Source organism: Marichromatium gracile (genome assembly GCF_004343155.1).
Classification (GTDB): Bacteria; Pseudomonadota; Gammaproteobacteria; order Chromatiales; family Chromatiaceae; genus Marichromatium; species Marichromatium gracile.
Genome location: NZ_SMDC01000002.1, coordinates 341,878 through 457,220, shown reverse-complemented (window position 1 = coordinate 457,220; position 115,343 = coordinate 341,878). Strand labels below are relative to the sequence as shown.

The 115,343-nt window shown below is 66.1% G+C and carries 94 protein-coding genes, 1 tRNA gene and 1 CRISPR repeat array (2 of these 96 only partly in view); of the genes, 44 read left to right on the top strand and 51 right to left on the bottom strand.

The genetic code is table 11. The features are described 5' to 3' along the window. The 3 genes from lnt to EDC29_RS05030 all read right to left on the bottom strand — a co-directional run. Window positions 1-1,437, bottom strand: the 5' portion of a protein-coding gene (gene lnt, locus EDC29_RS05040) for an apolipoprotein N-acyltransferase (RefSeq protein ID WP_132228835.1). The gene continues 66 nt to the left of window position 1, outside the view; 1,437 of the gene's 1,503 nt are visible here — the first part of the coding sequence; the start codon lies at window positions 1,435-1,437; the stop codon falls past the left edge of the window. Window positions 1,438-1,808: 371 nt separating this feature from the next. Continuing rightward, the gene (locus EDC29_RS05035) at window positions 1,809-2,690 is read right to left on the bottom strand and encodes a PEP-CTERM sorting domain-containing protein (protein WP_123140893.1); all 882 of its coding nucleotides are present in this window, start codon (window positions 2,688-2,690) and stop codon (window positions 1,809-1,811) included. Window positions 2,691-2,982: 292 nt separating this feature from the next. Further along, a complete protein-coding gene (locus tag EDC29_RS05030; protein ID WP_123142761.1) occupies window positions 2,983-3,861 on the bottom strand; it encodes a LysR family transcriptional regulator in 879 nt (292 codons plus the stop codon). 95 nt (window positions 3,862-3,956) lie between these two features. On the opposite strand from EDC29_RS05030, the gene EDC29_RS05025 reads away from it, so the two are divergent. Together EDC29_RS05025 and EDC29_RS05020 are read left to right on the top strand one after the other, a co-directional pair. Then, window positions 3,957-5,225 carry an MFS transporter gene (locus EDC29_RS05025; RefSeq protein WP_123140891.1) on the top strand — a complete coding sequence of 423 codons (1,269 nt, stop codon included), beginning with the start codon at window positions 3,957-3,959 and terminating at the stop codon, window positions 5,223-5,225. A gap of 126 nt (window positions 5,226-5,351) precedes the next feature. After that, window positions 5,352-5,657 (top strand): sll1863 family stress response protein, encoded by a 306-nt coding sequence (locus EDC29_RS05020; RefSeq protein ID WP_062276368.1) that lies wholly within the window; start codon window positions 5,352-5,354, stop codon window positions 5,655-5,657. Between the two features lie 197 nt (window positions 5,658-5,854). On the opposite strand, the gene EDC29_RS05015 is transcribed toward EDC29_RS05020, so the two are convergent. Continuing rightward, complete coding sequence (locus EDC29_RS05015; RefSeq protein ID WP_062276366.1) at window positions 5,855-6,055, bottom strand: YgaP family membrane protein; 201 nt, start codon at window positions 6,053-6,055, stop codon at window positions 5,855-5,857. Window positions 6,056-6,755: 700 nt separating this feature from the next. On the opposite strand from EDC29_RS05015, the gene polA reads away from it, so the two are divergent. Together polA and EDC29_RS05005 are read left to right on the top strand one after the other, a co-directional pair. Beyond that, on the top strand, window positions 6,756-9,470 hold the full coding sequence (gene polA / locus EDC29_RS05010; protein ID WP_132228833.1) for a DNA polymerase I: 2,715 nt from the start codon (window positions 6,756-6,758) through the stop codon (window positions 9,468-9,470). 394 nt (window positions 9,471-9,864) lie between these two features. Beyond that, the gene (locus tag EDC29_RS05005; RefSeq protein ID WP_123140889.1) at window positions 9,865-10,221 is read left to right on the top strand and encodes a PilZ domain-containing protein; all 357 of its coding nucleotides are present in this window, start codon (window positions 9,865-9,867) and stop codon (window positions 10,219-10,221) included. Between the two features lie 83 nt (window positions 10,222-10,304). Here EDC29_RS05005 and EDC29_RS05000 read toward each other — a convergent pair whose 3' ends face one another. The 4 genes from EDC29_RS05000 to EDC29_RS04980 all read right to left on the bottom strand — a co-directional run bounded on the left by EDC29_RS05000 (window position 10,305) and on the right by EDC29_RS04980 (window position 14,433). Next, entirely contained in the window at window positions 10,305-11,687 is a 1,383-nt protein-coding gene (locus EDC29_RS05000) for a TRAP transporter large permease (RefSeq protein WP_200189257.1), read from the bottom strand. Next, a complete protein-coding gene (locus EDC29_RS04995; protein ID WP_123140887.1) occupies window positions 11,680-12,252 on the bottom strand; it encodes a TRAP transporter small permease subunit in 573 nt (190 codons plus the stop codon). The genes EDC29_RS05000 and EDC29_RS04995 overlap by 8 nt, the downstream gene beginning before the upstream one ends. A gap of 178 nt (window positions 12,253-12,430) precedes the next feature. Further along, the gene (locus EDC29_RS04990; protein WP_123140886.1) at window positions 12,431-12,772 is read right to left on the bottom strand and encodes a DUF2782 domain-containing protein; all 342 of its coding nucleotides are present in this window, start codon (window positions 12,770-12,772) and stop codon (window positions 12,431-12,433) included. 302 nt (window positions 12,773-13,074) lie between these two features. Next, the gene (locus tag EDC29_RS04980; RefSeq protein ID WP_123140885.1) at window positions 13,075-14,433 is read right to left on the bottom strand and encodes a hemolysin family protein; all 1,359 of its coding nucleotides are present in this window, start codon (window positions 14,431-14,433) and stop codon (window positions 13,075-13,077) included. Window positions 14,434-14,782: 349 nt separating this feature from the next. On the opposite strand from EDC29_RS04980, the gene EDC29_RS04975 reads away from it, so the two are divergent. Beyond that, entirely contained in the window at window positions 14,783-16,786 is a 2,004-nt protein-coding gene (locus EDC29_RS04975; protein WP_123140884.1) for a UvrD-helicase domain-containing protein, read from the top strand. Between the two features lie 318 nt (window positions 16,787-17,104). After that, window positions 17,105-17,181: transfer RNA gene (locus EDC29_RS04970), tRNA-Arg, on the top strand. A gap of 12 nt (window positions 17,182-17,193) precedes the next feature. Here the strand turns inward: EDC29_RS04970 and EDC29_RS04965 are convergent. From EDC29_RS04965 to EDC29_RS04950, 4 genes are read right to left on the bottom strand one after another with little or no spacing between them, the layout of a single operon-like run. Continuing rightward, window positions 17,194-19,350: a putative bifunctional diguanylate cyclase/phosphodiesterase gene (locus EDC29_RS04965; RefSeq protein ID WP_132228829.1), complete on the bottom strand. Its 2,157-nt coding sequence runs from the start codon at window positions 19,348-19,350 to the stop codon at window positions 17,194-17,196. Window positions 19,351-19,362: 12 nt separating this feature from the next. Then, complete coding sequence (locus tag EDC29_RS04960) at window positions 19,363-21,738, bottom strand: ATP-binding protein (protein ID WP_123140882.1); 2,376 nt, start codon at window positions 21,736-21,738, stop codon at window positions 19,363-19,365. 1 nt (window position 21,739) lies between these two features. Beyond that, window positions 21,740-22,252, bottom strand: a complete 513-nt coding sequence (locus EDC29_RS04955) for a YfiR family protein (protein ID WP_123140881.1) — start codon at window positions 22,250-22,252, stop codon at window positions 21,740-21,742. A 28-nt stretch (window positions 22,253-22,280) separates the two neighbouring features. Continuing rightward, window positions 22,281-24,278: a TOL_0244 family TonB-dependent receptor gene (locus EDC29_RS04950; protein WP_243695630.1), complete on the bottom strand. Its 1,998-nt coding sequence runs from the start codon at window positions 24,276-24,278 to the stop codon at window positions 22,281-22,283. A 180-nt stretch (window positions 24,279-24,458) separates the two neighbouring features. On the opposite strand from EDC29_RS04950, the gene EDC29_RS04945 reads away from it, so the two are divergent. Next, window positions 24,459-25,379, top strand: coding sequence for an alpha/beta fold hydrolase (locus EDC29_RS04945; protein WP_132228825.1), 921 nt, complete (start codon window positions 24,459-24,461; stop codon window positions 25,377-25,379). Between the two features lie 658 nt (window positions 25,380-26,037). Here the strand turns inward: EDC29_RS04945 and pufA are convergent. From pufA to queC, 5 genes are all read right to left on the bottom strand, one after another. Beyond that, window positions 26,038-26,199 carry a light-harvesting antenna LH1, alpha subunit gene (pufA, locus tag EDC29_RS04940; protein WP_123140879.1) on the bottom strand — a complete coding sequence of 54 codons (162 nt, stop codon included), beginning with the start codon at window positions 26,197-26,199 and terminating at the stop codon, window positions 26,038-26,040. A gap of 25 nt (window positions 26,200-26,224) precedes the next feature. Next, window positions 26,225-26,362 carry a light-harvesting protein gene (locus EDC29_RS17450; RefSeq protein WP_062278067.1) on the bottom strand — a complete coding sequence of 46 codons (138 nt, stop codon included), beginning with the start codon at window positions 26,360-26,362 and terminating at the stop codon, window positions 26,225-26,227. A 930-nt stretch (window positions 26,363-27,292) separates the two neighbouring features. After that, window positions 27,293-27,934, bottom strand: a complete 642-nt coding sequence (gene queE / locus EDC29_RS04925; protein WP_123140877.1) for a 7-carboxy-7-deazaguanine synthase — start codon at window positions 27,932-27,934, stop codon at window positions 27,293-27,295. Further along, window positions 27,931-29,028 carry a 6-carboxytetrahydropterin synthase gene (locus EDC29_RS04920; RefSeq protein WP_123140876.1) on the bottom strand — a complete coding sequence of 366 codons (1,098 nt, stop codon included), beginning with the start codon at window positions 29,026-29,028 and terminating at the stop codon, window positions 27,931-27,933. The genes queE and EDC29_RS04920 overlap by 4 nt, the downstream gene beginning before the upstream one ends. Further along, complete coding sequence (gene queC, locus EDC29_RS04915; protein WP_123140875.1) at window positions 29,025-29,720, bottom strand: 7-cyano-7-deazaguanine synthase QueC; 696 nt, start codon at window positions 29,718-29,720, stop codon at window positions 29,025-29,027. Before queC ends, EDC29_RS04920 begins: the two co-directional genes overlap by 4 nt. A 272-nt stretch (window positions 29,721-29,992) precedes the next feature. Between queC and EDC29_RS04910 the strand changes: the two genes are divergently transcribed. Further along, complete coding sequence (locus EDC29_RS04910; protein ID WP_123140874.1) at window positions 29,993-30,691, top strand: cytochrome b/b6 domain-containing protein; 699 nt, start codon at window positions 29,993-29,995, stop codon at window positions 30,689-30,691. Window positions 30,692-30,765: 74 nt separating this feature from the next. On the opposite strand, the gene EDC29_RS04905 is transcribed toward EDC29_RS04910, so the two are convergent. The 4 genes from EDC29_RS04905 to EDC29_RS04890 are packed head-to-tail and all read right to left on the bottom strand — an operon-like array spanning window position 30,766 to window position 35,430. Beyond that, a complete protein-coding gene (locus EDC29_RS04905; protein WP_123140873.1) occupies window positions 30,766-31,233 on the bottom strand; it encodes a c-type cytochrome in 468 nt (155 codons plus the stop codon). A gap of 34 nt (window positions 31,234-31,267) precedes the next feature. Then, on the bottom strand, window positions 31,268-32,767 hold the full coding sequence (locus EDC29_RS04900) for a sensor domain-containing diguanylate cyclase (protein WP_242465920.1): 1,500 nt from the start codon (window positions 32,765-32,767) through the stop codon (window positions 31,268-31,270). Next, the gene (locus EDC29_RS04895; protein ID WP_123140871.1) at window positions 32,760-33,353 is read right to left on the bottom strand and encodes a YfiR family protein; all 594 of its coding nucleotides are present in this window, start codon (window positions 33,351-33,353) and stop codon (window positions 32,760-32,762) included. The genes EDC29_RS04900 and EDC29_RS04895 overlap by 8 nt, the downstream gene beginning before the upstream one ends. Window positions 33,354-33,363: 10 nt before the next feature. Continuing rightward, window positions 33,364-35,430 (bottom strand): TonB-dependent receptor plug domain-containing protein, encoded by a 2,067-nt coding sequence (locus EDC29_RS04890; protein WP_132228820.1) that lies wholly within the window; start codon window positions 35,428-35,430, stop codon window positions 33,364-33,366. 633 nt (window positions 35,431-36,063) lie between these two features. Between EDC29_RS04890 and EDC29_RS04885 the strand changes: the two genes are divergently transcribed. The 3 genes from EDC29_RS04885 to EDC29_RS04875 are packed head-to-tail and all read left to right on the top strand — an operon-like array spanning window position 36,064 to window position 38,726. After that, entirely contained in the window at window positions 36,064-36,396 is a 333-nt protein-coding gene (locus tag EDC29_RS04885; RefSeq protein WP_123143224.1) for an STAS domain-containing protein, read from the top strand. 6 nt (window positions 36,397-36,402) lie between these two features. Then, a complete protein-coding gene (locus EDC29_RS04880; protein ID WP_123143225.1) occupies window positions 36,403-36,831 on the top strand; it encodes an ATP-binding protein in 429 nt (142 codons plus the stop codon). Further along, complete coding sequence (locus EDC29_RS04875; protein WP_132228818.1) at window positions 36,828-38,726, top strand: PP2C family protein-serine/threonine phosphatase; 1,899 nt, start codon at window positions 36,828-36,830, stop codon at window positions 38,724-38,726. The genes EDC29_RS04880 and EDC29_RS04875 overlap by 4 nt, the downstream gene beginning before the upstream one ends. A 6-nt stretch (window positions 38,727-38,732) precedes the next feature. On the opposite strand, the gene EDC29_RS04870 is transcribed toward EDC29_RS04875, so the two are convergent. Genes EDC29_RS04870 through EDC29_RS04845 form a run of 6 tightly spaced genes read right to left on the bottom strand, consistent with a single transcriptional unit; the run spans window position 38,733 to window position 47,931 of the window. Next, window positions 38,733-41,432, bottom strand: a complete 2,700-nt coding sequence (locus EDC29_RS04870) for an acyl-CoA reductase (RefSeq protein ID WP_132228816.1) — start codon at window positions 41,430-41,432, stop codon at window positions 38,733-38,735. Window positions 41,433-41,444: 12 nt separating this feature from the next. Continuing rightward, window positions 41,445-42,563, bottom strand: coding sequence for a LuxE/PaaK family acyltransferase (locus EDC29_RS04865; protein ID WP_132228814.1), 1,119 nt, complete (start codon window positions 42,561-42,563; stop codon window positions 41,445-41,447). Then, window positions 42,560-43,870, bottom strand: coding sequence for a phenylacetate--CoA ligase family protein (locus EDC29_RS04860; RefSeq protein ID WP_132228812.1), 1,311 nt, complete (start codon window positions 43,868-43,870; stop codon window positions 42,560-42,562). The genes EDC29_RS04865 and EDC29_RS04860 overlap by 4 nt, the downstream gene beginning before the upstream one ends. 4 nt (window positions 43,871-43,874) lie before the next feature. After that, window positions 43,875-45,239 carry a phenylacetate--CoA ligase family protein gene (locus EDC29_RS04855; protein WP_132228810.1) on the bottom strand — a complete coding sequence of 455 codons (1,365 nt, stop codon included), beginning with the start codon at window positions 45,237-45,239 and terminating at the stop codon, window positions 43,875-43,877. After that, window positions 45,229-46,431, bottom strand: coding sequence for an MFS transporter (locus EDC29_RS04850; protein WP_132228808.1), 1,203 nt, complete (start codon window positions 46,429-46,431; stop codon window positions 45,229-45,231). Before EDC29_RS04850 ends, EDC29_RS04855 begins: the two co-directional genes overlap by 11 nt. Before the next feature lie 6 nt (window positions 46,432-46,437). Beyond that, complete coding sequence (locus EDC29_RS04845; protein WP_165913435.1) at window positions 46,438-47,931, bottom strand: ATP-binding protein; 1,494 nt, start codon at window positions 47,929-47,931, stop codon at window positions 46,438-46,440. 371 nt (window positions 47,932-48,302) lie between these two features. On the opposite strand from EDC29_RS04845, the gene EDC29_RS04840 reads away from it, so the two are divergent. Further along, on the top strand, window positions 48,303-49,958 hold the full coding sequence (locus EDC29_RS04840; protein ID WP_132228804.1) for a methyl-accepting chemotaxis protein: 1,656 nt from the start codon (window positions 48,303-48,305) through the stop codon (window positions 49,956-49,958). 22 nt (window positions 49,959-49,980) lie between these two features. On the opposite strand, the gene EDC29_RS04835 is transcribed toward EDC29_RS04840, so the two are convergent. From EDC29_RS04835 to EDC29_RS04790, 10 genes are all read right to left on the bottom strand, one after another. Further along, on the bottom strand, window positions 49,981-50,916 hold the full coding sequence (locus EDC29_RS04835) for an AEC family transporter (RefSeq protein ID WP_132228802.1): 936 nt from the start codon (window positions 50,914-50,916) through the stop codon (window positions 49,981-49,983). A gap of 147 nt (window positions 50,917-51,063) precedes the next feature. Then, window positions 51,064-52,248: a formate-dependent phosphoribosylglycinamide formyltransferase gene (purT, locus tag EDC29_RS04830; RefSeq protein ID WP_123140857.1), complete on the bottom strand. Its 1,185-nt coding sequence runs from the start codon at window positions 52,246-52,248 to the stop codon at window positions 51,064-51,066. Window positions 52,249-52,692: 444 nt separating this feature from the next. Then, window positions 52,693-54,665: direct repeats of the CRISPR family, unit length 32 nt; unit sequence GTTTCAATCCACGCGCCCGTATTGGGCGCGAC. Window positions 54,666-54,848: 183 nt separating this feature from the next. Beyond that, window positions 54,849-55,139, bottom strand: a complete 291-nt coding sequence (cas2, locus tag EDC29_RS04825; RefSeq protein WP_132228800.1) for a CRISPR-associated endonuclease Cas2 — start codon at window positions 55,137-55,139, stop codon at window positions 54,849-54,851. Window positions 55,140-55,146: 7 nt separating this feature from the next. Beyond that, window positions 55,147-56,187 (bottom strand): type I-C CRISPR-associated endonuclease Cas1c, encoded by a 1,041-nt coding sequence (gene cas1c / locus EDC29_RS04820; protein ID WP_132228798.1) that lies wholly within the window; start codon window positions 56,185-56,187, stop codon window positions 55,147-55,149. Window positions 56,188-56,190: 3 nt separating this feature from the next. Further along, entirely contained in the window at window positions 56,191-56,823 is a 633-nt protein-coding gene (gene cas4 / locus EDC29_RS04815; protein ID WP_132228796.1) for a CRISPR-associated protein Cas4, read from the bottom strand. Window positions 56,824-56,845: 22 nt separating this feature from the next. Beyond that, window positions 56,846-57,715 (bottom strand): type I-C CRISPR-associated protein Cas7/Csd2, encoded by an 870-nt coding sequence (cas7c, locus tag EDC29_RS04810; RefSeq protein WP_132228794.1) that lies wholly within the window; start codon window positions 57,713-57,715, stop codon window positions 56,846-56,848. Further along, window positions 57,712-59,565 (bottom strand): type I-C CRISPR-associated protein Cas8c/Csd1, encoded by a 1,854-nt coding sequence (cas8c, locus tag EDC29_RS04805; protein ID WP_132228792.1) that lies wholly within the window; start codon window positions 59,563-59,565, stop codon window positions 57,712-57,714. Before cas8c ends, cas7c begins: the two co-directional genes overlap by 4 nt. Beyond that, window positions 59,562-60,236 carry a type I-C CRISPR-associated protein Cas5c gene (gene cas5c, locus EDC29_RS04800; RefSeq protein ID WP_132228790.1) on the bottom strand — a complete coding sequence of 225 codons (675 nt, stop codon included), beginning with the start codon at window positions 60,234-60,236 and terminating at the stop codon, window positions 59,562-59,564. Before cas5c ends, cas8c begins: the two co-directional genes overlap by 4 nt. A 15-nt stretch (window positions 60,237-60,251) precedes the next feature. Further along, window positions 60,252-62,504: a CRISPR-associated endonuclease Cas3'' gene (locus tag EDC29_RS04795; RefSeq protein WP_132228788.1), complete on the bottom strand. Its 2,253-nt coding sequence runs from the start codon at window positions 62,502-62,504 to the stop codon at window positions 60,252-60,254. Window positions 62,505-62,675: 171 nt separating this feature from the next. Beyond that, entirely contained in the window at window positions 62,676-63,635 is a 960-nt protein-coding gene (locus tag EDC29_RS04790; protein ID WP_132228786.1) for an acetyltransferase, read from the bottom strand. Between the two features lie 279 nt (window positions 63,636-63,914). Here EDC29_RS04790 and ndk point away from each other — a divergent pair, with 279 nt between their 5' ends. The 10 genes from ndk (at window position 63,915) to EDC29_RS04740 (ending at window position 73,244) form a co-directional block, all read left to right on the top strand. Beyond that, window positions 63,915-64,343: a nucleoside-diphosphate kinase gene (gene ndk / locus EDC29_RS04785; protein ID WP_005221611.1), complete on the top strand. Its 429-nt coding sequence runs from the start codon at window positions 63,915-63,917 to the stop codon at window positions 64,341-64,343. A 19-nt stretch (window positions 64,344-64,362) separates the two neighbouring features. Then, the gene (rlmN, locus tag EDC29_RS04780) at window positions 64,363-65,457 is read left to right on the top strand and encodes a dual-specificity RNA methyltransferase RlmN (protein WP_123140855.1); all 1,095 of its coding nucleotides are present in this window, start codon (window positions 64,363-64,365) and stop codon (window positions 65,455-65,457) included. Further along, entirely contained in the window at window positions 65,454-66,281 is an 828-nt protein-coding gene (gene pilW, locus EDC29_RS04775) for a type IV pilus biogenesis/stability protein PilW (RefSeq protein WP_123140854.1), read from the top strand. The genes rlmN and pilW overlap by 4 nt, the downstream gene beginning before the upstream one ends. Continuing rightward, window positions 66,253-67,254 (top strand): RodZ domain-containing protein, encoded by a 1,002-nt coding sequence (locus EDC29_RS17605; protein ID WP_132228784.1) that lies wholly within the window; start codon window positions 66,253-66,255, stop codon window positions 67,252-67,254. Before pilW ends, EDC29_RS17605 begins: the two co-directional genes overlap by 29 nt. 44 nt (window positions 67,255-67,298) lie before the next feature. Continuing rightward, window positions 67,299-68,564 carry a histidine--tRNA ligase gene (gene hisS / locus EDC29_RS04765; protein ID WP_123140852.1) on the top strand — a complete coding sequence of 422 codons (1,266 nt, stop codon included), beginning with the start codon at window positions 67,299-67,301 and terminating at the stop codon, window positions 68,562-68,564. Between the two features lie 60 nt (window positions 68,565-68,624). After that, window positions 68,625-69,254 carry a YfgM family protein gene (locus tag EDC29_RS04760; RefSeq protein WP_132228782.1) on the top strand — a complete coding sequence of 210 codons (630 nt, stop codon included), beginning with the start codon at window positions 68,625-68,627 and terminating at the stop codon, window positions 69,252-69,254. Window positions 69,255-69,274: 20 nt separating this feature from the next. Further along, window positions 69,275-70,510, top strand: coding sequence for an outer membrane protein assembly factor BamB (gene bamB, locus EDC29_RS04755; RefSeq protein ID WP_132228780.1), 1,236 nt, complete (start codon window positions 69,275-69,277; stop codon window positions 70,508-70,510). A 5-nt stretch (window positions 70,511-70,515) separates the two neighbouring features. After that, window positions 70,516-71,916 (top strand): ribosome biogenesis GTPase Der, encoded by a 1,401-nt coding sequence (der, locus tag EDC29_RS04750; RefSeq protein WP_132228778.1) that lies wholly within the window; start codon window positions 70,516-70,518, stop codon window positions 71,914-71,916. A gap of 91 nt (window positions 71,917-72,007) precedes the next feature. Next, the gene (locus EDC29_RS04745; RefSeq protein WP_132228776.1) at window positions 72,008-72,655 is read left to right on the top strand and encodes a hypothetical protein; all 648 of its coding nucleotides are present in this window, start codon (window positions 72,008-72,010) and stop codon (window positions 72,653-72,655) included. Between the two features lie 193 nt (window positions 72,656-72,848). Next, the gene (locus EDC29_RS04740; RefSeq protein WP_123140847.1) at window positions 72,849-73,244 is read left to right on the top strand and encodes a DUF2750 domain-containing protein; all 396 of its coding nucleotides are present in this window, start codon (window positions 72,849-72,851) and stop codon (window positions 73,242-73,244) included. Window positions 73,245-73,249: 5 nt separating this feature from the next. Here the strand turns inward: EDC29_RS04740 and EDC29_RS04735 are convergent, their stop codons facing one another. From EDC29_RS04735 to EDC29_RS04720, 4 genes are all read right to left on the bottom strand, one after another. Next, the gene (locus tag EDC29_RS04735) at window positions 73,250-74,113 is read right to left on the bottom strand and encodes a DMT family transporter (RefSeq protein ID WP_132228774.1); all 864 of its coding nucleotides are present in this window, start codon (window positions 74,111-74,113) and stop codon (window positions 73,250-73,252) included. A gap of 88 nt (window positions 74,114-74,201) precedes the next feature. Beyond that, complete coding sequence (locus EDC29_RS04730; RefSeq protein ID WP_132228772.1) at window positions 74,202-75,038, bottom strand: helix-turn-helix domain-containing protein; 837 nt, start codon at window positions 75,036-75,038, stop codon at window positions 74,202-74,204. 263 nt (window positions 75,039-75,301) lie between these two features. Beyond that, window positions 75,302-75,703, bottom strand: coding sequence for a hypothetical protein (locus EDC29_RS04725; RefSeq protein ID WP_132228770.1), 402 nt, complete (start codon window positions 75,701-75,703; stop codon window positions 75,302-75,304). Between the two features lie 16 nt (window positions 75,704-75,719). Beyond that, window positions 75,720-76,172 carry a hypothetical protein gene (locus tag EDC29_RS04720; RefSeq protein ID WP_123140843.1) on the bottom strand — a complete coding sequence of 151 codons (453 nt, stop codon included), beginning with the start codon at window positions 76,170-76,172 and terminating at the stop codon, window positions 75,720-75,722. 79 nt (window positions 76,173-76,251) lie between these two features. Here EDC29_RS04720 and EDC29_RS04715 point away from each other — a divergent pair, with 79 nt between their 5' ends. Further along, window positions 76,252-76,695, top strand: a complete 444-nt coding sequence (locus EDC29_RS04715) for a MarR family winged helix-turn-helix transcriptional regulator (protein WP_123140842.1) — start codon at window positions 76,252-76,254, stop codon at window positions 76,693-76,695. Window positions 76,696-76,766: 71 nt separating this feature from the next. Here EDC29_RS04715 and EDC29_RS04710 read toward each other — a convergent pair whose 3' ends face one another. From EDC29_RS04710 to EDC29_RS04695, 4 genes are all read right to left on the bottom strand, one after another. Beyond that, complete coding sequence (locus tag EDC29_RS04710; RefSeq protein ID WP_132228768.1) at window positions 76,767-79,871, bottom strand: efflux RND transporter permease subunit; 3,105 nt, start codon at window positions 79,869-79,871, stop codon at window positions 76,767-76,769. Then, complete coding sequence (locus tag EDC29_RS04705; RefSeq protein WP_132228766.1) at window positions 79,868-81,187, bottom strand: efflux RND transporter periplasmic adaptor subunit; 1,320 nt, start codon at window positions 81,185-81,187, stop codon at window positions 79,868-79,870. The genes EDC29_RS04710 and EDC29_RS04705 overlap by 4 nt, the downstream gene beginning before the upstream one ends. Then, complete coding sequence (locus EDC29_RS04700) at window positions 81,184-81,849, bottom strand: CerR family C-terminal domain-containing protein (RefSeq protein ID WP_123140839.1); 666 nt, start codon at window positions 81,847-81,849, stop codon at window positions 81,184-81,186. The genes EDC29_RS04705 and EDC29_RS04700 overlap by 4 nt, the downstream gene beginning before the upstream one ends. A gap of 532 nt (window positions 81,850-82,381) precedes the next feature. Next, entirely contained in the window at window positions 82,382-84,934 is a 2,553-nt protein-coding gene (locus tag EDC29_RS04695; RefSeq protein ID WP_123143016.1) for a methyl-accepting chemotaxis protein, read from the bottom strand. 580 nt (window positions 84,935-85,514) lie between these two features. Here EDC29_RS04695 and EDC29_RS04690 point away from each other — a divergent pair. The 5 genes from EDC29_RS04690 to EDC29_RS04670 all read left to right on the top strand — a co-directional run bounded on the left by EDC29_RS04690 (window position 85,515) and on the right by EDC29_RS04670 (window position 89,730). After that, window positions 85,515-86,339 (top strand): substrate-binding periplasmic protein, encoded by an 825-nt coding sequence (locus tag EDC29_RS04690; RefSeq protein WP_165913434.1) that lies wholly within the window; start codon window positions 85,515-85,517, stop codon window positions 86,337-86,339. A 181-nt stretch (window positions 86,340-86,520) separates the two neighbouring features. Beyond that, on the top strand, window positions 86,521-86,640 hold the full coding sequence (gene hemP, locus EDC29_RS17435) for a hemin uptake protein HemP (RefSeq protein ID WP_223806130.1): 120 nt from the start codon (window positions 86,521-86,523) through the stop codon (window positions 86,638-86,640). A 268-nt stretch (window positions 86,641-86,908) separates the two neighbouring features. Continuing rightward, window positions 86,909-87,202 carry an ATP dependent RNA helicase gene (locus EDC29_RS04680; protein ID WP_242465918.1) on the top strand — a complete coding sequence of 98 codons (294 nt, stop codon included), beginning with the start codon at window positions 86,909-86,911 and terminating at the stop codon, window positions 87,200-87,202. A gap of 178 nt (window positions 87,203-87,380) precedes the next feature. Continuing rightward, on the top strand, window positions 87,381-88,265 hold the full coding sequence (locus tag EDC29_RS04675; RefSeq protein WP_132228764.1) for a hypothetical protein: 885 nt from the start codon (window positions 87,381-87,383) through the stop codon (window positions 88,263-88,265). 64 nt (window positions 88,266-88,329) lie between these two features. Further along, window positions 88,330-89,730, top strand: coding sequence for a peptidoglycan-binding protein (locus EDC29_RS04670; protein ID WP_132228762.1), 1,401 nt, complete (start codon window positions 88,330-88,332; stop codon window positions 89,728-89,730). Between the two features lie 6 nt (window positions 89,731-89,736). Here EDC29_RS04670 and xseA read toward each other — a convergent pair whose 3' ends face one another. Further along, window positions 89,737-91,089 (bottom strand): exodeoxyribonuclease VII large subunit, encoded by a 1,353-nt coding sequence (gene xseA, locus EDC29_RS04665; protein WP_132228760.1) that lies wholly within the window; start codon window positions 91,087-91,089, stop codon window positions 89,737-89,739. A gap of 106 nt (window positions 91,090-91,195) precedes the next feature. Between xseA and guaB the strand changes: the two genes are divergently transcribed. The 4 genes from guaB to EDC29_RS04640 all read left to right on the top strand — a co-directional run bounded on the left by guaB (window position 91,196) and on the right by EDC29_RS04640 (window position 98,247). Next, window positions 91,196-92,662 carry an IMP dehydrogenase gene (guaB, locus tag EDC29_RS04660; protein WP_062272618.1) on the top strand — a complete coding sequence of 489 codons (1,467 nt, stop codon included), beginning with the start codon at window positions 91,196-91,198 and terminating at the stop codon, window positions 92,660-92,662. 124 nt (window positions 92,663-92,786) lie between these two features. After that, on the top strand, window positions 92,787-94,373 hold the full coding sequence (guaA, locus tag EDC29_RS04655; protein ID WP_132228758.1) for a glutamine-hydrolyzing GMP synthase: 1,587 nt from the start codon (window positions 92,787-92,789) through the stop codon (window positions 94,371-94,373). 308 nt (window positions 94,374-94,681) lie between these two features. Then, on the top strand, window positions 94,682-95,869 hold the full coding sequence (locus tag EDC29_RS04645) for a tyrosine-type recombinase/integrase (RefSeq protein WP_132228756.1): 1,188 nt from the start codon (window positions 94,682-94,684) through the stop codon (window positions 95,867-95,869). A gap of 41 nt (window positions 95,870-95,910) precedes the next feature. Beyond that, on the top strand, window positions 95,911-98,247 hold the full coding sequence (locus EDC29_RS04640) for a YecA family protein (protein ID WP_132228754.1): 2,337 nt from the start codon (window positions 95,911-95,913) through the stop codon (window positions 98,245-98,247). Between the two features lie 77 nt (window positions 98,248-98,324). On the opposite strand, the gene EDC29_RS04635 is transcribed toward EDC29_RS04640, so the two are convergent. Beyond that, window positions 98,325-99,311 carry a hypothetical protein gene (locus EDC29_RS04635; protein WP_200189214.1) on the bottom strand — a complete coding sequence of 329 codons (987 nt, stop codon included), beginning with the start codon at window positions 99,309-99,311 and terminating at the stop codon, window positions 98,325-98,327. Window positions 99,312-99,397: 86 nt separating this feature from the next. Here EDC29_RS04635 and EDC29_RS04630 point away from each other — a divergent pair, with 86 nt between their 5' ends. The 9 genes from EDC29_RS04630 (at window position 99,398) to traJ (ending at window position 105,906) form a co-directional block, all read left to right on the top strand. Beyond that, window positions 99,398-99,628 (top strand): helix-turn-helix transcriptional regulator, encoded by a 231-nt coding sequence (locus EDC29_RS04630; protein WP_412917501.1) that lies wholly within the window; start codon window positions 99,398-99,400, stop codon window positions 99,626-99,628. A 4-nt stretch (window positions 99,629-99,632) separates the two neighbouring features. Next, window positions 99,633-100,496 carry a helicase RepA family protein gene (locus tag EDC29_RS04625; protein WP_132228750.1) on the top strand — a complete coding sequence of 288 codons (864 nt, stop codon included), beginning with the start codon at window positions 99,633-99,635 and terminating at the stop codon, window positions 100,494-100,496. Further along, complete coding sequence (locus EDC29_RS04620; protein WP_132228748.1) at window positions 100,483-101,238, top strand: ABC transporter ATPase; 756 nt, start codon at window positions 100,483-100,485, stop codon at window positions 101,236-101,238. Before EDC29_RS04625 ends, EDC29_RS04620 begins: the two co-directional genes overlap by 14 nt. A 1,121-nt stretch (window positions 101,239-102,359) precedes the next feature. Further along, window positions 102,360-103,139, top strand: a complete 780-nt coding sequence (gene trbJ, locus EDC29_RS04615; RefSeq protein WP_200189213.1) for a P-type conjugative transfer protein TrbJ — start codon at window positions 102,360-102,362, stop codon at window positions 103,137-103,139. A 2-nt stretch (window positions 103,140-103,141) separates the two neighbouring features. Next, a complete protein-coding gene (locus EDC29_RS04610; RefSeq protein WP_132228746.1) occupies window positions 103,142-103,321 on the top strand; it encodes a hypothetical protein in 180 nt (59 codons plus the stop codon). A gap of 1 nt (window position 103,322) precedes the next feature. Further along, entirely contained in the window at window positions 103,323-104,945 is a 1,623-nt protein-coding gene (trbL, locus tag EDC29_RS17745; protein ID WP_132228744.1) for a P-type conjugative transfer protein TrbL, read from the top strand. Window positions 104,946-104,957: 12 nt separating this feature from the next. After that, window positions 104,958-105,224, top strand: coding sequence for a hypothetical protein (locus EDC29_RS04600; protein ID WP_132228742.1), 267 nt, complete (start codon window positions 104,958-104,960; stop codon window positions 105,222-105,224). Between the two features lie 68 nt (window positions 105,225-105,292). Further along, a complete protein-coding gene (locus tag EDC29_RS04595; RefSeq protein WP_132228740.1) occupies window positions 105,293-105,520 on the top strand; it encodes a type I toxin-antitoxin system ptaRNA1 family toxin in 228 nt (75 codons plus the stop codon). Window positions 105,521-105,528: 8 nt separating this feature from the next. Continuing rightward, window positions 105,529-105,906: a conjugal transfer transcriptional regulator TraJ gene (traJ, locus tag EDC29_RS04590; RefSeq protein ID WP_200189212.1), complete on the top strand. Its 378-nt coding sequence runs from the start codon at window positions 105,529-105,531 to the stop codon at window positions 105,904-105,906. 56 nt (window positions 105,907-105,962) lie between these two features. Here traJ and EDC29_RS04585 read toward each other — a convergent pair whose 3' ends face one another. After that, window positions 105,963-107,651 carry an LA2681 family HEPN domain-containing protein gene (locus EDC29_RS04585; protein ID WP_200189211.1) on the bottom strand — a complete coding sequence of 563 codons (1,689 nt, stop codon included), beginning with the start codon at window positions 107,649-107,651 and terminating at the stop codon, window positions 105,963-105,965. Window positions 107,652-108,277: 626 nt separating this feature from the next. On the opposite strand from EDC29_RS04585, the gene EDC29_RS04575 reads away from it, so the two are divergent. Together EDC29_RS04575 and EDC29_RS04570 are read left to right on the top strand one after the other, a co-directional pair. Beyond that, window positions 108,278-109,627 carry a hypothetical protein gene (locus EDC29_RS04575; RefSeq protein WP_132228736.1) on the top strand — a complete coding sequence of 450 codons (1,350 nt, stop codon included), beginning with the start codon at window positions 108,278-108,280 and terminating at the stop codon, window positions 109,625-109,627. A 242-nt stretch (window positions 109,628-109,869) separates the two neighbouring features. After that, complete coding sequence (locus EDC29_RS04570) at window positions 109,870-111,066, top strand: transposase (RefSeq protein WP_132228734.1); 1,197 nt, start codon at window positions 109,870-109,872, stop codon at window positions 111,064-111,066. 79 nt (window positions 111,067-111,145) lie between these two features. Here EDC29_RS04570 and EDC29_RS04565 read toward each other — a convergent pair whose 3' ends face one another. Continuing rightward, window positions 111,146-112,243 (bottom strand): transporter substrate-binding domain-containing protein, encoded by a 1,098-nt coding sequence (locus EDC29_RS04565; RefSeq protein WP_123143050.1) that lies wholly within the window; start codon window positions 112,241-112,243, stop codon window positions 111,146-111,148. 566 nt (window positions 112,244-112,809) lie between these two features. Further along, entirely contained in the window at window positions 112,810-113,964 is a 1,155-nt protein-coding gene (locus EDC29_RS04560; protein ID WP_123141440.1) for an iron-containing alcohol dehydrogenase, read from the bottom strand. A 198-nt stretch (window positions 113,965-114,162) separates the two neighbouring features. On the opposite strand from EDC29_RS04560, the gene EDC29_RS04555 reads away from it, so the two are divergent. Further along, complete coding sequence (locus tag EDC29_RS04555) at window positions 114,163-115,095, top strand: AraC family transcriptional regulator (RefSeq protein WP_123143048.1); 933 nt, start codon at window positions 114,163-114,165, stop codon at window positions 115,093-115,095. Window positions 115,096-115,105: 10 nt separating this feature from the next. Here the strand turns inward: EDC29_RS04555 and EDC29_RS04550 are convergent, their stop codons facing one another. Beyond that, window positions 115,106-115,343, bottom strand: partial view of a potassium channel family protein gene (locus EDC29_RS04550; protein WP_165913433.1) — the 3' portion only. The gene runs 425 nt beyond the window's last position; 238 of the gene's 663 nt are visible here — the last part of the coding sequence; its start codon lies off the right edge, out of view; its stop codon occupies window positions 115,106-115,108.

Here is a 115,343-nt window from a genome sequence, read left to right as displayed (position 1 = left end):
GCCGAGACGCGCGAAGGGGGTGGCGCCGACGCGGGGCTGGATCTCGGCGCTGGCGCCGCCGCGCACGAAGGCCGGGACGCGCTCGATCACCCGGCCGCGGTAATCGATGATCGCCGAGATCCCGGTGTTGGTCGCGCGCAGCAGATCGCGCCCGCTCTCGAGGGCGCGGGCGCGGGCGATCTGCAGGTGCTGGTGAGGCGCGAGCGAGTCGCCGAACCAGGCGTCGTTGCTGACGTTGATCAGATAGCGCGCCTCGGGCAGCGCCTCGATCAGCTCGGCGCCGAAGGCGTCCTCGTAGCAGATCGAGGCACCGACCGGATGCGTCCCGACCTGGAGCAGCGGGCGCGCCGCCTCGCCGCGACTGAAGTCCGACATCGGCACCTCGAACCAGGCGATCAGCGGCCCCAGCCAGGCCTTGAACGGCAGGAACTCGCCGAAGGGCACCAGATGTCGCTTGAAGTAGCGGTCCTCGACGCTGCCGATGGCGAGCAGCGCATTGTAATAACGACCACCGTCGGGCTCGCGCACCGGGATGCCGAGCACGATCTCGGTTCCGGTCTCGCGCGCGCGCTCGGCGAGCGGATCGATCAGAGGCGCGCGCAGCACATCGAGAAAGTCGGGCAGCGCGGTCTCCGGCCACACCACCACATCGGCGTCGAGATGATCGCGGGTGAGTTCGAGATAGGCGCGCACCGTCGCCGGCCCCGTCTCCGGGTTCCACTTGATCGCCTGCGGGATATTGGCCTGGACCACGCTCGCACGCAGCGGCGCGCCCTCGGGGTGGGTCCAGTCGAGCTGCGCCAGCGCCCAGCCGCCGCCCCAGAGCACGACCAGCGCCGTCAGCGCCAGCGGACGTCCCCGGCCCCGCGCCCGCCGCACCGACCACCACAGCAGCCCGGCCGAGAGCGCCGCCACCAACGAGGCGCCATAGACGCCGAGGAGCGGCAGCCAACCGACCAGTGGTCCGTCGATCTGCCCGTAGCCGAGCGCGAGCCAGGGGAAGCCGGTGAACAGCCAGCCGCGCAGCCATTCGAGCAGCACATAGAGCGCCGGGAAGCAGAGCAGCGCGCCCACCCGGTCCGGCCCGGCGGCCAGCCGCCGCAACGCCCAGCCGAGCAACCCGTAGTAGAGCGCCATCGCGGCGACGAAGACCAGGGTGAGCAACTGGGCCACCGGCGCCGGCATGTTGCCGAACTCGTTGAGGCTGATGCGGATCCAGAACACCCCGAACCCCATCAACCCGACCCCGAACAGCCAACCGCGCCAGAAACCGGCGCGCGGCGTCGCCCCCTCCAGCGCCAGCAACAGCAGCGCCAGGGCGAGCACCGCGAGCGGGAAGCCCCCGAAGGGCGCGAAGCTCGGCACCGCCAGGGCGCCGGCGAGGAAGGCGATCAGGGCTGATCTGCGCGAGGGCGGGAGAACTGACGACAGAGACATGGCGGTCGATCCGATGACAGCAGACCGGGCGGGTTCTATCAGCCGCCCCCGACCCGGTCAACCGTCAGTCACGCCCGCCACCGTCGCGACAGCGCGCGATATCGACCTGCATGGGACCGAGCGCGGCGGGTTCTCGACCCGATCGAACGCAGCGGCGAACAGCGCCAGACTCCGTATCACGGCCAGCGGCAGAATCACGCCGTTGACGAAGCGACCCGGGTGAGAACCGGAGACGGCGAAGGACAGCCAGATCGCATACAACAACGCTGACCGATGGCTTCCAACAAACCCATCTCCTGCCCGCACAACGCAAGACGCCGGGGTGTCGGCGGACACCCCGGCGCCGTCAGCCGTTCAGCCCGAGCACGACCTCAGGCCGCGTCGTGACGCCGCCGCACCCGCGCCAGACCGATCAGGCCGGCGCCGAGCAACGCCAGCGCGCCAGGCTCGGGGATGCTGATGGTGTCACCCAACAGCTCGGCGGTCGAGACGCGGGCGAAGAAGACATCTGCTCCTCCCGCCAGATCGACCATGAACTGCGAGCTTGCGGTGTAGGAGAAGTCGAACGGCGTGCCACCCAGGGTCACGAGAGGGTCGGTATCGAAATAGTCACGGGCCATACCGCCGGTGACGTGCATCGCGGAGCCGGCGTTACTGAACAGCATGCCCGCGGCGAAGAGCTGACCGGTGAAGGAGATCGACTCGAAGGTACCTTCGAGGAACAGGGCACCATCGGTGGCCTCGTACATCTCGTTCGGGTCGGCCTCGAAGTCGTTGTTGGCGTTGAAGTTCCGACTGTGATCGACCCAGATCTTGAAATACGACTGGCTCCAGTCGACCGTATAGGTGGCGGGATCGAGGAAGTCGCCGCCACCGGGCGTGTTCTCGACGAACTCGATGCCGCCGAACTCATAGGTCAGCTCACAGCCCGGGCAGAAGTCCGCCGGATTCGTCTCGGGGTTCGGTTGACCGGTCTGGTCGTTGGCGTCGTTGAAGTTGTTGATCTTGCCGCCGCCATAGAGATAGTTGCCGAACATCATCGTGGTGGCGTTGGTGGCGTTGATGCCCACCAGGCTGCCCATGTCGTAGCCCGAGTTGGTGCTCTGGAACCACTGGGTGAAGTTACTATCCATCTTCATGTCGAGCGGCGAATCCGGGTTCCACAACACCCCGCCGACATTGATGACATCAGCGCCGGCAAGCGGCGACACCATGATCGCCGCACCGAGCAGCGCGCTTTTCCGAGTCAACATGATCCATCTCCCTGTATCGCTTCAAGAAGGGGCTGCTCCACCCCGCTGACAGAAAAGCGAAAAGCAGGCCAGACCCGACAAGCCATTGAAGACAAAAGGAAAGGGAAGAGATTGCTGGACCCAATAACGAGCAAGACACTTTTTGTGTAAAAAAGGTCGACGTTTTTACCGGCAACGCCCAGCCACCGGACCAAAAACCTCACCGCGACAGGACCCGCCGGCGCGACAGACCCGAAACCCGCGACCAACATCGTCAAGAATTCCGTCACCTCGTCTCGACCTTATCGCCACGTCACGCGGTCTGCTCTCGCACGAAGTCGAGAAAAGCGCGATCGGCACGCGAGAGATAGCCCCCACTCTGCCATGCCAGCGAGAAGTCGAGATGAACCGGGGTCGCGAATGGAATCGCCACCAGCCCGGGGTCGCGAGTCTGCTCGCTGACCATGCGCAGCACGCAGGTGATGCCGAAGCCCTGGCGGACGATGGTCTCGGCGAGCGGGATGAGATTGGTCTCGAAGGCGATGCGCGGCTCGACCTCGAGCGCGGCGGCATGACGGTCGATGAACTCGCGCAGGAAGTAGCCGCTACGCGCAACCACCAGATCGTGTTCGAACAGGATCGCGAAGTCGATGCATTCGGCCTCCGCCAGGGGATGCGAGCGACCGACGTGTACCACCACCTCCTCGCGCAGGAAGGGATGGGTCTCGAGACCGTCGAGCTCGGCGTCGCTGGTCACCACGCCGAGATCCAGCACCCCGGCGCGGATCATGCTCAGCAGACTCCGGGTGCCCGCCTCCTGCACCGACAGCCGCAACCCGGGATGACGGTGTTTGAAGGCCATCAACAGCGGCGGGAAGAAGTAGGAGCCGAGGATGCTCGGCAACCCGATCCGCACCTCGCCCTTGAGCAGTCCGCGCAACTCGCGCATCTGCAGCTCGGCGGCCTCGGCGCGCTCGAGCAGGGCCCGGGCGTGCCCGGCCAGCACCTCGCCCTCGCTGGTCGGCGTGACCCGACGCGTCCCGCGATGCAACAGCTCCAGGTCGAGCGCGCGCTCGAGCTTGCGGATGGCGATGCTCAGCGCCGGCTGGGCGATGCCGAGACGGGCGGCGGCGGCGGTGAAACCACCGGCATCGACCACGGCAAGGAAGTAACGCAGCTGCTTCAAATCCATATCGATTTCGAATCGAAAAAATATCTTAAATTTATTTTATTTATAGAGCATGGCGTTCATACAATGAACCCATGCCCCACCCATCCAGGATTCCAATGAGCCCACCGATCACCGCACGCACCCCGGCCTTCTGGCGCGCGACCCTGGCACTCTGTCTCGGCTCGATCGCCATCTTCGCCAACCTCTATGCCCCGCAACCGCTGCTACCGCTGCTGCGTGGTGATCTCGGCATCTCGGAGTTGCAGGCGAGCCTGACCCTTTCGGTCACGACCTTCACCCTGGGCTTGTCGCTGCTGCTCTTCGGGCCGCTCTCCGACGCCATCGGTCGGCGCGCGATCATGTTCACCACCCTGGCGCTGGCCACCGCCTGCGCGCTCGCGCTCGCCTTCGCCCCGGACTTCGGCACCCTGCTCGCCCTGCGCGCACTGCAGGGCTTCTTCCTCGGCGGCGTGCCGGCGCTGGCGCTGGCCTATCTCGGTGACGAGTTCGACCACGAGGCGCTGTTGTTGGCCGTCGGCATCTATATCGGTGGCAACTCGATCGGCGGTATCGCCGGACGCCTGCTCAGCGGCGCGAGCGCCGCCGAATGGGGCTGGCAGGCGAGCTTCCTCAGCGCCGGGCTGCTCAGCCTCGCGGTGCTGATCGCCTTCATCATCCTGCTGCCGCCCTCGCGCCGCTTCCAGCCCAAGCCGCCGCGGCCGCGCGCCATGGTCGCCGACCTCGCGCTGCACCTGCGTAACCCGAGCATCCTCGGCGCCTATCTCATCGGCGGGCTCAACTTCATGGTGTTCATCAACCTCTACAGCTATGTCACCTTCCTGTTGAGCGCCCCGCCCTATCACCTCTCGCCGATGTGGCTGGGGATGCTGTTCCTCACCTATCTCTCCGGCACCGTCGCCGCCAGCTTCTCCGGCCGATTGGCGCGCGGGCGCTCGCAACCGCTGGCGATGGCCGCCGGCACCCTGCTGCTGCTCGGCGGCACCCTGCTGACCCTGGTGCCGCACCTGGCGGCGATCATCGGCGGCCTGCTGGTCAACGCCGTCGGCTTCTTCTTCGCTCACTCCCAGGCCGCAAGCTGGGTCAGCCACAAGGCCACCCGGGCACGCGCCAGCGCCTCTTCGCTGTATCTGGTGTTCTACTACACCGGGGCGAGCCTCGGCGGCTTCTATCTCGGTCCCTACTGGCACTGGGCGGACTGGCCCGGGGTGGTGCTGGGCGCGGTGCTGATCCTGATCATCACCCTGGGGCTCGCGCTCTGGCTGCATGCCCGCGAGCACGGCCATGAGCATGCCTGTCCCTGGTGGCAGCGGCTCGCCGGCGCCTGTCGCGAGCCGGCCCTGCCTGCCGAGACCAGCGGACGCTGACCCCGCGCGCCCCGAAGGATGTGCTCGATGCCTTGCACTGCCGCCCCAGCCGACCCAATGTCGGACTGGGACGGCGCGGGAATGAACCCGCGACCGGGTTTGCAGACAGCGACAGGAGGGAAGCAGATGCCGACCAAAGACGACTATCTCAGCCGCCTCAAACAGCAACTCGACGAGTGGAAGGACGACCTCGAACAGCTGCAGGAAAAGGCCGCGCAGAGCTCGGGGGAGGCGCGCGAGCGCGTGCAGCAGCAGATCGACGAACTGCGCGAGAAGTGGGAGGCCGGACACGAGAAGCGCGAACAGATTCGCGAGGAGGCCGACGAGCGCTGGGAGGAGATCCGCGAGGACGCGGAGGAGAAGTGGGACGAACTCAAGCGCGGCGCCCGCGACACGCTCTCGCGCATCCGTGCGCACTTCGACGACAAATGAAGGTGGGGCTTGAGCCCCAAGGGTCAGCCGAGTACATCGCCGTCGCACATCGATGACGCCGTAATCGGCGACTCCGGGCGTCGCTCCTTGGAGCGACGCCCGGGTCCGGCCAGCAGGCCGGGTCTTCCGGACGGGCATCCGCCCGTCCGCCGAGTCCGGACGCGACAGGGCGAATCCGGGCCCGGGGCGAGAGCGCCTTACTCCTCGCCTTCCTTGCAGGTGTTGATGTGGAAGGGCACGTAGGCCAGGCAGGTGCCGAGGAAGCCGGTCGCGAGCACCACCAGACCGATGGCACTGGGAATCCAGCTGCCGCTGGCGATACCGCCGAGCACCAGCACGCCGCCGGCGGCGAGGCGGAAATTACGATCGGTCTTGCCAACGTTCTTGGGCAAATTCATGAGTCAACTCCTGTATTGCAAGCTTGGACGAGCCGAATGCGGGGCAGCGCATGACCAGGATTCCGGCTCGCTTTCCCCCGCGACATGGGCCACAGACCCGAGGTCTGCGACCCTGGTGGTCATCCCTGCACCACCATAGCATTGACTGCGCGGCCATTATAGACCCACACCTACTAGGTATACCCATCGATCCGAGCGATCGGACCGATAGCGACCAGCGACCAGCGATCAGCCGCCAGCGGCCAGTGATGCGCCCTGGCGGCTAACCAATCGCTCGCCCCCCCCTTCGCGTCCTTGGTGCCTTGGCTGGTTCGAAGCAGCTTCCAGCGATCAGCTGATAGCCACCAGCCCCGATGTTGGGTTAACCGTCGACGAACGCCGCAGATTCGTCGATGGCATGGTGGACGGACGGTTAACCCAACCTACGAGACTGAGGGCGGCCGCCAGGGGATTGAACCGCAAAGACCCAAAGGACACGAAGAAAGCGACCAGCCTTCAGCAAACAGCCTCCAGTGTCGGTATGCGGTTAACCGCGACGCGACGAGACAACCCTGCCCCCTCACTGGAGGCTGGCGGCTGGAAGCCTTTCCTCATCTTCGCGCTCTTCGTGTCTTGGCGGTTCAATCTCCCGGCGGTCCGAAGCGCGAGCTATGCTACCGTCTTCGCCCCGATCCACCCTGACTCGCGAGAGATCCCATCCATGGCAGCACCCTACCCCCTGATCCTGGTCGACGGTTCGAGCTATCTGTTCCGCGCCTATCACGCCATGCCGAAGCTGACCAACTCGCGGGGGGAACCGACCGGGGCGCTGATCGGCGTGCTCAACATGCTGCGCAAGCTCATCGAGACCTACCGACCGGACTATCTCGCGGTGGTGTTCGACGCCAGCGGCAAGACCTTCCGCAACGACCTCTATGCCGACTACAAGGCCCATCGCCCGCCGATGCCCGAGGATCTGCGCGAACAGATCGCACCGCTGCACACCATCATCGAGACCATGGGGTTGCCGCTGCTGTGCGTGCCCGGGGTGGAGGCCGACGACGTCATCGGCACCCTTGCCACCCAGGCCGCCGAGTCCGGCATCCGCACCCTGATCTCGACCGGCGACAAGGACATGGCGCAGCTCGTCGACGACCAGGTGCACCTGATCAACACCATGACCGACGCCCTGCTCGACGCCGCCGGGGTAGAGGAGAAGTACGGCGTGCCGCCGGCGCGCATCGTCGACTACCTGAGCCTGATGGGCGACAGCGTCGACAACGTGCCCGGGGTGCCCAAGTGTGGACCCAAGACCGCGGTCAAGTGGCTCGCCGCCCACGGCGACCTCGACGGGGTGATCGCCAATGCCGCCGCCATCAAGGGCAAGGTCGGCGACAACCTGCGCGCCGCGCTCGACCAGCTGCCGCTGTCACGCCAGCTCACCACCATCAAGTGCGACGTCGCGCTGCCGCTCGGTCCCACCGAACTGGTGCCGGGGACGCCCGATCGCGAGCGGCTGCGCGAGTGGTTCGAGCGCATCGAGTCGCGCAAGCTGCTCGCCGATCTCGACCGCCTCGACCCGACAGCCCCGGCGCCGACCGCGCCGGAGGCCCCACAGGGCGCGGCGGCGGACTACCAGGTGGTGCTCGATCGCGACGGGTTCCTCGACTGGGTCGAGCGGCTGCGCGCCGCGCCGCTGTTCGCCTTCGACACCGAGACCACCGCGCTCGATTACATGCGCGCCGAGATCGTCGGCGTCTCCTTCGCCACCGAGCCCGGCGCCGCGGCCTATGTCCCGCTCGCCCACACCTGCCCCGGCACCCCGGAGCAGCTCGACCGCGACTGGGTGCTCGGCGAACTCAAGCCCCTGCTCGAGGACCCCGAACGCGCCAAGGTCGGACAGAACCTCAAGTACGACATGAGCGTGCTGGCGCGTCACGGCATCACCCTGCGCGGCATCGCCCACGACACCATGCTCGAGAGCTATGTGCTCGACAGCACCGCCGGGCGACACGACATGGACTCGCTGGCCAAGCGCTATCTCGACTGTGACACCATCGCCTTCGAGGACATCGCCGGCAAGGGCGTCAAGCAGCTCACCTTCGACCAGATCCCACTCGAACAGGCCGGCCCCTATGCCGCCGAGGACGCCGAGGTGACGCTGCGCCTGCACCGACACCTGTGGCCCCGGCTGGAGAGCGAGGCTGGACTGGCGGCCCTCTATCGCGACCTGGAGATCCCGCTGGTGCCGATCCTCTCGCGCATGGAGCGCCACGGCGTGCGCATCGACTGCGAGCAGCTCGCCGCGCACAGCCAGGACCTCGCCGCGCGCATCCAGGCGCTCGAGACCCAGGCCCACGAGGTCGCCGGGCGGCCCTTCAACATGGGCTCGCCGAAGCAGATCGGCGCCATCCTGTTCGACGAGCTGGGGCTGCCGGTGGTGGCCAAGACCCCCAAGGGCGCCCCTTCGACCTCGGAGTCGGTGCTCGAACAGCTCGCCGCCGAGGGCCACGAGCTGCCGCGGCTGATCCTCGAACACCGCGGTCTGGCCAAGCTGCGCTCGACCTACACCGACAAGCTGCCGCAGTTGGTCGACCCCGACAGCGGGCGGTTGCACACCTCCTATCATCAGGCGGTCGCGGCCACCGGTCGGCTGTCCTCGAGCGACCCCAACCTGCAGAACATCCCGATCCGCACCGAGGAGGGACGGCGCATCCGCCGCGCCTTCGTCGCCGAGCCCGGCAACCTGCTGATCGCCGCCGACTACTCGCAGATCGAGCTGCGCATCATGGCCCATCTCTCCGGCGACGAGCGTCTGCTCGCCGCCTTCGCCAGCGGCCAGGACATCCATCGCGCCACCGCCGCCGAGATCCTCGGCATCGCCCCCGAGGCGGTCGACGCCGAGCAGCGCCGCTCGGCCAAGGCGGTCAACTTCGGGCTGATCTACGGCATGTCGGCCTTCGGCCTGGCGCGCCAGCTCGGCATCGGCCGCGCCGCCGCCCAGGACTATGTCGATCGCTATTTCGAGCGCTACCCCGGGGTGCATGCCTTCATGGAGCGCATCCGCGCCCAGGCGCACGAGGACGGTCATGTCGAGACCCTGTTCGGTCGCCGCCTGCACCTCCCCGAGATCGCCAGCCGCAATCAGAACCGCCGCGCCGCGGCCGAGCGCACCGCCATCAACGCACCGATGCAGGGCAGCGCCGCCGACATCATCAAGCGCGCGATGATCACCCTCGACGACTGGATCGAGCGCGAACGACCGCCGGCACGGATGATCATGCAGGTCCACGACGAGCTGGTGTTCGAGGTCGCCGCCGACGCGGTCGAGGCGGTCGGGGCACGGATCCGCGTCGCCATGGAGCAGGCCGCGGAGCTGCACGTGCCCCTGGTGGTCGACATCGGCGTGGGCGAGAACTGGCAGGCCGCGCACTGAGACGCACCCTCGGGGAACTCCGACTAAAATAGTCGGTCACAACCGACGTGTGCGATACAGGCCGCTTCTCCCCCCCTGGGAGCGGCCCAGTGCCCGGCAGCCCTCGCCGGGGAAGCGACTCCCCCGCAGCCCTCTCCCCCTGGGCCGTCGGGGGTTTTTTTTGGGCTCCGCCAGCGGCCAGGAGATTGTGAGCCGCGAACACGAAAGAGCATCTTTGTCCGTCAACCGCCGGTCATGTGCGCCGGCCCGCCCGACTGGAGGCTGAAAGCTGGAAGCTGGAAGCTGGCGACTGGCAGCTGAGAGCTGAAACCGGCGCCCGACCTCACCGGTCACGGCACCGTCAAGATCGCTGACTAAGATGGCCTGACCATCAACCCTATGGAGTCGCTCAGCGATGTCCGTCGAACGCCGCTACTGCGCGCGCCTGCCGATCGATCTGCAGGTCCAGATCCTCTACCGCAAGCGCCGCTTCTGCAGCGCCACCGCGCGCAACCTGTCCAGCCAGGGCATGTTCCTGGATGTCCGCAACGTCACCCTGCCCACCGGCACCCTGATCGAGCTGGAGTTCCAGGCGCTCGGTCGTCACTGGCTGATACCGGCGATCGTGGTCCATCACCATGGCGGCGGGGTCGGGGTGATGTTCCGCGACGAACACAACGCCCTCTACCAGGATCTGCCGCGTCGCCCCGCCGCCAAGTTCCCCGCCCAGGCGTCCGCCGCCACCGCTCGACTGCACGTCAGCAGTTACTGAGCCCCTTCACCACCCCTCCCTGCTCCGACCCCACCCTGTTCAGCCCTCGCGGGGCTGAATGGTCAGGGTGCCCGGGATCGGCCTCAGCCGTAGATCAGCGCCGGCAGCCAGGTCGCCAGCGCCGGCCACAACGCCAGCATCGCCAGCATCGCCAGCTGGATCAGGATGTAGGGCAGCACCCCGCGATAGATCTGCGCCGTGCCCACGCCGGGCGGCGCCACGCCGCGCAGATAGAACAGCGAGAAGCCGAACGGCGGGGTGAGGAAGGAGGTCTGCAGATTGAGCGCGATCATCACCCCCAGCCACACCGGGTCGAGCCCCATCGCCAGCAGCACCGGACCGACGATCGGCACCACCACGAAGGTGATCTCGATGAAGTCGAGAATGAAGCCGAGCAGGAACATCACCAGCATCACCACCGCCACGGCGCCGACCACGCCGCCGGGCAGCCCGGTGAGAAACTCGGTGACCAGATCGTCGCCGTGGAAACCGCGGAACACCAGTGAGAAGATCGCCGCGCCGATGAAAATCAGGAACACCATGCTGGTGACCGTCGCGGTCTGGCGCACCACCTCGCGCAGGATTGCCACCGACAGCTGACGGCGCGCCGCGGCGAGCCCGATGGCGCCAACGGCGCCGACCGAGGCGGCCTCGGTCGGCGTCGCCAGGCCACCAAGGATCGAGCCGAGCACCGCCACCACCAGCAGCAACGGCGGCAGCAAGACGGAGACCACGCGCCGGGCCAATTCGCCACGATCGGCGGGACGCTCGTCGGCGGGGATCGCCGGCACCGCCTGCGGACGCATGACCGCCAGCCCCACCTGATAGAGCAGGTAGAACCCGACCAGCAGCAGCCCCGGCACCAGCGCGCCGACGAACAGATCGCCCACCGAGACGGTGTCGGGCGACCACACCCCCATCTCCAGCTGCGCCTGCTGATAGGCCGAGGAGAGCACGTCGCCGAGCAGCACCAGCACGATCGAGGGCGGGATGATCTGCCCCAGGGTGCCGGAGGCGCAGATGGTGCCGGCGGCCACCGCCGGGTCGTAGTTGCGCCTCAGCATCACCGGCAGCGACAGCAGCCCCATGGTGACCACGGTCGCCCCGACGATGCCGGTGCTCGCCGCCAGCAGCATGCCGACCAGGGTCACCGAGATCCCCAGACCACCGCGCACCGAGCCGAATAGCATTGCCATGGTATCGAGCAGGTTCTCGGCGATGCGCGAGCGTTCGAGCATCACCCCCATGAACACGAACAGCGGCACCGCGATCAGGGTCTCGTTGGTGATCACCCCGTAGAGCCGGTTGGGCAGCGCTTCGAGGAAGCTCGGGTCGAACCAGCCGAGCGCCTCGCCGGCGAGCGCAAAGGCGAGCGCGGTGCCGCCGAGCGACAGCGCCACCGGATAGCCGAGCAGCAGCACCGCCACCACCCCGATGAACAGAAACAACGGCATCAGCTCAGACACGGGCGCTCTCCCCCTCGCTGGCGGGCAGTGCCGAGTCGACACCGGCGAGATAGAGCGCGTTGCGCAGCGCATAGCTCAACCCCTGGGCCAGCAGCAACGCCGGCATCACCAGGATCAGTGTCTTGAGCAGATAGACCCCGGGCAGTCCGCCGGCCTCGCGCGAGGCCTCGCGCACCCGCCACGACTCGGCCACGTAGTCCCAGCCGAGCCAGAGGATGAAGCCGCACACCGGCAGCAACAGCAGCAGGGTGCCGCCGAGGTCGATCCAGGCGCGGGTGCGCCGCGACCAGCGCTGGTAGAGGATATCGACCCGCACATGACCGTTGGCGCCGAAGGTGTAGGCGATGGCGAGCATGAACATCAGCCCGTGGAGATAGGTCACCGACTCCTGGAGCGCGATCCAGCCGAGATCGAAGACATAGCGCAGCACCACCACGGTGAAGGTGACCAGCACCATCGCCAGCGCCAGCCAGGCGACCAGTTCGCCGATGCGCCGGATCGTGCGCTCGACCCGATCGGCGAGGGCGAGCAGACGCGCCGCACGGGTTGCAGAGTGATTGTTCATCTGTCGGTTTTTCGGTTTCGGAGACACGAGCCCGTCGCGCGCTCGCGTCCATGCGTTACAGGACGATCGAACCCCCCGGGGTCAGGACGACACCAGGGGCGGGGATGAGACGAAGACGAAGCGAGGCGTCCGGTCAGCACGGAGCCCCGGCCACATCCAGGGGCCGGGGCTCAGCCGCTCAATCCCAGCGGAACAGTACCCACTGGGGGACGGCGAGGTTGTCGGGCGAGCTGTCCTGCGCGTCCATCACCCCGTCACCATCGGTATCGAACAGATAGTAGGGCGGTCCCACCTGGGGCTGGACCTTGACCATGTACAGGGCGCCGCGCACCCGGTACTCGTAGACCACGGCATCGCCGTCCTCGCGGATGGTGATGTCGGGTTCGACGGCCTCGCCGGTGACCGGCGAGGGGACGACGGTCGGCACCTCCAGGAAACCACCACCGGACGCATCCGGCTCCTGGGCATGGAGCGTCCCGGCCATCACGGCCAGGACGATGATCGCGAGCAACCTCTTCACGTCGTCACCCTTCTCCTCGGCGTATACGAAGCCCCAATGGTATTACGAAACGCCCACCGCGTGCGCGATCGGCGGCTAACCAGCAGCCGTCAGCCTCCAGCCGTCAGCCTCCAGCGGGTGGCCCACTCAACGGTCGCGGCAGAGACCCGCCCCGCTGGTCACTGCCAGCTGGCCGCCGGTGGCTGGCGGCTGACCGCTGGTCGCTGACGACTGACGACTGACGACTGACGACTGGTCGCTGGCAGCTGGCGACTGACCGCTGGTCGCTGGTCGCTGGTCGCTGGTCGCTGCCCACTGTTGGCTCAATCCGTCTTCGTGTCATCGCCGCCCGTCTCCCCGTTCACCGGAGCGGCCTCATCGGGCGAGGTCTCGGACGCGGCCGGGCAGGCGCTGGCCAGCACCTTGTCGATGCGCTTGCCGTCGAGGTCGACGACCTCCAGGCGCCAGTCCTCCCAGTGGGCGACGTCACCGGTCGCCGGCAGGCGACCGAGCAGCCACATCATCATCCCCGAGAGGGTGTGATAGCGCCCGCGCTCCTCCTCGGGCACGGTGCGCAACCCCAGACGATCCTTGAGCTCGACCACCGGGATCAGACCATCGAGCAGCCAGGAGCCGTCCTCGCGCTCCACCGCCCAGGCATCGTCCTCGTCACCGAGCGCATGGAACTCCCCGGCGACCGACTCGAGCAGATCATGCAGGGTCACCATGCCCTGCACCTCGCCGTATTCGTCGACCACGAAGGCGAGATGAGTACCGCAGTCGCGGAACTGACCGAGCAGCTCCATGGCATTGAGAGACTCGGGGACGTAGAGCGGCTCCTGCAGGTCGCGGGTGAGGTCGATCGCGCCTCCTGCAAGCTGCTGGACGAACAGCTGTCTGGCGCCGATCACCCCGAGCACGTCACCGAAGCCGCCACGACAGACCGGGAAACGCGAGTGCCCGGCCTGTGCCACGCGCGCCAGGTTCTCATCGAGCGGGCGCTCCAGATCGAGCCACACCAGCTCCGAGCGCGGGGTCATCAGCGAGCTGATCGGCCGATCGTCGAGGCGGAAGACGTTGCGCACCATCTCGTGCTCGACCTTCTCGATGATGCCCGCCTGCGAGCCCTCCTCGAGCAGCGCCTGGATCTCGTCCTCGGTCACCGTCGGCGAGACCAACTCGCGCTGGCCGAGCAGACGCAGGGTCAGCGCGGTCGAGCGCGAGAGCATGAACACGAACGGACGCGAGGCGCTGGCCAACAGGTTCATCGGTCGCGCCACCAGTCGCGCGATGCCCTCGGGGTCGAGCTGACCGATGCGCTTGGGCACCAGCTCGCCGATCACGATCGAGACATAGGTGATCACCATCACCACCAGCACGGTGGCGCCGACCTCGCTGCTCGCCTGCTCGACCCCGAGCGTCTGCAGCCAGACGGCGAGCGGCTCGGCCAGCGCCGCCTCGCCGACGATGCCGTTGAGGATACCGATCGAGGTGATGCCGATCTGAATGGTCGAGAGGAAACGGGTCGGATCCTCACCGATCTCGATGGCGACCTGGGCGGCGCGGTCGCCATCCCCGGCGAGGCGCGCGAGGCGCGCGCGCCGCGCCGTCACCAGCGCGATCTCGGACATGGCGAAGACGCCGTTGAGCAGGATCAGGGCGGTCAGCAGTAACAGTTCCATGAGGCCTCGGGCAGACGGGATGAGGGCATCCGGTCCGCGCCGATCGCGGTCGACCTGGATGCATGACACGGACGGATCGGGGAGGTCAGGCCGGGACGCGCAACGAGCCGCCGGGCGCGGCGCCGACGCCGGCACCCGGTGGCGAGCGCGGCGCTCGGATGGTGACGCATCGGCGGGCGCCGGATACGGCGGACGATGATCATGGCACGAGGACTCGCCCCGCTCGGCTCCTGACGCGGTGATGACGCGCCCAATCATCGCCCAAGCCCCTTCGCTTGTCACCCGCGCCCCATCGCGCCGGGGCCCTGGGGCATAATGATGCGTTGACCAACCCGGCACGCCCCACCCCATGAGCGGACTCAACCCCCGACAGCGTCAGGCCGTGCGCTATACCGACGGCCCCCTGCTGGTGCTCGCCGGCGCCGGCTCCGGCAAGACCCGGGTGATCACCCGCAAGATCGCCCATCTGATCGACCACGGCGGCCTCAAGCCGCGCCACATCCGCGCCGTCACCTTCACCAACAAGGCCGCGCGCGAGATGCGCGCGCGCATCGGCCAGCAGCTCCAGGGCACCGACACCCGCGGCCTGGCGATCTCGACCTTCCACACCCTCGGACTCGAGATCCTGCGTCGCGATCCCGAGCCGGCCGGGCTGCGCCCCGGCTTCTCGCTGCTCGACGCCCAGGACGTCGAATCGGTGCTCAAGGAGCACCTGCGCCAATCGCGCGCGCCCGACAGCATTGCCCCGGGCGCGCTGCAGCAGCGCATCTCGCGGTGGAAGAACGACACCATCGGCCCGGCCGAGGCACTGAGCCGCGCCGAGGACGCCTTCGAGGCCGAGCTCGCCGGACTCTACGCCGACTACGAGCGCAGCCTGCGCGCCTACAACGCGGTCGACTTCGACGACCTGATCCTCGCCCCGGCGCGGCTGCTCACCGAGTGCCAGCCGGTGCGCGAGGCCTGGCGCGCGCGCATCCGCTATCTGCTGGTCGACGAGTACCAGGACACCAACGGCGCCCAGTACGAGCTGGTGCGGCTGCTCGCCGGCCCCGAGGGCGCCTTCACCGTGGTCGGCGACGACGACCAGTCGATCTATGCCTGGCGCGGCGCCCGCCCGGAGAACCTGGCGCGGCTGCGCGAGGACTACCCGCGGCTCGAGATCATCATGCTCGAGCAGAACTACCGCTCCAGCGCCCGTATCCTCGGGCTCGCCAACACCCTCATCGCCAACAATCCGCATGTGTTCGAGAAGCGGCTGTGGAGCGAACTCGGTCCCGGCGAGCCGGCGCGCGTACTGCGCTGTCGCGACGAGCGCGACGAGGCCGAGCGGGTCACCGCCGAGATCCTCCATCTCCACCACGCCGAGCGCGTCGCCTTCGGCGACATCGCCATCCTCTATCGCGGCAATCATCAGGCGCGGCTGTTCGAGCAGGCGCTCAGGGTCCACGACATCCCCTACTTCCTCAGCGGCGGCACCTCCTTCTTCGCCCGCACCGAGGTCAAGGACGTGATGGCCTATCTGCGCCTGCTCGCCAACCCCGAGGACGACGCCGCGCTGCTGCGCGTGGTCAACACCCCGCGCCGCGAGATCGGCCCGAGCACCCTGGAGCGCCTCGCCGCCCACGCCCGCGCCGAGGGCACCAGCCTGTTCGCCGCTTGCGCCGACCCGGCCCTGGCCGAACACCTCAACCCGCGCCAGCGCGACCGGCTCGGCGCCTTCACCGCGCTGATCCGCGAGCAGGCGCGCGCCGCCGCCGGCGACCCGCCGACGGCGCTGCGCACCCTGGTCGAGCGTATCGACTATCCCACCTGGTTGCGCGAGAACGCCTCCAGCCAGCAGGTCGCCGAGCGCCGCTACGAGAACGTCGAGGACCTGCTGAAATGGCTCGGTACCCTGCACCGCGACACCGAACGCAGACGCGGACTGGGCGACCTGGTCGCCCACCTCGCCCTGCTCGACGTGCTCGAACGCCAGGACGAGGAGGAAGGCGGCGACCGGGTCTCACTGATGACCCTGCACGCGGCCAAGGGGCTGGAGTTCCCTCACGTCTTCCTGGTCGGCATGGAGGAGGAGCTGCTGCCGCACCGCACCAGCATCGAGGAGGACACCATCGAGGAGGAGCGCCGTCTGGCCTATGTCGGCATCACCCGCGCCCAGCGCGGCCTCACCTTCACCCTGGCGCGCCGCCGCCGGCGCTACGGCGAGTGGGTGCGCAGCGAACCCAGCCGCTTCCTCGCCGAACTGCCCGAGGACGACCTGATCTGGGAGGGCGGCCCCAAGGCCGACCCCGAACGCAGCAAGGCGCGCGGCCGCAGCCATCTCGACATGCTCAAGGAGATGCTCGGGTCCTAGCGCGCCCCAGCCGCCAGCCGCCAGCCGTCAGTGGGTGCGGGCAGCGGGCGGTGGTATGGGACCGTCAGGGTTGCGTGGGCGACGGGCGGTGGCTGGTCGTGAACCGCAAAGCCGCGAAGCACGCAAAGTGAATGATGTGTGATGTCGGCGTGAGGCCACAGACGGCGCGGGTCCACACCGCCGTCGGGTGATCGCGCCCGCTGGCGGCTGGCGGCTGATAGCTGGTGACTGGTCGCCGGCGGCGCCCTTTGACGAACGCGGGCAGATTCGTCATAATCGCTCTCTCGATAGAGCCTCTGCGTCTATCGTGTCTCCCACGCGCTCGTAGCTCAGTTGGATAGAGTACAGCCCTCCGAAGGCTGGGGTCGCAGGTTCGAATCCTGCCGGGCGCGCCAACTCCCTCTCCCCTACTCCAGCTCCTCGCTTGCCGTTGCGGCCATGATGCGGATCGCCTGGCAGATCTCGGGGATCGTCGCCGGCGCAACCGGACGACTGAACAGGAACCCCTGCACCTCGTCGCAATGATGCGCGCGCAGCAGTTCGAGCTGCGAGTGACGCTCCACCCCTTCCGCAGTCACCTTCAGCCCCATGGTCTCGGCCATCGCCATCACCGCCTGAGCAATGGCGGCATTGTCACGGTCACGCTCGATATCGACCAGGAAGGACTTGTCGATCTTCAGCCGGCCGATCGGGAAGCGGCGCAGATAGCTCAGGCTCGAATAGCCGGTACCGAAGTCGTCGACGGCCAACTGCACCCCGATGGTCTTGAGCGCGCGCAGGGTGGTCACCGTCTCCCGGGGCTGATTCATCAGCACCGTCTCGGTCAACTCAAGCTCCAGCGAGGTCGGATCGAGTCCACTCTCGCGCAGCACCTGGGCGACACGCTCGGAAAAGCCGGGACGCGCGAACTGGTTGGCCGAGACATTGACCGCCACCCGCGGGATGAACACCCCCTGGGCACGCCAGCGCGCCAGCTGTAGACAGGCCTGGCGCAGCACCCAGTCACCGATCTGCAGGATCAGTCCGCTCTCCTCGGCCACCGGGATGAAGAACTGTGGCGAGACCGCGCCCAGCTCCGGATGCGTCCAACGCAACAATGCCTCGACCCCACTGATCTCACCACGGTGCAGATCCACCTGCGGTTGGTAGTGCAGGGCGAACTCGTCCTTGGCGAGCGCCTGATGCAAGGCGTTCTCGATCCGCATCCGCTGGCGCATGTCATCGTTCATGCTGACGTCGAACAGCCGATAGGTGTTCTTGCCGGAGCGCTTGGCCTGATACATCGCCAGGTCGCCGTTGCGCAGCAGGTCGGTCGCGTTCTGCGCATCCTGCGGAAACAGGGTGATGCCGATGCTCGGGGTCACCACCACGGTGGTGTCGTCGAGTTCGAGCGGCTCGCTCAGATCGCGCTGCAGCTGACGCACCACCCGGATCGCACCACGCACCCCGCCGACATCGGGCAACAGCAGCGCAAACTCGTCGCCACCGAGGCGCGCCAGACACTGCTGCGCATCGGGATCGGCCTCGCAGGTCTTCGACCAGCTGACGCTCAGGCTCGCAGACAGGCGCTCGGCGACGGTCTTGAGCAGCAGGTCGCCGAGATGGTGCCCCAGGGTATCGTTGATCTGCTTGAAGTTGTCGAGATCGAGGAACACCAGCGCACAGGCATGGCGGCGTCGGTGCATCACCGTCAGCACCTGCTCGAGACGCTGCTGGAACAGCACCCGGTTGGGCAGTCCGGTGAGGGTGTCGAAGAAGGCGAGCCGATGGATGCTGGCCTGAGCCTCCTGCAGCGCGGTGATGTCCTGGACCGCGCCATAGCAGCAGACGCCGCCAGGCGCCACGGAATGCGAGGGCTCGACGAACTGACGCAGATGGCGCACCTCGCCCCCGCTGGTCAGCACCCGGTGGTGCAGCTCGGCATCGCGATCGCACCGTTCGAGATGCGCGAACCAGTCGATCACCGCATCGCGCTCATCGAGCGGCACCCGCTCGACCAGGGCCTCGAGGCCACAGACATCCCTCGCGAGCGTGCAATCGAGGATCTCGAGCGCCTGTGCCGACCAGCGTATCCGTCCCTCACCGGGGAGCCACTCCCAGTCACCGATCCGCGCCATCCGTTGCGCGGCGGCGAGACGCCGCTCGCTGAGCAACAGCGCCTCGGTGGCCTCACCGGCACGCACCATGTAGCGAATGCGGTGCACCATCACCGAAGCGATGATCGGCTTGACCGCAAAATCGGTCGCCCCGGCTCGATAGGCCTGCTCGATCGAGCCCTCGTCGTCGAGACCGGTCATCATCAGGATGGGCAGATAGTCCCCCCCGGGAAGCGCACGCAGCCGCGTACAGGTCTCGAAGCCGTCGAGGCCCGGCATCATCACATCGAGCAACACGATCTCGGGCAGCCCCTCGGCGGCCACCCAGGCGAGCGCCTGCGCGCCACCATCGACCTCCACAACCTCCATGCCGCACTGTTCCAGGGCCTCGGCGAGCAGATAGCGCGAGGTGACGTCATCGTCGACGAGCAGCACGCGGATCGGAGAGACGGCGAGATGTGGACGCATCGGAAGATATCCTCAGGAGTCGCGCTGCAGCCGCTCGAGCGCGGCGACGAGTTCTCGGAACTGGGCCTCGGCTGCGGCGAGGGTACCGCCTGCCTCATCCAATGCGCCAGCGCGGGCGAGCCGTTCGAGGACGCGACAGGTCGCGGCGAAGCCGTGAGCGCCGAGGTTGGCGCTACTCGACTTGAGGGTATGCGCGGCAAGCTGGACCAGCTCGGCGGCGTCACTCTCCAGCCCCTGGCGCAGCTCCGACATCAATTTCGGGGCGCTGTCGAGATACAGGCCGATCACCTTGGTGAGCGGATCGGGCCGACCGTCACGACGCAATGCCCGGATCGAGTCGAGTACCGCCGGATCGAGCAGTGGCGGCGCCCCACCTCCACCCCCACCCCCGCCTCCCGCCTCCGGCGACCTGGCGACGACCCAGGGAGCAATGCGCGCGGCAAGTTGGCGTTGGGAGAAGGGCTTGCTCAGATAACCGTTCATGCCGGCCTCGTCGCAACGCTGCTCGATCCCCTTCTGCACGTTGGCGGTGAGCGCAATGATCGGGACCGATGAAGCAGGCCGCTGCTCGCCTTCGAGTCGACGGATCGCTGCGGTGGCGCTGAACCCATCCATCACCGGCATGTGGCAGTCCATCAGCACCAGGTCGAACGCATCGTGGGCAAACGCCTTGACCGCCTCCTCTCCGTTATCGGCGATGATGACCTCGAGCCCGAGGTCCTCGAGCATCAGCGTCGCCATCTCCTGGTTGACCGGATTGTCCTCGACGAGCAGAACCCGGCCGCGCAGGGTCGAGTTCGGGTCGGGCTCGGGCTCGTGCTCGACCCGGCCGGTCTCCAGTATACCGGGAGGGACTCGACCGCAGGCCTCGTCGAACCGCGCCTCGAGGGTAAAGGCGGCGCCCCGCCCCGGAGCGCTGTCGACCCGGATATCGCCCTCCATCATCCGCGCCAGCTGGCGACAGATCGCCAGCCCCAGCCCGGTGCCGCCGTAGTCGCGGGTGATCGAGCCGTCGCCCTGGGCGAAGGCCTCGAAGATGTCCTCCTGCTGCGTCGGATCGATGCCGGGACCGGTGTCGCTGACGGTCACCACCAGGATCAGTCCACCATGCGCCCGCTGCCGGGTCAGCGCGCGTACCCGGACCTCGCCGGCGGCGGTGAACTTGACCGCATTGCCGATCAGGTTCATCAGGATCTGACGCAACCGCGCACCATCACCGTTGACCCGCACCGGCAGGTCCTCGGGCAGCTCGGTCTCGAGCCGCAGCCCCTGGATGCTCGCCGACTCGGCGAACAGCTGCACCGTGCCCTCGATCAGTGCCCGCAGCTCGAAGTCGTAACGCTCCAGGCTCAGCCGCCCGGCCTCGATCTTGGAGAAGTCGAGGATGTCGTTGATGATCTCGAGCAACGCCTCGCCCGAGCGCTGGATGGTCTCGGCGAAGCGGATCTGACGGGCATTCAAACCGCTCTTGCGCAGCAGCTCGGCCATGCCGAGCACGGCGTTCATCGGGGTCCGGATCTCGTGGCTCATGGTGGCGAGGAAGTCGCTCTTGGCCCGGCTCGCCGCCTCGGCACGATCGCGCGCTTCGGCCAGCGCGGCCACGGTATGCTCGAGTTCGCGGGTACGCGCATGCACCTGACGCTCGAGATCCTCCCGATAGCTCTCGAGCCTGAGATCGCGCTGCTGGATCTGGTCGAGCATGTCGTTGAAGCCGTGGACCAGCGAACCGAGTTCGTCGCCACGCGACTCGCTCACCCGCACGCCGTAGTCACGCGCGCTCGAGACCCGCTCCATCGCCCGGGTCAGCGAGAGGATCGGCGCCGAGACCAGTCGTTGCAGCCAGTGCGCCAGCAGCAGCGCGGCGACCACCGCCGCGATCAGGGTGAGCGCGCTGATCGCCAGCGAGCGGTTGAGCGCCGCACGTACCCGCGCGGGGGTGTCGAGCAGATGGACATGGCCGATGACCTCGTCGTCGATGACGATGGCGCGCACCACGTGCAGATGATCGGGCTCGATGCCGATCCCCGGGTGTCCCTTGCCGCCGGGGCCGTACTCGTCCGGCGGCAAGGGCTCGGCACTCGGCGGGTAGCGCGCGAACAGCCCGCCGTCGAGGTCGTAGACATAGGCCCCGAGCAGCTGCGGGCGATCGGCGAGCGCGGCCAGGGTCCGGGCCGCGGCCTCGGGATCATCGAAGGTCAGTGCCGCGGCGACGTTGTAGGCGAGCATGTCGCCCAGGGCATTGAGCTCGTCGATGGCGCTGCGCTGCAGCACCTGGCGCTGGTTGAGTCCGTGACTCGCCCCGGAGAGCAGCAACACCGCAAGCGCCACCACCAGCATCAGCAGCATCAGCTTGTAGCGGATCGAGAGCCGTTCCAGCCACTGTCTCATCTCAGTCCCTCACCACGTCGACGGCCAGTTTCAGCAGCTGTGAACTGATCCCGAGTCCTGCGGCCCGCGCACTGGCGGCATTGATCTCGAAGCGCAGCCTGCGCTCGACGCGCACGAAGCGCACCATGCCGCCGGCGGCGACGAACTCGGGGATCTCGCTCACCGTGAGCACCGGCCGTCCGGCAAGCGATCTCAGCACTGCGGCAAGAAAGGGACGCTCGGAGTCGGCGACATAGACGATGTGGCAACTCTCGAGCGACTCGCCACGCGAGCGGCGCACCACCGTCATCGACCGTCCCTGGACCTGCTTCCCGTTCAGCGCCTCCAGCGCCTGAGCCGACTCACTGCGTCCATAGACGCACAGATGCAGGGACTCGGCGCGGGGTGGCCAATGGATGAACTTGGAGAAGTTGTAGAGATAGGCGGCCATCAACTCGCCTTCCTCGACGCCGGCGCACACCGCAGAGCCATAGAGCAGCATCGAGACCATCAGTGCCCCGCAACGACGCCGCATGCGCCGAACCGCGCGCCGAGAGGAGCGCTCAGAACTCGAGACGAACCGAGGCATAGACGCCGCGCTGGACCTCCAGCGGCAAGGCTGCGAAGGCCTCCGGGTAGCCTTCCGGATGCGCGGGACTCAGCAGATTCTGTCCCACCAGGGCAAGCTCCAAGCCCGCGCGCGGGCGCCAGGCCAAGCGGACATCCAGCTCCCAGTAGGCGGGGATGCGGCTGTCGCTGAACCGACCGATGTCGAACGGCGGGTAACTCGAATCGACATAGCGCAGCCACAGATCGAGGTCGACATCCTCGCGCGGGTTCATCAACGAGCGCAGCGAGAACTGCTGGCGCGGATCGGCACGCGCCAGGGTCTCGTTGCTGCGATCGAGACTGGACTCCGGCACCTCGAGTTCGACCTCGAGATAGCCATAGGCCAGCGCCAGCCGCCACCACTCGCGCAACTGCCACTCGGCGGCGAGCTCGACGCCATAACCAGACCCGCTGGCCTGGTTGTCGAAGGGCAGGCTGAAGTAGAGCGCATCGCCATCGGCACCGGTCTGCAACACGGCGTCGCCCGAGGAGCGCAGGTCGTCGTAGTCGTTGTAGAACAGCGTGAGGTCCAGGTTCAACCGCGACGATGGGGCCAGCCGCCAACCCAGTTCATAGGCGATCAGCGACTCGGAGACGAAGTCGTCGTCGCCGGCGGTGGCGAACACCAGCGACTGCGGCCAGGATCCCGGCAACCCGGACTCGATCACCCGGGCCCAGACCTCGGCGCTGCGCTCGGCGCGCGACGGCGTGCGCACCGCACGCGAGACCGAACCCCACACCGAGGAGCGATCCGTGGCGTGCCACAGCAGCCGGATGTTGGGTTGCAGCTCGAACCCGGTGTAGTCGTTGTGCTCGAACTTGCTTCCCAGGGTCAGGTGCAAGCGCCCGGGCACCAGATCGATCTCGTCCTGGAGGAAACCGTTCCAGAGTTCGCGTGATTCGGCGTCCGGGTCGAGATCGACCAGCACGCCGCCACTGAAGTCGTCGGCGACATGCCGATAACCGAGCCCCCAGACCAGGTCATGACGCGCGCCCAGCATCACCCGGTGCTGGAACTCGACATCGAGGATGTCGTGGCGCTGCGAGACATAGTACTCGTCGCGCTCGACATGGTCGTAGTAGAGCTGCAGCGACACCTGCGAGCTGACCGACAGCGCCCGCTCCCAGCGTGCCAGGAAATTCGCGCCGCTGGCCTGCAGGCGATCGTCGACCGCGACATAGCGCTCCGGCAGCACCTCGGGGGCGGGGACGTTGAGCTGCTGGCGCAGGTTGCTGCGATAGAGATCGCCCTGAACGGTGAGACGATTGCCGTCGGCGAACCGCGAATCGACCCGAAAGCCGCCCTGACCACTGTCCCAGTCGTCACGACCACCGTCACCATCGAGGGTGATCAGCGCGTCATGGTCCTGATACTTGGCATAGAGCCGGGCGAAGGTATCGGGCGCGACCTCGGCGCCATAACGCAGCGCCGCCATCGCCCGCTGCTCGGAGCCGGCGCCGAGGCTCGCCAGCCCGCCCAAGGTATTCTCGGCCGAACGGGTGATGATATTGATCACGCCGTTGACCGCATTGGCCCCCCACAGGGTCGCGCCCGGACCGCGGATCACCTCGATGCGCTCGATATCCTCGAGCAGCGGATTCTGCTGCTCCCAGTAGACACCGGAGAAGCTCGGCGTGTAGAGGGTGCGACCGTCGATCAACACCAGCAGCTTGTTGGCGAAGCGACCGTTGAAGCCGCGCGCAGAGACCGCCCATTTGTTGGCGTCGAGTCGGCTGACCTGCAGCCCCGGGACCATCCGCAACAGCTCGGGCAGCGCCGTCGCGCCGCTGCGCCGGATGTCCTCGGCACCGATCACGAACACCGCGGCGGCGGCATCGGCGAGCGCCTGCGACTTCTTGCCGACCGAGGTCACCTCGACATCGAGCAGCTCTTCCAGGCTGAGTGCGGTCAGGTCCTCGCCGTGCACCGGCATCACCAGCAAGGATGTCACTAGGGGCAGCATCCATCCTGCCACCATCCGCATCGCCATAGACTGCCTCCACCGTGTTCTGACGACCCCGCTATCATCGCCCCCTCTGCCAAGAGGTCGACATCGAGCAGCACTATAAACGTCCGGGCGTCGCATCGGGTAGGATCCGGCCATCGCCAACATCACCCCGAGAGGCAACCCATGAGCAACGCAGCCCAATCCTCCACCGCAGCGGATGTCCAGCACGTCGCGCAACGCGCAACACTGGGCGACGCACTCGACGCCCAGCGCGGCACCTTGCAGGCTGCCGGCGGCAGGCTCGCCTACTACGCCGACACCACCGCAACGGGACGCCCGCTGGTACTGATCCACAGCATCAACGCCGCGCCCAGCAGCTACGAACTCCGTCCACTGTTCGAGCACTATCGTGGCAAGCGTCCGGTCTACAGCCTGGAACTGCCCGGTTTCGGCCACTCGGAGCGCTCGGCGCGCAGCTATACCCCCGAGCTGTTCGCCACCGCGATCCATGAGTTCCTCGAACAGGTCGTCGGCGCCCCCGCCGACCTGCTGGCGCTGTCGCTGAGCAGCGAGTTCGCCGCCCGCGCCGCGCTCACCGCGCCGGCGCGCGTCGCCTCGCTCACGCTGATCTCGCCGACCGGTTTCAGCGAGCGCGAACTGCCCAGCGAGCGCACCGGGCAGATCCTGCGCCGGGTGCTCACCCTGCCGCTGCTCGGGCGCGCGCTCTATGCCCTGGTCGCCTCGCGACCGAGCATCCGTCACTATCTCGGGCGCTCCTTCACCGCCACCCCGCCGCAGGCGCTGATCGACTACGCCCACGCCACCTCGCACCAACCCGGCGCCCATCACGCACCGCTCCACTTCCTCTCCACCCTGCTGTTTACCCGCAAGGCGCGCGAACGTCTCTACGGCCGGCTCACCGACCTGCCGGTGCTGGTGATCGCCGACCGCGATCCCTACATCGACTTCGCCGCCCTGCCCGGCTTCATCGCCAACCACCCCAACTGGCGCAGCGAGCCCCTGGCCCCGCACCTCGGCCTGCCGCACTGGGAGCGTCCCGAGGCGACCATCGCCGCGCTCGACACCTTCTGGGCGAGCGCCTGAGACACGGGGAGGGCCAGCGGCCAGAAGATTGAACCGCAAAGCCGCCAAGGGCGCGAAGGGAAGAAGGGCTTCCTGCGGTCAACCTCTAGCGAGCGGCGCGGGCTTGTCTCGTACCGCCTGGGTTGACTGCAAACCGACACTGGCGGCTGGCCGCTGATGGCTGGCCGCTTTCTTTGCGTCCTTGGTGTCTTTACGATTCGAATCAGCTTCCAGCGATCAGCCGCCAGCCGCCAGCCGCCAGAAGGTTGAACCGCAAAGTCACGAAGAACGCGAAGGGAAGAAGGGCTTCCTGCGGTCAACCTCTAGCGAGCGGCGCGGGCTTGTCTCGTACCGCCTGGGTTGACTGCAAACCGACACTGGCGGCTGGCCGCTGATGGCTGGCCGCTTTCTTTGCGTCCTTGGTGTCTTTGCGATTCGAATCAGCTTCCAGCGACCAGCTGACAGCCTCCAGTGGTGAGCCGCGTCGGCGCAGGAGGCTTGCATATCCAAACCCCTTTGCGTGCTTCGCGTCTTGGCGGTTCAATCTTCTGATCGCTGATCGCTGATCGCTGACAGCTGTCAGCGCCCTTCCAAACGACAACGGCCCCGACGGTCGCAGACCGTCAGGGCCGTTGGGAGCGGCGACCCCGCGCGCGGCGAGGCACGGCTCAGCGCGCGATCAGTTCCAACCGAAGCCGGCCGCGAACACGACGGCGTGCACCGCCAGCGCGATCACCAGCACGGCGTAGAGGATCGGCATCAGCCAGGTCGCGGGGTTGACCACCATCCAGATCTTCCAGTCGTCCTGGGGATTGCTCGGCTTCATGGTGTTTTCGCTCATGTTGATTGGTCCTTGCGGAGGGGGATCAGAACCAGGGCTTGGTCGCGATGAGGAACAGGTGCACGACGGCTGCGAGTCCGACGAACGCGGTGTAGGTCACCTTGAACTGTTCGTGGAACTCCTTCGCCTGCGCCTCGGTGATCCCGGACGTGTTCGCCTGCACGGCTGCAGGTGCAGCCTGCTGAGCCGGCGCTGCCTGCTGCTGCACGGGTGCCTGCTGCTTCGCGGGTGCCTGCTGCTTGTTGGCCGCCTTGGCCGCGCCGCGCGATTTGCCCGCGCCACCCTTGGGAGCGGAGAAGGATTTTTGATCAGCCACAGTGGCCTCCTGAGGGGTTAGAGATGATGTCGCCGCCTCAATCATGCGTTAAGGGAGACGCCATGACCCCGACCGCGACAGCTGGCGCGGCTCACCCGTGCACACGTCTCGCGCGTTCGGATGGACCCGCTCTGAGATCTTGAGCATGTCATCTTATATTGACACCAAGCAATGTCAATAACGATTTACAACAGCCACCCCTGGGCAGAAACCAATCGCAAGGGAAAGCGGCCAGCGGCCAGCGGCCAGCGGCCAGCGGCCAGCGGCCAGCGGCCAGCGGCCAGCGGCCAGCGGCCAGCGGCCAGCGGCCAGCGGCCAGCGGCCAGGAGATTGAACCGCAAAACCGCAAAGCACGCAAAGGAGAGAAGAGCTTCCAGCCATCAGCCTCCAGCCGCCAGTGGCCGCCTGTCTTCGAGTGTTGGTCGGAAACGCATGCCAACCGGTCGCTGACAGCGAATGGGGAGTGGCGCTATCGTCGACGCCGACCATCGACTGGCGGCTGGCCGCTGATGGCTGGTAGCTTGAATCCCTGCGCGCCCTTTGGGCCTTTGCGGTTCAAAGCAGCTTCCAGCGATCAGCCTCCAGCCGCCAGTGACTGCCTGTCTTCGAGTGTTGGTCGGAAACGCACGCCAACCGGTCGCTGACAGCGAATGGGGAGTGGCGCTATCGTCGACGCCGACCATCCACTGGCGGCTGGCCGCTGATGGCTGGCAGCTTGAATCCCTGCGCGCCCTTTGCGGCTTTGCGGTTCAATCCGCTGGCGGCTGGCGGCCGACCTCAGGGCAGCCCGACGAGCTTGTGCATCTGGATGCCGAGCCGCCAGCGCGGATCGGCGAGGCAGTGAGCGGCGGCGGCCTCGGTGTGGGCCGCGCGCTCGGCGTCGTCGAGCGGCTGGAGGATACGGTGCTCGAAGGCGAGTCCGACATAGCGCTCGGGCTCGGCGCCGGGCTGCGGATAGACCAGCTTGAGTTCGTCGCCACGGCGCACCATCAGCTCGGTCCCGGCCTTGGGGCTGATACAGACCCAGTCGATCCCCGCCGGCAGTGCCAGGGTGCCGTTGCTCTCGACGCCAACCTCGAAGCCATGCGCGTGCAGTGCCGCGATCAGGGCGGCATCGAGCTGCAGCGCCGGCTCGCCGCCGGTACACACCACATAAGGGATGGCCTGAGGGTCGGCATCGCGCGGCCAGCACGCGGCGATGTGCGCGGCGAGTCGCTCGGCGTCGACGAAATACCCGCCGCCGGCGCCATCGGTGCCGCGAAAATCGGTATCGCAGAAGCGACACCGGGCGGTGGCGCGATCGCGCTCCAGCCCCGACCACAGGTTGCAACCGGCGAAGCGACAGAACACCGCCGCGCGCCCGGCCTGGGCGCCCTCGCCCTGGAGGGTGTAGAAGACCTCCTTGACCGCGTAGCTCATACCGGCAGCGCCGGGCCCTGCGGCCCCCAGCTGAGCACCGCGCCACAACCCGGGGTCTGGTGCAGGTCGATCCGATCGAGCGCGGGCAGCGCATCGCCGACCTCGGCGCGGATCCAGCGCGCCAGCGCGCCCGGCGCGGCCTGATCGATCCCCGGCAGGGTGTCGAGACGGTGATGGTCGAGCCGCGCATAGACCGGCTTGAACAGCCGCTTGACGTCGCCGTAGTCGACCGTCCAGCCCATCACCCGATCGAGCGGCGCACACAGATGCAACCGCAGCAGATAGCTGTGACCGTGCAGCCGACGGCGCGCATCGCCCTCGGGCGCGGCGCTCAGGCTGAGCGCGCTCTCGAAGCGCTGCTCCTTCCAGATCCGGTAGCTGCTGCCGTCGAACTGGCAGCCGGCGGTCGCCGTCTCGTAGACGCTGACCCAGGACAGCGGCGCGAACTCGGGCTTGAGCCGCGCCCAGATCCAGGCGGCGAGCATCTCGCTGGTGGGGTTCTCGAGCCCGGGGATGTCGTTGAGACAGGCATGATCGAGGGTGGCGCCGAGCGGCGCCCAGAGGGCGTCGATACAGTCGTAGTCGACGCCCATGTCCTGATCCTCGGCCAGGGTCTGGTCGGCATGGAGGATGACCTCGAAGCCGTGACCGTGCATCCGCCCGCATTGGTGCCCCTCGGGGACGTTGGGCAGCTGGTGGGCGGACTCGAAACGGAAGCGTCGCCACAGATGGCAATGGCCGTCGGCATCGAGGTCGACGCCCTGGTCGCGGGTACTGTGGATACCGACCGATTCGACCCCATCGAGGGCGAGATGATCGCGCACCCAGCGCGCCAGGTTCTCGTCGGTGGGCACCCGCAGCCGGGTGTTGAGATCGGCATAGTCGAGCGGCGCGACCGCCTCGGCGAGACGCTCGCGCAGCGCGTCGGTCTCGGCGCCGGCAAAGGGCGCCCAGCCGGGCGCCAGCTCGGTGCGCACCCGGGCGAGGAAGCTGTGGCCGTGGAGCGCGCGGCAACGGTGCTCGGCGGGCAGCACGGAGACGTGACGGGCCGCCTCGAAGGGGGCGGCGGCGACATGGAGAAGACGTTCGGTCATGGGTTCTCGAATCGGTTGAGCAGTGGATCGGCGACCCCGGCCTCGGCGAAGCCCTTGGCGCGCAGCAGGCAGGAATCGCAGCCGCCGCAGGGACGGCCGTGCGCGTCGGGGTCGTAGCAGCTGGAGGTGAGGGCGTAGTCGACGCCGAGCGCCAGTCCGCGCTGGATGATCCCGGCCTTGGTCAGGTCGATCAGCGGGGTGTGGATCCGCAACCGCTGACGCCCCTCGACCCCGGCGACGGTGGCGAGGTTGGCCATCTGCTCGTAAGCGGCGATGTACTCGGGGCGACAGTCGGGATAGCCGGAGTAGTCGAGGGCGTTGACACCGATGAAGATGTCGCTCGCCCCCAGGGTCTCGGCCCAGGCCAGGGCGAAGGAGAGAAACACCGTGTTGCGCGCCGGGACATAGGTGACCGGGATCGCCGAGTCCATCTCCTCCGCTGAGCGCCCCTTGGGCACCGCGATGTCGGCGGTCAGCGCCGAGCCGCCGAAACGACGCAGATCGATATCGGCGATCACATGCTCGACCACCCCGAGCTGCGCGGCCACCCGCGCGGCGGCGTCGAGCTCGCAGCCATGGCGCTGACCATAGCGAAACGACAGCGCATGGGGGGCGAAGCCCTGGTCCTTGGCGATCGCAAGCACGGTGGTCGAGTCGAGGCCACCGCTGAGCAGCACCACTGCTGGGGTCATTGGGTCGTGTCTCCGAAAAAAGCGATTGTCCGCCGGGGCGTGCTTGGCAGGGTTCGGCCCGGTGGGTGAAACTGATGGCGAGCGCGGGCGTCGAACCCCGCGGCGGGCGGGCCGCGAGCCCGTGCCGGGATTGTCCCGCCGCGCGGCCAGCGCGCGCAACGACGATCGTCAGCGCCCGCCGTCCGGAACCGTCGCCGCCCGAGGCGCGACGGCCCTTATCCGGGTCGTGACCGATCACGTCCCGGACTCAACCGAACCATGGATCGATCATCATGCAAGCATACCGTATCCGGCTCTGGGATCTGCCGACCCGGGCCGTGCACTGGCTGCTGTTCGTGCTGGTGGTGGCGGCCTACGTCACCGGCGAGATCGGCGGCAACCTGATGACCTGGCACGGCTGGATCGGGCTGGCGATCGCCGGTCTGATCGCCTTTCGCGTCACCTGGGGGGTGGTCGGCTCGACCTATGCCCGCTTCAGCCAGTTCGTGCGCGGCCCGCGCGCGGTGCTCGACTACCTGCGCGGACGCTGGCACGGCGTCGGCCACAACCCGCTCGGCGCGGTCTCGGTGCTGGTGCTGCTCGGCATCCTCGCCATCCAGACCCTCACCGGCCTGTTCGGCAACGACGACATCGCCTTCGAGGGACCGCTCTACCCGCTGGTCTCCAAGGACGTCAGCGACTGGCTGATCGGGCTGCACCGCCAGGCCTACTGGCTGATCATCGCGCTGGTCTCGCTGCACGTGGCGGCGATGCTGTTCTACGCCCTGGTGCGCAAGAACAACCTGGTCATCCCGATGATCAACGGCGTCAAGGAGGTCGACGACCCCGCCATCCCCTCGGCGCGCGGCGGTGGACCGATCGCCCTGGTGTTCGCGCTGCTGGTCGCGGCGCTGGTGGTGTGGATCGCCGCCGGCGGGCTCTTGCCCGCCCCGCCACCGCCACCACCGCCGGGCAGCATCCCGGCCTGGTGAGGCGATAACGCAAGAGGCCGCCCGGAGGCGGCCTCGTCGTTCCATGGGTCCGTCACCGGACCCGGGCCGGGCGATCAGTCGTCGGCGCGGAACTTGTCGTGACAGGACTTGCAGCTCTGGCCGAGCTTGCCGAAGGCATCCTGCACCGCGGCCTGATCGCCAGCGGCGGCGACCTCGGCCATGTTGTTGGCGGCGGCGATGAAGTTACGCGCCACCTTGCCGACCTCTTCCATGTTCTCGAAGAACTCGGGCTTGACGTCGGTCTCGACGTCGCCCACGTCCTTGTCGGTGCCGGGACCGTAGAGCGCGCCCATGCCCGAGTTGGCGATCGCGGCGATGGCGTTGGCCGCGGCCTCGACCTGCCCCTGATCAAAGTCACCCTGGAGGTTGGCCTTGATCTTACCCATGTTCCAAGCCATGAAGCTGTAGCCGGCCTGACGGTACTGGATCTGATCCTCGGGCTTGAGCTCGGCGGCGGAGGCGACACTGGCGAGCGCGACGGCGAGGACGCCGGCGACAGCGCTGGCTGGCATGCGTTTCATTGACTATCTCCCTTAAACGTAACTGACGGTCGGTTCATCCGTCTCGCCCATGCTGGCGAGCGCCCCCAATGTCGGGGCGTTGATCGAGCAATTCAACCCCGGTTGGCGACATATCGGTCAAGACCTGATCCTTGCCCGCCTTCTTCGCCCGATAGAGGCTGTCGTCGGCGAGCTTGACGAAGGCGTCGACGGAGACGCCGTTGAACTCGCACACACCGCCACTGATGGTCACCCGCAACCCCGCCTGCGGCCACCCCAGCGCGCTGACCTGCACCCGGATCCGCTCGGCCACCTCACGGGCCGCCGAGAGATGGGCATGGGGCAGGATCACCATGAACTCCTCGCCACCATAACGCCCGATCACATCGACCTCGCGAACGCACTGGCGCAGCTCCTCGGCCACCCGCACCAGCACCTCGTCGCCCACCGGATGGCCGTACTGATCGTTGATCTTCTTGAAGTCGTCGAGATCGAAGAGAAAGATCGACAGCGGCTGATGATAGCGGTGGAACATGTCCACCTCCTTGCCCAGCATCGAGAACAGATAGCGGCGGTTGTAGAGGCCGGTCAACCCATCGGTGAAGGAGGCCGCGCGCAGCTCCTCCTGGATCGCCTTCAGTCGGGTGACATCGACCAGCGACACCAGCCGCCCCTGACCTCCCGAGAAGCGCAGCTCGACCGTCGACACCAGCGCCCAGCGCAACTCGCCGTCCTCGGTCGGGATACACATCTCGCGCTGCTCGCCATCACCGCTCGGCAGTCCGGCGGCAAGCAGATAGCGCCAGTCCTCACTGTTCAGATCGCCGGCCATCCCCTCCAGCGCGAGATAACGGCGCGCCGCCTCGTTGGCCCGCGACAGGCTGCGCCGCCCCGGCTCGTGGAGCACCATCGGGAAAGAGGCCGCCTCGAAGACACTGCGCAGGTTGGACTCGCTCTCGCCGAGGCGGCGCAGCAAGCGGCTGATACCGACCCAGGCCAGGGTGATCAGCACCAACATTGTCCCCGCACCCCACAGCAGTTTGCCACGCACCCCGGCGATCAGCTGCTGCAGGAACTCGGGATTGGCGTAGAACCGAACCACCCCGATGAGCAGATGGTCGCGCGGGTGATAGAGCGCGATCGGCACCAGCACGCAACTCTCGCAGCCCAGGTCGCCACGCGTCATGTCGAGACACCCCTTGGGCAGATCCAGCATGTCGTAGTCGAGCACCAGCTCGATGCGATGGATGAAGGCGATGCCGGTCGACTGGTCCTCGAGCAGCAGGATGGCATCGAGCGCCGCCTGCAGCTCGCCACGCAGATACTCGGGGCGGGCCGTACCGTCGAGCAGCCGCTCGAGTCCCGGGGCCTGGGCCTGGGCAAAGGCGCGTGACTGGCTCTCGTAGTGCTCGCGCAACAGGGGTTCGAGCGCGAACATCCAGTAGACGCTGCTGACGGCGATGATGGTGGCACCCAGCAGCGCGAAGATCAGCGCCAATACTCGCTCGAATCTCAGCGACGCCTGGCCCAGCATCACCATTGCGCCTTTATTCATGGATCTTGGCCACCTGCAGGAAGAAGGAGCGGAACCGAATCCCGGCACGCTCGGCCTGCCCGAGATTGACCAGCGGCAGGATACGGTCGGCCACGTGCAGACCGGCCACGGCGCCACGCTCGACGTCGCCGGCAAAGGGGGAGAATACCAGCACACCGTGCTCGCGCGACCAGGTGCGCAGCTGTCCGCTCGACAGACCCGGGGTGGCGACGAAGATCGCCCCCGGCGGCCCCCGGCGCCAGCGCTCGGCATCGAGTTCGTGGGCGGGCAGGGTCTCGACCCGCAGCGGATGATCACGCACCGTGGCAACCCCCCCGAGCACCTGGGCCGCCTGACGCGCGGTATCCAACGCACCTTCGTAGACCACCACCACGTGCAGCACATCACCCGCGCCGAGATGCCTCTCCAACCCCTCGAGCGCCCCCAGACAGGCGGGGAAGAGCTTCAACCCGACGCGCAATCGCTGCTCGTCCTCCGGCCACAGCCCGGTCCGCTCGGCCATTGCCTGCCCGGTATACAGCCAGCCCCCCAGCAGCAGCGGCCAGCAGAGCGCAAGAGGAGTGATGAGCACGCGCCATCGCGACATCGGAGCGCCCTCAGAAGCTGTATCCGACCGACAGCCACCAGCGCCGCCCCGGCGTCGGATAGCCATCGGGATAGACCAGCCCGACGCCGTCATAACTGGTGAGCTGATCGGGGAGCCAGACCTCGGTATCGGTCAGGTTCTTCACCCCGAGGTGCAGGAAGGGACCACCGCCGACCTGGCGATAGCTCAGCGTCAGGTCGAGCTGGGTACTGGCATCGACCGCATCGCGCGGATCGCGCTCGGCGCGATGTCGCGGCCCGACATGGCGCAGCTGCAATGCAGCGGTCCAGCGCTCGTGCGGTCGCCAGAGCAGCGCGAGATTGGCCAGCAGGTCGGCGCCGCCGGCCAGCGGCTCATCGCTGTCACGCCGACGTGCGTCCACCAGCGAGAGGTTGGCGTCGATCTTGAAACGAGCACCGAAGCGGTGCTGGTACTCCAGCTCGACCCCCTGCAGCCGAGCATCCGGTCCATTGACGAAACCGTCGAGACCCTGGTCGTCGAACTGGATCGGGCGGGTGAGATCGGAGTGGAAGAGGATCAGTCGCGCCTCCCAAGTCGGTCGCTTGAAGATATAGCCAAGCTCATAGCTGGCGATCTCGCCGGCGTGCAGATCACCTGCCGGGGCGTATTCCAGTTCGTAGAAGGTCGGCGGACGGAAGGCACGGGCGTACTGCAGCTTGAGGATGTTCGACGCGTCGATCCGCCAGACCGCAGCGAGCCGCGGACTGACCAGCGAGCCGACGTCGCTGTAGTCGTCGTAGCGCAGCGTCGCGGTCAGCATCACCCGCTCGCCGAGGTTGAACTGGTCCTGTATCAGCGCACTGAGGATCCGCCGCGAGCGGGCGGTGTCGAGCCATTCCGGCTCGAGCGCGAACGGCAATCCCGACCACGCCCAGCTCGCCTCGTCGATCTCGACATGGGCCGCCTCCAGACCGAGCAGCAGCGCGTGTCCCTCCAACCCGTACCAATGGAGATCGGCGACGGCCTCGTAGCGCTGCTCGCGGTAGTCCTGATCCATGAACACCGCCTCATCGGCCAGATAGCCGGCAGGAAAGACGAACAATCGATCGCGATCACGTTCATGCTCGATGGCCTCGGCCCGCAGCTCGAGTTCGAGCGTCTCGGAGAGCGCCATCCGGTGGCCCAGCTGCAGCGCCACATAGCGCTGGCGCGCGGCCAGATTGCCGTCGTCGGGCGGGAGGAAATGGTTGATGCCGAAATGATCGCCATTGGCGTCGTCGATCAGCCGCAGCCTGGCAAAGCTCGCGCCCCAGCGCAGATCAGTGAGGAGGGCACGATAGCGAAACGCGGCATTGGCCGGTCCCGGCGCATTCGACAGCCCGTCGAGTCCGAGCGGGTCGAGGGCATCGCGCTCGACCCACGCCTTGCCGCCATCGCCCTGGGTGCCGGCCAGGTTGACCGAGACCTCCAGATCACGCGCCCGGTCCTCCCAGAACCAGCGCCCGGTCACACCCTGAGCGCCGCCTTCTGCAGCCATGCCCCCGAGCACGCGCTCTCGGGTGCGCGTGATGACATTGACCACACCGGCAAAGGCATACTCGCCATGGACCGACGAACCCGGCCCGCGAATCACCTCGATGCGCTCGATCTGCTCGATGGGCATGTTGAGCACCGGATTGGCGGTGGCCATCAGGGTCGAGTTCATCGACATGCCGTCGAGCAGCACCTTGATGTTGCCCGAGCCATAACCGTGTCCGACGCCACGACTGAGGACCTGTCGCTCACCGGTCACCTCGAGCGCCGGGCTCATCCCCGGGACCAGCGCCAGCGCCTCCCAGACGGTGCGCGCACCGCGCGCCAGCATCTCGTCACCGAGCAGGATGGTCGCCATCCCGGGGACGAAGTCGGCGTTCATCCCGCTACGGGTGGCCAGCTGCGTCTCGGTCTCCAGCAGATCGAGCAGACCCGCGATCTGATCGGCCTCGGTGCGCGCGGCGCCCTGTGCCTGCCCCCAACACACCAGCCCGGCGACACCGACCAGCCAGCCAAATTGCCAGGATCGCCGCTCACCCGAGCGGCCACCCCGTCGACTGTACACATCACACAGCGAATCCATACACCCTCGACTTCCTTCGAGTTGAGTCCATCCCTACCAAGCGGACAGCGAGCGCGGGAACACGACCCATGGCATCGAAATGCATCGAGAAGGCGGCGATCATCCCCTTCTTCCTCGTATCGGCCCGCCGATTAGAGCATGCCAAGAGGCCCGCCAGGAGTCGGCACGGACAGGCGGAGCGACCAGCCGCGGGTCGGCCAAGGGCCAGCGGATCGCGATCGGGATGCAGCGCCGCCGACAGCGCCTGCCCCACCCCGCCTTCCAATACGAGCGAGACGGGTGCTAGCATCATGACGCCCACAGCCATGTCGGCAGTGATGCGAAAAGGGACTGACAACGATGTTGATCAAATCAGCGCTGGGGGCCGCTTCGGCCGTCCTGCTCATGCATTCTTGGCTATCCACCGACGCCGCGCTCCCGGTCCATGAGGCGCCGACCCAGCCAGTCGGAGAGCAGCTTGCGGGCTGCCCGCCTTTCTGCGACCAGGAACCGGGCCTTGACATCCTCGCCAGCCACCCCGGCTGACGGCCATTCCCCACAAGTGCCCCTCGGCTCCAGCGGGGCACCGACACAACGCCGCTGGTGTCCTCCAACCACCCTCAGCACAGCGCTCCGCAACGAGGAGATTGAACCATGGAGCTAGCCGTTCAGCAGACACCCAGTGCGCAGATCATCGCCCTCCGCGGCAGGCTCGACACCCTCACCGCGCCGAGCTACGAGGCCCGGGCGCTCGCGCTCATCGATGACGGCGCCACCCGCATCGTACTCGACCTCGCCGGGCTCACCTACATCAGCAGCGCCGGGCTGCGCTCGCTGATCGTCACCGCCAAGGCCTTGCAGCAGCAGGGCGGCGTCCTGTTGCTCGCCAGCCTCACCGGCAATGTCCGCGACGTGTTCGAGATGGCGGGACTCGACGCCATCTTCAAGACTTACGACTCCGTCGCCACGGCGCTCGACGCCGCCTAGGGGCCGGTGACGACCCAGCGGCTCGAACTCCCGGCCGAGACCGCGGCCCTGCCCCGGGCGCTGGCCTTCGTCGTCGCGGCGGCCGAAGGGGCCGGGCTCGCAGCCGAGGCCCGGGGACGGCTGGAGCTGGCCGTCGAGGAGGTCTTCGTCAACCTCTGTACCCACGCCTACCCCGTCGATGCGCCAGGCTGGGTCGAGATCAGCACCCACCACGCCGACGACCGCCTGACGATCGAGATCCGCGACGGCGGCATCCCCTTCGACGGCACCCGCGCGCCGACACCGGACCTGACGCGACCGCTGGCGACACGCCCGGTCGGCGGTCTCGGCTGGGTGCTGGTCCGCCGTCTGGTCGACGCCCTCGACTACCGTCGGGTCGACGACGGCAACCTGCTGCGCCTGACCATGCGCCTCCCCGGCCAACCACGCCGATGAGACGCCCGAGCATCGCCGCCCGGCTGAGCCTGATCGTCTCGCTCTACACCTCGGCGATCCTGCTCGCGGTACTCGGGGTCGACTATCTGCGCTCGCTCGCCACCCTCGAGGCCGAGATCGACCGCGGCGCGCGCCTCCAGACCGAGGCCACCGCCAACGCCCTCGAGATCCCGCTGAGCGCAGCCGTCCGCACCGCCCGCGCGCTGGCCGCGGCGCTCAACCACGGCCACTTCGACGACGCCGGCGCGCGCGAACTGCTGCGTCAGGGCATCGCCGACAACCGCGACGTCCTCGGCGGCGCCCTGCTCTTCGCCCCGTCCCCGACCGGCACGCCACGCCCACGCGACCATGACTGCCGTTGGCGCGGCACCGAGGTCGAGTGTCTGGACGGGCGCGAGGTCGAACGCGGCCCGACGGACACGCCCCTGCCCCACCCGGCGCCGGTTGACGGGCTGTCCTGGTCGCCCCCCTACTTCGACGACGACCTCGGTCAGGCGCGCATGGTGACGCTGAGCGCCGCCTTCGACGGCGGTCGGGTGAGCCTCGACCTGAACCTCGACCGACTCACCCGCGAGGTCGCCGCGCTGCGCCTCCTCGACAGCGGTCACGCCGCACTGCTCGACGCCGGGGGCACCTTCATCACCCATCCCCTGGCCGGTCTGGCGCTGCGCCGCGACATCCACGCCGTGCCCGAGGCGCTCGGGCTCGATCATCATCCCGAACGCGCCGCCGAACTGCTCTCGGGGCACCCCGGCGTGATCGACGGGGTCGATGTCTCGGGCGATCCCATCCGTCTCTATCACGCCCCGGTCGCCCCCCCCGGCTGGACCCTGGTGGTAGTGCTGCCGGCCGAGGAGATCGACGACGACGTCCGCGCCCTGGCGCTGACCACCAGCGCCATCGGCCTGCTCGGGCTAGCGCTGATGCTGGTGGCGATCACCCTCAGCGCACGCGCCATCACCCGACCGCTGCGCCGACTGGTCGCGGCGACCCGCGAGGTCGCCGCGGGACGGCTCGACACCCCGCTTCCGGTCCACCCGCGCGCCGACGAGATCGGCGACCTCACCGTCGGCTTCGCCACCATGACCCGCTCGCTGCGCGATCACATCGAGCGTCTCACCGCCAGCACCGCCGCCCAGGCGCGCATCGCCAGCGAGCTGCACATCGCCCACGACATCCAGCTCTCGATCCTGCCGCGACGGCTGGCGCCGCACCCCGCCTTCGAGCTCCACGCCCTGGTCGAGCCGGCACGCGAGGTCGGTGGCGACTTCTACGACTGCTTCGCCCTCGATGCCGAGCATCACTGTCTGGTGATCGCCGATGTCGCCGGCAAGGGGGTGCCGGCGGCGCTGTTCATGGCGGTGGCCAAGACCCTGGTCAAGGCGACGAGCACGCCCGGGCGCGGCCCCGCCGAGGTGCTCGAGCGGGTCAACGCCGAACTCGCCCGCGACAACCCGCGGTGCATGTTCGTCACCCTGTTCTGCGCCATCCTCGATCATCGCAGCGGTGAGCTGATCCATAGCAACGCCGGACACAACCCGCCGCTGCTACTGCGCGCCGAGGGCAGCGTTGAACCCCTGCCCTCGCAGCGACAACTGGTGCTCGGGGTGATGGAAGGGGCGCACTATCGCGACGCGCGCGCCCGGCTCGCGCCGGGCGATCGCCTGCTGCTCTACACCGATGGGGTCACCGAGGCGATGGACGCCGAGGCCGGGCTCTATGGCGAGGCGCGACTGCGCGAGGCGCTGCGCGCGCTCGGCCCCGGCTCACCCCGGAGCCTGGTCGAGGGCCTCCTCGACGAGGTCCACGCCTTCGCCGGCGACACGCCCCAGGCCGACGACATCACCCTGATGGCGCTGGCCTATCGCGGTGCGGGCGTGCCGGGCGGGGACTGATCCGCGCTAGCCGCGCTCGTCCACCGTCAACCGGATCTTGCCGGTCTTGGGGTTGCGCTCGATACCGTCGAGCGCCAGCACCTCGATGCGCGTCGGCGCCACCAGCCCGGCCTCGGTCATCGCGCGGATCTCCTTGGAGTCGTGCAGCAGGCGCCGCAACAGCGTCTCGGCGAGCCCGGCGGCGTCCTCCGACGCGGTATCGGCGGCGCGCTCGACCCGCACCACCAATTGATCGCGATGCCCGTCGAGGCGCGCGCGCAACTGGAAGTGGGCACCCAGCCCGGGCACCGCGGCGATCGCCGCCGCCACCACCTCGGGCTGGATGTTGCCGCCGCCGATGATCAGCACGTCGTCGGCGCGCCCGAGCAACTCCATGCGCCGGGTGCGCCGTCCGCAGGGGCACTCGCCCTCGACCCAGCGCCCGAGGTCGCCGACGTCGTAGCGGATGGTCGGCATCAACCGCCGCTGCAGGTTGGTCACCACCACCTTGCCGATCTCGCCCGGCCCCACGGGCGTCAGGGTCTCGGGATGGAGCAGCTCGACATGGTGCAGGTCCTCGTGGACATGGTGCACCCCGCCCTCGCAGTGCGCGCACTGATAACCGATGGCGCCGGTGTCGTTGGTGGTGTAGCCGGTGGAGGCGAAGCGCGTGATGCCGAGCACCCGGCCGAGATAGGCGCGCGAGCCGGCGAACAGGTGCTCGCCGCCGGTGGCGACCTTGTCGATGCGCAGCGCCACCCCGTGCGCCTCGACGTACTCGGCCAGCGACAGCAGCACCGAGGGGATGGTGATGATGGCGGTGGCGCCGTAACCGGTGAGCTGCTCGACGATCTGCTCCATCGGCAGGTTGCCCGAGATCGGCAGGATGCGACAGCCGGTGACCTCCAGCGCCTGGTTGTAGGAGACGAAGGAGGCCCACATGCTGCCGGCGAAGAGCAGGTTGGCGACCACGTCGCCGGGCCCGAACACCGACAGCGCCAGCCCCTTGCCGAGCCGCAGCGCGTTGGCGTGCTGCTCGGCGACGGTGCGATAGACCAACTTGGGCGCGCCGGTGGTGCCGCCGCTGGAGAACACATAGCCGTCGCTCGCGCCCGCCGTCAGCAGCCCGTCGCCGCGCGGCGGCAGGTGCTGCTTGTAGTCCTCGCCGGACATCAGCGGCAGCCGACGCACATCGTCGAGTCCGCTCAGGGCGATCCCGGCATAGCGCTCGCGCAACAGCGGCGAGCCCTGGCGACAGTCCTCGATCACCTGCAGCAGCCGCGAGCGGGTCTGGGCGTCGCGCTCGGCGTCGGGGAGGAAATCGAAGCTGTCGCCCGAATCGTCGAGCCGGCGCCAGGGCGCGCTCTCCGCGCCCTGCTCGAGCCGATCGCGCGCCAGCGAGGTCCAGCGCACCAAGGTCGCCAGCCCGCGGGTGCCGTCGTGCGGGGTGCCGTGCTTGCGCACCGCCATGCGCCCGATCTCGACCATGCGATCGGCGCCCAGCGCCGAGAGCGCGCGACCGAGCCGCCGCGCGCGCGCCTCGTCGGTGAGCAGCGCCACGGTCTGGATGTATTCGCCCATCGGCGCGACCCGCTCGATCACCGACTCGAGCCGATCGACCGGCTTGATGATCAGGGTACGGTGCTGGCACGAGGTCTCGAACTCGGGGTCGTCGCGCAGCGCCAGCGTCCAACCGGCGCCGCCGCCGTGCAGCAGGTCGCCCACGCCCATCGCCCGCTCCACCTTGGCCAGCTCGCGCACCTTGTCGATCTCGACCGCGGCATCGCCGCTGATCGCCCCCGGCGGGATCTCCTCGGCCCAGCAGGTCAGCGCCGCGCCGAGCGCCGCCATCAGCCGCTCGGCGGTCTCGCGCCCCTCGACATAGACCACGTGCGGCGAGGAGCAGGCCGACTGCTCCCACATCACCGCATCGCGCGCGATCAGTCGGGCGCAGGCGGACAGCCCGCGCCGCTCGAGCGCATCGGCGGCGACCATCACGAAGCTGTACTTGGGTCCGTACTCGATCAGCCGGGTGTGCAGCCCGAGATCACGGCGATAGCTGCGGATGGTGTCGGCGCCGCCATAGACGACGATGGCGTTGCAGTCGCGCTTGAGCACCCGCTCCACCCCCTGGTCGCCGCCCTTCCAGGTCAGCAGCGCCAGCGCGCGGGCGATGTCGCCGCGCTGGTCGTGATCGCGCAGGCTGGAGGCGAAGAGCACCGGGAAGATCGGATCGACCGAGGACATCTTCATCAGGTTGACGTTGCGGGTGACGATGCCCTGGATCAGGCTGTCGACCCCGCCGACGAAGACGTTGCCGGCCGAGACATGGGCCAGCACCCCCAGCGGCTGGGCCTTGACCAGCCCCTGGAAGCGGGCATCGAACACCCAGTCGTCGAGCATCCGCGCATCCCCCAGGTCGCAGCCCAGGCGGGTGAGCAGGCTCTCGCGGCGCAGCAGGTCGACCATCACCTCGACCCCGGCCTCGATCATCGCCGGGCTGAAGCCGATCCGCGCGGGCAGCTGCCGCAGCGCCTCGACCCGGTAGGGATAGTCCGGCGCGCTCCAGGCCCGCGCGACGCGATCGAGCAGGTCGAGCAGATAGCCCTGCGGGGTGGCGGCCACCCGCGCCTTCATCGCGTGCGCGCGCGAGAGGATCGCCTCCAGCCGCGCCCCGGTCAGCGGCGCCTCGGCATGGTCGATCTCGCCGTGGATGTAGTTGTGCATGGCGTGGCTCCCTCAGCTCTTGAGCAGCTCGGCGGCGGTGATCGCGCAGCCCTGGTGCTTGGCGACGCCGGCGCGCCCGATGATGTCGAGCGTGTGCCCGCCGCGCCCGCAGGGGCAGCCCTGGTCGACGATCGCGTAATCGGTGGCGAGCACCGACAGCGCCGGCTGCGCCAGGTTGTAGGGCGAGATCACCTGCAGCAGTCCCGGCTCGCCCCGCCCCAGCGGCTCCAGCCCGCCGGGGCGGCGGGTGAGCGCGCGGGCATAGACCGGGACGTGGAAGCGCCCGGCCTCGCAGGTCATGTAGGGCACGCCGTGCTCGACGAAGCCGTAGACGTCGTGCTGCGCCTCGGGCGGGATGCCAAGGTGCTCAGCGGCGACGGCGGCGAAGCGCGCGCGCGGCACCGCCTCGTCCTGGGCCGCCTTCCAACCGCCGGCGAGGATCATCAGGCTGCCGGGCGGGAAGGCGATGCGCAGCTCGCGCGCCGCCATCTCGCGCAGCATCCGCCAGGCGAAGGCGGGGAAGCCGATCACCCGCAGCGCCAGTCCGCTCGCGGCGAAGCGCGCGAGCTGCTCCAGACACTCCTCGACCCGGAACACCGCCGCGCCCTCGGCGTCGGCGTGGATGGCGAAGAAACGCTCGGCGGCCGGCGCGAAGGCGGTATAGCGGCTGTGCGCATGGGCCGCGCCCTTGCCCCCGGCGACCTCGGGCGCGTAGGCGAACACCAGATAGTTCGCCGGCTCGCTCGACTCCAGCCCGAGCCCGCGCACGATCGCCGCGCGCATCGCGTCCTGACGCGCCATCGAGCCCTGGTCCCAGGCGATCTGGCTCTGCTGACCGCTGGTGCCGCTCGAGGTGAAGGTGGCCACCAGCTCGCGCTCGGGCACCGAGAGCAGGCGATGGCGCTTGAAGACGTTGACCATGATCCAGGGCAGCTCGACGAGATCGTCGATGCGTGTCAGGCGCTCCGGCGCGAAGCCCTCCTGCTCGCAGAGCCGGCGATAGGTCGGACAGTGGGCGATGTGGTGGGCGCAGACCTCGCGCACGGCGGCGAGGAAGCGGCGGTCGGCCTCCGCGCCGGCGGCGAAGGCATCGAGTTCGAACAGTGCGTCCAGCGAGGCGATCGCGCTCATGATGCGGGCTCCTCGACCCTCAGGTCGTGCAGATGGCGGACCTTGCCGGTCACCGGGCTGCGCTCGAGACTGCCGAGCGCGACGAAGCGGGCCTCGAGCCGCGCCAGATAGCCGCGCTCGCGCGCCACCCCGAGCTCGGGGATGGCCGTCTCCAGCGCGCCGACCAGGGTCTCGGCGTGGGGCGCGGCGGCGGTCGGGGCGCCGGCCTCGACCACCAGTTCGAGGGCGATGCGGTTGGCCTCGTCGGCGATGCGCAGACAGTAGTTGGGGCTGATGCCGTCGCGCCCGGCGACCGTCTCCACCGCCCGCTCGACCACCGCCATGGCGACATAGGCGCCGCCGAGCTTGAAGTCGTCGCCGGCGCGCCCGGCCAGGCGCAGCACCGGGTTGCGATCGCCGCAGGCGCAGGGCTCGCCGGTATAGCAGCCGCGATCGCCGATGCGATAGCGCACGATCGGCTGCGAGCGCCGCGCCAGGTTGGTCACCAGCAGCTCGCCCTCCTCGCCGCTCTCAGCGACCCGTCCGCGCTCCATGTCGACGACCTCGATGAGCTGGAAGTCGCTCGGCACGTGATAGGCATTGGGCGCGCAGCGGCGACACTGATAACCCATCAGCCCGGCGTCGGCGCTGGTATAGGCCAGGGCGTGGATCTCGACCTCGGCGCCGAAGGCGCGCTGCAGATGCGCCCGCACCGCCGGGCTCATGTGCTCGCCGGCATAGGCGATCAGCCGCAGCCCGGGGAAGCGGATGGCGTCGCGCAGCGCCAGGTCGGCGAGGAACACGAACAGCGTCGGCAGGCTCAGCATCACCGTCGGCTGGAACTCGCGACAGAAGCGCAGCACCGTCTCCACCGGGATGTTGGCCGAGATCGGCAGGTGCAGCGCGCCGAGGCGCTTGATGATCTCGTGACCGCCGAGGAAGGACGGCCACAGACTGCCGGCGACCAGCAGGTTGGCCACCCGGTCCTTCGCCCCGACCCCGATCAGCGCCAGCGCCCGGGCCTGTTCGGCGCAGAAGCGATCCCACTCGGCATGGGTGAGCACGGTATAGCGCGCCATGCCGCTGGTGCCCCCGGTCGAGGTTACGATCATCCCCTCGGGCGGCACGGTGAGCATGGTTCCGGTCCGCGGCCAGGCGTTGTCGTAGAGCTCCTGGCGGCTCAGCACCGGCAGCGCGCGCCACTGCATCCAGTCCATCGGCACCGGCATGCCGGCGTACTTGGCCGCGAAGAAGGGCGCGGCCAGCGCGGCGTGCCAGATCTCGCGGGCACGTCCGAGCTGGTGCGCGGACTCGATCCAGGGAAACATGCGGCTACTCCTCCTCGTCCAGGATGAAACGGTGCTTGACGCTCGGGTCGAGAGCGGCGATGTCGCGCAGCTCGACCTCGATCAGCGACCCGCCGGCGGCGGCGCAGAGGTTGTCGTACTTGGCCGCGAACTCGAGGCTGTGCTCGCGCAGGAAGGCGAGCAGGCGCTCGCCGTAGTCCTCGGCGCGCCCCGCCCCGTCGCGGGTGAAGACCCGGAAGAACAGCCGCGCGACGCCCGCGCGCTCGCGCCGCACCACCTGGAACAGGCCGCCGTAGCCGAACGCCTCGGGCAGGCCGAGGAGGAAGTCGCCGATCGCCGCCACCGGCAGGTTGGTGCCGTAGAACACCAGCGCGTCGCTGACCCGACCGTGGACATAGAGGAGCTGCTCGGGCAGCGCCGCGAGCAGCGCCTCGGGCAGCCCCGCCACGACGGCGAGCTGCGCGCGCGCGAGCAGCCCGCCCTGGTCGCGGGTGTTGTAGCGCACCAACGGGATCAACTGGTCCTTGGTAACCACGATCTCGCCGCCGATGATCTCGATCAGCGCCTTGGGCGTGGGCGCGAGCAGCATCGGCGCCTCGGCGCGGCCGAACAGCGCCCGCAGCCGCTCGGGACGAGGCGCGAGCCACTTGCGCAGCGCGATGGTCGCGGCGGTCTCGACGCCGAGATCCCCGGTATCGGCCGAGCCGTAGCCGGTCCAGACGCAGAACGGGGCCTCGACTGGGTGGCCGAAGTCGCGCGCCACCTGCTCGCGGAAGCGCTCGGTGAAGAACTCGCCGACCACCGGGAAGGCGACGCTGCCCGGGGTCAGGTCCGGGCAGTGCGCGCGCAGCAAGGCGCCGAGCAGATTGATGTTCGACGGGTTGGTGAGGATCAGACACTGCTCGAACTGCTGATGGAAGCGCTGATACAGCGCTGCGGCCTCGCGCAGGTTGAGCCCCGGGGTGGCGACGGTGATCGGGTGACGGGCGCTGGCGGCCAGGGTGCGCAGGGCCGCGGCCAGCTGCATCCCGCCGATCCAGGTACCGAGGGCGAGACAGACCATCACCAGGGTGCGCCTGCGCTCGATGCCGTGATGCGCGATCAGCATCTGCTCGATGGCGGCGACATAGTCGCCCTCGTCGGCCGGGCGCTTGGGCCAAAAGGTCGAGCCGCCGCGGCTGAACCCCGAGGAACTGCCGATCAGGTGGCAACCCTCGAGACTGCCGCCATGACAGAGCGTCTCCACCGGATAGGCGAGCAGATAGCCCTGCTTGTCCATCAGCGGCAGCGCCGCCCAATCCCCCGGCGCGCTCAACCCGGCCGCGGCGAGGAAGCGGCGATAGGCCGGCACCGAGTCGTGGACCGCGCGCACGAACTGCTCAGGATTCAACGCACACCTCCTTGAGGGCTTGCAGCCGGGCAACCCAGAGCGTGATCAGCAGCATCACCGCCGCGCTGACCAGCAGGGCCCCACCCGGGCGGATGAGATCCGTGACCACGCCCATCACGCCATAGGCCAGCGGCTGCAGCGACAGCGCCAGGGCGGTCACCAGGGCCATGATCTTGCCCCGGCTGGCATCCTCCAGCAGACGCTGGAACAGGGTGATGAGGGTGATGTTGATGGCGCTGAGCCCGACCCCGACCCCGACGAGTCCGGCCCCGGCGAGCGCCAGCCAGGGGCTGAGCGCAACCACCACGAGACACCCGGCCATCACCAGGAACCCGGCGAGCACCACGCGGCGCTCGCCGGGACGATGCCGCGTCGACAGCGCCAGCGAGCCGCCGAGCATCCCCGCGCCGAAGCAGGCCATCAGCAGCCCCAACCCGGCGGCGCCGGCGTCATGGACGCCCTCGGCCAACACCGGGGTGACCACGGGTACCGCGGCGAAGAAGAAGTTGACCACCGCCACCGGCCCCATCAGCGCGCCGATCAAGGGAGCGCGACGCAGCGCCTCGCGCCCCGCGCGCAGCTCCGACCAGAACCCCAGGCGCGGCGCGACGCGGCGCGCCGGCTCGCGCACCGAGGCAATGAACAGCGCCGAGAGCAGGAAGGAGACGGCATTGATGGCGAACGCCAGGGCGACCCCGATCAGCGCGATCAGGGCGCTGCCGAACAGCGGTCCGGCGACCGCGCTCGCCCCCACCAGCAGCTGGCTGGCGGCATTGGCGCGCAGCAGCGCCGCGGGCGCGACCAGCCCCGGCACCATCGCCAGCGCCGCCGGGTTGAAGAAGGCCGAGGCGATCGAGATCACCACCGTGGCCGCGATCAGCTCGGGCAGCGCCAGGGCGCCGCCGTGGGCCAGCCAGGCGAGCGCGCCGACCACCAGGGCGCGGACCAGATCGGCGCAGATCATCACCAGACGGCGCGGGTAGCGGTCGCAGACCATCCCCGCCAGGGGCGCGACGAGGATGCCGGGCAGCGAGGTGGCGATGAGGATGACGCCGACCGCCGAGGCCGAGCCCGACCAGTGATAGACCAGCCAGATCAGCGCCAGCGAGTGCACCCGGTCGCCGATCTGGGAGACCGCCTGCGCCAGCCAGAAGCGCAGGAAGGCGGGATGGGCGCGAAACAGCTCGAGCACCGGCCGTTACCGCTCGACGCGCCGGCGGTCGCGCTCGACATAGTCGAGCAGCCGCCGGGCGAAGGGCGCGACCAACTCGACCCGATCGAGATCGAGCGCGGTGTCGACGTACTGCAGCCGCAGCACGTCCTCGCCCTCGTCGAAACAGGGCGCGAGACCGCCGTAGAAGAAGCCGAGCCGCTCGGCCGCGGCCACCGCCGCCGCGCAACCGTGATCGCTCAGGCGCACGGTGAGATAGAGCACCCGCGCCCCGGCGCGCCGACACAGCTCGTTGCGCGCCGCGCGCAGCGCCTCGGCGACATCGTCGCCGACCCGTTCGAGACGGATCATGCCGAGATCGAGCGCGCTCAGATAATGGGCATCGAACCGGCTCGCGCCGGCGCTGCCGCCGGGCTCGCCGAGACGCGCCGGGATGCCGCTCTCGGCATAGGTCTCGAGCAGGATCTCGCGATGGTGCGTGGGGGGCAGGATCAGCCGCTCGGGCGGCGGAGCGAGCGGCTTGAAGTAGAGCAGACAGCTCTCGCGCTGCGCCGGGCGCTCCTCGGCCATCGCGCGAAAACGCAGGTTGCCGGCGAGGAAGGCCAGCGAGAGCGCGCAGACATGGGCGCCGAAGCGCTCGTTGACCTTCTGACTGAAGGGATGGGTGGTCACCGGCTGGCCGAACAGCCCGCTCAGCCCGCGTTCGCGCGCGAGGGCTTCGAGCCGCTCGCGCATCCGCTCCATCAGCCGCCGCCCGCGATGCGCGGGGTCGACCACCGCCATCCCGGTCTCGGCCACGGCGAGGCGCGAGGCGCCGAGCTGACCGAGCCCGCCGAGTTCGAGCGCATAGTGCCCGACCACGGTGTCGGCGGCATCGGTCGCCACCACCGAGATCAGTCGACCGGCGCGGTTGAGTTCACACAGCCGGTCCGGGTAGTAGAGATCATCGCTCGGGTGGGTATAGCCATAGGCGCGATAGACCAGCCGCGAAACCTGGTACCAGTCGCCGTCGCGCGCGGCGCGGCGCACCGTATAGGTCTGCTCGGGTGCACGGGCGACGGACTCGGCGAACGGCTCCAGCGGACGGGCATCGAGATCGGCGCGGGCGACGATATCGGCCTCGGGGCGGTTGAAGACCAGCCGCAGCCGATTGCCCTCGCGCCCGCGCGACTGCCACTGCGCGACATCGGCGGCGGCACGGATCATCTGCCGCTGCAGACCATCGAGATCGATCTCGTCGACCCGATCGAGCACCGCGCGCGACGGCGGATCGGCCTGCGGCGTCGGCGGCGCCTCGCGATCGTCGAGGGTGAGGGTGAGGGTGAGCGGCGTCAGCTCGCCGACCAGCGCCAGCGGCTCGATGGAGTCGGGAGCGGCACGTTCGAGGACGCCGGCCACGCCTTCCTCCACCGCCACCTCGATGGCATTGGTCCGTCTCGAGTCGAAACCGGCCAGCGCCGCCAGCTCGCCGGCGAAGCCACGAGCCACCGGCAATGCCTCGAGCATCGGGGGCAGTTCCAACCTGCACTGCATCGCACCATCGCCAGCCACATCGGCCTCCAGTCGCAGCCCGGGGCGCGCACCGCGCACCCTTCCATGCCCCACCCTGCCGTAATCGTACACAGCATAGTCGGTATTCAGGCATTCCCAAGGGGGCAGGCGAGCGGGAGCAACGAAAGCCGCCGCACATTACACGCAGAGACGACCCGACTTCAGGGGTTCAGACCCCGTTGAGCCATCACCCTGCCGCCACGATCGTCCTCTGCCGCCGACGGCACCCAAGCCCTAGCGACCTGATTGGAAAAGGCCGGAAGCGGTAAAAACCCATTGGACTGATGGCTTGACGCCACCATCTCAACTCCCACCGCCAGACCATCGGGCACAGCAGTTCCATGTGGAGAAAATTGACGATACGTGAGCGATTGATCGCCTTCACCGTCGCGCTATTGATCCTCGTCGGTGGGGCCGCCCTGCTGATCTCGACCCACAGCGCAACCGCCATGGGCCGGCAACTGGTCGATCACACCCTGTCGATGAAGATCGCCGGCGATCTCGAGGCGGCGAAGGTCTATCTCGCCCAGTCCTGGGGGAATGTGCGAATGCAAGCGGGCGTGCTGGTCGATGCCGACGGCGAGGCGATCCGCGAGCGCTTCGAACTGGTCGACCGACTCAGCGAGGATCTCGGCGTACTCGCCACGGTGTTTGCCCGCGAGGGCGACGACTTCACCCGCCTCACCACCAGCATCCGGCTCGCCGACGGACGGCGTGCCGTCGGCACCCGGCTGGGCGAGGCCAGCGCGGCCTTCGCCCCGGTGATGGCGGGCAAACGCTTCATCGGCGAGGCCGAGATCCTCGGCGAACCCTATCTCACCGTCTACGACCCACTCACCGACGAGACCGGACGGGTGATCGGTCTCCTCTTCCTCGGCATCCCCCGCGCTCAGACCGACGCCATCGTCGCCACCGGTGTCGATCAGCTCGAACGCCGACTCGCGGTTGGGCTGGCGCTGATCCTCGCCCTCGGCATCACCGGCGCCTTCGTGCTCGCACAGCTCACCGCGACCCCGATCCGTCAGGTCGCCGGGCGACTCGACGAGATCGCCCACGGCAAGGGCGACCTGACCCACCGGCTCGTGGCCGAGGGACGCGACGAACTGGCCGATCTGGCGCGCGCCTTCAATGCCTTCGTCGACAAGATCCAGCAGCTCATCGTCGAGGTGAACGCCGCCTCGGCGCAGCTGGCCAGCGCCGCCGAACAACTCTCGGCCAACAGCAGCGAGAGCCGCAACCAGGTCCAGCTGCAGCAACGCGAGAGCGAACAGGTCGCCACCGCCATGAACCAGATGACCGCCACGGTGCAGGGCGTCGCGCAAAACGCCAACGAGACCGCACGCGCGGTCAGCACGACGCTACGCGAGGCCACCTCGGGCGAGGCGGTGGTGCGTCACAGCGTCGACTCCATCGACGCGCTGGCCGAGGCCGTCGAGGGCGCCGCCGAGGTGATCAACCAGCTCTCGGCCGACAGCGACGACATCGGTCGCGTGCTCGAGGTGATCCGCGCCATCGCCGAGCAGACCAACCTGCTCGCGCTCAACGCCGCGATCGAGGCGGCGCGCGCCGGCGAGCAGGGGCGTGGCTTCGCGGTGGTCGCCGACGAGGTCCGCACCCTGGCCGATCGTACCCGTCACTCCACCGAGGAGATCCGCGAGATGATCGAGCGGCTGCAGCAGAACGCCGACAGCGCCGTCAAGGCGATGCACGCCGGGCGCGTCAAGGCGCGCGACAGCGTCTCCCAGGCCGGCGAGGCCGGTCAGTCGCTCAAGACGATCAGCGCCTCGGTCGAGCGGATCAGCGACATGACCAACCAGATCGCCAGCGCCGCCGAGCAGCAATCGGCGGTGACCGAGGAGATCAACCGCAACATCACCAACATCGCCCACTCCATCGAGACCACCCTGGGCGGGTCCGAGCAGAGCGCGCAGGCCAGCGATCAGGTCGCACAACTGGCCGCGCAGCTGCACCACATGATGGCGCGCTTCAAGGTCTGAGCTCGCGCCCGCGCGCCGGCCATCACAGCAACAGTGCCAGCACCACCGAGAGACTGAGGAAGGAAAGCGCGGTGGCACCCAGGAGCGCCCCGCTGGCCAGCTCGGCGTGACCGTAGCGGGCGCCGAGGACGGGAAAGATGGCGAACATCGGACAGGCGGCGATCAGGATGGCGGCGCGCTGCAGGTCGGGATCGAACGCCGGCAGGGCCAGCACCATCGCCGCCACCAGCAGCGGGTGCAGCACCAGCTTGGCCAGCGCGACCTGCCCGAGCTCGCCGAGGCTGGCGTGGAGACGGCTGCCGACCAGGGTCGCACCGACGAAGAACAGCGCCACCCCCGCCGCCGCCTGTCCGAGCAACCCCAGCGCCCCGCTCAGCCCCGGCGGCAGCCTCACCTCGAACAGCGCGAGCGCGAGACCGAGGGTGATCGCCAGGATCAGCGGGTTGGTGACGAGCCGCGCTACGATCAACCGCGCGGTGGCCCGGGCGCCCGGCGCCCGCCCCTGCCCGGTGCCGAGTTCGAGCACGCTCAGCACCAGCGGCATCAGCACCAGGTTCTCGAACATCAACGCCATGGCGAAGCCGGCCACCGGCGGCTCGTCGAAGGCCTGCAGCAGCAGCGCGTAACCGATGAAGGCGCTGTTGGAGAAGGCCGAGCCGAGCGCCTTCACCGCCGCGCGATCAAGCCGGTCGCCCCGACCACCCCGAAACCACGCCAGCATCAGCCCGTAGGTGAGCAGCGTCCCGGTGCCGTAGGCCAGCAGGAACCCCGGCTCGATCGCCTGACGCAGATCGGTGCCGGCCAGGGTCGCGACGATCAGCGCGGGCATCGCGACATGGAGCACGAAGCGCCCCAGCACCGCCGTCGCCGCGCGCTCCATCACCCCCAGCCGCACCGCCACATAGCCGGCGACGATGACGGTGAAGACGGGGACGACGATATCGAGGATCGCGGTCATCGACCCGCGCCCCGACCACCGCTCGCGCCGCACCGGCAGGCGGTCGAGACGGGCGAGCGACCAACGGGCCGCGCCGCAGACCGCTCAACCGTCGCGGCCCGCCCGCGCCGGTCGCTCCCCGCAGAGGACATCCGCCCGCGCCGCGCCCTAGTCGAGCTCGACACGCACCCGCGCGGCGGCGCGCAGCGCACGCGCCTTGGCGTCCTCGACATCGGTGCCACGCGCCAGCGCCACGCCCATGCGACGCCGCCCCCGCACCTCGGGCTTGCCGAACAGGCGCAGATCCGTGCCCGGCTCGGCGAGGGCCTCGGCCAGATGGGTGAAGCGGGGCCGGGGCGACTCACCCTCGACCAGGATCACCGCCGAGGCCGCCGGACCGTGCTGGCGGATCTCGGGGATCGGCAGCCCGAGGATGGCGCGGGCATGGAGCGCGAACTCCGAGAGATCCTGCGAGATCAGGGTGACCATGCCGGTGTCGTGGGGACGCGGCGAGACCTCACTGAAGATCACCTCATCGCCGCGCACGAACAACTCGACCCCGAAGATCCCGCGCCCGCCGAGCGCCGCGGTCACCCGCGCGGCGATCTCCTCGGCCCGCGCCAGCGCCGTCGGCGTCATCGGGTGCGGCTGCCAGGACTCGCGATAGTCGCCATCCTCCTGGCGATGCCCGATCGGCGCGCAGAAGGCGGTGCCGTCGCGGTGACGCACGGTCAGCAGGGTGATCTCGTAATCAAAGGCGACGAAGCCCTCGACGATCACCCGCCCGCCCCCGGCGCGCCCACCGGCCTGGGCGTACTCCCAGGCGCGATCGAGCTCGGCGGCCTCGCGCACCAGGCTCTGCCCCTTGCCCGAAGAACTCATGATCGGCTTGACCACGCAGGGCAGCCCGATCTCGGCAACCGCCTGCTCGAACGCCTCGCGGGTGTCGGCGAAGCGATAGGGCGAGGTCGGCAGCCCCAGCTCCTCGGCGACCAGCCGGCGGATGCCCTCGCGGTTCATCGTCAGCCGGGTCGCCCGCGCCGTCGGGACGACGTTGAAGCCCTCGGCCTCCAGCTCGAGCAGGGTGTCGGTGGCGATCGCCTCGATCTCGGGGACGATATAGTCGGGACGCTCCAGCTCGATGACCCGGCGCAGCTCGGCCCCGTCGAGCATCGAGAAGCTGTAGGCGCGATCGGCCACCTGCATGGCGGGCGCATTGGCATAGCGGTCGCAGGCGATGACCTCGAGTCCGAGTCGCTTGAACTCGATGACGACCTCCTTGCCGAGTTCGCCGGCCCCGCAAAGCAGGACCTTGGTCGCGTTGGGGGAGAAAGGGGTTCCGATCGTAGGCATGTGGTCTCTGCTTGTCGGGGTGGTGGCTTCAGGATAGATCGCGGCACTCCCGCCAGCCGCAGCCGGTCCCCGCGAGTCACGCGCGACCGCCGCAGCCGCGACGGAGAGACCCCGGAGCAGTCCCAGTCCCGACACGCTCGCGCGCGCCGCTCCGGCAAGGGCGCGACCGATGGTACTCCGCCGACACCGCAGGGATCCAGACGGTATGTCGCAGACGAGCACGAGACAGATCGCCAAACCAACTAGCTGTGCGGTGCGGAACACACAGTCCATCGCGAACACCGCGAGCACTGCGAACCAACAGCAGCGCCTACTGATTTTCGGCATATAGGCATGTTTCGCGCCGTCCGTTTAAGGCGCCCCACGCACTCAACACATCAACCACACTGACCGCCCGGCTTCAATCCACGCGCCCGTCGGCGCACCGATCAGGTGGCGCAGCCAGTTTCAATCCACGCGCCCGTATTGGGCGCGACCCTCCTCACAGCGCCCAGGGCGCCAGTTCAATGGGTGTTTCAATCCACGCGCCCGTATTGGGCGCGACTCGCGTCAGCCCACGAATGGCAGTCGGCGGATAAGGTTTCAATCCACGCGCCCGTATTGGGCGCGACTGGCCGGCATCCTGGAAGCCTTCGGCACCAGGTCTGTTTCAATCCACGCGCCCGTATTGGGCGCGACCGTAGCTGTCGGATCACTTGCAACTCCCTCTCGTCGCGTTTCAATCCACGCGCCCGTATTGGGCGCGACCGCCTTCCTGGGTCGAGCCGAGGGCGAGATCGACGTTTCAATCCACGCGCCCGTATTGGGCGCGACCGGGGCGAAGCCAGAAAATTCTCTTGCGCTTCGATGTTTCAATCCACGCGCCCGTATTGGGCGCGACGGTAACTATCAGCTTCGTATTCGCCAGTGGCATTGTTTCAATCCACGCGCCCGTATTGGGCGCGACTCTGATTCAGGCACCGCAGGCAATACGCCCCAATGTTTCAATCCACGCGCCCGTATTGGGCGCGACGCGGAATTGGCGGTGGTGGTGGCGGCGGGCTAAGCGTTTCAATCCACGCGCCCGTATTGGGCGCGACGCACCGCGAGCACTTCCTCGCGACCGTGAGTAAGGTTTCAATCCACGCGCCCGTATTGGGCGCGACGCCACCGCCACCGCCATCGAGGTGGGGAATTTCGTCGTTTCAATCCACGCGCCCGTATTGGGCGCGACCCGCCACCGCCAACCACGGCCACCCGCAACTGGCGTTTCAATCCACGCGCCCGTATTGGGCGCGACGTCCTGGCTCGGCGCTCTGCCCGAGCAGTTCGTCGGTTTCAATCCACGCGCCCGTATTGGGCGCGACCCATTCCCGGGATGCCGCCGGGCGCCGCACCGGCGTTTCAATCCACGCGCCCGTATTGGGCGCGACGCGATTGCCTCGGCGCTGGTCTCGTGCCCATTCGGGTTTCAATCCACGCGCCCGTATTGGGCGCGACAGGCGGTCGATGCGCGGCATGCGCCACGAGTAATCGTTTCAATCCACGCGCCCGTATTGGGCGCGACGTCCTGCGCGAGCTGCTATCCGACGACGACGAGAGGTTTCAATCCACGCGCCCGTATTGGGCGCGACCAGCCGGTGGCCACAGCGCTGGCCGCGATCTCGCAGTTTCAATCCACGCGCCCGTATTGGGCGCGACGACGTGGCGGGCGGGGCTGGTCTCCAGCGCCCCGTAGTTTCAATCCACGCGCCCGTATTGGGCGCGACATGCTTCAACGCACGACGCTCACCGGGGTTAATTGTTTCAATCCACGCGCCCGTATTGGGCGCGACGCTACACTGATCGAGGCATGCGCCGTCAGACGCTCGGTTTCAATCCACGCGCCCGTATTGGGCGCGACAGGCCGATCGCGACCGTTTCATCCACGGGCACGGTGTTTCAATCCACGCGCCCGTATTGGGCGCGACGGCCGGAATGCTGCAACTGGCCGACGTCGATCTCGTTTCAATCCACGCGCCCGTATTGGGCGCGACCGCTTGTCCCGCACGTCGCCGACGACGATGCACGCGTTTCAATCCACGCGCCCGTATTGGGCGCGACATGGCATACTCGATAATCAGGGTCTCGTAATGGTGGTTTCAATCCACGCGCCCGTATTGGGCGCGACCGGCTGCGCCTGAGGGGCGCTCAATTCTGCCGGGTGTTTCAATCCACGCGCCCGTATTGGGCGCGACTGGTGTCATGGTGATCATTGCATTATCCACCATAGTGTTTCAATCCACGCGCCCGTATTGGGCGCGACGGGGGCTATTGCTTCCAGAGTGATGAGCGTTGCCGGTTTCAATCCACGCGCCCGTATTGGGCGCGACAGATCATCCGGCGCGCGTCGCTGATACAGCTCGTGTTTCAATCCACGCGCCCGTATTGGGCGCGACTCCATTATCGTAACCCGCTGAAATGCAAAAGACACTTCAGCCAATTTCGCGAACCGGCGAAAAATCTTCGATTAGCCAAGTTCGGAGATCGAGCAAAGACAAAAAGGCTAAAAAAATCAAAAAGATAAAAACTTGCGAACCTCCCGGGGATTTTCCGGTCACTTGTAGTTCGCGTTTTTCCCGCTAGAGGATCAAGGGGCCATGAAGGTCGAGCGTCTCCTTTGCACCGATGTGTTCGACACGGCGTTGCCAGTGCTTGCCGAGGTAGTAGAAACGCAGGCTGTCCTGCTGTGGGTCGATCAGATCCAGCAGCCGTTGTTTGAGCAGGGCCCACTGCCCCGGCTCGACCTCGATCTCGAAGACCGAGAACTGAACACGCTGCCCATAATCGAGGCATGCCTTGGCCACCTGCCGCAGCCGCTTCGGCCCTTCCGGTTCACGTGTACTGACGTCGTAGCTGACCAACACCATCATGGTGGATTCACCTCCACAGACAGGGCGGATAGGCGTCGAGATCGCCGCGCAGGTGGCGAGCGAGCAGTTGCGCCTGCAGCAGCGGGAACAGGCCGAGCGGCGCCTGCTCTTCGAAGAAGAGATGCTGCACCATCTCGCGCTTGCGCTCCTGATAGGCGCTCAGCAACGTCTTGCGCGCCCCCTCTTCGAGCAACACAGCACCATTGTCGAGGAAGATGAAGTCGCGCCTGGTGAGCTGCTTGCGATTGAGCAGGGTCAGCGCCAGACGGTCGGCGACGACCGGACGCAGCTCCTCGACCAGATCGAGCGCGAGGCTGGGCCGTCCGGGTCGGTCGCGGTGCAGGAACCCCACCGCCGGATCGAGCCCGACGGTCTCCAGCGCCGAGCGACAGTCGTGGGTGAGCAGCGTATAGAGGAAGGACAGCAGCGCGTTGACGGGGTCGCGTGGCGGACGACGGTTGCGACCGTTGAAGGCATGTTCGCCCAGATCGACCCGCACCAGATGACCGTAGACACCAAAGTAGGCGCGCGCCGCGTCTCCTTCGAGCCCGCGTAGCACCTCCAGCGACGCCTCTTCGCGAAGGCGGATGATGATGCGTCGCAGCCCCTTGCGGACCTGCTCCAGCGCGGCACGCACCTCTGGCGCGAGGCTTGTGCCGTGATCGCGCAGCGCCCGACCGATCACGGCGCGCTGGTTGTGCACCTTGCCGGTCAGCAAGTTGCGGACGAGTGCGGCACAGCGCGAGGACTCATCGCTGCGCCGGTACTGCTCGCGCCGCAACAGCACGTTGCCCGAGACCGGTCCCTCCATGCGTGCCAGGAAGCGTCCGTTCGGTGACAGAAAAGAGACGCAGATCCCCTGCTCGGCGCAATAGCCGAGCAACTGTGGCGAGACCATCATTCGCCCGAGACACACCAGTGATTCGAGCATGTGGACGGGGAGTCGCCCCCGTTCGGTCCCCTCGACCTCGACCACGATATTGGCACCATCCTTCCTGATCCAGGCCCCTTCGGTGGTCACGTACAACGTATTGAGCAGACGACGCATCCCTCAGTCCTCCCGGTCGAGCTGGCCGCGCAACCAGGCATCGACACCGTCCGTGCGCCCCAGCAAGCGGGGCTGACAGTGCTCGATCAATGAGCAGGCGTCGCAGCGCGACGCCAGATAGCGTGCGGTAGGCGTGCATCCGGCGGTGAACATGGCGCGCACCGCTTGGATGGTCTCCAGCGTCAGTTGGCGCAGTGCGGGATCGAGACACACCACCTTGCGGCGCCTGGCCCGGCCATAGTAGAGCGCGCCCTCGGGCACGGTCCGCCCGAACATCGCCTCCAGGCAGAGCGCCTGGGCGCAGAGCTGCACCTCGTCGGCGCGGTGCGACTTCGGTCGCCCGCGCTTGTACTCCACCGGATAGGGGCACGGCCCATCCGGCCGAGCGTGCATCTCGACGACATCAGCGACACCGCCGATCCCCAGCTCAGCCTGGGCCAGCGGCAACGCGGTCAGGGTCCGCACGCCGTGGCGCAGCTCGGCGCCGGGCCGGTCGGCGCGATCGTGGAGCAGGCGACCCTGGGCGGTATGGGCGTTCTCCTCCCAGAGCCGTTCGAGATGGATCAGCGCGCACTGGCGCGGGCAGTAGAGATAGTGCTGAAGGGCCGAGAGCGGGATGAAGTCAGTATCGTCCATGTCTCGGCCCTCCTCCTCGGGATCAGAGTTTTTCGATCACCCGCACGCCCTGCGGGATGGCCGCGTGCGCGATATCGACACGATAGTCCTTGAAGCTGCGCGCGGGTCGGTCGTCCTCGCCAGGGACACGGCTGACCTCGACGGCATCGAACAACTGGTGCGCCGGAGCATTACCGAGCGCGCTCTCGTGCTCGAAGACGATCAGCTTACGCGCGGCCATCTCGCCGCGCGCGGCCGAGCGATCGTGCTCGAACATGTTGATGAGCGACTGCCACAGCAGCTCCAGGTCGGCGGCGGAAAACCCGGTGCGCTCGGCGAGCTTGGCCGAGACGAAGCCGTGGGCGCGATACAGACCATAGGGCAGGATGTGCTTGCGCCCCATCGTTCGCTCCTTGTCGACGTCGCGGTCGTTGGTCACGGCCATGCGGGTAATCGAGACCTCCAGCGGCAACACCGGCTCGATCGAGCTGGCGAAGCCGAGCTGCACCGGCCCGCGCACCTGACCGGCATTGACCTCGGTGGTCATCACCGCGCCGAAGGTGCGCACGTCGAAGAAATTGCGGCACATCCAGGCAGTCAGCTCCTGCGCCTGCGCCTTGTCCTTCGGCAGCTTCTTGGAGACCGGCTCGACCTCGATCGCCGCGTAGCCGCGTTGGTGCTGCTGATTGAGCACCGCCTTCTCCTGCATGTAGATCTCGTACCCCGGCTCAGCCTCCTTGGCGAGGCCGACGAAGTTGCGGATCTTGCGCTTGAGACAGACGTCGGTGACCAGACCGCAGTTGGTCTCGGGGTCGAGTCGGGGCAAATTGCCCGCGTCCGGGTCACCGTTGGGGTTGCCGTTGGTGACGTCGAACAGATAGACGAATTCGTAACGGTGGGCGATGGCGGTCATGCGTCGGTTCCTTCTGGCTGGGTCTCGTCGGCGGCGGTGTCGGTGGCGGCGCGCTTGGTATAGAACGCCTGGGTCTGGTGGTAGTAACCGATGGCGAAGCGCCCCTGGTCCTCGATGCGCAGGCTGCGCGGGAAGCGCTCCGGCAACCCGTCGACGATCGCGCCGAGCTGTTGCTCCAGCGTCACCGCCAACCCCGTGCGCTCCTTGCGCAGCTTGGCGAGATGGTTCTGGGTGTTGCGCAGCAACACCGGGAAGATCGAGGCCGGCGTGGCCGAGGCCGCACCGTAATAGCGATCGCGGATGGTAGCGTTGACCTGCGTGCCGAGCGCGCCGCGCTGGATGTGCTCCAGCAGCGCGAACAGCCGCCCGAGCAGATAGCCGGGCTGGGTCGATCGGGTGTCAAGACTCACGGGGATCTCCTCCTCGGACGTGTGTATCGAGCCGCGCGCCGCTGCCGGGCGCGGTGGGTTACCGAGCCGCTGCTCGCGCGTCAGCACGGCCTTACAGATGGCCACGCGCAGCCCGCTGAGATGACCGTCGGCGCGAATGCGCATGATGGTGTTGGCCAGTAGGCTACGCGGATAGCGGCCACCGCCGAGGATGGCGCGCAGCAGCTCACCGACCAGGTTGTCGAAAGCGTCGTCCATCTTCGGCATGGCGCCGTCGCGATGCGGCACCGTCGCCAGCACCAGCCGCCGCACCCCGGGCGCGGTGCGCCAGGGCACGGGTTCGAGCCGCAGGTCCTCGGCATGTTGGGCGAGACGCCGGGTCAGTACATCCAGGGTGTCGACCTGCCAGAAGCGCACCGACAACCGCGAGGCGTTGGGCGCGAGTCCCAGCACGAACATCCGCGTGTCCGGCGCCAGTCCGGGATCACGCCCGACCAGGGGGCGTCCCCGGCGCACGTCCTCCAGCACCTCGCGCACCCGCTGTGTCTCCTGCGCCTCGTCGGGCGATGCGTCACCGCTCGGCGGATCGAGCAACAGGTCGAACAACAGTTCGGCCTCGGGCGCCGGCGCACCAGCGGCGGTCTCGGCCCAGAACACCACGGTGGTGTCGCCGATCAGCAAACGCTGATGGTTGTGCTCGCCCGGGCGCAGCAGGTGGTTGAGTGCCGTGGTGTAGCCGAAGGCCGCCGCCTGGGAGACCGGGGCGTTGCCACCCTGCTCCTTGCCGTAGGAGGTAAAGGCATCGAGGTTGAAGGAGACGATCGCCGCCCCCGAACTCTGCGCCCCACGCACCCCCTTGATCGGCGGGTGCAGACGCGCCATCGGCTGCGGCACCCCGGTCACCAGACAGGTGACGTGCTCACCGTCGTCCCCGGCCTCAACCAGCAAGTCGGCACGCACCTGACGCGCCGCCTCGCGCTGGTGCAGATAGCGCCGCTCGCCGTCGAGGCGAAAGACCAGGTTGGTATCGAGCACCTCGTCGCTGAACATGGGGGGAACGAACCGCTCCGGCGTCCAGGCCCCCAGGAAGCGCAACAGCGCCAGCAGGCCGGGGTCCTCGGTCCCGGCCAGGGCGGACTCGTGCAGCGCCACGAAGGCGGCGTGCTCCTGTACCGCGCGCTTGCTGGAGGCGCTCACCCCCAGCACGTAACTGGTCTTGTCCCACAGGACATTGGGCTTAATGCCAGCGGTCCGCTTGACCGGCTGCGGCACCTCCAACAACCGAGGCCGGGGCTTCTTACCGCTGGTGTCGCGGATGTCATCGACGGCGACGACCGCGCCCGTCGGGTCGAGCACGATGGCGTAGCTCACCTTCTCCTGGCTGTAGCCGAGCGCGGCGACGCCCTCGGTGTCGCGTTCCAGCAGGTGCTGGTAATGACGATGGAGCGCTTGCAGGATCATGCCCGGACCTCCGTGTCGTCCCAGGCCGGGACATCGACCCGGCCATCGATCATGCGAGCGCGGAAGAAGCGCGGCGTCATGCCGTTGGCGAAGTCGATGTCATGGAGCATCCAGCCAAGGTCGCGTTCACCGGCGAGCGCCTCGGCGACCGCGGGGGACGGCTCGTCGTCCTCCAGCAGGCGGAAGCTGGCCGGGAACTCGCGCACCCCGAGACAGGGCATGTGGAAGCACTGCCCGCGCCGCGCACGCCGGTTGAAGATGTCGAGGTGCTTGCCCACGTTGTCCTCGTCACCGGCGCGCTCGGTCAGCGAGAAGTGGGCCTCGATCACGTAGCCGACATCGCGCAGCACGGTCGCGGCGCGCTGCTGACGGTCCTCCTCGACCCACTTCGCCACGCCGGCGGTGGTCCCCGCCTTGATCGCCTTGCGCACCGTCGCCGCGGAGAGCTTGCCCCCGACCTCGTTGCGCCGGATCGACTCGAAACGGATCGGGCGGAGCACCTGGATGCGTTCGACGTGCCAGCGGATGGCCGGCTTCCAGTGGATCGCCTCGAGGATGCCGCGCGCCGCCGAGGGCGTGATGATGTCGTAGCTCACCCGCTCGACCTTCATCTCCGGGCGGGTGAAGCAGGCGCGCTCCCCCCAGACGTGCAATCGGACGCCGAAGCTCATACGGCTGTTCTCCTCTCAGATGATCGTGTTGGCCGTGCTCACGAAGGTCGGCTCCTCCCACCACAACCCGAAGTCGGGGCTATAGAGGTCCGGGTTCATGAGCGCCAGGAACTGTTCACCCCAACGGGCCTCGGCCACCGGCTGCACCGCGCCGGCAGCACGCAACTCGGCCAGGGCACGCCCCGGCACCTGCACCAGATAGGGCTGTAGCCGCCGCGCCACGCCGCCACAGCGAGGCACGTGTTCCAGCGCCGCGAGTGCACCGCGCGCCGCCTCGTCATAGGGCACGATGACCGCCACCTGGGTGGTCTCGATCAAGCGATAGCGCGACGCCAGCGTCTCCAGCGGTAGCCCGTCGGGACGGCTGCAGCGCAGCAGCCCGAGCAGGTCGTGCCGGTCCAGGGCCTCGTCGCCCTGCTGCCAGTAGAGGAGCTGGAAATAGGCGTCGATCGCCGCCGGGGCGAGCGGTGCCTCACTGTGCCGACGCAGCACCTCGCGCCCGGCCTGAGCGAACTGCTTCAACTCGGGCGGCGGCGCCCAGTCCTCACCGGCGGGCGCGAACACCCACACCGGACTGTCCTCGGCCCGGTCCTCGCCATGACGGTTGCAGCGCCCGGCAGCCTGGGCGATCGAGTCGAGCCCGGCCTCGGCGCGATAGACCACCGGGAAGGAGACATCCACCCCGGCCTCGATCAGCGAGGTCGCCACCAGCCGGCAGGGCGCGCCCCGATCCAGCCGCGCGCGCACCTCGGCGAGCACCGCGCTGCGGTGGCGCGCGCACATCAGGGTGGAGAGGTGGCAGGCGCCCGGCTGCTCGGCGATCGCCTGATAGAGCGCGCGGGCATGGCGGCGGTTGTTGACGATGCAGAGCACCTGCTCATGTCCTTGCAGACGCGCGACCAGTGCGGCGTCATCGACCTCGCCGAGATGGCCGATCCGTACCCGTTCGAGCCGGCGGTAGAGCGCCGGCGGGTCGGGCGCGAGTTCGCGCACCTTATCCAGCCCACCGCGAAACGCTGGGGCGTTCAGCGCCGGCTGGGTGGCGGTGCACAGCACCAGGGTGCAGCCGTAGTTGCGCGCCAGCTCGTCGATGGCGGCAACGGTGGGGCGCAGCAGTTTCAGCGGCAGGGTCTGGGCCTCGTCGAGGATCACCACGCTGCCGGCGACGTTGTGGAGCTTGCGGCACTGCGAGGGGCGCGCCGCGAACAGGCTCTCGAAGAACTGCACGGCGGTGGTGACGACGATCGGGGCATCCCAGTTCTCCATCGCCAGACGCAGCTTGTCGCTCGCCTTCGCGCCCTCGTCCGCGACCGAGGGCACGAAGGCGCTGTGATGCTCCAGCACCGCCGTTTCGCCCAGCTCGCCGAGGGCGGCACGAAAGCTCGCGGCGGTCTGCTCGACGATGCTGGTGAAGGGGATGACGCAGATCACCCGCCGCAGCCCGTGCACCAGCGCGTGATCGAGCGCGAAGGCGAGCGAGGTCAGGGTCTTGCCGCCCCCGGTGGGGACGGTGAGCGAGAACAGCCCGGGCGGCAACGTGGCCTGGCCCCGGACATGATCGAGAATGTCGCCGCGCAGCCGATCGACGGGGCGCGACGCAGCAAACCCCTGGAGATGCGCGTCGAGCCGATCGCACAGCGCCGCCAGCGACGGCGAGGGCGCCGCGCGCAAGGTCTCGCGACGAACGCCCGGCGGACGCTCGACCCGATCGTAGAATGCCTCGGTATCGAGATAGTCGGCATCGACCAGACACGAGAACAGCATCCGCACCAGGAAGGAAAGCTGGAACATGCCGCGCTCGCGGCTGTGCACGATGAGCGGCGGTCGCTCCAGTGCCTCGGGTAGCGCGATCTCCTGCCGCCAGACATCGAGCAGCGGCGGCAGCCCGTCCCGCGCCAACCGCTCTCGCAGCGCGGTGCGCTCACCGGACTCGGCGCCGTTGGCGAGTCCACCGTGGTGCCCGGCGATGGCATAGGCGAGCAGCTGGCCGAGCCCCGGATAGCGCTCCAGCGCGAGCTGCGCGCCCCGGGTGGCGTGATCGACCCGCACCGCCTCGCCCGCCAGGCGGCGCTGGAAATCGTCGGTGTACTTGCCGAGATCGTGGAGCAGCCCGGCGGTCTCGGCGAGCGTCTCGCAACCGAAGGGGGCGGCGCGAGCAGCGGCCAGGCGCGCGACATTGTGCAAGTGCTCGGCGAGCGGCTGCCAGTCGGCGGCACGGCCCGAATCCGTGGAATGGGCGAAGCAATCACAATCCTTGGGGGCCTGCATCTCAAGTCACGTCCTGTGCAACCCACACGGGTGCTGCGCTGCTCCGATACCGCTTAGCGCCGGAGCAATCGCGTAGGGCCCACCCGCTGGCGGGCTTCATGGAGACCTTGAATTTATCCCCATCAAATGAATTTATCCAGGGCCTCGCTCAAGTCACGGACTGGATCCAGATCACCCGCGGAAGGTCGAGAGGAATGCCTCGACGAAGCGTGGATAGTCGTCCTCGGCGAGGTGGTTGATGCCGGCGGCGGCCTTGCGTCCGCCACCGCTCGGGAACTGGCGGCACAGCGCGTCGGCGCCGTCGGGACGCGCCAGCGGGGCGCGCACGCTGACCAGGAAACCGCCCTCGGGCAGGCGGGTGAGCAGCGCATGGGCGCGCTCCGGGGCGGCCTGGGCCCGGGCGTTGGCGAACACCCCGCTAACCCGCCGCGCCCAGGGCGCATCGGGCAGCACGAACACCCGCCCCGCCGTCTCGTCGACCTCGGGGCGCAACGCCTCGGCGTGCGCCATGTCATCGGCGTAGCCATCGCGGAGCTGGGCGAAGACCGGGTCGGCGGCGATGAACGCGCGCGGATCGGCATAGGGGCGCAGGCGCTCGAAGAGCTGCGCCGGATCGACGTGGAGGTCGGCGACACGGGCACCATAGCCGTTGTAATTGAGATAGATGCCGAGTTCGCGCAGCCGTTCGAGCGTCGGCGCATCGAACCCCAGCGGCGCGGCGGCCTGGCGCGCGGCGGCGTCGAAGTTGTCGCCGAAGGTACCGACCACCGCCCAGGCGCGATGGGCGCCGTCGAGCGCGGCGTCGACCAGCAAACTGGTGCCGCGATCGGGTGCGGTGTCGATATGGGCTTCGAGGCCCGGATGGTCGGGGATCTCGCCGGGGAAGTGGTGGTCGAAGTAGCGCACCCGCACGCCGGCGGCGAGCAGCCGCTCGAGCGCGGCGCGGTTCTTGTCGAGCGAGAGGTCGAGCACCCGCACCTCGTCACCGGCGCCGGCCTCGACGCGATCGAGCAGCGCGATGTCGCGCTTGACCCCGGTCACCAGCACGCTCTCGCGCGGCTCGGCCAGGTGCAGCTGCAGGAGCGCGCAGAGTCCGTCCGCGTCGCCGTTGAAGACATCGTACAGGGCCATGCGTGTCTCCTCCCCGGCCGATCCCCGGCCCGGCTCGATTCGAGTGGAATGCGAGGAGCCTAACCAGCGCGCGACTATCCTGACAAGCGCGCATCGGCATTGCCCGGTACAGCCGCTGACGTTAGACTTGCCTGCTCACCGACTTCTTTTGATCTTCTCAGGTTCTCCGGCCCTGGCTCGGCGTCTCGCGATCGGCGACGACGGCGTATTGGTGGTTGCCGGAGCCAGGGAAGCCCGTGTGTCCTAACATCATCCTTTAAGAGTTCTTCAGGAGCCCGCATGGCCATCGAACGCACCCTCTCCATCATCAAGCCCAACGCCGTCGCCAAGGACGCCATCGGCGCCATCCTCGGGCGTTTCGAGGCCGCCGGCCTGCGCATCGTCGCCGCGCGCATGATGCACCTGAGCCGCGAGCAGGCCTCGGCCTTCTACGCCGTGCACCAGGAGCGTCCCTTCTTCGGCGAGCTGGTCGACTTCATGACCTCCGGCCCGGTCATGGTCCAGGTCCTCGAGGGCGAGGGCGCCATCGCCAAGAACCGCGAGATCATGGGTGCCACCAACCCGGCCGAGGCCGCCCCGGGCACCATCCGCGCCGACTTCGCCGACTCCTTCACCGAGAACGCGGCCCACGGCTCCGATGCCCCCGAGACCGCCGCCGAGGAGATCGCCTTCTTCTTCCCCGAGGGCGTCTGCGAGCGCACCCGCTGATCCTGATCCGGTGACGGCCATGAACGCCAGCGAACCCAAGACCAACCTGCTCGATCTCGACCGCGCCGACTGCGAGGCGCTCGCCGTCGAGTTCGGCCGCAAGGCGTTCCATGGCCGCAACCTGTTCAAGTGGATCCACAAGCATGGCGTCGTCGACTTCGACGCCATGACGGATCTGCCGCTCGCGCTGCGCGAACAGCTGCGCGAGCGCACCGAGATCCGCCTGCCGCGGATCGTCCACGAACACCCCTCCGCCGACGGGACGAAGAAATGGGTGATGGAGTTGGCCGACGGCCAACACATCGAGACCGTATTCATCCCCGAGGGCCGCCGCAGCACCATCTGCGTCTCCTCGCAGGTCGGCTGCGCGCTCGACTGCCGCTTCTGCGCCACCGCCAAGCAGGGCTTCAATCGCAACCTCACGGTCGGCGAGATCATCGCCCAGGTGTGGCACGCCACCCGCCAGCTCGAGACCGCCCCGACCAATGTGGTGATGATGGGCATGGGCGAGCCGCTCGCCAACTTCGACCCGGTGGTCAAGGCGATGGCGATGATGCAGGACGACCTCGCCTATATGCTCGCCAAGCAGCGGGTGACGGTGAGCACGGTCGGCATCGTCCCCGCGCTCGAGCGCCTGCGCGAGGTCAGCAACGTCTCCCTGGCCGTCTCGCTGCACGCCCCCAACGACGCCTTGCGCGATGAGCTGGTGCCGATCAACCGCAAGTACCCGCTCGCCGAGCTGATCCCGGCCTGCCGCCGCTATGTCGCCGACGACAAGCGCCGCAAGGTGACCTGGGAATACATCATGATCGCCGGGCTCAACGACAGCATCGCCCACGCCAAGCAGCTCATCCGTCTGCTCGAGGGCACGCCGTCGAAGATCAACCTGATCCCCTTCAACCCCTTCCCCGGGGTCGATTACACCACCAGTCCGCCCGAGCAGGTCGAGGCCTTCCGCCAGCGACTGCTGCGCTCGGGGCTGATCGCGATCACCCGCAAGACCCGGGGCGAGGAGATCGCCGCAGCCTGCGGCCAGCTCGTCGGCCGGGTGCAGGATCGCACCCGTCGCCAGGCCCGGGTACAACTCGAACAGGACCGAACAGGAGCGCCATGACCCCTCGCTGGCCTCGCCCGCTCGCGTTGGCCGTGCTGCTGTGCCTGACCCTGCTGGCTGGCTGCGGTGGCGCCGAGAAGCGCCCCGAGGGCGGTGACGCGCTCGGTCTCGAACCCGACGACAGCCCCGCCGAGATCTACGTGCGGATGGCCGAGCAGTACTATGCCCGGGGCCAGATCGAGGTCGCCTTCCGCCGTGCGCTCCAGGCCCTCGAGGCCGATCGTCGCTACGCCCGCGCGCATGTCTGGATGGCCTTTCTCTACGAGCAGCTGGGCAAGGACGCACTGGCCACCGAGCACTACGAGCGCGCCGTGCAGCTGGCGCCGAAGAACCCCGACGTGCTCCACGCCTACGGCTCCTATCTGTGCCGTGAACAGCGCTATGCGGAGGCCGAGGCCCAGTTCCTCGAGGCACTCGACAATCCGCTCTATGCCACCCCCTGGGTGACCATGACCAATGCCGGCGACTGTGCCCGCAAGAAGGGCGACGCGAGCCAGGCGGAGGCGTATTATCGCTCCGCCGTCGCGGCGAATCCGAAGTTCGGCCCGGCCTTGGTCAAGCGCGCGGCGATGGCCTATGCCCGTGGCGAGATCAAGGCGGCAAAGGGGGACATCGACCGCTATTTCGGAGCAGAGACCCTGCGCACCGCGACCAGCACGCGCGAGGCCCTGCAGCTCGGCGCCAGCATCGAGCGCCAGCTCGGCGATCGCGAGCGCGCCAACTTCTACCAGCGGGCACTGCGCGAGCGCTTCCCGGACGCGGCGGCATCCAGAGAATCCCAGGGAGTCCAGTTGGATGAGCGAGACCAGATCACCGAGTCCTGAGGCGCCGAGCACGCCAGACATCATCATGCACCCCGGTCAGCGCCTGCGTCAGCAGCGCGAGACGCGCGGCCTCGAGATCGCACGCGTGGCCTCGCAACTGCACCTGCGCCCGGAGATCATCGAGGCGCTCGAACAGGATCGTTACGATGCGCTGCCCGGGCCGGTCTTCGCGATCGGTTATCTGCGCAACTACGCCAGACTGCTCGGCATCGACCCGACACCATTGATCGAGTCGGCACGCACGGTGACCCAGGAGCAGGCCGCCGCCCAGACGGGGCCACGGACGCGCGGCAACCTCGCCGAGACCACCTCGCGCTGGCTGATGCGCCTGATCAGCCTGGCGCTGATGGCGGCGGCTGTCGCCATGCTGGTGCTGTGGTGGCAGAGCCGCCCCGAGCTCGCCCCGGCGCCGCTCGCAGACGACGTCGCGCCCAGCGAGCAGCCGCGCCTCGACCCGGCACCGTCCCAGGCCACACCCGCCCCTGTCGCCCCGGCACCGACGACGCCCGAGCCCCGGGCCCCGCAGCCGGCGCCACGTCCGACCCCGGCGCCCGCCCAGCAGACGTCGGCGCTCGTCGCCGCGCCCGAGCCGGGGGCGACACCGGACACCATCTCGACGCCCGGCGCCGCGCCCGCGCCCGCGCCCGCGCCCACTGTCGCATCCGGGATCGACGAGGATCGTCCGGAGGCCGCGCCGACGAGCGTCGAAACGGCACCGACGCCGCCCGAGGTCGCGCTCGAGTTCACCGGCAACTGCTGGGTCGAGGTGCGTGACGTCAACCGTCGCATCATCCTCACCGGCGAGCTGCGTGCCGGCGACCGACGCGTGCTCGAGGGCGAGCCGCCCTATCGCTTCATCATCGGCAACACCGCCATGGCGCGACTCACCATCGACGGCGAACCGCTCGATCTGAGCGAGCGCGCCCGAGGCAACGTCGCCCGCTTCACCCTCGATCCCAGTCAGCCCGACTGAGTCCGGCGCGCTGCGATCCCACAGGCCATCAGTATCCGCCCAGCATGAGCAAGAAGATCCAAGCCATCCGCGGGATGCACGACATCCTGCCGGACCGCATCCCCACCTGGCACCGTCTCGAGGACACCGCGCGGCGGGTCCTCGAGGGCTACGGCTACAGCGAGATCCGTACCCCCGTCGTCGAGGTCACCGACCTGTTCAAGCGCTCCATCGGCGAGGTCACCGACATCGTCGAGAAGGAGATGTACACCTTCCCCGACCGTAACGACGACAGTCTCAGCCTGCGTCCCGAGGGGACGGCGAGCTGCGTGCGCGCGGCCATCGAGCACGGCCTGCTGATGCAGCCGCAGCGGCTATGGTATCGCGGCCCGATGTTCCGCTACGAGCGCCCGCAGCGCGGGCGCTACCGCCAGTTCCACCAGATCGGCGTCGAGGTCTTCGGGCTCGAGGGACCGGACATCGACCTCGAGCTGATGCTGATGACCGCGCGACTGTGGCGCGCGCTCGGACTCGAGGGCTTCCGCCTGGAGATCAACTCGCTCGGCGACGCCGAGGAGCGCGCGGCCTATCGTGCCGAGCTGATCGCCTATCTCGAGGCGCGCATCGACCAACTCGACGAGGACAGCCGCAAGCGGCTGCACAGCAACCCGCTGCGGGTGCTCGACTCCAAGCATCCGCAGACCCGCGAGGTCGTCGCCGACGCGCCCTCGCTGCTCGATCACCTCGGCGAGACCAGTCGCGCCCATCTCGATCACATCCGCGCCGGACTCGAGCGCGCCGGGGTCGACTACCAGCTCAACCCGCGTCTGGTGCGCGGACTCGACTACTACAATCGCACCGTGTTCGAATGGATCACCGACGAACTCGGCGCCCAGGGCACGGTCTGCGCCGGCGGTCGTTACGACGGTCTGGTCGCCCAGCTCGGCGGTCGCCCGACCACCGCCGTCGGCTTCGCCATGGGCATCGAGCGTCTGGTCGAGCTGCTCGAACTGAGCGGCGCGCAGGATGATCCCGGCATCGACGCCTATCTGGTCGCGCTCGGCGAGCGCGCCCAACAGGAGGCCCCGGTGCTCGCCGAGCGACTGCGCGACGCCCTGCCCGAGCTGCGCCTGGTGGTGCACGCCGGCGGCGGCAGCTTCAAGAGCCAGTTCAAGCGCGCCGACAAGAGCGGCGCGCGCTACGCGCTGATCCTCGGCGAGGACGAGGCCGAGCGCGGCGTGGTCGGCGTCAAGGCGCTGCGCGAACAGGTCGAGCAGCGCGAACTCGACCTCACCGCACTGACCGAGCTGCTCGCCGGCGCGCCGGCCTGACCCCATCGAGACCCACCCGCGCCGCTCGACAGCGCGCGCGCACCCATAGAGGACAGACCTGTGAGTTACCAAACCGACGAGGAAAAGGCCGAAGCCATCAAGAAGTGGTGGCGTGACAACGGCGTGGCCGTGTTCGCCGGTCTCGCGCTCGGCCTGGTCATCATCTTCGGCTGGCGCTACTGGAACGACTACCGCACCGACCTCGCCGCCCAGGCCTCGACCCACTTCGAGCAGATGCTCTACAGCGCCGAGGACGCCGATGCGGCCACGGTGCTGGCCAAGCAGTCCGAACAGCTCGACGCCGACTTCGGCGCCACGCCCTATGCCGCGCTCGGCGCCCTGGTCGCGGCCAAGGGGCTTTATCAGGCCGGTGAGGCCGAGGCGGCCATCGCTCGACTCGAGCGGGTGATCGATGACGCCCCGGACGCCGCGCTGGCGCGTCTCGCCGCGTTGCGCCTGGCGCGCATCCAGCTCGCCGAGGGCGCGCTCGACGCCGCCGAGTCGACCATCACCGACCATGACGACAGCCCCGAGTTCAGCGCCGACTTCGCCGCGGTGCGCGGTGACCTGGCCGCCGCGCGCGGCGACCTCGACACCGCCCGCGAGGCCTATGAGACGGCCATCGAAGGTGGCGCCGCACTCTCGCAACTCATCCAGCTCAAGCTCGATAACCTGCCCTCGGCCGGCTAGACGACACACGGAAGGAAGTTATGGCGATCCACACCAGAGCGGCGATCACCGGCGCCGGCGCACTGCTGTTGAGTGCGCTGCTCGGCGGCTGCAGTCTCATCCCCTGGCTCGGCAGCGAGGAGGATCCGACACCGCCGAGCGAGTTGCCCGAGCTCGACCAGTCGTTGACCCCGACCACGCTGTGGTCGGCGCGCGTCACCGACGGCACCGACGGGCGTCGCCTCTATCTGGTGCCGACGCTCGCCGCCGGTCGGCTCTATGTCGCCGACGCCCGCGGCACCCTCGCCGCGGTAGCCGCCGACAACGGCCGCGTGCTGTGGCGCCAGGAGACCGAACTGGCCTTCAGCGGCGGTCCCGAGGTCCACGGCGAGCGTCTGGTGCTCGGCACCACCGGCGGCGAGCTGGCGCTCTTCTCCACCGCCGACGGCACCGAGCTGTGGCGGACCCGGCTCGGCAGCGAGGTGCTCTCGGTGCCGCGCTTCGCCGATGCCGAGACCATCGTCGTCCACACCCTCGACGACAGTCTCTACGGCATCGAGGCGGCCACCGGCGAGCAGCGCTGGCACCTCACCTACCCCGCCCCGGTGCTCACCCTGCGCGGCAGCAGCACCCCGGCGGTGGCCCCGGACGGGGTCATCGTCGGGCTCTCCGGCGGCAAGCTGATCAAGTTCGACGTCGCCGACGGCACGCCGCTGTGGGAGGTCACCATCACCCGACCGAGCGGGCGCTCCGAGCTCTCGCGCATCGCCGACATCGACGCCGATCCGGTGCTGGTCGGCACCACGGTGTTCGTCGGCACCTACAACGGCGACCTGGCTGCGGTCGATGCCGTCACCGGCACCGTGCTGTGGCGCCGCGAGCTCTCCGCCCACGCCGGTCTCGCCGCCACCCCGGAGGCGCTGTTCGTCACCGACTCGCGCGATCAGGTGTGGGGCGCCGACCCGCTCAGCGGCGCCGGGCGCTGGGTGCAGGAGGCGCTGCGCTATCGTCGGCTCACCGCGCCGGCGCTGCTCGGCCAGGTGGTCGCGGTCGGCGACCTGGAGGGCTATGTCCACCTGCTCGACGCCGCCGACGGTCAGCTGCTCGGGCGCACCCGCGTCACCAAGAAGGCGCCGATCACCGCACCGCCGCTGGCCGCCGCCGGGCGGCTCTATGTCTATGCCGACGACGGGACGCTGAGCGCCCTCAGCGTCGGCGCCATCCCGGCGCGGACGGCGCAACGCGCGCCCGAGCAAGCCGATAACGCGAGTCCCTGAATACCATGCTCCCCGTCATCACCCTGGTCGGTCGTCCCAATGTCGGCAAGTCGACCCTGTTCAACCGGTTCACGCGCACCCGCGACGCGCTGGTCGCCGACTTCCCCGGGCTCACCCGCGATCGCCAGTACGGGGTCGGGCGGATCGGCCCCGGCCCTTATGTGATCGTCGACACCGGCGGTATCGCCACCGCCACCGAGGGCGTCGAGACGCTGATGGAGCGTCAGGTGCAACTGGCCATCGAGGAGGCCGATCACCTGCTGTTCGTGGTCGACGCGCGCGACGGCTGCACCCCGGAGGACATCGCCATCGCCGAGCGGCTGCGCCGTATCGGCAAGCCGATGACCCTGGTGGTCAACAAGAGCGACACCTTCGACCCGCTGCTCGCCACCGCCGAGTTCCACGCCCTCGGGCTGGGCGAACCGCGTGCGGTCTCGGCCACCCAGGGGATGGCGATCCGGCCGCTAATCGAGCACGTCTTCGCCCAGCTCCCCGAGGCCGCCGAGGAGGAAGCGCCCGAGGACGACGACGAGCGTGGCGTCAAGGTGGCGATCGTCGGTCGCCCCAATGCCGGCAAGTCGACGCTGATCAACCGTCTCGTCGGCGAGGAGCGCGTGGTCGCCTTCGACAGCCCCGGCACCACCCGCGACAGCGTCTTCATCCCCTTCGAGCGTGATGGCCAGCGCTACACCCTGATCGACACCGCCGGTCTGCGCCGTCGCGCCAAGGTCAAGGAGGCGATCGAGAAATTCAGCGTGATCAAGACGCTGCAGGCGATCGAGGCGGCCAACGTGGTGGTCCTGGTGATCGACGCCCATGCCGGCATCGGCGAGCAGGACGCCACCCTCGCCGGCCATGTCATCGACAGCGGCCGCGCCGTGGTGGTGGCGATCAACAAGTGGGACGGACTCGACGCCGAGGCGCGCGAACAGGTCAAGGCGCAGTTCACCCGCAAGCTCGGTTTCCTCGACTTCGCCAAGCTGCACCGCATCTCGGCGCTGCACGGCAGCGGCGTCGGGCTGCTGCTCGACGACGTCGACCTGGCCTATGCCAACGCCACCCGCAACCTCTCCACCCCGGAGCTGACCCGGCTGCTCGAGGCGGCGGTACAGGAGCACCAGCCGCCGCTGGTGCGCGGCCGGCGCATCAAGCTGCGCTATGCCCACCAGGGCGGGCGCAATCCGCCGGTGGTGGTGATCCACGGCAACCAGACCGATGAGACCCCGGCGAGCTACAAGCGCTATCTGATCAACCGTTTCCGCCGTGAGCTCGACCTGCTCGGCACCCCGCTGCGCCTGGAGTTCAAGAGCGGCGGCAATCCCTACGAGGGCAAGCGCAACCCGCTCACCCCGCGCCAGATCAAGAGCCGCCAGCGGCTCAAGAAGTTCACCTCGCGCAAGCATTGAGCCATCGGTGCAGGGACGCACCACCCTCGCCGTCTCGTCGACGACGGCTCTATAATCGACATCCCCGGCAAGACTCAGGACGAGGGCGCAGATGGCCGATCAGATCGAGGGCGATTCAGCCCAGCACGGAATCGAGGCGCTGATCCAGGCGCTCAGGGACGACACCGCACAGCGCGCCCGACTCGGCGAACAGCTCGAACGCCTGCTCGCGGCGAGCGGTCCCGAGCGCCAGCTCACCGACATCCACGGGCTCGAACAACGTCTCCACATCGAGGAGCGGCGTCACACCCGTGCCAAGTGGTACACGGCGGTGCTCGGCCTGTTCGCGCTACTCATCGGTGCCGTACTCTTCTATCTGGTGTTCATGATGGCCCGCGACATGAACCGGATGGAGGACTACATGTACAACATGGGCCATGCCACCGACGACGCCCGCACCCGCCCCTTCGAATTCAAGGCCCAGGGCGAGAGCTACATGGCCACGATGGCCGGGGACATGGGCGCGATGCGCACCAGCATCGAGGCGATGCGCGAGGACATGGGACAGATGCGCCTGAGCATCGACGGCATGTCCACCGACATCACCGCGATGAGCCGCGACATGACCCAGATGAACGCCACCATCGGTCGCATCCAGTACGACACCCTGCTGATGCGCCAGGGCGTCGGCGGCATGGCCAGCGACACCCGCGCCATGGGCGCGCCCTTCCGCGTCATGGACTCCATGGCCCCCTGGTGATCCGGACCCGATCGATGCAACGGCTCGCCATCCCGCTCGTCACCGCATTGACTGTCACCGCGGTCGAGACCGCTCTCGACGACCACCTGCTGATCGTGCGCACCGCACCCGCACCCTGAGCCCCCGGGACGCGCCCGGCTGTCATACAATGCGGGATGCAACCCAAACCACCCGACCGCAAGGGGGCCCCACCATGAATGCACCACGCTCCACCCAGGAACTCGCCGCCCTGTTCGACCTGCCGGCCCCCGAGCGCTACACCCTCTTCGTCACCGAGGTGCTGGAGCACGGCCAGGTGTGGACGCTGTGCGCCGAGGACGGCTTCGTCGCCTTCAGCGACGAGGAGGACACCGACTGCTTCCCCTTCTGGCCAGCCCCGGAGCTGGCCGCCGCCCTGGCCGACGACGACTGGGCCGACTGCCGCCCCGAGGCGCTCGCGCTCGACACCTTCATGGAACGCTGGCTGCCCGGCATGGACCGCGACGACCGTCTGGTCTCGGTGTTCGCCGCCCCCGACGGCAGCGGCATGGTGGTCGATCCGCTGGAGCTGCTCGCCGACCTCGAGGCCGCACAGCGCGCGCGCGACTGAGCGCGTCACCCCTGCGCCGGCGTCCGTACCAGCAGGAACAGACCCGCGAGCGTCATCACCGCACCCGGCAGCGAGGCCGGGTGCGGCCACTCACCGAGCACCGCGACAGCGGCCAGGGCGGCGACCAGGGGCGTGAGCAGCCCCAGGGTCGTGCTAATCAACGGGGACAGACGAGCGGCGGCGATCCCATAGGACAAGGTCGGCAACACGGTCGAGACCAGGGCAAGCGCCAGGATCACCGGCAACTCCCCGGCAACCGGCCAGCGTGGGGCCGCGGCCCAGAGCCAGGGCAGACTCACGACCAGCCCCCAGAGACAGGCCACCGCGGTGAGCGCGAGCGGGTGAGGACAGCCCCCAGCGAGCGCGCGCCGGCGCACCCCGATCGCGTAGAGCGCCGCGACCAGCGCGCAGCCGAACGCAAGCCCGTGACCGACACCCAGGCTACCCGCGTCCAACGCCGGGGCGAGATAGAGCGCCAGGCCGGCGAGCGCAAGCGCGACACACCCGAGCTGGCGTCCACTCGGCGCCGCGCCACCAACCCACTGCAGGAGCACCGCGATCACCGGCGCCGCGCCGATCACCAGGGTCACCTCGACGACCGGCGCGCGCACGAAGGCCTCGGTGGCCAGCACATAGTAGAGCCCCATCGCCAGCGGCAAGGGCGTGCGCAGTGCATGCACGGCCTGGCGCCGATGGATCAGCAGGAAGGGCGCCAGTACGAGCAGCCCGACGCCCAGCCTGGCGACGACGATCACCGTCGCCGGCAGATCGGGCAACAAGCGCACGAAGACCCCGGTCAGCCCCCAGGCCACCGGGGTCACCAGCGCAGCCCCCAGTCCGACCATCTCGACCGAACCCGTCGGCCTCATCCCTCGCACAGCACCATCCCCCTAACCGCATCAAGAGGCACGCAGGCTAGGAGGCGCCGACGGTGCTGTCTTGAACGATCTTGGCACCCTAGCGACGGCGGCGTGTGCGCGGATGACCGTGGTCGGAGCGATAGCGCCCCGGGGTCACCCCGGTCAGCCGCTTGAAGGCGCGGGTGAAATGGGCCTGGTCGGCGAACCCCAGCGCCAGCGCGACGGCGGCGACCGCCTCGCCCCGGGCGAGTCGCGACTGCGCCGCGCGCAGCCGGTACTGCAGGTGCCAGGCATGGGGCGGCAACCCCAGCTCACGGGTAAAGGCACGGGCCAGGCGGTAGGCATCGAGCCCCGCCGCCGAGGCCAGCTCGGTGAGCGAGACTGCGCGCTCCGGACAGTCGCCGAGATACTCCAGCGCGCGGCGCACCGCCTCGGGCTCGCGTCCGCTGCGCACGATCGCGGGGCACGGGCGCGCGTGCCGCGCGAGGAAGCCGGCGAGCACATCGAGCAACCGGGTCTCGAAGCTCAGCGAGGTCACGCGATCGGTCAGCGCCTCATGCGTGGCGGCCAAGGCCGCTGCAAGCGCTCGGTCACTGATGACGGGGGCGGACGCGAACCCCGCGGGCGGCCCCTCGCTCACCTGCAGCAGCAGACGCTCGGGAATGGTCAGGACGCGATAACGCCAACCCTCGGCGTCGATCGCCGAGACGGCATGGACCACCCCAGCCGGCATGGCGACGATCTGCCCGGGGGTGGCGACCAGCCGACCGCCCGCGGACGCCACCCGCTGCGCGCCGCCGTCGATCAGCGCGATCATCAGCCCGTCGTGACAGTGACGGGGAAAGGCATGGTCACGGAAGGTCCCGCACAGCACCTCGACCCCGGGGATGTCGGGGAGCTGACGGCTGCGGGGAGGATCGTCTCGAACCGTCATGGATAGACGCGGTGCCCTCGCTCATCGGCCAAGGATCATGACACCTCCCTCACCGTGATCCTCGGTCAGATCGAGGATCGGGCCCCGAGGCTCCACCGGCGCGGGGCCTTCCGTCGACTGCCCGTCGAGCTGGAGGCAGCTCCGGTCGATGGCGGCGGGTGAGCGCCAGTTGCACGGAACCGAGCCCGAAGCAGCGGCCTGGACTCGGTTCGGGTCATCAGCGTCGGAAGCGCCAGACCGAAGCCTACCCTGACACCGCCGCATCAACCACCCGCACAGCGTCCGATCACCGCCGAGCAGCGCTTGATGCTGCCAAAGCCCCAACCGGCGCGGTTGTCGCTGGCGATGGCGACGACGCGCCCGTCGCGCACGCGGATGTCGAAGACACAGGCGCGGGCGTCGTCCTCAGGGTCCGGGGCCGGGGTGGCGCGCAGCAGACCGTCTGCACCGCGGCGCTGCGCCGAGGAGTAGTGGCGCAGCGTGACACCGGGCTCCGTGGCCGGTCGCGTGACCGACAACGGCTCGCCGATGCAGTGCGTGAGCCGCTCGACCTCGGCGCCGAGCAAGCGCTGCTCGGCCTCGTGGACCTGACGCAGGTGGGGCGCGCCGCAGCCGCCGGAGAGCAGCGCGACGGCGACGAACAGGAGTGACAGCTGGATACGCATGATCGCCGCCCCCCGCTCAGGTCCGCACCGGCTGGCCGCGCAGCCGGCCGCTCAACCGCAACCCGTCGCGCAGGCTCAACCCGAGCAGCGTGGCGTTGACCGCGCCGGCGACCAGCTCCAGCCCCTGCACCGCGTAGAAGACGCCATCGAGCTCCCCCGCCGCGGCCTTGGCGGCGAGAAAGAAGGCGCAGGGCACCAGCACCAGCAGCCCGTTGGCGGCGATGATCGGCATCCGCCGGCGCTTGGCCGCGACCCGTTCCCCCTGGCGGTCACGCGCCAGCGCGAAGCCCGAGCCGCCGACTGCCGCAAGCGCCGGGACCAGCACCAGCAGGCCCCAGGGGATGGCGGTCTTGACCGCGACGATGGCCGCCGGGGCGCCGAGGGTCTCGACGATCACGGTGGCGAACCAGAAGCTCAGGATGGTCAGCAGCGCCAGCGCGCCGGCGATGGGATGGATCCACTTGGTCATGACGGTCTCCGCTCCGGGATTAAACATAGCTTGCTATATAGCATTGCATTCCAAGCTATACAAGTGCTATCAAGACGCCATGACATTCAGCAGAGACGACTCGGCGGGCTATCTCGCCAACCATCTGGCGCGACTCTTCGCACGCGAGCTGCAGGCGCGGATCAAGCCGCTCGGTCTGAGCATCGGCACCTTTCCCGCGCTGTTGGTGCTGTGGGAGGGCGACGGGCTGACCCAGCGCGAGCTGATCGCCGCGCTCGACATCGAGCAGCCGACCATGGCCAACACCCTGGCGCGGATGGAGCGCGACGGGCTGATCCAGCGCCGGCGCGACCCGCACGACGGACGCGCCCAGCGCATCTGGCTGACCGAGACCGCCCGCGCCCTGGAGGGACCGGCGACGGCGGCGGCCACGGCGGTCAACGCCCACGCCCTCGCCGCGCTCTCGGCGACCGAGCGCGCGACCTTCGTCGCGCTGATGCGCAAGGTCGTCGCCGGGTTGCAGCCCGACGACGGGGCCGTCTGAGCCCTCCGCACGGCGGTGTTGGGTTGCCGGGTACGGCCGCCCAACCGACGGCATGACGACATCGGGAGGTCTCAGTCGCGCTCGGCCTCCAGCGCGCCGAGCCAGCCGAGGTCGTCGAGGATGGCGTAGAGCGCGGGCACCAGCAGCAGCGCGGCGAGCGTTGCGGTGGTCAGCCCGAAGGCCAGGCTGGTGGCCAGCGGGATGAGGATCTGCGCCTGCAGACTCTTCTCCAGCAGCAGCGGGGTGAGCCCGGCGATGGTGGTGACCGAGGTCAGCAGGATCGGGCGAAAGCGTGCCCGCGCCGCCTCGGCGGCGGCCTCGACCACCGCCGCGCCGCGCGCCCGCGCGGCGCGGATGAACACCACCAGCAGGATGGAGTCGTTGACCACCACGCCGAACAGCGAGGCCATGCCGATCATGCTCGGCATCGCCAGATCGATGCCGAGCGCGAGATGGCCGAACACCACCCCGACCAGCGCCATCGGGATCACCACCATCACCGTCAGCGGCGCCAGATAGCCGCGGAACTGCAGCGCCAGCAGCATGTAGACGCCGATCAGCCCGAGTGCCACGTTGCCGACGATCGACTGCCCGGTGAGCCGCGACTCGCGGATCTCGCCGTGGAAGGCCACCTGGATCTCGGGGTAACGCGCGCGCAACCCGGGCACGAACTCGGACTGAGCCAGGGTGAGCAACTCGCGGGCATTGACCCGATCGCGGTCGACCTCGCCCTGGATGGTCACCGCGCGACGCCCGTCGATGCGGTGGATACGCGCCCAGCCGCGCACCGTCTCGACCTCGGCGACCAGCGACAACGGCACCAAGGCGCCCTCGGCGCCGATCACGCGGAAGTCGTCGAGATCATCGAGCCCCATGCGATCGGCCGCCACCACCCGCAGGTTGACCTCGTAGCGCTCGCGCCCGACCTGGAACTCGTCGATCTCCACCCCCTGGAAGGCCGCGCGCACCTGCTCGGCCACCGCCCGCGCGTCGAGCCCGAGGACATCGGCGCCGGGCTTGAGCCGCAGCCGCAGCTCACGCTTGCCGGGACGCAGGTCGTCGCCGAGGTCGAGCACCCCGGCATGGCCCAGCAACCAGCCCTGGAACTCGGTCGAGGCCGCACGCAGCCGTTCGAGATCGGCGCCGAGCAGACGGATGTCGATCGCCCGACCCGCCGGGCCGATCGCCGGTTCGGTGTATTTGATGTTGATGACGTCGGCCAGCGGCCCGGTCTCCTCGCGCCAGGCCGCGAGCAGCTCGTCGAGGGGGAAGGCGCGCCGCTCGGCCTCGAGCAGGTCGACCACCACCCGGGCGACATGGGCGCCGCCCTCGTAGGCATCGGGGTTCTGGCCGAAGCGCACGGCGACGTGTCGCACCAGCGGCCCAGCGTCGGGTTGTCCGGCCATGACCCGCGCGGCGGCACGCCCGAGCGCGGCCTCGAGTTCACTCACCACGGTCTCGGTGCGCGCCAGCGGTGTGCCCTGCGGCAACAGCACCCGGGCCTCGATGACATCGCCGTCGAGCTCGGGGAAGCCGACGAACTTGAGCCGTCCGCCGGCGATCATCGCCACCGAGACCAGAAGCAACAACAGCGCCAGCCCGAGGGTGAGATAGCGCCAGGCCAGGGCACGATCGACCAGCGGGCCGAAGACCCCGTCGCGCAGCCACGCGAAGCCGCGCTCGACACCCCGGCGCAACCGCGCGGGCGGACGACCGCGCTCGCGCGCCAGGGCGTGGTTGAGATGATGGGGCAGGATCCAGAACGCCTCGATCAGGCTCACCGAGATCACCAGCAACAACACCACCGGCATGATCCGCAGGATCTGCCCGAGATCCCCGCCGATGAACACCAGCGAGCCGAACACCAGGGTGGTGGTGGCGAAGGAGGCGAGCACCCCGGGCAGCACCTCGCGCGCACCCGCGATGGCCGCCTCGGCGGGGGCGGCGCCGCGCGCCAGCCGGGCGGCGATGTTCTCGGCGATGACGATGGCGTCATCCATCAGCAGGCCGATGCCGATCAGCAGCCCGACCATCGAGATCATGTTGACGGTGATGCCGAACAGCGGCATCAGCACGAAGGCGCCGAGGAAGGAGACCGGCAACCCCATGGTCACCCAGAAGCTGTAGCGGATGCCGAAGAACAGCCACAGCACCAGGAACACCAGCGCCAACCCCTGGAGACCGTTGCGCACCAGCATCTCCAACCGGTCGCCGACCATCGAGGCGACGTCCTGGGTGAGCGTGAGCGCGATCCCGGCGGGGGCGCGCTCACGCTCGGCGGCGACGAAGGCGCGCACCGTCTCGTAGATGTCGAGCACGTCCTGGTCGCGGGTCTTGCTCACCACCAGCAGTGCGGCGCGGCGTCCGTCGAAGCGCACCTGGTCCTCGGGGCGGTCGAAGCGGTCGGTGATGGTGGCGATCTCGCCGAGACGGATCTGCGCCCCGCTCGCACCCGAGACCACCACCAGATCGGCGAAATCGGCGGCGCGCTTGCGCTGATCGTCGAAGCGCAGCAGCAGATCCTCGTCCGGTCCCTCGATCCAGCCGAGCGGGGTGCCGACGCTGTGACGGGCGACGACCTCGGCGACCTCGGCGGCGGACAGACCGTACTGGCGCAACCGCCAGGAGGGGATCTCGAGACGGATGTGATGATCGGAGAAGCCCTGGATGTCGATCTGGGCGATCGCGGTCTCGGCCAGCATCCGCGCCTCGAGGTCCTCGGCATAGGCCTTGAGCGCGACCGGATCATCGGGACCGGTGACCGCCACCGCGATCACCGGATCGGTGCGGCCGAGCTCGCGCACCACCGGGCGCTCGGTCTCGTCGGGAAAGTCGTCGATGGCCTCGACCTCGGCGTTGACGTCGTCGAGAAAGCGCATCATCTCCGCGCCCTCGCGCATCACCGCGACCGCCACGCCCTGCCCCTCGACGGCTTCGCAGCGCAGCTCGTCGAGGTCGTTGACCGCCTCGAGCGCGTCCTCGATGCGCCGGCAGACGGCGTCCTCGACCTCGCCCGGGGTGGCGCCGCGATAGACCACCCGTACCTCGACCTCGTCATTGGCGACCTCGGGCAGGGTCTCGCGCTGCAGCCCCGGCAGGCTGGTCAGACCGAGGATCATGATCGCGGCCATCAGCAGGTTGGCCGCGGTCTGGTGACGGGCGAACCAGGCGATCATGGTTGCACCGCCTGGGCGCGCAGCATCCGTGTCAGACGCTCATCGGGCTCGACGGCCAGACGCATGCCCTCGACCACCGGCACCAGGTCGGAGACCACCACCCGCGCCCCCGGCTCCAGCCCCGCAGCGATCACGCACAGCTCGCCCTGGGTGTAGCGCACCTCGACCGGGCGACGGCGCAGCCGGTCCTCGGCGTCGGCCACCAACACCGCGCCGTCGCGTACCGCCAGACGCGGCACCACCAGCTGCTCGCCGGCCGGACGCGCGCGCAGCACCACCTCGACGAACATGTTCTTCGACAGCGGCGGGCGATAGCCGGGACGGATCTTGTCGAAGGGACGATCGACCGCGACCACCACGCCCATGGTGCGGGTGCGCGGGTCGACGGTATCGTCGAAACGCACGAACTCGGCCGCCCACTCGGCGACATGGTTGCCGAGATCGAGCCGCACGCGGGCCTCGACCCCGGTGACCGAGGCGACCAACTCGCCGAGCCGGGTGACATCGACCTCGACTGCGGGTCGATCGAGGAACAACCGCCGCAGCGACGCCAGCGGCACCTGCGCCTCGATCTCCATGCGTTCGACGGTATCCCCGACGAACAACCGCTGACCGACGCCGACGTACTGCTCGGCCTCGACCGCGAGATCGGCCACCCGCAGCTCGAAGGGGGCGGTGATGCGGGTGTGGGCGAGATCGCGCTCGGCGCGCCGTGCCTTGGCCTCGAGCAGGGCCTGGCGGGCGGGGATCAGCGCCAGGGTGTTGTCGAGCCGCCGCACCTCGGCGCGACTGGCGAGCAGCGCCCGCTCCGAATCATCGACCACGCTCTGCGAGGTGGTGCCCTGGCCGATCAGCCGCTGGTTGCGCGCCAGCGCCGCCTCGGCCAGCTCGAGGTTGCGCCGCTCGATCACCAGCAGCGCCTCGGTGTTGCCGCGCTGCACCTCCAGATCGGCGAGTTCGGCACGCGCCTGCGCCAGTAACAGCTCGTAGTCGACCGGGTCGATGCGCAGCAGCTCGCTGCCGGCGGCGTGGATCTCGCCCTCGCGCAACCTCGGGTGGACCCACACCACCCGCCCGGCGACCTGACTCACCGCCGCCCACACCCGCTCGGGCTGCACCGAGCCATAGCCCGCGGCGGTCGGCGCGAGCGCCACCAGAGTGGCCTCGACCACCCGCACCGCGCGCACCGGCTCGACCGGCTCGGTGAGCGCAGGCGGCTCGCGCCCGCGCACCATCAGCACCAGGATCAGCACCCCCAGCATGATCGGGGGGAACAACAGCAGGCGACGCCAGCGCGGCGTGGGACTCGGGTTCATCGTTGCGCTCCCTCGCCGGGGGTGGCGAGGGCGCTCTCGGCGAGCGCGGCGACCACCCGGCGGATGTGGACGAGATCGCCCTCGTCGAAGCCCTCGCGATCCATGTAACGCAGCAGTGCGGTGCGACCGGCGCGGAAGATCACCGCCTGACCGATCAGCGCATGGGCGATCACCCGGATCTCGTCGTCGTCGGCCGGGCGATTGCGGGCGCGACCGATCAACTCACCGAGGACGTGGTGGACGGGACCGAACAGGGTCTCGTAGAGGATCTCGAAGGCCTCGGTCGGTCGCCCCTGCTCGCGGATGATCAGCCCCGGCACGTGACGCCCGAACTCGTCGCCGAGCAGACGCGAGGCCAGGCGCCCGATCAGGTCGCCGACCAGCCGTCGACACTCCTCGGGACTGGCGTCGGCATAGGTGCTGCGGATCCACGACAGGTCCTCGTGCAGCAGCGCGCGCATGCGCTCGCCGAGCAGCCGCGCGGTGGCCAGATAGAGCCCGTGCTTGCCGCCGAAGTGATAGGAGATGGCGGCGAGGTTGACCCCGGCGGCGGTGGCCAGCTCGCGGGTGCTGACCGCATCGTAGTCACGCTGGCCGAAGGCCTCGAGCGCGGCCGCGAGCAGACGCTCGCGGGTCTCCTGGGTAGAGGGTCTGGTGGTCATCTCAAGGGACTCGCTGATCGGAACACACCAGAAACATAGTTCAAACGAATGCTTAATTCAAACGATCGTTTGAAATCTATCCCCACAGAGGCACGGCCGAATCGCTGGCGGCGGTTGAGTCGGTCTCCAGGAGTTTGAACCGCAAAGCCGCAAAGGACACAAAGGCGGGAACCACCCACCACCCCCCTCAAACCCTTCGCGCTCTTCGCGCCATTGCGGTTCAATTCACTGAAGGCTGGAGACTGGAAGCTGAAGGCTGGAAGCTGACGGCTGACGGCTCGCGAAAAAACCGCCTACCCCCTCAAACGCCTTCGCGTCCTTCGCGTCCTTCGCGTCCTTCGCGCCATCGCGGCTCAATTCTCTGGAGGCTGCAAGCTGACGACTGACGACTCGCAAAAAAAACCGCCCACCCATCAAACCCTCCGCGTCCTTCGCGGCTTTGCGGTTCAATTCTCTGGAGGCTGGAGGCTGGAGGCTGGCAACTGAACGACCCGGGCGCCGGATTGCCCGGCGCCCGACTGGCATGGACGGTCTAGAACTTGAACCGCCCGACACGCTCCTGTTGCTCGGCCGCGAGCTGTGCCAGCTCACTCGCAGCATGGTTGATCTGGGTCGAACCGGCAGCGATGCCCTCGACCGCCTGGGTGGTGTTGATCAGGTTGCGATCGACCTCCTGGGAGACGGCCGACTGCTCCTCGGCAGCGCTGGCGATCTGGGTGTTCATGTCCTTGATCGCACTCACCGCCTGGGTGATCTGATCGAGCGAGTTACCCGCCTCGGCGGCCATGCCGACGCTCTCCCGCGCCTGGCTGCGACCCTGCTCCATCACCGTCACCGCCTGCCCGGCGCCGGACTGCAAGCGCTCGATCATCTGCTGGATCTCGGTGGTCGAGGCCTGGGTGCGGCTGGCCAGGGTGCGGACCTCGTCGGCGACCACCGCGAAGCCGCGGCCCTGCTCGCCGGCTCGCGCCGCCTCGATCGCGGCGTTGAGCGCGAGCAGATTGGTCTGCTCGGCGATGCCGCGGATGACGTCGAGTACCTTGCCGATCTCCTCGGAGTCGGCCGAGAGGCGACCGATCACCCCGGTGGCCTCCTCGACCTGTTGCGACAGCGCCTCGATCGAGCCGATCGCGCGAGCGACCACCTCGCGACCGGCGCCCGCATCCTGGTCGGCCTGACGCGTCGCCTCGGCCGCCTCGGTTGCATGGCGTGCGACCTCGGCGACGGTGGCGGTCATCTCGTTCATCGCGGTGGCGACCTGATCGAGCTCGGCCTGCTGACGGCGGACCTGTTCGTCGGTCTGCTCGCTGGTGGCCGAAAGCTCCTCGGCGGCGGCGGCCAGCCGCTCCCCTCCCCCGGCGACCTGAGAGACCAGCTCGCGAACCTTCCCCTGGAACAGGTTGAAGGCGGTCGCCAGTTCGGCCAGTTCGTCCTTGCCGTGGACCTCGATCTGGCGGGTGAGGTCGCCCTCGCCCTCGGCGATGTCGCGCATCGTCTCCGAGACACCATGGATACGGTTGACGATGACCCGCGCCACCAACAGCATCACCCCGACGCCGACGACGATGCACAGCACCGCCACGCCGAGCATCACCGTCGCGGCCCGCTTGGCGCTGGCCTCGGCCTGATCGGCCGCGGCGGTGACCACATCCATGGGCACGGCCACGCCGACCGACCAGGGGCGCTCGTTCTCGCCGAGCCGGATCGGCACGAAGGCCAGCAGCTCACCGTCCACCTCGCTCACCGTGGTCTTGCCGGCCTGGATGTCGTCGATGATCCGCCCCGACTCGGGGTGCAGCTCGGAGAAGGGCTTGCCGACCAGATCCGGTCGCCGGCTGGAAGCAACCAGCGTCCCCTCATAGGAGACCAGGGCGATCTTGCCCCTGCCCTCATAGAGGGTCGAGGCAGTCTCCTCGACCAGACGCTGCAGGTGCGGCAGCGCGATATCGACGCTGACCACGCCACGGAAGCGATCGTTGCTGGTGATCGGCACCACCACCGAGGTGATCAGCTGCTCACGTCCCTGTATCTCGTAGAGATAGGGATCGATCACCTGCTCCTTGCCGGTGCGCTTGGGGATCAGGTAATAGTCACCCGACCCGGCCACGTCATAATCACGTGACGCCTCGAGCACCAGCTCGCCATTGCCGCCACGGCTCCAGTAGGGGATGAAGCGACCACTGGCGTCGGTCCCCGGGGTGTTGGCGAATTCGGCATCCATGCCGTCGAAGGCGTTCGGCTCCCAGACGGTGTAGAGACCGGCGAAACCGGGGTTGTTCTGCAACACCGAGCGCAGCATCTGGTTGATGTCGTCGCGGCTGTAGAAGGACATGTCGTCGGACCAGAGCCCGGAGGCGAGCACCCAGCCCCATTCGGGCACCAGGCGACCATAGGACAACTTGGGCGTGGTGCCACTGTCGCCCGGTCGGCTCCAGTTGTAATGGATGTAGCCACCGCCCTCGGCGCGGGCCCGATCGCCGAGCGCGACGAACAGGTTTTCGTTTCGCCCCATCGCGGTGTTGTAACGCGGATCGTTCAGTACCTGCCCCTCGAGCTGGGGCTGATAGGGGTGCATGAGCATGCGCGGATAGGGCGTTCCCAGATCCTGGATCCACAGATAGTTGTCACCATCGAAACGCATGCTGCGCACCAGCTCGATGGCGCGATCCTGGGCCTCGGTCAGCGGCATCTCGCCACGCTCGGCCGCAGCGACCAGGGGGGCGATCGCCGAGGCGGCCAACTCCGAGACGACCTCCATGCGCTTGTAGCGCGCACGCAGTCGCGTCCAGTCCGAGGCACTCAGTGCCTCGCCGTCCTTGTGCGCGGCCGAGGCGAAGGCCTGGGCGAGGCTGCGCACCACACCGAAGGCACGATCGGCATCGCCCTTGATGACCGCGGCCTGCTCGCGCGCGGCGTTGACGATGAAGGCACGACCGTTCTCCAGCGCCTCCGCGCGCTGCCGGTCGGCCATCTGTGCCATCTGGTTGAGGGCATAGGCGGTAATCACGCCGCCGAGCACGATCAGCGTCAACCCCGACCACAGGGCGATCTTGAAGCCAATCGAATGTCGATTGAGTAGCGTCACACTAATATCTCCTCACTTCACTGTCGGACGCTCGCGCCGGCGTTGACACGTCCCCCCGGACCGCTCGTCGCATCCAGCGCGAACCCGGGCAAGAGATCAGCCTTTAACGCGCCAGTCCATGTCGAGTGACAGACAGTGTGTGTCAGATCAAGCTTTTTGATGAAAGCGACTCAAGTCCGTCATGCGAATCGCGACCGCTGGCGGGATGCCGATCAGCAAGCCCGATGGCACGATATCATCAATTCTCGCGCGCGCGCGCGAAGTTCAGAGCGTCGGGTAATTGTGTACCCGCAGGCAGTGTTGGCATCAATTCTCTCGCGCGCGCGAAGTTTAGAACTCGACTTGATCTTCGCGGATCTCAATGAATCGCGATCAATATCTCTCGCGCGCGTGCGAAGTTTAGAGCAGCCACCGCCAGGGCCGGCGACCGGCATGATGAGCACGCAGCCGCCGCAGGCCACGCCACCGCGACGATGCACGCGTACAGCATCAACGCATCATCGGCTGCCTTGGCGAGCCATCAAGCCGTCCCCATCCACTGCTCCAGACAGGCCCGCCAATGCCCCGCCAGGATCTCACCATGCGCCACACCCTCCCGCCCTCTCTCGCCCGACACGGGCTCATCGCACGCCTCATGCATGCGACAGCGCTGATGCTGCTGTGCGGCGCGGCCGCCCTGGCGCAACCGGCCAGGGCGGCGACCGAGACACCGCAACTCAACGTGATCTGCGACCTCTGGGCGCCCTACCAGATGGTCGTCGACGGCAGACTCGACGGCTTCAGCACCCAAGTGGTGCGCCGCATCTTCGAGCGGCTCGATGTGGCCGTCCGCGAGACCCGGGTCTACCCCTGGAAGCGCGCCATCATCATGCTCGAACGCGGTGCCGCCGATGCGCTCTTCTCGGCCAACTACACCGACGCACGCAGCGAGTTCGCCCTCTATCCCGAACAACCGCTGGTGGAAACCCCCTGGGAACTCTGGACCTCCCGCGAGCTGGCGGCGACCTACCACGGACTCGACGACCTGCGCGGCCACCGCGTCGGCGTGGTCCGCGGCTACAGCTATACGCCGGAGTTCTGGGCGTTCGTCGAGCGCCATCAGGTCTATGAGGCGGCCGAGAGCGACGAGCAGAACTTTCGCAAGCTCCAGGCCGGTCGGCTCGACTTCGTGATCGCCGAACACGGCAATGCCCACCACATCATCGAGCGGATGGGGATGCTCGATAGCATCGTTCCGATCACCGCTCACCCGATCAAGAGCGACGGCATCTACATCATCTTCAGCAAGGCGCGTGTCTCCCCCGAGCTGGTCGAGCGCTTCTCCGTCGAACTCGCCCGCTTCAAGCAGGAGCCCGAGTATCAGCAACTCCTGCGGGACTATCTCGGCGAGGGCCAGACACACTGAGCGGCGCAACCAGGGGTTGACATCCAGTACGCGAGAGACTAGCGTTATCGCAAACGATAACGATTGTCATTTGTAAGATTCACCAACGCGAGACTGGAGACCGAGCGCCGTGACCATGCCATCCGTTCCCTCGACAGACAGCCACCGCCAGGCCCCCCTTTGCCGCAAGGGCCCGCCGCAGATGCGCAGCATCGACAGCCACACCCTGCTCGGCGGTCAGCACCTGCTGCTCATCGATCACGCCGGTGAGCGCTACTTTCTCAGGATGACCCGCAACAACAAGCTGATCCTGACCAAATAGTCCCAGCCGACGCGGCGCCGGGTCTGGCCCCTCACTGCCAGTCCCGCTCGCCGCGCGGCCCTGCCGACCGGACCAGGAACACACAGACCCCGACATGGACATCGCCACACCAGAACCCGCGCCCTCCGGGGCGGCAACGCCACCCTGGACATCCCCGCCAGCCCTGACCCAAGGGCATCGCTGCGCCGCACGGATGCGGCACCCTGTCGACACCTCTCCAGCGGCACGCGAACACCCTCGCCCCGCCGCAGCCGAGAGCGTGTCTCCGATGACGACCTCAGAGGTACAGGATATGCAGGAGATCACCGACCAGCTCACCGCCCAGGACCTCCACCGGCTCGCGCCCGGCGAGTTGGAATCACGGCTGCGCGAACTCATCCGCCGCTATGCGCACGAGGGCTCGACGCGCCATGCCCGGGCCGTGATCCAGCACATCGAGGCGCTCTATCTGCACCCCGCCGGCAGCCGCGACCCCGACCAGCAGTGCCACCTGCGCCGCTTCGCCCGACACTGGCGCTGGCTGGCCGAGCAGCGCGCCGGCACCCTGGCGCATAGCCATTGAAGGATTGCCACCGACGCCCTAGATCACCGGGCACGGAACCAGGCCGCGCCAGCCCGATACCGGCCAGCAGCGCCTCCCTGGCCAGCGCAGCTCGGCCCTCGCCCGCGCGCGGGGACTCGGCCCTCGCCCGCGCGCGGGGAGCGGCCACCGCCTCAAGCCTGATCGACAGGAGCCGCAGATGCACGCCAACGCCAACCTCGCCACCGTCACCCCACTGCACCCTGCCACGCCATCGCCACCGCACCGCCGGCGCTGGGCCGAGCTGCTGTGGGACCTCGGCTGTCTCGATCAGGTGTGGATCGAGACCGAGCTACCGGGCATACAGCTCACCCAGCAGGCGCTGTTGCAGGGTATTCGGATCCGCGATCACTACGCCTGGCTGGAGGGGCGCGGCTTCGCGCTACACGGCTTCCTCGCCCACTGGCAGCGGCTGCAGGGCCAGCCACGCGGCCTGCGCATCGAGGACGCCGGCGGCGCCAAGCTGCTCGGCATCTCGTTCGCGCGCGACGCCAGCGACTTCGCCCTGCGCACGCTCATCCATACACATCAAGACGACGACCGTCGTGTTCCTCCTGGCCAGGGCCGTCACCAGCCAGCCCCGTCCACCTGGCAAGGGCCGACCGACCCCGACACCAGACACGACCTGGCCGAGGTCTGCGGCTGGCTCAGGCTCCATCCGCCCCGGCTGCGCGATCACGGCCGGCTCACCCTGGTCGATCACGAGCTGGTCGGGTGTCTGTTCGAGGCCCTCGCCGACCAGGGCCGCGCACTGCACGTGCTCACCGGCACCCGCGGCGTCGCCCAGCGCTTCAGCGGGGTCTTCCACACCCATCACCGCCGCGCCGGGCCCTGGCTGCAGCTCATCGGCGACGGCGCGCGACTGCGTCTCGACACCGGGGCGATCGACAGCGCCTGGGTGTTCCAGCGCGCCGACACCTCCAGGCGCCAGCTGCGTCTCTACGACGACGGCGGACGCGCGCTCGCCCTCGTCGAGGACCAGCCATCGCTCGACGGCAGCGAGGACCCGATCTGGCGCACCCTGATCAACGCGCTCTCGGACTGACCGAAAAACACGCAACGTGCTAGCCTGTTGGCGCGCCATCCGCCGGCAACAGGAGTACGCCACCATGTCGACGCCGATCCGTCTCGAGGCACTGCGCGAGGAATACACCCGGCTTTTCAACAGCTGCACGACCGCCCCCGATCGTACCGGCGCCGTCGAGCGACTGGCCGCACGGATCCTCGCCCAGCAGGAGCGCTATCGCGCGCTCGGTGCCATCGCCGCGGTCCCCTGGCCGGTGATCGCCGTCATCCACGCGCTCGAGTCCGGGCTGCGCTTCGACCGCCATCTGCACAACGGCGACCCGCTGCACGCCCGCACCCGTCGCGTCCCCGCCGGTCGACCACCGGGCGAGCCGCCGTTCAGCTGGGAGCGCTCGGCGCTCGACGCGTTGCACCTGAGCGGGCTTGCCGGCTGGCACGACTGGGGATTGGCCGGCACCCTGTTCCGGCTTGAGGCCTACAACGGCTGGGGCTATCGCAAGTACCACCCCGAGGTGCGATCGCCCTATCTGTGGTCCTTCTCGGGGCACTACCGCAAGGGCAAGTATGCCGCCGACGGCCGCTTCGACCCCGAGCTGGTCTCGCGCCAGTGCGGCGCGGCGACCCTCCTCAAGGCGCTCGAGACGCACGGCGTCGAGGTCTTCGACGAGCCGGCGACGGCGGAGACGACCGGCGCGCCCGCCACACTCGACTACCCCGGGGTGATGCTGCGCCAGGGCGTGCGCGACAGCGCGCTGGTGCGCCGGGTACAGAGACGACTCAACGCCCTCGGCTGCGCCGCCCCGGCGCTGGTGATCGATGGCGATTTCGGCAGCAAGACCGAGGCGGCGTTGCGACTGTTCCAGGCACGCAGCGAGGACCCGCGCGGCGAGCCGCTGGTGGTCGACGGCATCCTCGGGCCGCTGACCTGGGCGGCGCTGTTCGGCGCCGAGCCGCCCCGCAGGCGCGCCGCCGACAGGCTGCTGACCCAGGTGCTGGAGATCGCCCGCGGCGAGATCGGGGTGCGCGAGGAACCACCGGGGTCGAACCGCGGCCCCCGGGTCGAGGCCTATCTCGCCAGCACCGGGCTCGACGGCGGCCACCCCTGGTGCGCGGCCTTCGTCCACTGGTGCTTCGCCGAGGCCGCGCGCGGCCTCGGCATCGACAACCCCTGCATCAACACCGCCGGGGTGCTCGATCACTGGAACCGGGCCGGGCACGAGGGGGTGCGCCGCATCACCCAGGCCGAGGCGAGCGCCGACCCGACGCGGGTCCAGCCCGGCGCGATCTTCGTGATTGACACCGGCGACCCCGGCGGCGCCGGTCACACCGGGCTGGTCGAGCGCATCGAGGGGGCGCGGCTGGTGACCATCGAGGGCAACACCAATGTCGCCGGCGGGCGCGAGGGGATCGGCGTGCTGCGCCGACACGGCCGCAAGATCAACAGCATCAACAAGGGCTTCATCGACTACGCCAGCAACGGCTGAGCGCGCTCAGTCGGGCTCCGCCACCGACTCGACCCGGGCGATGAAGCACCCACCGCTCACCCGCACCCCGACCCGCTGCCCCGGCGCAAGCGCACTCGGATCGCGCACCGGGGCACCGCCCGGCGGCTGGGTGACCAGGGCATAGCCACGCGCCAGGGTCGCCAGCGGACCGCGCGCGTCCAACCCGGCGACCGCGCGCGCCAGCCGCGCGCGCTGACGCTCGAGCTGCGCCGCCTGCCCCTGATGCAGCCGCCGCTCCAGGGCCTCCAACCGTACCCGCGCCGGCGTCAGGCGCCGCCCCGGATGACAGCGCTCGAGACGATTGGCGAGCGCGTCCAGACGCTGCGTCTCGTGCCGCAACCGCACCGCCAGCGCCGCGCGCAGCCGCGCCTCCAGACGATCGAGCTGCTGGGCGCGCTGTTGGAGCCGGGCACGCGGGTGGAGCAGCCGCAACCCACGCTCCAACCCCTGCACCCGTCGGCGCTCGGTCTCGATGCGTTGGCGCAACGCCAGCGCCAGCCGACCCTCGAGCCGATCGAGCCGGGCGAGCAGCGGCTCGCGCGCCGGGGCGACCAGCTCGGCCGCCGCCGAGGGCGTGGGCGCGCGCCGATCGGCGACCAGATCGACGATGCTGAGATCGGTCTCGTGCCCCACCCCGCTCACCACCGGGATCGACGAGGCGGCGACGGCGCGCGCCAGGGTCTCGTCGTTGAACGCCTCCAGGTCCTCGCGCGCGCCGCCGCCGCGGGCGAGGATCAGCACGTCGCACTCGGCACGGGCATTGGCCTGCGCCAGCGCCGCGACCAGCGAGGCCGCGGCACCCTCGCCCTGCACCTGGGCCGGGTAGATCAGCACCGCCAGCCCCGGCTGGCGCCGTCGCAGCACCACCAGCAGATCGTGCAGCGCCGCCCCGCTCGGCGAGGTGATCAGCCCGACCTGACGCGGAAAGGCCGGCGGCGCGCGCTTGCGCTCGGGCGCGCACAGACCCTCGGCCTCGAGCCGCGCGGCGAGCCGCTCGAAGGCCAGCCGTGCGGCGCCCTCGCCGTCGGCCTCGAGCGACTCGACGATGAGCTGGAAGTCGCCGCGCGGCTCGTAGAGCCCGACACGCGCGCGCACCACCACCTGCTGACCGTTGGCCGGACGCATCGCGAGCGAGCGCCCGCGGGCGCGAAACAACGCGCAGCGTACCGCCGCGCCGGTGTCGCGGAGGGTGAAATAGAGATGCCCCGAGGCCGGCGCGGCGAGGTTGGAGACCTCGCCGCGCACCCGCAACAGCGGGAAGGCGCCGTCGAGCACCGCACGGACCTCGCGATTGAGCCGCGAGACCGTATAGACATCCGGATCGAAGATCGCGCTCATCGCCACACCCCGAGACCAAGGGAAAACGCCAGTTTACAGGAGTCCATATACGTTTTATAATTATAGGTTACCTTCCACCTTGCACCACCCCGGAGCCCTTTCACCCATGCGCCTGATCCAGGAAGCACTTACCTTCGATGACGTCCTCCTCGTCCCGGCTCACTCCACGGTGATCCCGAGCGAGGTGGATTTCCAGACCAAGCTCACCCGCGAGATCGATCTGCGCATCCCGTTGGTGTCGGCGGCCATGGATACGGTGACCGAGGCACGGCTGGCGATCTCGATGGCGCTCGAGGGCGGCATCGGCATCATCCACAAGAACATGACCATCGAGCACCAGGCCCGCGAGGTGCTGACGGTCAAGAAGTACGAGAGCGGCATCATCCGCAACCCGATCACCGTCTCGCCGCACCTGAGCATCGGCGAGGTGGTGCAGATCACCCACGCCAACAACATCTCCGGCGTGCCGGTCACCGACAACGGCGAGCTGGTCGGTATCGTCACCGGTCGCGACCTGCGCTTCGAGAAGCGGATGGACGCGCCGGTCTCGGCCATCATGACCCCCAAGGAGCGACTGGTCACGGTGCGCGAGGGCGCCGACCGTCAGGATGTCATGAACCTGCTGCACAAGCACCGCATCGAGAAGGTGCTGGTGGTCAACGACCGCTTCGAGCTGCGCGGCCTGATCACCGTCAAGGACATCCAGAAGGCCAAGGACTTCCCCAAGGCCTCGCGTGACAACCAGGGCCGGCTGCGCTGCGGCGCCGCCGTCGGCGTCGGCAAGGGCACCGAGGAGCGGGTCGCGGCGCTGGTCGAGGCCGGCGTCGACGTGGTGGTGGTCGACACCGCCCACGGTCACTCCAAGGGCGTGCTCGACCGGGTGCGCTGGGTCAAGCAGCACTACCCCGACGTGCAGGTGATCGGCGGCAACATCGCCACCCCCGAGGCGGCGCGCGCGCTGGTCGAGGCCGGCGCCGACGCGGTCAAGGTCGGCATCGGTCCGGGCTCGATCTGCACCACCCGCATCGTCGCCGGTGTCGGCGTGCCGCAGATCACCGCGGTGGCCAACGTCACCGAGGAGCTCAAGGACAGCGGCGTCCCGGTGATCGCCGACGGCGGCCTGCGCTTCTCCGGCGACGTCGCCAAGGTGATCGCCGCCGGCGCCAACAGCGTGATGATCGGCGGCATGTTCGCCGGCACCGACGAGGCCCCCGGCGAGGTCGAGATCTACCAGGGTCGCTCCTACAAGTCGTATCGCGGCATGGGCTCGCTCGGCGCCATGGGCGCCACCGAGGGCTCCAGCGACCGCTACTTCCAGGAGAACACCGACAAGGAGAAGCTGGTGCCCGAGGGCATCGAAGGGCGCGTCCCCTACAAGGGCAGCCTGCGCAACGTCATCCACCAGCTCGTCGGCGGTCTCGGCTCGAGCATGGGCTACACCGGCTGCGCCACCATCGACGAGATGCGCACCAAGCCGCAGTTCGTGCGGGTGAGCGCCGCGGGCATGCGTGAGTCGCACGTCCACGACGTGCAGATCACCAAGGAAGCGCCCAACTACCGCATCGACAACTAAGCCCCCATCGCGGCGCCCTCGGGCGCCGCGATGCGCTTTGCGCCGATGCCCCAGGCGCGGCCGGGTCGGTCGGACCCGCGCGGCGGCGACCGGGGTGGCGCCAACCCCTAGCAGCAGACCACCAATGTCCAGTCACACCACCAACATCCACGCCGACCGCGTCCTGATCCTGGACTTCGGCTCCCAGTACACCCAGCTGATCGCACGCCGCGTGCGCGAGGCCGGCGTCTATTGCGAACTCCACCCGTGCGACATGGACGCGCAGGCGATCCGCGACTTCGCCCCGCGCGGCATCATCCTCTCCGGCGGCCCGCAGTCGGTGCACGAGGCCGAGACCCCGCGCGCCGATCCGCTGGTCTTCGAGCTCGGCGTGCCGGTGTTCGGCATCTGCTACGGCATGCAGACCATGGCCGCCCAGCTCGGCGGCAGCGTCAACGCCGCCAACCACCGCGAGTACGGCTACGCCCAGGTGCGCGCGCGCGGTCACTCGCGCCTGCTGCGCGACATCGAGGACCACACCAGCGCGGACGGCTTCGGTCTGCTCGACGTGTGGATGAGCCACGGCGACCGCGTCGAGAGCCTGCCCGAGGGCTTCACCGTCATCGCCGAGACCGACAACGCCCCGCTCGCCGGCATCGCCGACGAGAGCCGCGGCTTCTACGGCGTGCAGTTCCACCCCGAGGTCACCCACACCCGTCAGGGCAAGCGCATCATCGAGCGCTTCGTCCACGACATCTGCGGCTGCGCCAGCCTGTGGACCCCGAGCAACATCATCGACGACAGCATCGCCCGCATCCGCGAGCAGGTCGGCGGCGACAAGGTGCTGCTCGGACTCTCCGGCGGGGTCGACTCCAGCGTGGTCGCGGCGTTGCTGCACCGCGCCATCGGCGATCAGCTCACCTGCGTGTTCGTCGACAACGGCCTGCTGCGTCTCGGCGAGGGCGATCAGGTGATGCGCACCTTCGCCAACCACATGGGCGTGAAGGTGATCCGCGTCGACGCCGAGGAACGCTTCCTCGGTCGGCTCAAGGGCGTCTCCGACCCCGAGCAGAAGCGCAAGATCATCGGCAACACCTTCATCGAGGTGTTCGACGACGAGGCCAGCCGCATCGAAGACGTCAAGTGGCTCGCCCAGGGCACCATCTACCCCGACGTGATCGAGTCGGCCGGCGCCAAGACCGGCAAGGCCAAGGTCATCAAGTCGCACCACAACGTCGGCGGCCTGCCCGAGGAAATGAACCTCTCGCTGGTCGAGCCGCTGCGCGAGCTGTTCAAGGACGAGGTGCGCAAGATCGGCGTCGAGCTGGGGCTGCCCTCGGAGATGGTCTACCGCCACCCCTTCCCCGGTCCCGGCTTGGGCGTGCGCATCCTCGGCGAGGTCGAGAAGGACTATGCCGAGACCCTGCGTCAGGCCGACCACATCTTCATCGAGGAGCTGCGCGCGGCCGATCTCTACGATCAGGTCTCGCAGGCCTTCGCCGTGTTCCTGCCGGTGCGCTCGGTCGGCGTCGTCGGCGACAACCGTCTCTACGCCCACGTCATCGCGCTGCGCGCGGTCGAGACCATCGACTTCATGACCGCCCGCTGGGCCCACCTGCCCTACGACTTCCTCGAACGCGTCTGCCTGCGCATCGTCAACGAGGTCAACGGCGTCTCACGCGTGGTCTACGACATCACCGGCAAGCCGCCGGGGACCATCGAGTGGGAATGATCACACGTTAGGCACTATCTGGTACTAACTGGCATTAAACGACACTTAAGCCCATGTTTTCATGGGCTTTTTTGTTTTTGTGTCTGGCAGTATTTGGCAACTGATGGCAGCGGGAAGCACCGCTTGAGCGTGGTATCCAAGGTGGTATTATCGAGACATGATGCCATGAGTGATAGCCGATACCATGCTGCTTGATCCTGTGTGTTCATGGTATCGAAATTATTTAACTATCTGTTTTTATTGATTTTATTGCCTAATTTTCGGGTGATCTTCCAGCATGGTATCGGAATCGAAAAAGGATAAGACTCTTGCTGACCGATACCAAGCTGCGCAACCTCAAGCCGAGGGATAAACTCTACAAGGTGAATGACCGGGATGGCCTCTATGTGGCTGTCACTCCTGCCGGTTCTATCTCATTCCGTTACAACTACTCGATCAATGGCAGGCAAGAGACAATCACCTTTGGCCGCTATGGCGTTGGGGGTATCACTCTGGCAGAAGCCCGTGAGCGACTTGGTGAAGCCAAGCGGATGGTCGCTGATGGAAAGTCGCCAGCGAAGGAGAAGGCACGGGACAAGGCGCGTGTAAAAGGGGCTGAAACCTTTGGTGCTTGGGCGGAAAAGTGGCTACGGGGCTACCAGATGGCCGACTCTACCCGTGATATGCGTCGCTCGGTCTATACACGAGAGCTGGAAGCGAAATTCGGCAATCAGAAGCTGACCGAAATCACTCACGAGGACTTGCGAGCACTGACCGACGCCATCGTTGAGCGTGGTGCGCCTGCTACGGCGGTTCATGCGCGCGAGATTGTACTCCAGGTATACCGCTGGGCGACTGAGCGAGGCCAAAAAGTTGAGAACCCGGCAGACCTGGTTAGGCCAGCAAGCATTGCCAGGTTTGAGCCGCGGGATAGAACCCTGACGCCCGAAGAAATCAGAATGATGTACCAGTACATGGGGCGTATTGGTACCTCGCCATCGATCCGGGCAGCAGTAAAGCTGTTGTTGTTGACTATGGTGCGTAAAAGCGAGCTGACGAATGCCACTTGGAGTGAAATCAACTTTAGCGAAGCGCTCTGGACGATCCCCAAGGAACGGATGAAGAGGCGAAACCCTCACTTGGTGTTTCTATCCAGGCAGGCCATGGACATCTTCATCGCTTTGAAGACGTTCTCCGGCGGATCGGATTATGTTCTGCCGTCGCGTTACGATTCTGACGTGCCCATGAGCAGTGCCACGCTCAATCGAGTCATGACCATGACTTACAAGCTAGCTCAGAAAGAAGGACAGCCTCTTGCCAAGTTTGGACCCCACGATCTGAGGCGGACAGCCAGTACCTTGCTTCATGAAGCAGGATATAACACCGACTGGATAGAGAAATGCCTGGCGCATGAGCAAAAAGGCGTAAGGGCAATCTACAACAAAGCCGAATATCGTGAGCAGCGTACAGGCATGTTGCAGGACTGGGCGGATATGATCGACGAGTGGACATTATAGCGCTCGAAAGGTCAGCAGGTCGAAACGGGAGGGGGATAAGAATGAATATGGAAGAAGAACGAAAGAAAGCTGCTGCTTCTTTATTGAAGGATATGGAATCCATTGCTGACCGAATGCGTGAGTTGATTGTCAAAATGCCTCCGCATGATTTGCTCGGGTACATCTACGCTCAGCACATGATAAAAACAATGGGAAACCAAATAGGGGGCGAAAAGCAAGGCCAAGAGGATGGCCCAGATGACGTGGTTAATGAAAACCAGTTCTTACTGGAGTATGTTCACGCGGTTCTGGCATCTGATGCCGCACCTGCGGATATGGAATTCGACGAAGCACTGTGCGCTGAGCTGTTTGAACTTGGCCGAAAACTGAGAGAGCAGGCCATGTTCTTTGCTATGGCCACCTCCGCTGATACCAAAGATGGCATCTTCGGTCCTAACACGGCCGACATTGAATTCCGTGCGAAATCCACTTGGGTCATGATACGCGGGAATCGTTATCAAGTTTTGGAGGGCGAGTTCTATCGCTACGTTCTGGCGCCTCACAATGATGTTTTGGAGGAGGTGTACGGCATTGGTGCCACCGATATTGCGGAAGGCTTTCAGGCTATGGCCGACGCCACTCGTTCCGGGCACGCCAACGCAATCATTGAGATGATGAAGCAGTTTGAGGCGGCAAAGGCCTTTTCTATAGAGCAAGGTAAGTCTATGGAAGACGCCATGGAGGCATGGGTTGCAGAAAATGCGGAGCAGTCCAAAGCGGCCCGGGGGGCGATGGAGGATATGTTTCGCGGTGGTATTGCCAATGTAAGCCGTCACACGAAGTTGCCACCGACATTGCTAGCGGACTTGTCATACCAGCGTGGAGAAGATACCGAGTTCTTCGCTGCGGGCGATTTTAAGGGGACACCTTTTCGGACACTACCAGCACGTAAGAAACCTCTAATTCAGCTTGGATCGGACTACTACGCCGTCGACCACTGTTTTGCTCGCGATGCGGGGTATCGTGCGCTCCTCTTTAACCTCCTTCAGCGAAAGCCGGATTACAAGAAGGCCTTTAAAGATCGGCAGAAAATGATGAGCGAAGCAGCCTTTGCCGACATTCTAGATGCCCAGCTTCCGGGAGCCACAGTTCTCCAGGAGGTTTACTACAAGGACCCTGATAGCAAGCAGTGGTCCGAAAACGACACTCTAATCTTGGTCGATGATGTGCTGTTACTAGTTGAGGCCAAGGCTGGTGCAGCTGCCACCATCGCATCGCCAGCGCTTGATTTTGGCCGCCATGCTCAATCAGTACAGGACTTGGTACTCAAGGCATATAGACAATGTGCGCGCTTCTTCAATTATGTGAATTCGGCGGATGAAGTGTCCCTCTATCACCTCGTGGATGGCAAATACGAAGAGTGTAGCCGTGTGCGTCGCTCTGACTACCGGGTGATGGTGCCGATTGGGTTGACAGTCGAGTCGTTCTCGCCCTTTTCCACGTACTGTAAAGAATTACCGCAGGTTGAGCCTTTACTTGGAAAGCATGCTTTCATTTCACTGTCCATCGACGATTTGTTTGTGCTCAAGCGACTCTTGCCCACACCCGGGGAGTTCGCCCATTACTTGGAGGTGCGGCAAGCTGTGGCCGGGATACGCGGGGCTCATCTCTTCGACGAGTTCGATCACTTGGGTGCTTACCTGAAGAAGAACCGTTTCGATCAGGATATTGTCGAGCAGCTGAAGGAAGAGAAAGCGAACATGCTTATCTGGGATGGCATGAGTGACATCGTCGACAGGAGCTTCGAGGGTGAAGAGTGGGAAAGCAAACCGTTCCCACGTCAGGAGTTCCCAGAGGAGGTGCTGAAGCTGCTTGGAGCACTCGATAGCACCCGAGCTAGCGGCTGGCTTTCAGCGGAGAGTCATATCCGTGACCTAGGAGAGGAAGGCCGGAATAATCTGGCCAAGATGCTGTCCGACCTTCGAAAAACACTGATTCAGCATCCCGCTCGTTACTTTGTTCTGGGCGGGGATGGTGTGCCGCTCTTCGTTTGGCTTCAACGGCATGGCCACCCAATTGACTGGACTAAGGTGAACAATAAGGCCAGCGCAGGTGCGTTGAGTGTCAAGGCTACTAACGTCATTGGCGTCGTGGCTGAAGTTAGTGCTGAAGGCACGTATCTCCAGGCGCAGTCTTTCGAAGTCTACATACCGGCAGAACGTACGGAAGAAAACGCCCACATTTACAAAGATGCGGCGAGAATGGCTAACCCTGCACGTACAGTCAATCTCAACCGGGAAAAACAACTCTCCCCTAGTCGCAAGAGCAAAAAAATTGGACGTAATGTCCCTTGTCCATGCGGTAGTGGCATGAAATACAAGAGATGTCATGGCCGGTAAAATGTGCTTTCACGGCTGACTAGAATCAGCTCAGGAGTCCAGATTTTTTAGCGGCTAAAATTCCTGTTGGTATCCCTCTAGCCTCCCAACAGGAATTCTTTACGTATTGTAGCCAACGCTTTAGACACGGCTTGGCGTGTCATGGGCTGCTGCTTGGCGTTCAGTATTCGTTTTCCAATTTCAGCCTGGCTGAACCCTGACCGCTTGAGTACCAGCATTTTTTTCTTGGTATCCGAGAGCTTAGAGTCCACCATCCTGCGAGCAAGGTTACGTAATTCTGCTTTGTCTGCTGACTGCAAATTTAGACGTAACATTAATTGGAAGAAGTAGCTGTCAATCAACTCACCCCCTGACATGGCGTGAGGCTTGGACCGATTCGCACACTGATGGGTCAGTCGTGTGAGTTCGATATTAAATTGCGTTAGAGAACGTTTTGCCTGTCTATAAGTAGGGTTCCACTCACCATTTGCCAACTTGGGTCTATGCTCTTCGCAGTACTGGTGACTGAGCTCAAGTTTCTTACGATCCTCTAACTCAACGTCATTGATACGCTGACCTGCCACTGTCGTCATAAAGGCTGCGAACTCCGTCTTGTTTCCGCATAGTTCGCAAAAATCGTGTTTACGTTGTGCGTTTAGGTTGACTCCCTTCGTAGAGGATGACCTTTTGGGACGTTTACATGCACAATCCCAAACCAGCCCGTTCAAGGATTCGAGAGTCGCTATGAAGCGCTCGTCCGTCGGACTCTTCTGTTCTACTGTCTTAATGAATTGACGTAGTAATTGGCGTTGCATTCGCACCATGGCCTCAAGTCCTACCATTCGAATGATCGCGCTGAATCCTACTCCAGTACCGGCTCCAGGAACATGGCCTGCGTAGCTTCCTGGAAGGGTATCCATGTAGGTTGCCAGGGCAGGATCGATGACTTCCTCTATCAAGCGCACGATCGGGTAGCGTCTTGAGGACGCAGAGTAAGGGTGCCAGCGTTCTTCAAACCGCTGGATAGCTTCTGTGACGACTGGGGCACAACCTTCCCAGATGACGATGCTCGATTTATTTTTCATGTCAACCATTTTAACCAATTTATAGGCTTAATCAAGTGGCATTGCTGGGCACCATAGAGCTTTCATAAGTAAGTGGAGGCACAAGTATGCAAGCAATGGCAAATAAGACGCTGATCAATCGAAAAGTGCTCTTAGAAATGATTCCTCTCTCCTCACGGACAATTTACAACTTGGAGAAGCGAGGTGAGTTCCCTCGCCGAATTGCACTTACCAGCAGAAACGTCGCGTGGGACTTGTCGGAAGTAGAGCAATGGATTGAAGAGCGCAAGTCGTCTGGAATCCAGGCTGCTCGACCTGGCAACACCATAGAGGCCTAACAGTATGGCCCTTGATCTTATGGCGGCCTTTTCGGAAACGCCGCCGCCTCTTGATTATGTTTTACCTAACATGGTTGCCGGTACGGTGGGGGCCTTGGTTTCACCAGGTGGTGCCGGAAAATCCATGCTGGCCTTACAGCTTGCCATGCAGATCGCTGGAGGCCCGGACTTGCTGGAAGTCGGAGAGTTCACTGTTGGGCCAGTTATCTATCTCCCCGCAGAAGATCCTCCTGCTGCTATCCATCACCGATTACATGCGCTTGGGGCACATCTCACTGCCGAGCAGCGGCAAGCCGTTGCTAAAGGCTTGCTGATTGAGCCGCTGATAGGAAGGTGCCCCAACATCATGTGTCTCGATTGGTTCGATGGCCTTAAGCGAGCGACTGAAGGCCGTCGCCTGATGATCCTGGACACCTTACGCCGTTTTCATATCGAAGATGAAAACGCCAGCGGCCCAATGGCGCAAGTGATCGGACGTATGGAGGCCATTGCCGCCGATACGGGGTGCTCTATCGTATTTTTGCACCATGCCAGTAAGAGCGCCGCCATGATTGGTGCGGGTGACCAGCAACAGGCCAGCCGTGGGTCGTCTGTTCTGGTCGATAACATTCGCTGGCAATCGTATCTGTCTGGCATGACGCAAACCGAGGCTGAGGAATGGGGTGTTGATGATAGTCAGCGTGGGTACTTCGTCCGCTATGGCGTGAGCAAGGCGAATTATGGCTCTCCTTTCGCAGAGCGTTGGTTCAGACGTCACGAAGGCGGTGTGCTGAAACCTGCCGTGCTGGAGAGGCAGCGTAAGGCCAAAGGAGTATTACCGTTCAAGAAATCTAAAGCTGCTATGGAAGGCGCTGATGACAACTGGTAACAAGGTCACTCCAACTAGTACCAGTGCACAGGCAAGAGTGATGCTTTACCAGGCCAGTCAGCGCCCAAGCCTGATGGAGGCCGACTGGATGGAAACATCCTTTGGCCGCTGTCGCATTAAGGGAAGGCTTGGCCAGCGGCACGCAGATGTTGTTGAGGCTATTTTGCACTGTGCCGAACGTCGACGCGATGTGTCAGATGGTGGTGTAGAGCTTTTGGTAGACCCTGCCAAAGTGCGGAAAACCTTGTCTGATAGCAGGTATAGTTCCTCCCATCTTGAGAAGCTGCTGGCAGAGCTGCGAGCAGCAACTGTAACCATTGAAACACCACAGCTCGATTTTCCGATAATCGGCGGCTTGATCGATCATGTTATTCCTTCACCTATGACACGCCCTGATCCCTTGACGGGGGGAGAGCGAAATCTGTGGAGAGTTCGGCTTGGTATCGCCTTGGTCATGCTATTGGAGCATGACCTTAGCCTGTACTACAATCCCGCACCCATTGCTCGCTTGCGGCACGGGATTAGTCAGGCGGTCGCTCGACACATATTGACCCACAAGAATGACCCAGCCGGAGGGTGGCATGTTGATACTCTCATTCGCGCAGTCTGTGGTGAAAACATCAATAGTAAAAAGATGCGAAACGGGCGTTCCAGGCTTAGGGAAGATGCGGAAAAATTGCATGAAGTTGGAATAACGATAGATGCTGAGAATAGGATAAAGCGCCTCACACCCGCCCGATAGCGTCCCACACCCGCCCGATGGCGACTCACACCCGCCCGGTAGTGACTCACACCCGCCCGATTTTTTGCTGTTTTGGCAGGATATTCAGGATATCTCAGGATATCCAGCAACCTCCAGCTGGGTGCTGGAGGTTGAGTATCTATCGGCCTCCGGCCGATGTTTTAACGCCAAGAGGGAGGCCGATTTTGTGTGCTCGCCAGGAGCAATCCCTTCTCTTGGCGTTCAATCCGTCCGAAGGACGACCAAAGCCGCCTTATAAGCTCCAGGAGCGTCGATCAGAGGCTGACTAGGGGGTTGGCGGAGGGTGATGCCTGAAGCGCCTCTCTGGGCGGCTCAGAAAGCCGTATTCCATACATCAAGATGAATAGCCACTTCAGGCGATAGTAGGCTACAAATGTGTGCGGTTTGTAGTATGTAGTAGCACCATACAACATACTACAACGCTACATTCCTATTCGCATATACATTGTTCTTGAAACCTGTCCGAAGGTGGGCGCGCGGCGCAACAAGAATGCCTCAACTAGTACCGACCCCAAACAGTCAATGAAATGGCCTCCAAGTGGGTGGAGTAATGTGGAAGTCTTTGTAAATCAAGGCAATGTGTCGGGTGCCCACGTGTTTTATTGACATTTGAGGGGCGGGATTACAAGCAAGGTAGTCATATGAGGGAACTCACAGGAAAGCTGTGTTTTTGTGTGTAGTGAATGGCGAGGAAAGTAGTCATCTCAAAACGCTGCTAGACCGCTATTTTAGCGCTGTTGAGTCGCTATAAGTGCGCTGTCATACCGCTGTAAGTGTCGATTTACTCGGAAAAACACGGTTTGCACAGGAATAAACAGGTTACTGCACAGAAATGCACATGCCGTACGCGCAAGAATCAACGCTGAGGTGCGGGCAGGATAGGTGAAGTAGGCCCACCGACAAGTCGGCGGTTCCTTCTTCACTTACCTTATTCGCGCCGGGGCGCTCAACGGTAATCCTGCTCTGCGAGGCCATTGGCTGCCGCCGTAGGAGTTGTTGGATTAAATTTCTCCATGTCAACTTTTATGTCCAATTATTGGGCTTATACGTTATGCATTGAAAGGCACGATAGAGCATTCATTGGTAATGGAGATCAACGAATGCAAAATGTGAAAAGAAAAAATTTAGCCGCTAAAATTACTCTGGTTGTCGCCATGACGGCCTGCACTTTTCAGCCTACCTATGCTGGTATTCCTGTAGTTGATGGCACCAACCTATCGCAAAACATCATGTCCGCGATGGAAGCCGTCGCGCAGACGCTCAAGCAGATTCAGGAATACCAAACCCAACTCCAGCAGTATGAAAACCAACTGCAAAACACGATGGCCCCGGCGGCCCATATTTGGGACCAGGCGCAACGCACGATCAACGATCTGAACCAGGCGACCAACACACTCTCCTATTACCAATATCAGCTTGGCAGCCTCGATGCTTACCTGGGCAAGTTCCAGGACGTGGCCTATTACCGCAGCTCGCCTTGTTTCTCGTCGGCGGGGTGCAGCGATGCCGAACGGGCCGCGATGGCCGAGAACCGCCGCCTGGCGTCTGAATCGCAGAAGAAAGCCAACGACGCGCTGTTTAAGGGTTTGGAGCAGCAGCAAGACAACTTGCAGGCCGACGCTAGACAACTCCTGCGTCTGCAATCTGCCGCCCAGGGCGCGGACGGCCAACTGGCCGCTATCGGGTACGCCAACCAGCTCGCCAGCAACCAGGCCAACCAGCTCCTGCAAATCCGTAGCCTGCTGATTGCTCAGCAGAATGCCGTTGGCACGCAAATGCAGGCAGATGCTGACCGCGAAGCTCAATATCAGGCTTCACGCGATAAGCTCTATGAGGGGCTGTCACAGCCAGTCAACCGTTCTCACAGCAAGGAGTACTAAGCATGAAATACATGATGCAAATGCTGACACTCCTTTCTTTGTCCCTCATGGCGGGATGTAGTGAGAAGGAAGAAAACTGCGAAAAAGCAAACCCACAGCAAGAGCAGTGCGAAAAACAGGACGGGACTATCTACGATAGCCTGAAAGAACCGGTGGATCGCTCTAAGAGCAAGGAGTTCTGATATGAAAACAGTACTTCTTCGCTTTGGGGCAGTACTGCCCTTTGCTTCCATTTCACCAGCCGCCTTTGCCGAAATAGATAAAGGCGGTGTGTTGAATGAAGTTTCGGACCGTTTTTTAACCGAAAGCTCAAATTGGGCGACAACAATTACTGATCATGCGTCCTGGTTATTCTGGACACTGGTTGTTATCTCAATGGTCTGGACGTTCGGCATGATGGCATTGCGCAAAGCCGACATTGGCGAATTCTTCGCTGAGTTTACCCGCTTCACCATTACTACCGGGTTCTTTTGGTGGCTGTTGATCAATGGGCCTGGCTTTGCAATGGATATTATCAACTCGTTGAGAAATATCGCGACTGAAGCATCCGGCCTGCCAAGGGGGTTAAATCCGTCCACGCCGATAGATATTGCGTTTGACATTATCGCTAAGGCAGCGAGCAGCTATAGCATCACTAGCCCTATGGACAACTTGTCCATCTTCCTAACCACGCTTGCCATATTGGCATGCATGGCCATTGTCGCGGCCAACGTTCTTCTTGCCCTAGTTACGGCATGGATTATTGCTTACGCGGGGATTTTTGTATTGGGCTTCGGTGGCTCGCGCTGGACCTCTGACATTGCCGTCAACTATTTCAGGAGTGTGGCCGGTATAGCACTCAAAATCATGACAATGACACTGCTGGTTGGGATCGCTATTTCTATTATCGATGGTTATCACTCCGACCTTTCAGAAGGTGCGCCAATGGACGAATTGTTGGTCATTTTCGTTGTGTCCCTTGTCATGGTTATTCTCGTTAACTCCGTACCAAACGTGGTTGCAGGTTTGATCCCTGGCGGTGGTGGTGCTGCGAGCGCTGGTAGTTCATTCAGTGCAGGGGCCTTGATTGGTGGTGCTGTCGGTGCCGGTGCAGCCGTCGCATCGGGTGGTGCTGCGCTTGGAAGCGCTGCAATGTCCGGGGCGACTAATATGGCCGGTGGAGCTAGTGCTGTAAAAGCAGCCTTTCAAAAGGCGCAATCCAGTATGGCCGGTGGAGACATGCCGAGCTTCGGCCGTAGCTCTAGTGATACCGGCGAAAGCTGGGGTGGTAGCACCACTGGCAGCGATAACGCGAGCACGGGTGATACGCCATTTGCCCAGGCAGCAGGTTTTTCCGGAGCGGGTAGTTCCAGCTCTGGCGGTGGGTTTGGTCGGGCAGCTTCTCTAGCAGCCGGAACGGCTGGCGAGCTTGCTAAAGGGGTCGGGGCAAAGATGGCCGGTAGTTTTCAAAACAAGGCTAATCAGACCGCCGGAGGGCGCCTGGCATCCTCAATTCGTGAAAGCATGGAGCCAAAGAGTGATAACGATGCTGGTAGCGCTGATCAGGTGAGTGATACCGCATCGTTCGACAGCGATAGCTTGAGCGGTGGCAACAGCGGCGGCTGGGTAAACCAAACAGGCGGCTTTGATGCGCTGTCCAGCGAGGACCAGGACAAGGCCCGCCAGTCACACGCTGAGTGGCAAGCACGCGACCCGGAAAAGCACACCTTCGACGTCGGGGACTACGTTTCGTATGCCCAGGAACGCCAGCAGGAACGTAATGAAGAGGTTGCCAGCTTTGTGAACCGCGATCGGCAAGATACGTAAGGAGATAAGACGATGAAAGAACGTAATTTCATGGCTGCCCTGGATATGCTCGACAAAGCCCAGGAACCCCGCACAGAAGCCAATTTTGTGCCGGTTGTCGAACCATCGACCGAGGAAGAGAAAGACACCTACGCGGAGATTGCGGCCTTTGTGAATCGCCCGGACCCTACTAGCCGAATGGAGGCATCGAGCAGCACACGCATCAGCAATGACGCAGGGGCTGGAACCGGGAAAACCCCGTTTTCAGAAGTGGCCGGGTTTTCCAATACCGGCTTATAGAAAGCACACGGGCCAGTGATGGTGCACCGGCCCGCATTTTCACATACCACCTGTCAGAGAGGTGACACATGACAACCACGCATAATATCGAAGTTCAGCAAGCAATTCATCAGGCAGCAACCGAGCTGGCCGCCTTGGAGTTCATTGACCAGGAAACCGCCCGGCAGGTTTCGCCCGTCGCGGAGGCGGTCGCCAATATGTTCACCATCCTTTACTACCAGGCTGAAACTGGCCGAGCGACGCCGGAGGACTTCGAACTGGCTTTGGACACTATCCGCCAGGTGATAAGGAGGTAAGGCAAAAGATGATGAACGATGAGAAAAAACGAATAACGAGGAAGAGCAGTACACCTATCAAGGTGTACTGCCTGCCCGAGGAAAAGGAACAAATCGAGACTCAGGCAAAGCGAGCTGGTATGAGTGCTGCACGGTACTTACGCGAAGTCGGTCAGGGTTATCACATCTCTGGTGTGGTGGATTATGAGCAGGTTCGGGAATTGGCCCGAATCAACGGCGACCTTGGCCGCTTAGGTGGCCTATTGAAGCTATGGCTTACCGATGACGTGCGAACTGCCCAGTTCGGCCAGTCTACAATCCTTGCTGTTCTCAGCAAGATTGAGGCGACACAGGAGGAAATGGGTAAGGTCATGACCAAGATTGTTATGCCGAGGTCTGAATTATGAAGCTGAGAACGGACTCAATACTAAGATAAGGCGGTGCAGCCCCGCCTTATCTTTGATTAATCTTTTAATGGGACGCCCATTGGCAAGTATATCTTATCATTAGGGCGCTTCTTTTCTTCGAGGTGGATGGATAGCGATAGATAAATGATTGAGTTTCTTGCCAGTTTTATTAGCGTCATTAGTCGGGACTCAAATTGACTCATAGGTATTAATAGAGAATGTGAGCTTAATTTTTTCTTTTCATAAAGATCCGATTCGAGCTTTTCCAGGTCGGATTCTAGTGTTTTGGATTCTTCAGGGGGTAAGGGGGATTGTAACTGCTCTCTTATTCTTTTAATTTTTAGATTAAGCTTTTCTAATTCACTTTCATGATAACTGTTATGTGAAGTTGTTAGTTCATAACCGAAATCATCTACTATTTTAAGTGATCTATGCTCCATGGCATTCCTAATTTCAGAAAATGCTTTAGCGTCTGGGTCTATCCACTTTGAAACAGATGAAGTGTCTTTAACGTCGCGAATATCTTTTAATATATAAAATAAAGCATGAATGAAATGATTGTCGCTAGTCCCTAGCTTTTTATTGGGCTTCCAATTTTTTCTCCAGTTACTTGACTTGAAGTCCCGAAATAGGTTGTCAATGCTTATCATGTTGTCATCTTTTATATCGTTAAGATCAAAAAAGCGACTTACTAAATAAGCGATTTTGTCGAATAATGAATAGAGTATCCGGAATGACGTTTTGTAATGACTGACTTTTAGGTTGTTTATAGAGTGAGACATGTCGTCAATATGTCGATATGTTGAGTTATAGAAGTGTTGTTCTTCATCAGGTATGCTGTGGGCAGTAAAAAACAAGTAGCGTGCGTAGCAGTAGTCATTTTTTATTTCATCGAAGTTGCCATGATACGCTAGCTCTTCATGCATAGTGAGTGTTGAGTTTATGGATTGAGAGAAAGAAGGAAGAGCAAGAACATCCTGATGGGATATTTCAAAATCGCAGACATCATTTAGGTCGTTAATAAATAGCTTATTCCTTGCACACCATTGCAGGTATTGTTTTTCCTTTCTCGTTTTTGAGCTGTTATACTCTGCTGAAAAGTAATCGAAGGAAGATTCCTCAAAGTTCTCCTCGAACCATTCCTTGAATTTAATTAAGCACCCATCCCTCTCTAAATCGACTCTGTGTTCAGGATATAGTTCTTCGATATTATCTGTGGCCTCTTTGGTAAGCCTGTAGGCTATAAAATAGTGATACTCTTTGTGCCCATTGTCATAAAGAGATTCGCCAAGAAATAGCTGGTTTCTAGCCTTTGATGCAATCGCTTCTATTTTTCTATTTATAGCTATGGCTTCATCATAAAAAGGTATGCAACATAAAACCCTTCCTTGAGAAGAAAGGTGGTTAGCCAGGTTAGTTAGAACCATCGACTTAAGGTTGTTAAATGCCTGAATATTTTCAGGCATGTCATTCCAGTCAGGTTTTGGTATTCTGTGAAGCGATTTTCTGTAATAGATTATTGCTTTCATTAGGTCGTCTGAGTACCATTCAACCCTCCGATCCTCGTAAAGTACGGAATAGCAGTTTGCTATTGTGTAAAGGTAATGAGCCTCATAAAGAGGATGTTCAAAATCAAAGTCTTTTGACGTCAATCTCTCAATAAGACTTTCCAGAGCTTCATAGTCCCTGTTTAGTATATGTAAATCAGCCTCTTCACTTAAATCGTTAATCTCATCTATTGTCATGACCATGAAGAGCTCCTTTTTTCATTTAATATCGACAATTTACCAGTTATCATAAACCGACAGAATTTTTTTCTTTCGCTAAAAAATATACACTGAGCAATTGATTCTTGGTATAAGTTTGAGAGGCGGTATGAGCGAACAAGAGTGCCGAGCGTCACAGGCATCGGCAGCAGAGGTCAAGGCAGATAGTATGCGTTGGTCTCTGGAGCAGGCTGAAGGGGGCGAATCCGCAGTGCGTTGGTTGACCCCTGAGGAGCGGCAAGAGCTACGCAGTGACATGGCAGAGGCATCTGCCTGGGCTCGGACTGAGCTTCGGAAGCGCAGAGCTGCAAAAAAGTAGCAAAAATTCTTCGTGTGGTATAATTTATGGTATTGCTAGATGGTAGATTTATAAGTACCTGAATTTCATGGATATATTGTGTCTATTTATATTAGAGTGGGAGTGAGGTCGGGAGGGCTGTCGCTGGGGTGCGTTGCTGGCGGCAGCTAGAGATCAGGAAGAGAGGAAGAAGCCCGCGTGAGCGGGCTTTTTTTGTTTTTGCAGGAGGGGGAAGTGTAGGATTTGGTGGCTGGGGAATTGGAGTCTGGGTGTCCTTTTTCTTCCGCAATTGAACGTAGGAAAAAACATGCCACAAAGAGATTTGCCGCTTTTTTTGCTTCTCGGTACAGCCGATCATGAAGGGGTAACAAGTAAACTTAAGTCTACAAATACACAGTTTAAAAAGAAGCTGCTAGATTCAAGTATTCAAAATTGGAACACTATTTTCTATTACTACGAAAAATATCAGATTAAAGGCACAATCGTTAAGCTAACTCCACATACGTATCGAGCTATAGCTTCAGAGGAATACAAAGAGTTAGCTGAGAGATTATTTCACGAGATAGCCCAGCACCCCAATATAGTTTTCGTATATGAGGCGTTACTCTCGGGATTGGCAGAAGATCCGCACCAAGATGACAAGGAGGAGCAAAACCCATTATTTGGGCATTATTTTGGCCAACCTAGAGATGTCACACTTGAAATCGTTAATTCGATGATGAAAAAACATTGCCTGAATGTAATGCCGTACAAGAAGAATGCAGAGCTTACAGTTTTGGCAACTTCGTTCCTGGAACAAAATGAAAATAATTTGCTTTTCAGGCTGTACGTACCTTCCGAAAGAATGTGGGCATTAGAGGCAGATAAACTCTTACAGCTTTTCAGAGACTACTTATCGAAAGTTAGCGGAGTTAGTTCTAGACTGGATCAATATCAAACCAATCAAGGAGTAATTTATGAATTTTTTGGCGAAAGTGAAGATTCAGCGAGAGATATAGCGGAAGATTTTGATGAGTTTTCAAAGTTTATGGACATATGTGCATCTGACCCATCAAAAGCCAAAGTTATTCTTCGAGACAAGAGCCTCGCCGCCACTTCGATAATTAACATAGTTGACAGATACTCTAAAGAAGCTCGTAGATTACACGTAGATCTTCGCCAAGAAAGGGAAAGAAAGATACTTTCGATTCGTCATAGGCTGGAATCAGAATTAACAGATGCGCTACCGGTTAATTTGGACTGGGATGTTATTACTTCCATTGTTGATGACACTATACCACAAGCAGGCTTTCTTGGTAGTGCGCTTAGTTTAGCCCAGTCTCCTCTAAAGATTTCTGGCTCAGAAAATGTAGCTATCAACTTAAAACCGCAGATTATCCAAACTGTAAATGGAGTTGTGTCTCAAGAAATATACGGAGATCAACATATCGGCCATGAGGCACGAGAAATACTTGAGCTAATTAATAAATATGCAGAAAATAGAAAAGCAGAGCTTTCATCCGCTGTTCATGAGGTGCTAGATCCGGACGCGCCAAAATCAGATAGATTATCAGCAAAACAAAAATTGAAAGGCTTTCTCTTTGGTCTGGGTAGCAAAGTAACTGACGCAGCTCTGGAAGTACTTCAGAAATATATTGAAAATCAGATCGGAGTATAGGGAAAGGAAAAATAAAGGTGTCCCCTTCCCTGAAAATAGGTCCAGCGAAAAGTAGAGACCGACGGCATGATGGTGGCCGAGCAGAGGAGAGCCCATGTCTGCCCCTATACTAATAAAAGGACACCCATTTATTGTTGACGCTCGCGAGACGCTCTCCTAAAAATAAAGGGACACCCACTTACCGTTGACGCCCCCAAGGCGCTCTCCTACGCTTCTCCCAACACCCCCAGCGGAGATGCCCCATGACTCGTCCCCGCGCCGCGCTCGTCTCCTTGTCCGATACGCCCTGGTATCACGTCGTCACGCGTTGCGTGCGCCGGGCGTATCTGTGCGGCTTCGATCGGCTGACCGGGCGGAGTTTCGAGCATCGGCGCGGCTGGGTGGAGTTGCGGTTGCGTCAGCTCGCGGGGGTGTTCGCGATCGATGTGGCGGCCTATGCGGTGATGAGCAATCACGTGCATCTGGTGGTGCGGGTCGATGCCAATCGGGCGGCGGGGTGGTCGGATACCGAGGTGTTGCGGCGCTGGCGGTGTCTGTTCCGGGGACCGGTGGTGGTGGAGCGGTTTCTGTCGCCTGCAACGCGGGCAGAGATGACTGAGACGGAGCTGGATGGGGTCGCGGGCTTGGTCGAGACTTACCGGGCGCGGCTGGCGGATCTGTCGTGGTTCATGCGGGTGTTGAACGAGTCGATCGCGCGGGCGGCGAATCGGGAGGATGGGGTTCGGGGACGGTTCTGGGAGGGACGCTTCCGTTCGCAGGCGATCCTCGACGAGACGGCGCTGTTGGCGGTGATGGCCTATGTCGATCTCAACCCGATTCGGGCGGGGATCGCGGAGACGCCGGAGGAGAGTGCGCATACCGGGATTGCGGCACGGATCGCCGCCTTGCGCGCGGGCGATGAGGGTACGGCAATCGGGCAGCATCTCGACGTGGCGTACCGCCCGGATGTCGGGCCGGAGACACCACCAGAGGTCTCTCCCGGTTCGCAACGACCGATTCCCCATCAGCGCAAGACACCAGCCAGTCACGCACCCACACCAGCCGAACCCGAGAACGACGCCTCACCGGACGCCCGCAGCACCAACCTCTGGGAAGCGGCCCTCAACCGCCTGCCCCCTGCCCCACTACTGCCCTTCGGCAACCCCGCCGAGCTCCCGGCAACGATCCCCTTCACCTTCGACGGCTATTTGACCCTGGTCGACTCGCTCGGTCGCGCCCTGCATCCACGCAAGCGCGGGGCGATCCCGGCGGAGTTGCCCGAGATCCTCATCCGGCTCGGCATCGCGCCGGAGCGCTTCGTCGAGCACGCGGGTTTCCTGCTCAAGGGGTTCGGGTCGGCGATCGGCGCACCGCAGCGGCTGACGGCGCTCGCGGCACGGCGCGAGTGTCGTTATCTGCGGGGATTGCGGCGCGCCCGACTGTTGTTCTCGGCCGCTTGAAGGGAGGTCACACCAGCGTCTCAGGGGAGACTCGCAGCGGACCATCTTCCGCTCAAGGCGTCGGGGGGAACGCGCCCGTTCAGCCCGCGTGACCGAGGTAGCCCTCGATCATGGGCGTCCATTCCGGGCTCTGGATCATGCGCAGAATCCATCGATTGACGGGCTCGCGTAGCTCGGTCTCCGGCGGAAGCGCGATGCCGTAATCCTGCCGCAGCAGAATGCCCGGCAGCACACGGAGTTCACCGGCATGCTCCGAGCTGACCAGGTGTCTCAGAATAGGCAGGTCATAGACGACGGCATCGGCCCGCCCGGCGGCGAGCGCCTCCAGCGCCTCGGAGACATCCGCGACCGATCTGTAGCGCACCAGCTTCTGGTCGAGGAAACGGGCGCTGGTGCTGTCCTCGGCCGTCACCACCCGCTTACCGTAGAGATCGCTGAGCCCGCTCACGTTCTGACCCAGCTCGCCCACGGTCAGCGAGCTTGCAATGGCCGCCGTGAAGCTGGAGACGACCACCACACTGGTGAACATCCAGACCAGCCCGATCAGCCGCCCGGCGAAGGTCACGGGGGCCTTGTCGCCATAGCCGACGGTGGTCATGGTGACGGCGGACCACCAGATGCCCGAGCCGATCCCCTTGGCCGGCTTGCCGGAGAACTGTTCGTTGCGGCGACGCTCGGCGAGCCAGACCAGGGCGCCGAGTAAGGTGAGGACACCCAGCAAGGCCGCCAAGGACTGCAAAAAGGCACCCGAGGCCACGCGCCGGAGCGCGGAGAACCAGGTCAGCTCGGGCCGCTGCGGGACCGCCACCCCGAGACCGGAGGTGAAGAAGGGATGGGTGAAGTCGACCCGCTGCTCGCGCTCGGCGGTGATGGTCAGGGCGGCGGCGGCCGCATCCACCTCTCCAGCGGCAACCGCATCCAACATCTCATCGAGTCCCATTTCCTTGAACTGGACCCGAAACCCTTCCTCGTCGGCGATACGCCGGATCAGCTCGATGGTGATGCCATCCCAGCCCTTCTCCCGCTTGATGGCGAAGGGCGGCGCATCGCGCGTGGCGATGACGAGTTCGCGCTCGCCCGACGGCTCGTCGGCCCCGCCCTCTGCAGGCGTCATGAGCGACAACAACACGCTCAAGGCGATCAAGATCAGCGGTGATTGACGCCCTACGCTCTTCATGGCGGATACTCCTCGCACGCCTGTCTCGTCCGCCGCGAACCGGCCATGCGCCAGCGGTGCGGCTCTCGAACAGCAGCCATACTAACAGGAGCGTTGCAGCGATTGCCTGGCACCGGGAGAAAGGGCGCGCACGTACAGTTAGGCGCCTGCCTGATGCCGCCGTCTCGACATCGCGCCCGAGCGTTTCGTCAAGCACACCGGTTTCCCGCTCAAGGATTTTGGATCAGCGAGAGTGTTGCGATCTGGCGAGGGTTGCGGCGTGTTCGGGTGTGATTCTCGAGCACTTGAGGGGCGTCCCTGCCGGACGAGTAAGAACGCCAGACATCAAGCTAACAAGCGAAAAGACACCGACTCAATCGGGGATCTACCGGCCATCCCCGCCCGAGTCGACAGCGCCGCCGCGCGCCCTGTCGCGTGGTCGGTTTCCTGCTCAAGGGCGGCGCGCGGAGGCGGCGCGCGCGGCGTGAGCATCGCGATGTGGGGCTATGGCTTGCCCGGGTGTCGTCCTCGAGCGCCTGAGTGGAGAACGCGCCGGCATCCCTGCCGAACGCGTACGCCGCCAACGCTCAGCGCAGCGCGCCCTCGAGGATCGCCCGCACCTCGGCCGAACCGATGTCGCCGCGCTCACCGAGCGGCAGCAGGTGGTTGTCCTCCAGGCCGGCGACCAGGGTGTCGATCGCGGTGGCGTCGAGCCCGGCGTCGGCGAGCGAGGTCTCGACACCCATGCGCTGGAAGAACGCTCGGGTTTGCGCGATCGCCTGATCGATACGCGCCTCCGGCTCGCCCTGGTCGATCCCGAAGACCCGCTCTGCGTACTGCAGCAGCTTGTCGCGCTTGGCCGTGCGGCGGGCCTGCATCAGCGCAGGGAGCACGATGGTCAGGCTGCGCCCGTGGTCGATGCCGAAGTGCGCGGTCAGCTCGTGACCGATGCGGTGGGTGGCCCAGTCCTGCGGCACGCCACAGCCGATCAGGCCATTGAGCGCGAGCGAGGCGGCCCACATGATGTCGGCGCGCAGCGCCAGATCATTGGGGTCGTCGAGCGCCTTGGGGCCGGTCTCGATCAGGGTCAGCAGCAAGCCCTCGGCGAAGCGATCCTGCACCCGGGCATCGGCGGGATAGGTGAGGTACTGCTCGATGACGTGGACGAAGGCGTCGACCACCCCGTTGGCGATCTGGCGCGGCGCCAGGCTGAGGGTGGTGGCGGGGTCGAGGATGGCAAAACGCGGGCGCACCAGCGGGCTGTAGAAGGCGAGCTTGCGCTCCGCCCGGGTCACCACCGCGTTGATATTGGTCTCCGAGCCGGTCGCCGGGAGGGTGAGCACGCAACCCAGCGGCAGCGCCTCGCGCACCGGCGCCTGCTCGGCGAGGATCGCCCAGGGATCGTCGCCCGGATGGCACGCGGCGGCGGCGACGAACTTGGTGCCATCGATCACCGAGCCGCCGCCGACGGCGAGCAGATAGTCGAAGCCACCGGCGCGCACCCGCTCGACCGCGCGCATCAGCGTGTCGTAGCGCGGGTTGGGCTCGATGCCGCCGAAGGCTTCCCAGTCGAAGCCGGCGAGCGCCGCTGCCACCTGATCATAGACCCCATTGGATTTGATCGAGCCACCGCCATAGAGCATCAGCACCCGCGCCCCAGTGGGGATGGCCTCGGCCAGCGCGGCGATCTGGCCGCTGCCGAAGTGGATACGGGTTGGGTTCTCGTAGACGAAGTTGTCCATCGTGACTCCTGTGGATTCGGTACAAGGGGCATGCGTTGCCCGTGACCCTATCAGCCTACCCCGCGACTATCGCGGCCTGAACCGTCGATCCTGCCGATTACTTGCCTGATCCTGCTCAATCCGGGCGGATCGTCCACAAATCATGCCCGATAAAGGATAAGATCCTGCTTCCAGGCCATCACACAATACGACACCAGCATGCCGCCAGGACTTCAGCAACCGCTCGCGCGGCTGCGCGCCGCACACCAGGCACGTGCGCGCAGTGGCACCTTCGACACCGAGATCCCCGGGGTCCGCGTGTTCTGGACCGACGCCTCTGCGGCTCGCACCCCGATGATCTACGAGCCCGGGATCGTGATCATCGCCGGCGGCCACAAGACCGTCTATCTCGGGCGCACCCGCTTCGGTTACGACCCCAATCACTATCTGATCGTCAGCGTACCCTTGCCGCTCGAATGCGAGACCCACGCCAGTCCGAGCGATCCCCTGCTCGGGTTGTTCGTCGCCATCGACTGGACCCTGCTCCACGAGTTGGTCGCACTGGTCTGCGGCGGACTCGCGCCGCAGCGGCCGCAGACCGCCGGACTGCCGCGCGGACTCGCGCCGGTGGCGCTCGATGCCGAGATGATCGCCACCACAGCTCGACTGCTGCACGCGCTCGACTCGCCGCTGGAGTCGCAGGTGCTGGGTCGGGCGCTGGTGCGCGAGCTGCACTACCGCGCCCTCCTCGGCCCTCATGGTCCGGCGCTGTGCGCGCTCACCCAGCACCAGGATGCCGATGCACGCATCGCCCGGGCACTGGCGCGCATCCATCGTGACTATGCCAAGGCGCTGAGCGTCGAATCGCTGGCCGCCGAGGCGCACATGGGCGCCTCGACCTTCCATCGCGCCTTCAAGCAGGTCACCGGCGAGACCCCGCTGCGCTATCTCAAGCGCATCCGCCTCGACCGCGCCCGGGCGCTGATCGCCGCCCAGGGGGTACGCGCGAGCGTCGCCGCCACCCGGGTCGGCTACCAGAGCGCCTCGCAGTTCAGCCGCGAGTTCAAGCGTCACTTTCGGGTCTCGCCGGCGGAGGTGCGACATGCCACGGCGAGCGTCGCCGGCCCGGTCCCCGACGACTCGCGGCCCTGAGCGGACCCGCTCAGTCGCCGTTGCCGCGCCAGTCGGCGAGGCGGATACCGACCAGGCTGGCCACCAGGATGGCGAGATAGAACTGCCCCACCACCGCCTCGATGAAGGCGAAGAAGCGCGCCAGCGAGGACACCGGCACGATGTCGCCGTAACCGACCGTGGTGAGGGTGATGAAGCTGAAATAGACCAGCTCGGGAAAGCCCTGGTACCAGGGACCGGGGCGTAGACCGGCGAAGGCGCTCGGCTCG

What these genes read in the sequence shown, in the direction of transcription:
- EDC29_RS05035 (WP_123140893.1), bottom strand. Translation starts at nt 2,690, where the DNA reads ATGTTGACTCGGAAAAGCGCGCTGCTCGGTGCGGCGATCATGGTGTCG.
- EDC29_RS05030 (WP_123142761.1), bottom strand. Translation starts at nt 3,861, where the DNA reads ATGGATTTGAAGCAGCTGCGTTACTTCCTTGCCGTGGTCGATGCCGGT.
- EDC29_RS05025 (WP_123140891.1), top strand. Translation starts at nt 3,957, where the DNA reads ATGAGCCCACCGATCACCGCACGCACCCCGGCCTTCTGGCGCGCGACC.
- EDC29_RS05020 (WP_062276368.1), top strand. Translation starts at nt 5,352, where the DNA reads ATGCCGACCAAAGACGACTATCTCAGCCGCCTCAAACAGCAACTCGAC.
- EDC29_RS05015 (WP_062276366.1), bottom strand. Translation starts at nt 6,055, where the DNA reads ATGAATTTGCCCAAGAACGTTGGCAAGACCGATCGTAATTTCCGCCTC.
- polA (WP_132228833.1), top strand. Translation starts at nt 6,756, where the DNA reads ATGGCAGCACCCTACCCCCTGATCCTGGTCGACGGTTCGAGCTATCTG.
- EDC29_RS05005 (WP_123140889.1), top strand. Translation starts at nt 9,865, where the DNA reads ATGTCCGTCGAACGCCGCTACTGCGCGCGCCTGCCGATCGATCTGCAG.
- EDC29_RS04995 (WP_123140887.1), bottom strand. Translation starts at nt 12,252, where the DNA reads ATGAACAATCACTCTGCAACCCGTGCGGCGCGTCTGCTCGCCCTCGCC.
- EDC29_RS04980 (WP_123140885.1), bottom strand. Translation starts at nt 14,433, where the DNA reads ATGGAACTGTTACTGCTGACCGCCCTGATCCTGCTCAACGGCGTCTTC.
- EDC29_RS04975 (WP_123140884.1), top strand. Translation starts at nt 14,783, where the DNA reads ATGAGCGGACTCAACCCCCGACAGCGTCAGGCCGTGCGCTATACCGAC.
- EDC29_RS04965 (WP_132228829.1), bottom strand. Translation starts at nt 19,350, where the DNA reads ATGCGTCCACATCTCGCCGTCTCTCCGATCCGCGTGCTGCTCGTCGAC.
- EDC29_RS04960 (WP_123140882.1), bottom strand. Translation starts at nt 21,738, where the DNA reads ATGAGACAGTGGCTGGAACGGCTCTCGATCCGCTACAAGCTGATGCTG.
- EDC29_RS04955 (WP_123140881.1), bottom strand. Translation starts at nt 22,252, where the DNA reads ATGCGGCGTCGTTGCGGGGCACTGATGGTCTCGATGCTGCTCTATGGC.
- EDC29_RS04945 (WP_132228825.1), top strand. Translation starts at nt 24,459, where the DNA reads ATGAGCAACGCAGCCCAATCCTCCACCGCAGCGGATGTCCAGCACGTC.
- pufA (WP_123140879.1), bottom strand. Translation starts at nt 26,199, where the DNA reads ATGAGCGAAAACACCATGAAGCCGAGCAATCCCCAGGACGACTGGAAG.
- queE (WP_123140877.1), bottom strand. Translation starts at nt 27,934, where the DNA reads ATGAGCTACGCGGTCAAGGAGGTCTTCTACACCCTCCAGGGCGAGGGC.
- EDC29_RS04920 (WP_123140876.1), bottom strand. Translation starts at nt 29,028, where the DNA reads ATGACCGAACGTCTTCTCCATGTCGCCGCCGCCCCCTTCGAGGCGGCC.
- queC (WP_123140875.1), bottom strand. Translation starts at nt 29,720, where the DNA reads ATGACCCCAGCAGTGGTGCTGCTCAGCGGTGGCCTCGACTCGACCACC.
- EDC29_RS04910 (WP_123140874.1), top strand. Translation starts at nt 29,993, where the DNA reads ATGCAAGCATACCGTATCCGGCTCTGGGATCTGCCGACCCGGGCCGTG.
- EDC29_RS04905 (WP_123140873.1), bottom strand. Translation starts at nt 31,233, where the DNA reads ATGAAACGCATGCCAGCCAGCGCTGTCGCCGGCGTCCTCGCCGTCGCG.
- EDC29_RS04900 (WP_242465920.1), bottom strand. Translation starts at nt 32,767, where the DNA reads ATGAATAAAGGCGCAATGGTGATGCTGGGCCAGGCGTCGCTGAGATTC.
- EDC29_RS04895 (WP_123140871.1), bottom strand. Translation starts at nt 33,353, where the DNA reads ATGTCGCGATGGCGCGTGCTCATCACTCCTCTTGCGCTCTGCTGGCCG.
- EDC29_RS04890 (WP_132228820.1), bottom strand. Translation starts at nt 35,430, where the DNA reads ATGGATTCGCTGTGTGATGTGTACAGTCGACGGGGTGGCCGCTCGGGT.
- EDC29_RS04885 (WP_123143224.1), top strand. Translation starts at nt 36,064, where the DNA reads ATGGAGCTAGCCGTTCAGCAGACACCCAGTGCGCAGATCATCGCCCTC.
- EDC29_RS04875 (WP_132228818.1), top strand. Translation starts at nt 36,828, where the DNA reads ATGAGACGCCCGAGCATCGCCGCCCGGCTGAGCCTGATCGTCTCGCTC.
- EDC29_RS04870 (WP_132228816.1), bottom strand. Translation starts at nt 41,432, where the DNA reads ATGCACAACTACATCCACGGCGAGATCGACCATGCCGAGGCGCCGCTG.
- EDC29_RS04865 (WP_132228814.1), bottom strand. Translation starts at nt 42,563, where the DNA reads ATGAGCGCGATCGCCTCGCTGGACGCACTGTTCGAACTCGATGCCTTC.
- EDC29_RS04860 (WP_132228812.1), bottom strand. Translation starts at nt 43,870, where the DNA reads ATGTTTCCCTGGATCGAGTCCGCGCACCAGCTCGGACGTGCCCGCGAG.
- EDC29_RS04840 (WP_132228804.1), top strand. Translation starts at nt 48,303, where the DNA reads ATGTGGAGAAAATTGACGATACGTGAGCGATTGATCGCCTTCACCGTC.
- EDC29_RS04835 (WP_132228802.1), bottom strand. Translation starts at nt 50,916, where the DNA reads ATGACCGCGATCCTCGATATCGTCGTCCCCGTCTTCACCGTCATCGTC.
- purT (WP_123140857.1), bottom strand. Translation starts at nt 52,248, where the DNA reads ATGCCTACGATCGGAACCCCTTTCTCCCCCAACGCGACCAAGGTCCTG.
- cas2 (WP_132228800.1), bottom strand. Translation starts at nt 55,139, where the DNA reads ATGATGGTGTTGGTCAGCTACGACGTCAGTACACGTGAACCGGAAGGG.
- cas1c (WP_132228798.1), bottom strand. Translation starts at nt 56,187, where the DNA reads ATGCGTCGTCTGCTCAATACGTTGTACGTGACCACCGAAGGGGCCTGG.
- cas4 (WP_132228796.1), bottom strand. Translation starts at nt 56,823, where the DNA reads ATGGACGATACTGACTTCATCCCGCTCTCGGCCCTTCAGCACTATCTC.
- cas7c (WP_132228794.1), bottom strand. Translation starts at nt 57,715, where the DNA reads ATGACCGCCATCGCCCACCGTTACGAATTCGTCTATCTGTTCGACGTC.
- cas8c (WP_132228792.1), bottom strand. Translation starts at nt 59,565, where the DNA reads ATGATCCTGCAAGCGCTCCATCGTCATTACCAGCACCTGCTGGAACGC.
- cas5c (WP_132228790.1), bottom strand. Translation starts at nt 60,236, where the DNA reads ATGAGCTTCGGCGTCCGATTGCACGTCTGGGGGGAGCGCGCCTGCTTC.
- EDC29_RS04795 (WP_132228788.1), bottom strand. Translation starts at nt 62,504, where the DNA reads ATGCAGGCCCCCAAGGATTGTGATTGCTTCGCCCATTCCACGGATTCG.
- EDC29_RS04790 (WP_132228786.1), bottom strand. Translation starts at nt 63,635, where the DNA reads ATGGCCCTGTACGATGTCTTCAACGGCGACGCGGACGGACTCTGCGCG.
- ndk (WP_005221611.1), top strand. Translation starts at nt 63,915, where the DNA reads ATGGCCATCGAACGCACCCTCTCCATCATCAAGCCCAACGCCGTCGCC.
- rlmN (WP_123140855.1), top strand. Translation starts at nt 64,363, where the DNA reads ATGAACGCCAGCGAACCCAAGACCAACCTGCTCGATCTCGACCGCGCC.
- pilW (WP_123140854.1), top strand. Translation starts at nt 65,454, where the DNA reads ATGACCCCTCGCTGGCCTCGCCCGCTCGCGTTGGCCGTGCTGCTGTGC.
- EDC29_RS17605 (WP_132228784.1), top strand. Translation starts at nt 66,253, where the DNA reads ATGAGCGAGACCAGATCACCGAGTCCTGAGGCGCCGAGCACGCCAGAC.
- hisS (WP_123140852.1), top strand. Translation starts at nt 67,299, where the DNA reads ATGAGCAAGAAGATCCAAGCCATCCGCGGGATGCACGACATCCTGCCG.
- bamB (WP_132228780.1), top strand. Translation starts at nt 69,275, where the DNA reads ATGGCGATCCACACCAGAGCGGCGATCACCGGCGCCGGCGCACTGCTG.
- der (WP_132228778.1), top strand. Translation starts at nt 70,516, where the DNA reads ATGCTCCCCGTCATCACCCTGGTCGGTCGTCCCAATGTCGGCAAGTCG.
- EDC29_RS04745 (WP_132228776.1), top strand. Translation starts at nt 72,008, where the DNA reads ATGGCCGATCAGATCGAGGGCGATTCAGCCCAGCACGGAATCGAGGCG.
- EDC29_RS04740 (WP_123140847.1), top strand. Translation starts at nt 72,849, where the DNA reads ATGAATGCACCACGCTCCACCCAGGAACTCGCCGCCCTGTTCGACCTG.
- EDC29_RS04735 (WP_132228774.1), bottom strand. Translation starts at nt 74,113, where the DNA reads ATGAGGCCGACGGGTTCGGTCGAGATGGTCGGACTGGGGGCTGCGCTG.
- EDC29_RS04730 (WP_132228772.1), bottom strand. Translation starts at nt 75,038, where the DNA reads ATGACGGTTCGAGACGATCCTCCCCGCAGCCGTCAGCTCCCCGACATC.
- EDC29_RS04725 (WP_132228770.1), bottom strand. Translation starts at nt 75,703, where the DNA reads ATGCGTATCCAGCTGTCACTCCTGTTCGTCGCCGTCGCGCTGCTCTCC.
- EDC29_RS04720 (WP_123140843.1), bottom strand. Translation starts at nt 76,172, where the DNA reads ATGACCAAGTGGATCCATCCCATCGCCGGCGCGCTGGCGCTGCTGACC.
- EDC29_RS04715 (WP_123140842.1), top strand. Translation starts at nt 76,252, where the DNA reads ATGACATTCAGCAGAGACGACTCGGCGGGCTATCTCGCCAACCATCTG.
- EDC29_RS04710 (WP_132228768.1), bottom strand. Translation starts at nt 79,871, where the DNA reads ATGATCGCCTGGTTCGCCCGTCACCAGACCGCGGCCAACCTGCTGATG.
- EDC29_RS04705 (WP_132228766.1), bottom strand. Translation starts at nt 81,187, where the DNA reads ATGAACCCGAGTCCCACGCCGCGCTGGCGTCGCCTGCTGTTGTTCCCC.
- EDC29_RS04700 (WP_123140839.1), bottom strand. Translation starts at nt 81,849, where the DNA reads ATGACCACCAGACCCTCTACCCAGGAGACCCGCGAGCGTCTGCTCGCG.
- EDC29_RS04690 (WP_165913434.1), top strand. Translation starts at nt 85,515, where the DNA reads ATGCGCCACACCCTCCCGCCCTCTCTCGCCCGACACGGGCTCATCGCA.
- hemP (WP_223806130.1), top strand. Translation starts at nt 86,521, where the DNA reads ATGCGCAGCATCGACAGCCACACCCTGCTCGGCGGTCAGCACCTGCTG.
- EDC29_RS04680 (WP_242465918.1), top strand. Translation starts at nt 86,909, where the DNA reads ATGACGACCTCAGAGGTACAGGATATGCAGGAGATCACCGACCAGCTC.
- EDC29_RS04675 (WP_132228764.1), top strand. Translation starts at nt 87,381, where the DNA reads ATGCACGCCAACGCCAACCTCGCCACCGTCACCCCACTGCACCCTGCC.
- EDC29_RS04670 (WP_132228762.1), top strand. Translation starts at nt 88,330, where the DNA reads ATGTCGACGCCGATCCGTCTCGAGGCACTGCGCGAGGAATACACCCGG.
- xseA (WP_132228760.1), bottom strand. Translation starts at nt 91,089, where the DNA reads ATGAGCGCGATCTTCGATCCGGATGTCTATACGGTCTCGCGGCTCAAT.
- guaB (WP_062272618.1), top strand. Translation starts at nt 91,196, where the DNA reads ATGCGCCTGATCCAGGAAGCACTTACCTTCGATGACGTCCTCCTCGTC.
- guaA (WP_132228758.1), top strand. Translation starts at nt 92,787, where the DNA reads ATGTCCAGTCACACCACCAACATCCACGCCGACCGCGTCCTGATCCTG.
- EDC29_RS04640 (WP_132228754.1), top strand. Translation starts at nt 95,911, where the DNA reads ATGAATATGGAAGAAGAACGAAAGAAAGCTGCTGCTTCTTTATTGAAG.
- EDC29_RS04635 (WP_200189214.1), bottom strand. Translation starts at nt 99,311, where the DNA reads ATGAAAAATAAATCGAGCATCGTCATCTGGGAAGGTTGTGCCCCAGTC.
- EDC29_RS04630 (WP_412917501.1), top strand. Translation starts at nt 99,398, where the DNA reads ATGCAAGCAATGGCAAATAAGACGCTGATCAATCGAAAAGTGCTCTTA.
- EDC29_RS04625 (WP_132228750.1), top strand. Translation starts at nt 99,633, where the DNA reads ATGGCCCTTGATCTTATGGCGGCCTTTTCGGAAACGCCGCCGCCTCTT.
- EDC29_RS04620 (WP_132228748.1), top strand. Translation starts at nt 100,483, where the DNA reads ATGACAACTGGTAACAAGGTCACTCCAACTAGTACCAGTGCACAGGCA.
- trbJ (WP_200189213.1), top strand. Translation starts at nt 102,360, where the DNA reads ATGCAAAATGTGAAAAGAAAAAATTTAGCCGCTAAAATTACTCTGGTT.
- EDC29_RS04610 (WP_132228746.1), top strand. Translation starts at nt 103,142, where the DNA reads ATGAAATACATGATGCAAATGCTGACACTCCTTTCTTTGTCCCTCATG.
- trbL (WP_132228744.1), top strand. Translation starts at nt 103,323, where the DNA reads ATGAAAACAGTACTTCTTCGCTTTGGGGCAGTACTGCCCTTTGCTTCC.
- EDC29_RS04600 (WP_132228742.1), top strand. Translation starts at nt 104,958, where the DNA reads ATGAAAGAACGTAATTTCATGGCTGCCCTGGATATGCTCGACAAAGCC.
- EDC29_RS04595 (WP_132228740.1), top strand. Translation starts at nt 105,293, where the DNA reads ATGACAACCACGCATAATATCGAAGTTCAGCAAGCAATTCATCAGGCA.
- traJ (WP_200189212.1), top strand. Translation starts at nt 105,529, where the DNA reads ATGATGAACGATGAGAAAAAACGAATAACGAGGAAGAGCAGTACACCT.
- EDC29_RS04585 (WP_200189211.1), bottom strand. Translation starts at nt 107,651, where the DNA reads ATGACAATAGATGAGATTAACGATTTAAGTGAAGAGGCTGATTTACAT.
- EDC29_RS04575 (WP_132228736.1), top strand. Translation starts at nt 108,278, where the DNA reads ATGCCACAAAGAGATTTGCCGCTTTTTTTGCTTCTCGGTACAGCCGAT.
- EDC29_RS04570 (WP_132228734.1), top strand. Translation starts at nt 109,870, where the DNA reads ATGACTCGTCCCCGCGCCGCGCTCGTCTCCTTGTCCGATACGCCCTGG.
- EDC29_RS04565 (WP_123143050.1), bottom strand. Translation starts at nt 112,243, where the DNA reads ATGAAGAGCGTAGGGCGTCAATCACCGCTGATCTTGATCGCCTTGAGC.
- EDC29_RS04560 (WP_123141440.1), bottom strand. Translation starts at nt 113,964, where the DNA reads ATGGACAACTTCGTCTACGAGAACCCAACCCGTATCCACTTCGGCAGC.
- EDC29_RS04555 (WP_123143048.1), top strand. Translation starts at nt 114,163, where the DNA reads ATGCCGCCAGGACTTCAGCAACCGCTCGCGCGGCTGCGCGCCGCACAC.